The organism is Micromonospora sp. DT41, from assembly GCF_049841715.1.
Taxonomy (GTDB): domain Bacteria; phylum Actinomycetota; class Actinomycetes; order Mycobacteriales; family Micromonosporaceae; genus Micromonospora; species Micromonospora profundi.
In genome coordinates, this window is record NZ_JBNCKU010000004.1 from 340,267 (window position 1) to 454,960 (window position 114,694).

Sequence of the window (114,694 nt, forward strand, 5' to 3'; positions counted from 1 at the left end):
GCACGGTCAGGTCCGCGCCGGTGAGGGCGTACACCCGCTCGCGGCTGAACATGCCGCCCCCACGGGTGCGGTGGACCACGTGCACATCGCGCAGCTCGACGATCGAGTCACGCGGGACTGACGCACTCATCGGGCCAGCTCCTCTTCCCTGACATTGACGGCCGGGTGGTGGCAGGCGTACAGGTGGCCGGCAGCGCCCTCCAGGCGGGGCGTCTCCTCCCGGCAGACCTCCGTCGCCATCGGGCAGCGGTCGGCGAACCGGCAGCCCGACGGAAAGTCGGCCGGCGACGGCACCACGCCACGGATCTGGGTGAGCCGTTCCGCGCCGGCTTCGAGGGAGAGCACGGAGCCGAGAAGCCCTCGGGCGTAGTGGTGCGCCGGCGCTCCGACCACGTCAGCGGTGACACCGCTCTCGACGATCTGCCCGCCGTACATCACCACGACGCGGTCCGCGACGTCGCTGACCAGCGCCAGGTCGTGGCTGACCAGGATCAACGCGAAGCCCAACTGGCCGCGCAGCCGCAGCAGCAGCTCCATGACCTGCGCCTGGACCGTGACGTCGAGCGCGGTGGTCGGCTCATCGGCGATGATCAGGCGCGGGTCCCGGGACAGAGCCATCGCGATCACCACGCGCTGCCGCTGGCCGCCGGAGAGCTCATGCGGGTACGCGGACAGGGTGCGCCGGGCGTCCAGGCCCACGAGTTCCATCAACTCCTCGGCCGACCGGGTGCCGCCACGGCGGATCATCTGGGCGAGCTGGGGGCCGATGCGTAGTGAGGGGTTCAGGGCCGACAGGGCGTCCTGGTAGACCATCGCGATCTCGCGCCCCATCAGGGCACGGCGACGTTTCGCACTCAACGTCAGCAGGTCGGTGCCCGCGAAGCGGACCTCGCCGCGAACCCGGGCGCCCTGCGGCAGCAGACCCATCACGGCGAGCGACGTCAGCGACTTGCCCGAGCCGGACTCCCCCACCAGGCCCAGCACCTCGCCGGGACGGACGTCGAAGGTCAGGTCGTCGACGATGTCGACACCCCGATGGCGCCCCTCGAACCCGATGGAGAGGTTCCGGACCTCAAGGACGGGATCACCCTGCGGGAGCGGCCGGGCCCGCTCGCGCAGCCGCTGCGCCGCCTCGGGCAGGCCGGGCAGCCGCACCAGCTCACCAAAGCCGGGCTGCGCCTCCTCCTGCGCGTCGCCGGCCTTGGTCGCGGTGGCACGCCGCGCCGCCGGGGCGGCCCAGGCGTCGGACATGCCCTCGGAGAGCACGTTCAGGGCGAGCACTGTCAGCAGGATCAGCAGGCCGGGGAAGAACGTGGCCCACCAGCCACCGATCTGGACCATCTCCTTGCCGAAGGCGATGACCGAACCCCACGAGGACGCCGCCTCCTGGGGCGCGAGCCCGCCGCCGATGAAGGAGAGGGACGCCTCGAACACGATCGCGTCGGCCACCATGACGGTGACGAAGACGAGGATCGGGGCGGCACAGTTGCGCAGGATGTGCCGCCAGAGGATGTGCGGCCGTCGGGCGCCGATGATCCGTTCGGCCGCGACGTAGTCCTCCCGGTACTGCGAGAGCACGTTGGCGCGCACGATACGCGCGATCGAGGGCACGAAGACGAAGCCGATCGCGACCACGAGGACCAGGAGGCTGTTCTTGCCGAAGGAGATGATCAGCAGGGCGGAGAGCACGATGGCGGGGAACGCCATGACGACGTCGAGGCACCGCATCACCACCTCGTCGATAGCGGGCCGGCTGGTTCCGGCCAGCGCGCCCAGGATCGCGCCGACCACCAGGGCGATGCCGGCGCTGCCGAAGCCCACGATCAACGAGCGCCGGGTGCCGGCGACCAGCCGCGAGAACACGTCGCGTCCGAGCTTGTCCAGGCCGAACCAGTAGTCGCCGTTCGGGCCGGTAAGCGCGGGACCGAGCCCGGCCTGCGCGGGGTCGTGCCGCAGGATCAGCGGCGCGAAGATGCCCACCACGACGATGAGCAGCACGAAGCTCAGTGCGATCCGGGCCGTGACGCTGAGCCGTGTGAAGGCGATACCTGGCTGCGAAAGCCGAGCGGTGAGTGTGCGACGCATCAGTGGGCTCCGCGCAGTCGAGGGTTGGCGAAGAGGTAGAGGATGTCGACCACCAGGTTCACGAAGACGAAGCAGATGGCGATCGTCAGCACGGTTCCCTGCGCGAGGGCGGTGTCGTTCTGCTGTACGGCGCTCATGATCTGGGTGCCCATGCCGGGCAGCGAGAAGATGGCCTCGATGACGACCGTGCCGCCCAGCAGGTAGCCGATCCGCAGGCCCAGCACGGTGAGCGGGTTGACGAGCGCGTTGCGCAGCACGTTGCGTCCGATCACCACGCGGGGTGGCAGCCCTGCGCCGATGGCGGTGCGTACGTAGTCCTTGTCGAGTTCCTCCACCATCGACGTCCGCACGATGCGGGCCAGTGAGCAGCCGACCGGCACGGCGAGCGCGAGCGCGGGCATCGCGAGGGACTGCAACCAGAGGGAGAACGAGTCACCGGGGTTGACGTACCCGCCGGTCGGGAAGAGCGGGCGGCGGACCGACAGCTCCTGGATGAGCAGGAGGGCCAGCCAGAACGACGGCATGGCGATACCGGCCATCGAGACGAACCGGATGACCTGGTCGGGCCAGCGGTCCCGGTACAGCGCAGCGGGGATGCCGAGGACCAGCGCGATGACCAGGGCGCCGACGATGCCGAGTGCCGTCAGCTGGATCGTCAGCGGCAGCGCGGTGGCGATCTTGTCGGCGACCGGGACGGACGGCGGGAAGGTCACGCCCAGATCGCCCCGGAGCAGGTCGCCCAGGAAGTGCAGGTACCGCAGCGGCAGCGGGTCGTCGAGGCCGTTGGCGGCCTTGAACGCGGCCACCTGCGCGGGGGTCGCCTGGTCGCCGAGGACGGACAGCGCGGGGTCGATCGGTGAGAACTGCATGATCACGAAGACGAAGATCGTGATGCCCAGCACCAGCGGTATCAGGGTCAGGAGTCGTCGCGCGACCAGGCTCAGAACGCTCAGCATGGTGTCTTTCTTTCGTCGAGGGCGCCGGGACGTCCCGCCCAGCCCAAGGGGCAGAAGGCTGGGCGGGACGCGGAGGGGCCGGGTCCGGGCCCCCGAGGCGGGCTCAGCCCTTTCGGCTGCTGCCCAGGAAGTACAGGCCGGTGGTCGCCGCACCCGAGAAGCCGGTGAGCTTGGTGGGGTCGTACGCGGTGACGACCTTGGTGTGCAGGATCGGGTAGAGGGGAACCTCGTCGGCCACCTTGTCCAGAGCCTGCTTCCACAGGGCCTTGCGGGCCGCCTCGTCGGAGGTCTGCGCGGCCTTGTCGAGCAGGTCGGCCATGGCCTTGCGGTCGGCGGCGCTCCACCGGTAACGCTGACCGGGCCAGGTCTCGCCGTAGTAGAACCAGCGCAGCAGCAGGTCGGTGTCGACGCCGAAGACGCTTGGGTCTCCGGTGGCCATCAGCACCCGGAAGGTGTCCTTCGGAACGATGTCACCGTAGATGGCCGAGGACGGCACGGTGTTAAGGCTGGCGTTGACGCCGATCTTCTTCCACTGCTCGATGACCAGCGGGGCGACGTCCTTCACCGCGGAGTTGTCAGTGGTGTCGAGCTGGAACGACAGGTTCGAGACGCCAGCCTCCTGAAGCAGTGCCTTGGCCTTGTCCAGGTTGTGGTCGTAGACGGTGGCGGCCTTCTGGTAGTCCTTGTTGCCCTCGTCCAGGTAGCTCGTCGCCGGGGTGCCGTAGCCGTTGAGCGCGGTCTTGATGACCGCGTCCTTGTCGATGGCGTAGTGCAGGGCCTGGCGCACCCGCTTGTCGTTGAACGGCGCCGCCGACGTGTTGAACATGAGGAAGACCTGGTTGAAGGCCTGCTTGACGTCGACGGTGTACTTGTCCTTGAGCGAGTCGACGTTCAGGTACGGCACCGACTCGATGGCCTGGACCCGGCCGCCCTGCAGGTCAGACACCCGCGCGGAGGCCTCGGAGGTGGTGTTCCAGGTCATCGTCTCGACCTTGGCGGGACGGGGTCCGCTGTAGTTCGGGTTCTTGCTCAGCTTGATGCCCGACTCCTTGGACGCGCTGTCCATCTTGAAAGGGCCGGAGCCGATCGGTGCCGTGTCGAAGGCCTTCGAGGCGGCCGCGTCCGCGGTCTTCGCCTTCGGCAGGATCTTGATGACGGAGATCCGCTCGGCGAACAGGGCGAACGGGTACTTCAGCTTGAACTCGGCGGTCGTCGCGTCCTTGGCGGTCACCGAGTCGATGAACGACACGAACCCCTGCATCAGCGGCGGGGCCTTGGGGTCCGCCGGCTTCAGCACGCGCTCGAAGGACCAGGCGACGTCCTCGGCGGTGACCGGGGTGCCGTCGGAGAACTTCGCGCCGTCGCGTACGGCCACCGTGTACGTGAGCCCGTCGGCGCTGGCCACCGGGTCTTCCTTGGCCAGGGCACGGTACGGTTCCCTGGTGATCGGGTCTAGGTCGATCAGACCCTCGAAGATGTGCTGGTTGACCGCCGTCGCCACCGCCGACGAGGCGTTCCCCGGGTCGAACCCACTGGAGAGGGTGAACGCCAGAGTGGTCTCGATCGAGGTCGACCCCCCGTTACCGCCTTCGACGGCGTTGGTCGAGGCCGGGCCGCCGCTGCACGCGGCCAGTCCGAGCGCGAGGGTTGCCGCGGCGGACGCGGTGGCCAACGAGCGGAGCCGGCGCTGGGGGAAACGCCGCCCCTCCGATGGCTTGACGGTGGTGCTCACGTAGCTGCCTCCATAGGCTCTTCATGCGCTTGCATACACGCTCGCGCTGAGGGATTCGAAGATAATGGGGTCTGACGTCAGACATCTGATGCCGATAGGGTGAGAGTCGCAGATTCGTGAGGGAAGGGCAAGTGCCAGATGACGACCATTGACGCGTTCCCGCTGCGCGGTGCGGAGCGCCCGGGTCCCCGCCGGCAGGAGGTTGCGACCAAGATCAAGGAGTACATCCTGCGCAATCGCCTCAAGCCGGGGAACCTCCTCCCCACCGAGGCGGAACTGTGCGAGGCGGTAGGCGCCAGCCGGTCCAGCGTGCGCGAGGCCGTCAAGATCCTCTCGGCTCTCGACATCGTCGAGGTGCGGCACGGCCACGGCACCTTCGTGGGCCGCATGTCGCTCGCCGCCCTCGTGGAGAGCCTGACCTTCCGCGGCCTCCTGAGCGGCGAGGAGGACCACCACGTTCTGGGGCAGGTCGTCGACGTCCGGCAGACCCTCGAACAGGGGCTCGCAGCCCAGGTCATCGCCGTTCTCGACAGCGAGCACCAGGCGGAACTCGCCACGCTCGTCGACGAGATGGAGACCCTCGCCGCGCAGGGGATGGACTTCCTCGACGTCGACCGCGCCTTCCACGTGAAGCTGCTGGAACCCCTCGGCAACGACCTGATCCTCCAACTGACCGAGGCGTTCTGGCAGGTGCAGGCCATCGTCGCCCCCACTCTGCGCACCGAGCCGGAAGACCGGCTGATCACCGCACAGCGGCACCGCGCAATCGTGGACGCCATCGCGGCCGGCGAGGTGGCCGATCTACGCGCCGCCATCGCCGAGCACTACGCCCCGATCCGGGCGAGCATCGCGCGCGCCGTGCAGTCCTGAAGCGCCACAGGCGCCGCCCGCCGACTCCGCGTAACGACCCGGCCACGTCATCGACTGGCCGGGTCGCCGTGACGGCCGTCCACGGTCAGCGTCGCTGACGGCCGCACCTTCCCCAGGCGTCTGACACGTCCACTGCGGACCGGAACACCCTCACGCGTACGCCTTCGTCGATCTATTGACGACCCGCGCGGCGCCCCTTAGCGTCATGACATCAGATATCCGACGTCTTATCTGACTGGTTTCCCCTCCGCACCCCTCCCCCGCCCTCGGAAGGAATCCTGTGTCCCGTGCCCCCGCACGCCCTCGCCGAGTAATGGCGGTCGTGGCCGCCGTCCTCGCCCTGGTCGCGATCCTGCCCGCCGCCCCAGCCCACGCCGCCCCCGCCGGCGTGAGCGCCACCGCCAGTGCCGACTGCACGACGGGCAGGCTCCACCTGCTGCTCACCAACGGCAGCACCACCGCGCAGACCTTCACCGTGACCTGGCCCGGCCGGGCCAACTCCCCCTGGACCCGGACGGTCGCCGCCGGCAGCACCAGCAGCGAGCTGTACTGGACGCTCCCGGCAGGCACCCCGTACACGCTGCGGACGACCACGCCGACCGGGTTGGACGACACCTCCGCCGGGATCTTCCACTGTGGCACCGGCATGTCCGCGGTCACCAGCTACGACTGCACGGCCGGCCGACTCCAGCTCGCGCTTGAAAACCGCACCACGACCGCCCGGGACTTCACCGTCACGTGGCCCGGCCGCACCGGATCCCCGTGGACCCGCACCATCGCCGCGAGCGGCAACTACCTGCACTACTGGACGGTCGGCGCCGGCACCCCGTACACCCTGCGGGTCACCGCGCCCGGTTTCGACACCACCCTGCGGGGCACCGCCGGGTGCGGCCTGAACGCCGGCACCCCGCAGATGAACAGCACGGCCGTGCTGACCACGCAGAGCGTCATCCGCAACCTCAACGGCCCCAGCGGCCGCTACGACGGCACCTCCGCCTCGGTCCGCATCCCGGGCATGGCCGTCACCAACAACGGCACCGTCATCGCCGTCGCCGACGCCCGGATCAACGGCTCGTACGACCTCGGCGGTGGCACCAACAACATCCAGATCGCCATGACCCGCAGCACCGACGGCGGCCGCACCTTCGAGCAGCCACGGATCATCCACGCCCCCGCCACCACCAGCGAGGGAGCGGGCGACCCGAGCCTGCTGGTGGACCGCAGGACCGGCACCGTCTACTGCTTCTTCACCTACTCGCCCCGGCCGGGCATCAGCTTCTGGTCCGGCTCGTCGGGCCTCAACACCGCCAACGACCCGAACAGCCTGCACCTGCAATACATCACCAGCAGGGACAACGGCGCCACCTGGAGTGCCCCGGTGGAGCTGAACCCGACGATCAAGGTCCCGACCTGGCAGCAGGCGTTCTTCTCCTCCGGACACGGCATCCAGAGCAGCACCGGACGCCTGATCCAGCCGTTCGTCTACCGGGACGGGGCGGGCCTCACCCAGACCGGCAACATCTACAGCGACGACAACGGTGCGACATGGCGGCGCGGTGGACCCGCCGGCGGAAACATCAACGAGAGCAAGGCGATCGAGCGCGGCACCGGCGCCATCGTGCAGAACATGCGGCACAACAGCACCCGCAGCCGGTTCTACTCCACGTCCACCGACGGCGGCGCCACGTTCGGCCCGGCCACGGCCAGCGCCCTGCTGACCGACCCGCTGTGCAACGCCGACGAGATGTCCTACCTGCGCCCGTCGGAGGTGGGTGCCAACGGCGCCCCGGTGCGCACCCGTACCGCCCTGTTCAGCAACAACGCGGCCCCGGCCGCCCGCAACGATCTCACCGTCCGGCTGTCCACCGATGACGGTGCCAGCTGGCCGGCGCGGGCGCTTGTCAAGCCGGGCGCCGCTGGCTACTCCACGATGGCCGTGCTCAACGACGGCACGATCGGCAACCTGTACGAGGTGGGCAACACCGGAGGCATCTTCTTCGCCCGGTTCACCCTCGACTGGGTCAAGGGGGCCTGACCCCGGACCGTCCCGCCCCCGGAGTCGGCATCGCGCCGGCACCGGGGGCGGGCCCGTCGTGGGTCGCAGCTCCCCTTACAGGGTGCGGACCACCTCGCCGGTCTCGAGCCGGGGCAGGCGTGGCTGCCACGCGTCCGGGCCGGGACGCCCGAGGTTGAGCAGGAGCAGCACCTCGTGACGACCGTCGGGGAAGAACTCCCGCTTGACACCTGCGGGGTCGAAGCCCGCCATCGGGCCGGCGGCCAGCCCTGCCGCACGTACGCCCACCAACAGGTAGCCGATCTGCAGGGCCGCGTTGAACCGGGCCTGCGCGACGCGTTCCGCCCGGTCGGCGAGCCAGTCGCGGGCCTGCGGGCGGTGCGGATACAGCTCCGGCAACCGCTCGTGGAAGTCCACATCGGCGGCGAGGACGGCGGTCAGCGGGGCGCTGGCCGTCTTGGCCCGGTTGCTGCTGGACACGTACGGCAGCAACCGGGCGCGGAACTCCGGCGAGCGCAGCAGCAGCAACCGCAGCGGCTGGCCGTTGTACGCGGTCGGCCCGTACCGGAACAGGTCGTGGATGGCAGCGACCTGCGCGTCGGTGACCGGCTCGTCGGTGAACGTGTTCGCCGTGCGGGCCGCCCGGAACAGCAGGTCCTGGGCGGCCCGGTCCAGCGCGAGCAGGTCGGGCACGGCGGGTGCGCTCACGCCGGCACCGGCTTGACGGCGGTGGTGTAGCCACCCTGGTGGTGCACCAGCGGCTCGCCGTCGCCGCCGTCGCCAAGGGCGAGCGGCTCGGCGATCACCAGCGTGTGGTCGCCGGCGGGGACGCGGTGCACCACCCGGCAGAGCAGCCGGGCCAGCACTCCCGTCAGCAGCGGCACACCGAACGGCCCCGGCGTCCAGTCCGGGTACGCGGCGAACCTGTCGATCCCGCTGGTGGCGAAGACGGCGGCGGCCTCCCGCTGCCCGGCGGCCAACAGGTGCACTGCGACGTGCTCGGCGCGGGCCAGCACCGGCCAGCTCGACGAGTCGACGCCCAGGCAGAACGACACGAGCGGCGGGTCCAGGGAGACCGACGTGAACGAGGTTGCGGTGAACCCGGCCCGGATCGGTGCGCCGATCCCGCCCAGGCAGGCCGGGTCGGTGGCCCGAGCGACAGCGGTGACCACTGTGACGCTGGTGGCCTGCCGGCGCAGCAGCGCGCGGAACAGGTCCCGGTCGACGGGTTGCAGTTCGGCGGCGTCCGCCGTCGGACGTTCGACGGTGGTCACGCCGGCACCAGGGCCGGCGCGGCGTACGCGCTGGCCGGTCGGGGCAGGCCGTAGTGCTCGCGCAGCGTCGCACCGGTGTACTCGGTGCGGAACAGCCCTCGGGCGCGCAGCACCGGCACGACGTGGTCGACGAAGTCGGCCAGACCGCCGGGCAGGTGCGGCGGCATGATGTTGAACCCGTCGGCGGCGCCCTGGGTGAACCACAGCTCGATCTGGTCGGCGATCTGTTCCGGCGTTCCGGCGACCACGCGGTGGCCCCTGCCGCCGCCGAGCCGACCGATGAGCTGCCGGACGGTGAGCTTCTCCCGGCGGGCAAGGTCGGTGACGAGCTGGTAGCGGCTCTGGTGGGCCTGCACGGTGCCGGAGTCCGGCAGCTCGGGCAGCGGCCCGTCGAGCGGCAGGCCGGTGAGGTCGATGCCGAGCATCCCGGAGAGCTGTGCGAGCGCGTACTCGGGGACGATCAGCTCCTCCAACTCGGCGGCGAGCGTGCGCGCCTCGGCCTCGGTGCCGCCGAGCACGGGCGCGATGCCGGGCAGCACCTTCACCAGGTCGGGGTTCCGGCCCGCGGCGGTGACCTGGCGGCGCAGCTCGGCGTAGAAGCCCTGCCCGTCGGCGAGGGTCTGCTGGGCGGTGAAGACGGCCTCGGCGTACCGGGCGGCGAAGGCGATGCCGTCCGGCGACGACCCGGCCTGCACGAGCAGCGGCCGACCCTGCGGCGGTCGGGGAATGTTGAGCGGGCCACGGACCTGGAACTCCGGCCCCCGGTGCGCCACCTCGTGCACCCGGTCGGTGTCGGCGAACACCCCGGCGGCGGTGTCGAAGACCAGCGCGTCGTCCTCCCAGCTGTCCCAGAGCTTGATGGCCACGTCGACGAACTCGGCGGCCCGCCGGTAGCGGTCGGCGTGCGCGGGGTGGCTGTCCCTGTTGAAGTTGACAGCCTCCCGCTCCTGCGCCGAGGTGACGATGTTCCAGCCGGCCCGGCCGCCGCTCAGGTGGTCCAGGGAGGCGAACTTGCGGGCGGTGTGGAACGGCTCGTTGTAGGTGGTGGAGACCGTCGCGATGAGACCGATGTGCTCGGTCACCGCGGCCAGCGAGGCGAGCAGGGTCAGCGGCTCGAAGACGGCCTGGATGTTGTGCCGCGGGTTCGGCCCGACCGACAGCCCGTCGGCCAGGAACACCGAGTCGAGCGTGCCGCGCTCGGCGATCCGGGCCAGCTCCTGGAAGTGCCGCACGTCGGTGACCCGGCGCGGGTCGGTGCGGGGGTGCCGCCAGGCGGCCTCGTGGTGGCCGACGCCCATCAGGAACGCGTTGAGGTGCAGGGTTCGAGGCATGACAGAGTCCTATCCGGCGGAGACGTCGACGCGCCACGTGGAGAAGCGGCGTTCGAGGGCGACGAGGAGCTGGTTGACGACCAGACCGATGGCGGAGATCGTGATGATCCCCGAGTACATGTCGGGGATCGCGAAGTTGTACTGCGCGTAGTTGATGAGGTAGCCCAGGCCGGCCTTCGCGCCGACCATCTCGGCCGCGACGAGCACCAGGATCGAGTACGCCCCGGCCAGCCGGATCCCGGTGAAGATGGTCGGCACCGCCGCCGGCAGGATCACCTTCTGGAACAGCCGCAGGTGGTTGAGCCCCATCGAGCGGGCCGAGCGGATCAGCAGCGGGTCGACGCCCTTCACGCCGGCGATGGTGTTCAGCAGGATCGGCCACGAGCACGCGTACAGCACCAGGGCGATCTTGGAGGTCTCCCCCAGGCCGAGGATGAGCACGAACACCGGCAGCAGGGCCAGCGCGGCGGTGTTGCGGAACACCTCCAGCAGCGGGCTGAGCAGCTCGGCGAGCGGCCGGTACCAGCCGATCAGCAGCCCCAGCGGGATGGCGGTGAGCACGGCCAGGCCGAGCCCGGCCAGCGACCGGGTCAGGCTCGCGCCGACGTGCTCGGCGAGCTGCCCGCTGCGCAGCAGCTCCCACCAGGCCACCAGCACCTCCGACAGCGGAGGCAGGAACACCCGGTCGACAAGCCCGAGCCGGGGCGCGCCCTCCCAGATCGCGGCCAGCGCGAGGATCGCGACACTGCGGTGCAGCGCCTTGCCTCCGAGGCCGAGGAGCCGTCCGGCCAGGCGGCCGGCACCAGGTCCGGCGGTGGCCACCGCGTCGGGCGGGGCCGTCGGGGCCGCCAGCCGGGCGGGACGTTCGGCGATGTCAACCAACGCGGACCTCCTCGGTATGGGCCGCCGTCGGCGCCGCGCGCCGCGCATCGGCTCCGGCGACAACGGGAGTACGACCACCGACTGCTCCGGTGTGGGCGGTGCGACTGCCGGTGGCGCCTTCGGCGGCGCGACTGCCGGTGGCGCCTTCGGCGGCTTGGGCGGCGCGCACCTCGTCCCGCAGCAGCGTCCAGATCTGGTGCCGGTGATGGCGGAACGCGTCGGTGGAGCGAACGTCCTCGACGGCGTCCCGATCGCCGAGGTCGATGTCGATGACCTGCTTGACCCGCCCGGGTCGGGAGGTCAGCACCGCCACCCGCTGACCGAGGTACACGGCCTCGTCGATGCCGTGGGTGATGAACACGATGGTCTTGCCGGTACGGGCCCAGATCCGCACCAGCTCGTCCTGCAACGAGTCACGGGTCTGCGCGTCGAGCGCCGCGAACGGCTCGTCCATGAGCAGCACGTCCGGGTCGTACGCGAGGCTGCGGGCGATGGCGACCCGCTGCTTCATCCCTCCGGACAGCTCGTGCGGGTAGCGGTCGGCGAAGCCGGTAAGGCCCACCAGGTCCAGGTGGTGCGCAACCAGGTCGCCACGCTCGGCGCGGGGCACCCCCTTGGCCTCCAGCCCGAACGCCACGTTGCCGGCGGCGGTGCGCCAGGGCAGCAGCGCGTACTGCTGGAAGACGATGCCCCGGTCCAGGCCGGGCCCGGTGACGGGTCGCCCGTCGACCAGCACCTGCCCGCCGCTGGGCTCGGTGAGCCCGCCGAGCAGGTCGAGCAGTGTGGACTTGCCGCAGCCGCTCGGACCGACGACGACGAGGAACTCTCCGGCGCGTACCCCGAGGGTCACCCGGTCCAGCGCGGTGACCGCGCCAGCGGTGCCACGCCGGGTGGCGCGGACGCCGAAGGTCTTGCTCACCCGGTCGAAAAGGATCTTGTCGGTGCTCACGCGCCACCCCCGTCCACGAAGGGGTTGAAGCGGTTGGTGTAGATGTCGCCGGCCTTGGGGCGGTCGCCCTTCAGCTCGCCCTCGGCGGCGAGCCAGTCGATCCAGGTGCCGAACTCGCGCTCGTCGATCACGCCGCCCCGGCCGGCGACGCCGCTGCTCTTCCAGTACGCGACGAGCGACGGGTCCTCGTTGCGACCGCGCTTGGCGATGATGTCCCGCATCCGGGCCACCACCGTCTCCCGGGGCTGGGTGCGGGCCCACTCGATGGCCTTGCCGACCCCGGTGACGAACGCCTTGACGGTCTCCGGGTTGCGTTTGACGAAGTCGTCGCGGAAGACGTACGTGCCGGCGCTGAACGCACCGAGCAGCTCGTAGTCGGTGAAGATGGTGCGGATGCCGCCGCTGTCGACAGCCTTGTCGCGGATCACGCCGCCGAGCACCGCCACGTCGATCTGCTTCTGCCGCAGCGACTGCTCGGTGTTGACCGGGGGCAGGGCGACAAGCTCGACCTGCTTGACCTCGGCGGCCGTGAGCCCGCCACGGGCGAGCCAGGTCTTGAGCACCGCCTCGGCGTGTGCGCCCAGGGTGTTCATGCCGACCTTGCGGCCGATCAGGTCGCGGGGGCTGCGGATCGGGCTGTCGTCGAGCACGTAGTAGCCCTGGAAGCTCTGCGCGTCCGAGCCGTAGTAGCTGACGACGGCGGTGATCGGGGCGTTGGCGGCGGCGAGCTTGACGATGGCGCCGTTGAACGCGCCGCCGAAGTCGCTCTGCCCGGTGGCGGTGGCCTGGATGTCCTGTGGGCCGCCGGTGACGTTGCCGATCCACTTGAGGCGGACGTCGCCGAGGTAGCCGAGGTCGGCGGCGAGTTCCGGGAGGGTGACCTGGCCGACCGAGCCCTGGTAGCGCAGCTCGCTGGCCTGGCCGGCACCGGCCTGGGCGTCGCTGCCGCAACCTGCGGCACCGGTGAGCAGTGTCAACGCGGCGGCGGTGGCGACGGTACGCAGCAGGGCACGACGGGGTGGGGACATGAGGAGTCTCCTGATCTGTCCACGAGGGAGGTGCGGGGCGCCGGGTTCGGGGCGCGAAGGCACGCCGCTCCGCGACGAGCGGTGCGTGCTGAGTGGTGCGGTGAGTAGGCGGTGCAGTGCGACTGGAGCCGGGCCGGATGGATCCGGTCAGCTCAACAGAGCGCGCTCGCGTGCCGGACCAGGTCGACGTGCACGCAAGCGATGAGGTGGAGCTCATCCCGCTGCGACATGACCTCATGCTGCCGTCGGTGCGACCGACGGGTCAATGTCCTTCCACAAGGTGAGATCTGGATCGCTGTGCGTGTTACGAAACGATCTGAGCAGCGTTTACCGACGCGCAACACCTATCTGATGAATAGGGATTTCACGGTCGCGCCACGTCACTGTCCAGGCTGGAGCCGACGGGGTTTCGGAATTCGACGGTTCGGGAATGTTCGATCTCGACACGGCAGGGAACTGGTGACGAGGGGAGTCCTCTGATGGGCCTCATGTTTCGCAAGCGCAAGAAGTACGGTCCGATCATCCTGAACTTCACCGAGAACGGCTTCTCCTCGTGGAGCATCAAGATCGGACGCTGGTCCTGGAACTCGCGGGCCAAGGCGCACCGGGTCGACCTGCCGGGTCCGCTGTCCTGGAAGCAGGACAAGTCCCGGTCGTAGCATCCCGGGAGTGGGGGGGGGGGGGGGGGGGGGAGAGAACCAGCCCCCCCCACCAAGGCAGCAGGCCGCCGGGGGCGGCGGGCCTGGTTCGATTTACATGCCCGGGTGTACTAACCCGGGTTGTTGGGGGGGGGGCTGTTCTAAAACCCCGCACCCCCGCTCCACGTCCACCCACCCACCCACCCCACCCCCACCCCCACCCCCACCCCCACCCCCACCCCCGCGATCTTGCGCTTTCGGTCGCGGTTTTGCGTGGGATGCCCCTTGTGTCGCGGCAGAAAGTGCAAGATCGCGCGGCGGGGGGCCGGCTAGCGGGTTGGGGTTATTTTTTCGTCGCCGGCCAGGCGGCCGGACTCGCGGGCGCGTTGCAGGTCGCCGTTTTGGAGCAGGTCTTCCAGCGCTCGGTTTGCGTCACTGGCGCGGTAGACGGTTGCGGTAAGCGTGTGCCGGCGCAGCTCGGTGACCTCCCGTGGCCCACCCCGGCGCAGCTCGGCCAGCAGCTCGCGGGTCAACGGCGCTAGGTCGGGCTCCCCTGCCACGTCGACAGTCGCGCCCGCCGGGTCGGACGGGTCACGCAAGCGCACGTCGAGGTCCGCGCCGGCTGCCCAGAGCGCGTCGCGGACCGCCTCCAGGCTCCGGTCCGAGCGACTGCCGAACGCGACCACACCGGCCGCCTCGCCGTCCGGCAGCACCGGCGCCACCTCGGCGACAAGCGGGAACCCGGCGGCGACAAGAGCATCGCGGGCGCGGGCGCCGGCGTGCAGCAGCACCTCTCCGGTACGGCCGTTGGCGGCGGCGGTGAGCAGTTGCGGGGTCACGGCGTCGGGCAGGTCCAGGAAGCTGAACAGCGGTGACCCCGCCGCCCCGGCCGCCTTCAGCGCGACCGGCAGCTGCTGCGGAGCGCCGGGCAGCAGGTGCACTGTGACCTCGGCGGGCAACTCCGCCTCGACCGGGCCGAGCCGGGTCGGCAGTTCAGGCGTGCCGTCGGCCAGCACCAACACCGTGACCCGACGGCCGCGTACCTGATCGGCGTGGGCGGCGACCACCCGCAGCGCGGCCTGGGCGCTCCCGCCGTCGGCCCCGGCCCACACCAGTGCCACGGTGGCCCGCCGGGAGCGTTGCAGGGCCGCGGGCAGCCAGGTCGTCAACTGGCGGACCAGCAGCTCGCGGAGGAAGTCGGTGGTCCGGTCGGTCGGCATCGGTCCGTTCTACCCTACGGGCGGTCAGGCCGGGACGGAGATCCCCACGCCACCCCGGGTCTGCCCGCCGTAGCGCTGCTGTTCGGCGGCCAGGTCGAGCCGGCCGATGCGCTTGCGGGCGGCCAGCGTCGCGTCGTCGAGCCGGTCGGCGGGGACCAGCCAGACCACCTCGAACTCCAGGCCGTCCGGGTCCTGCCCGTAGAGGCTCTTTGTCGTGCCGTGGTCGGACGTGCCGACCAGCGCCCCGGCGGCGGCGAGCCGCTCGGCGGTCGCGGCCAACTCGTCGAGGGTGTCGACCTCCCACGCCAGGTGGTAGAGCCCGACGGTGGCGCGGCCGGCCGTCGACCGCCCGGCGCCGGCGCCGATCTCGAACAGGCCGAGGTCGTGGTCGTTGGTGGAGTCGGGGGCCTGGAGGAAGGTGGCGCCCCGGAAGCCGTCCGGGGTCATCGCCACCGGGCGGAAGCCCAGCACGTCCCGGTAGAAGGCGACGCTGCGGGCGAGGTCACTGACGTAGAGGACCGCGTGGTTGAGCCTGTGGATTCCCATGACCCGAGGTTAGCCCCATTTAGTTGAGGGCTCAACTATTCCGGGTATGATGGTGGTCATGACCCGCTGGTTGGACCCTGACGAGCAGCGCACCTGGCGGGCGTTCCTCACCGCCTCCCGGGCGCTGATGGACACGCTCGACCGCGAGCTGCAACACGACGCGGGGATGCCGCACGCGTACTACGAGATCCTGGTCCGGCTCTCCGAGGCGTCCGGGCGCCAGTTACGGATGAGCGAGCTGGCCGAGCTGACCGGGTCGTCGCGCAGCAGGCTCTCGCACGCGGTGGCACGGCTGGAGGCGGCCGGCTGGGTGCGGCGCGAGGAGTGCCCCACCGACCGGCGCGGGCAGATCGCCCTGCTCACCGACGCCGGTTTCGCCACCCTCAGCGCCGCCGCACCCGGCCACGTCGAGGGGGTACGCCGCCACCTGTTCGACGCGCTGAGCCCGGCCCAGGTCGACCAGCTGCGCCGGATCAGCGAGACGCTGGCCGAGCACCTGACAAGATCCTGACCGATCGACACCGGCGCGGGTCTTGTACTTAACGTCGTCGAATGAGCACGATGGGGCGTGTCCTCCGGCTTCGGCGAACTGACTGATCAGGCGCAGCACCTCGTGTCCGCTGGCGACCTCGCCGGTGCGCAGCGGCTGCTCGCCGACGCGCTCACCGACGCCGACCCACGCCCCGCCAACGCCACAGCCGAGTTGGCCGAGGCGGCAAGCCTCCAGGCGCGGGTGCTCGTCGCCCTCGGTGAGCCGCACTCCGCGCGGGGGTGGGCCGCCTTCACGTACGCCGCCGCCACCCGGCTGCACGGCCGCTCCGACCCGCGTACGGTGGCCGCCGCGGCCACCCTGGCGGCGGTGCTGCACCGGGTCGGCAGCCACTCCCGCGCCGCCCGGCTCTACCAGGAAGTCATCATCGAGCTGACCGCACAGGACGGGCCGGAGTCGCTGCGGGTGCTCGCCGCGCACGCCGACCTGGCCACCGTCGAGTACGCCCGGGGCCAGTGCACGGTGGCCCGCGACCGACTCCAGGACGCCTGGGAGCTGCACCGCGAGGTGTACGGCGACGGGCACCCCAGCGGCATCAAGATGCTGGCTCGGCTCGGCGCCATGCAGCGCGACTGCGGGCAGTTCACCGAGGCGCACGACAACCTGGCGCTCGCCCGGGAGTTGTCCCGGCAGCACCTGCCCGCCGACGACCCGCTGGCCCAGCAGGTAGCGGCCCTGGCCCGGGCGGCGGCCAACCCCGACCACGTCTGCGCCGACGACGCACCCGTCGGTCGGGACGCCCCGCTGGTGCCGGCCGCCCGTCACCCGCCGCACGACAACGGGCCGCAGGACAACCGGCCGGTCGAATCCGACTACCACCCGTCGGCGCCTCCGCCCGCCGCGCCGGAGCCGTCCGAGGCTTCGGTGCCCGACAGCACTTCAGCCGAGCCGGGCTACGGGGATGGTCACGGGTTCACCGACGCTCACGGGACGGTCAGCGGTGGTTCGGTGCCGAATCCCCGCGTCCCGGCTGACGAACCGGGCGGATCGACGGGCTTCCAGTGGCCACCGGAGTGGTCGGACGAGCCGACACCTCACTCGACCGGCACGCCGGTGCCGCCGTCAGTGGTCGGCTTCACCGGCAGCGCCGAAGAGGCAGCCGGCGTCTACCGGCTCCGCCAACCGGAGCAGCCCGCGGAGGAGTTCCCACCGGCGGAGTCGTACGCGCCGGACGATCCGTACCAGCCGGCGGAGCCGTACACGCCCTCTCGTCTCCTGCCGGTGCCGGTGCATCGGGCGGCGCCCCCGACGCGCAACCGGCTCCTGCCGATACTGGTGGCCGGCGTGGTCGTGGTGCTGCTGGGCACAGCAGCGGTGATCGCCGGCGTAGCCCGGGTCGGCGACGGTGACGACCAGCAGCCCAGAGCGGACAGCACCTCCCCCGGCGTCAGCTCGACGAGCACCGGCCCGCCGGCCTCGGGTACGCCGGCCACCGGCAGTGCGGCACCGGGCGGCGCCGCACCCACCGGCACGCCTCCGCCTCCGGCCGCGCCCGGCACTCCGCCGGGCTCGGTGGCCCTGCGCGACAACCGGGACAACATCGCCCTGCGCTGGACGTACCCGGCGGGCGGCGAGGGTCCGGTGGTCATCTCCGCCGGGCGGGCCGGGCAGGACAAGACCGCTATCGCCACGCTGCCGGCCGGCACCGACACCTACATCGTCTACGCGCTGAACCGCGCCAACGACTACTGCTTCACGGTGGCCGTCGTCTGGTCCACCGACTCCGTCGCGAGCGCAGACGAGGTCTGCACCCGCCGCCGCTGAAGCCGCACCCCGATGGGCAGGCGGCAGACAGCAGGCGGCACGACGCTCACCCAGCGTGATCGACACGCGTGCACCACTCGGTCGCACACTGTGATCGTCAGCCGAGCGCCCGTACCTTGATGGTGCGCCTTTGCTCTGCTTCAACCAACGCAACACCAACGCCGAACTGCAACAACGCCTCGGCTGCGTCACAGGACCCTGCGCAGCGCGGTGACTATCTGTGCCTGTTGCGCTGGTTGAAGCAGAGCAAAGGACTCGAACACCGTTCCGGCGGCTACCGCCGCATGTCACGGTCCGCCACGCGTCGGCCCTGGTCGTCCTCGGCCGGCAACGCCGGTAGCAGCAAACACACCCGCAGGCCCGGCGGGCCATCAACACCAGCACCGGCGGCGGCGTTGTCGGTGGCGTTGTCGGTGGCGTCGGCGCTGGTCAGGCTGATGGTGCCGCCAGCGCGGCGGACCAGCTCCCGCACGATGGCCAGGCCCAGGCCGGCCCCGCCGTCGTCGCGGCCCCTCCCGTCGTCGAGCCGGGTGAACCGGTCGAAGACCCGGTCCCTGTCGGCCGCCGGAATGCCGGGGCCGTCGTCGGTCACCGTCACCAGGTGGTACGCCTCGTCCGGGCGCGGCACGGCAGCGAGCACGACGCTGACGTGCGCGTGCCGGACCGCGTTGTCGACCAGGTTGGCCAGGACCCTGCGCAGCTCGTCGGCGTTGCCGACCGTCCAGAGCGGGCCGGGTGGGGGCACGACCCGCACCGGCGGCGACGGATAGCGGGCGGCCACCTCGCTCAGCAGCGCCACCAGGTCCACAGGGCCGGTCCCCCGGGCCACCGGCGTCTCGTCCAGGCGGGCCAGCAACAGCAGGTCGTCGACAAGCCGGCTCAGCCGCTCGGTGTCGGCGAGCAGGTTGGCCGTCACCGCCGTCCAGTCCGTACGGTCGGCGAGCCGCTGCGCCACCTCCAGCTCCGTACGGATGTTGGTGAGCGGGCTGCGCAGCTCGTGCGCCGCGTCGGAGACGAACGCCCGCTGCCGGTCCCGGGCCGTCTCCAGGCGGTCCAGCATGCCGTTGAGGGTGACTGCCAGCCGGTGGATCTCGTCGGCGGACGCGGGCACCGGCAGGCGGCCGGCTCCGGCCCGCCCGGTGATCTCCTCGGCGCCTCGACGGAGCGCCTCCACCGGCCGCAGGGTGGCACCTACCACCCGCCACGCCACAGCGGCCAGTGCGGCCACCAGCAGCGGGAACGCCACCAGCAGGATGGTCCGCACCACGTGCGTGCTGTGCCGGACGTCGGCCATCGACCTGGCCACCAGCACGGTGAGCGGGTCAGCCGCGGTGCCGGCGGGTACGGCGACCACCCGCACCGGGCCGACGAGACCGACCCGCTCCGCGGGTGCCTCCAGCCGCTGCCTGCGGCCGGTGTCGAGTCGTTCCGGGCGGACCATCGGAACGAGCCGGTCCGCGTCGATCGAGGCGGCCCGGATGCGCCCCTGCGCGTCGATCACCTGGACCCGGACCTGACCGCCGGCCACCGGCAGCGGGTCGGGCAGCGCGTCCTCGGCGGCGAGCAGGGCGACCGCGTCGGCGGTCCGGAACGCCTCGGTGTCCACGCTCCGCTGGAGCACGTACCCGAGCGTGCCGAGCAGCACGACCCCGCCGAGGGCCAGCGCGACGGTGAGACCGAACACCCCGAGCGCCAGGAGCCGCCCCCGCAGGCCCAACGCCGGCAGCCGTCCGCCCCGGAGCCGACCGGCGTCCGGCGGGTCGGCGCGGGTCACGTCGCCAGCCGGTAGCCGGCGCCCCGGACCGTCTCCAGCCGGTCGCGGCCGAGCTTGCGACGCAGGTAGCCGACGTACACCTCGACCACGTTCGGCGCTGTCTCCAGGCTGGCGTCCCAGACGTGGTCCAGCAGCTCGATCTTGGACACGACCTGACCGGGCCGGCGCATCAGGTAGTCCAGCAGCGCGAACTCCCGAGCCGTCAACGTCACCTCGGCGTCGGCACGCGTGACCCGGCGTCGGGCCGGGTCCAGTCGCAGGTCGCCGACAGTGAGGACCGTCGGGCGCTCCGGCGCTCCCCGGCGCAGCAGCGCCCGCAGGCGAGCCAGCAGCACCACGTACGAGAAGGGCTTGGTGAGGTAGTCGTCGGCGCCGCAGTCCAGTCCGTCGGCCTGGTCGTACTCGCCGTCCTTGGCGGAGAGCATGAGCACCGGCAGCCAGTGCTGCTCGGCGCGCAGCCGGCGGACCAGCTCGTAGCCGGAGAGCCCGGGCAGCATCACGTCGAGGATCATCGCGTCGTACCCGCCGTGCCGGGCGGCGTCCAGGCCGGCCGGGCCGGTCGCGGCCACGTCTACAGCGAACCCCTCCGCCTGAAGACCACGTTGCAGGGCGCCCGCCAGCCGGGCCTCGTCCTCCACCACCAACAGTCGCACCGCTCAAGGGTGCCACCTGGGTCAATGCCGGCGTCCTCAGCGCGTTCACAGGGGCCGGGGGGCAGGATGGTGGGCAGGAGGTGCCCACCATGTCCGTCCTGAGAAGCCGTCCCGTCCTGCGCTGGCTGGTCCCGGCGACCGCCGCTGTCGCCGTCATCGGCGGTGGCGCGGCCATCGGTACGTTCGCCGCCGAGGCCGAGCCGAGCCTGCCACCGCGTACCGCCGCTCAGCTCCTTGTCGACCTGCAGGAGTCCCGCCTCGAAGGGTTGTCCGGCACTGTCGTGCAGCGCGCCGACCTCGGCCTGCCGCCGCTGGCCGGGATGATCCCCGGCAACGACCTGACCACCCTGCTGACCGGTACGCACACACTGCGGGTCTGGTATTCCGGGCCGGAGCGGCAGCGGATCGCCCTGCTGGACACCCTCGGCGAACGGGACGTCATCCGCAACGGCCGGGACCTGTGGACCTGGGAGAGCCGAGCCAACACGGCTCGGCACCGTACTCTCGGCGAGGCCGCGACCGCCGGAAAGCCGGCGCTCGACGCCGGGCCGAGCATGCCGGCCACGCCGCAGCAGGCCGCGGACCTGGCGTTGGGCGCGATCGACCCGAGCACCGAGGTGAGCGTGGGCCGCTCGGCCACCGTCGCCGGGCGCGACGCCTACGAGTTGGTGCTCCAGCCGCGCGACCGCGACTCGCTGGTGCACCAGCTGCGGATCGCCATCGACGCCAAGCAGCACGTGCCGCTGCGCTTCGAGGTGCTCGCCAAGGGCAGCGACCAGCCGGCGTTCGAGGTGGCCTTCACCCAGGTCGACTACCGGCAACCCGACGCCGACCAGTTCACATTCAACCCGCCGCCCGGGGTGACCGTGACGGAGGAGAACGACAAGCTGCCTGCCGCCGGTCGACCCGAGCACGCACAGCCGGCCGGTGACCCGCAGGTACGCGCCGAGGGCTCGGGCTGGGCCACAGTGCTTGTCGCCCGGCTGGACGGGGCGGCTGACGCCAAGCCGGGGGCGTCGAAGCCCGCCGCACCGCCGGCCGGTGACGCGCCGGACATGTCGAAGTTGCTCGGCGGCCTGACGGCGGTCAGCGGCGACTGGGGCAGCGGTCGGCTGTTGACGAGCAAGTTGTTCAGTGTGCTGCTCACCGACGACGGGCGGGTGCTCGCCGGAGCGGTCACGCCGGAGCGGCTGTACCAGGTCGCTCGCGGCTGACATCAGCCGTGTGCTCGCGCCGGGTCGACCTCACGGTCGGCCCGGCGCTTCGTTGTGCGGGGCGTACCGGCCCGTCGGGCTTGGTGCGTGCCTACCGGACGCGCTATCTTCAACAATTCGGAAGGCACTAAAAAAGAACGGCTCATTAAAGCCGTTCTTGCACGACATTCTAATCTTTGGGGAGACGGCTTGTCAAGGCACTCCGGTGGTACCGGTGAATTGTCGCTCGACGACGAGATCGGCCGCGAGCAGGAGTACGTCTCGATGCTCTACGACCGGTTGGACGGGCTGCGTGAGCAGGCCGCCAACCGACTCACCGACGCGCTGCGCAGCACCGGCGGCACCCTCCAGGACCGTTCCCAGCGCGACAGTTCGGTAGCTATGTACGCCGACCAGGTCGAGCAGTTCTCGGCAGTGGAGAATGGCCTCTGTTTCGGCCGGCTCGACGGCGACGACGATTCCCGCCGCTACATCGGCCGGATTGGGATCTTCGACACCAGCGGTGACTACGACCCGCTGCTGATGGACTGGCGGGCCCCCGCCGCCCGAGCGTTCTACCTCGCCACCGCCGCCAACCCGCAGGGCGTACGCAGGCGTCGGCACCTGCGCACCCGGCAGCGCAAGGTGACCGGGCTCAACGACGAGGTGCTCGACATCGACAGCGCCTCCCCCGGCGCGCACGAGGAATTGACAGGCGAGGCGTCACTGCTCGCCGCGTTGAACGCCGGCCGGACCGGCCGGATGCGCGACATCGTGGAGACCATCCAGGCCGAGCAGGACACCATCATCCGCGCCGACCTGCCCGGTGTGATGGTGGTCCAGGGCGGCCCGGGCACCGGCAAGACCGCTGTCGCGCTGCACCGGGCGGCGTACCTGCTCTACACACACCGTCGGGAGCTGTCCAGCCGCGGCGTGCTGCTTGTCGGCCCGAACGCGACGTTCCTGCGCTACATCTCGCAGGTGCTGCCGACGCTTGCCGAGACCGGCGTGCTGCTGCGTACCCAGGGTGATCTTTTTCCCGGGGTGAGCGCGCAACGGACGGAGCCGGCCGAGACGGCGGCGCTCAAGGGCCGGGCCGTGCTGGCCGAGGTGTTGGCGCTGGCGGTACGGGACCGGCAGTGGGTGCCGGACGAGCCGTTGGAGATCGAGGTCGAGCGGGAGGCGCTGACCCTCGACCCGGAGACGGTCCGTGCCGCCCGGGACCGGGTCCGCCGCGCCGACCGCCCACACAACCTGGCGCGGGCGCTCTTCGACGTGGAGATCGTGCACGCCCTCGCCGACCAGGTGGCCGAACGGATCGGCGCCGACCCGCTGGGCGGGGACAACCTGCTCGACGAGGCCGACCGCGCCGAGATCCGCAGGGAGTTGCGCGACGAGCCCGAGATCCGGGCCACCCTGGACCGGCTCTGGCCGGTGCTCACCCCACAGCGCCTGCTCGCCGACCTGTACGCCGACCCCGCCCGGATCGCCGCCGCCGCGCCGATGCTCACCGACGACGAGCGGGCGCTGCTGCACCGCGAGCCGGGTGGCTGGACGCCAGCGGACGTGCCGCTGCTGGACGAGGCCGCCGAACTGCTCGGCGAGGACGAGCGGGCCGCCGCCGCCCGCCGGGATCGCATCCGCCGGATGGAACGGGAGTACGCCGAGGGCGTGCTGGAGATCGCCCGGGGCTCCCGCTCGATCGACGTCGAGGACGAGGCCGAGGGCGGTGAGATCCTCGGCGTGACCGACCTGATCGACGCGGATCGGCTGTTGGAGCGGCAGGAGGAGGCCGACCGCCTGACCACTGCGCAGCGTGCCGCCGCCGACCGCAAGTGGGCGTTCGGGCACGTGATCGTGGATGAGGCGCAGGAATTGAGCCCCATGGCATGGCGGCTGCTGATGCGCCGCTGCCCGAGCCGGTCGATGACGATCGTCGGGGACGTGGCGCAGACCGGGGCGCTGAGCGGCACACCGTCCTGGGCCGAGGCCCTCGCCCCGTACGTGGCGCAGCGGTGGCGGCTCACCGAGCTGACTGTGAGCTACCGGACGCCCGCCGAGATCATGGCGGTTGCCGCTGAGGTCCTCGCCGAGATCGACCCGGAGTTGCGGCCGCCGCGCTCGGTGCGGGAGAGCGGCGTACCGCCGTGGGACCGGGCGGTGCCCGACGAGCAGTTGCCGGCGGAGCTGGTGCGGGCAGCCACCCGCGAGGCCACCGACCTGGCCGAGGGCCGACTCGGCGTGATCGTGCCGGCCAGCCGGGTGGCCACGCTCGGTGCCGCGCTTACCGCCGCGCTGCCCGAGGCCGCAGTGGGCGAACACCCGGAGCTGGAGAGCCGGGTGGTGGTGCTGACCGTCGCGCAGGCCAAGGGCCTGGAGTTCGACTCGGTGCTCGTGGTCGACCCGGACCTGATGGTCGCCGAGTCGCCACGCGGCCGCAGCGACCTCTACGTAGCACTGACCCGAGCCACCCAACGCCTAGGAATCCTCCGCCTGGAGCGCTGACGCCCCCGCCCTCCCCGCTTTTCCCGGTCGATCATGAGGTTGACGTGGACTGTGACCTTCCACAGCCACGCCAACCTCATGATCAACTCATAAGGGGTGGGTTAGTCGTTTGTGGGCTTGGCTGGGCCGGTTGCCGACGTGGACTGGTCGCTTGTGGTGCCGCCCATCGGGGTGCTCAGGCCGCCGGTGGTGGCATCCCCGGTAGTCGTCGGGGCCACCTTGCCCGGGTGTCGCTCCGGCTGGCGGGCCACCCGTCGCACGCTCGCCGGGCCCGCCGTACCGCCCGTCGTGGTGATTGCGCCCTGACCCCGGGTGGGGCCACCGTCGCGCAGCACCGTCGGGTCGATCGGCTGGTGCGCCGGGTCGTACGGGTCGACCTCCTGGATCACCCGCTCCACGTCGGTACGGGGCAACGTCACCTCGTCGATGGCGCCCTTGCCGTACACGCCACCCGCGATCCGATCCTCGGCCTGGCGGGCGGCTTCCTGTCGCATGTCGTCCTCACGCACGTCCATCACCTCGCAGAAGCTGTGGAACTGACTGCGTGCCCGGCCACCGGCCCGGCAAACCCGCGTCGGCGGGCCGGAGGTCGTCCACCCCGGTTCACTACCTCGCCTCCTTCTGCAACGCCCTCCGGCTCGGGGTGAACCCTGGAAGTGCCGTCGTGAAGCCCAGTGGCCGCACGGACACCGGTATGAACATCGAAACGAAGATCGGGACGTACGCACCCTCCAGGCGCGGTACGACCTGAAGGTGATTCCGTACACCGTCGACGACGCGGAGATCATGCAGCGGGTCATCGACCTGGGTGTGGGCGGCATCATCACCGACGACTCGGACCTGTTGGTGAGCGTCGCCATCCGCAACGGCCTGCGCTGAGGCCCCGACCCGACCGCCGGCTGGGGATATTTCCGGCCGGCGGTCGGTGTTACCTGCTCACCGGCGTCGGGTAGTCGGGGGGTGTCCCCGCCGTGAACGCGAACCGTGCCGTGGCCGACACGCGGTAGCGGGGCGAGGGAACGCAGGTACGACTCATCGCATCCTGAGGAGGACCAGATGAGCACGCAGGCTGCTTCCACCAGGCCGATGAACCGGCCCATGAACGACCCGCAGAACCCCGCAGCGATGCGGAACACGCCGACGCAGCAGATGCCGGCCATGCACGACGGGCACCGGGAACAGATGCCGTCGCCGGGTACGGAGACCAAGCAGGCGTTCCTGACGACGGAATTCTGGGTCTACGCTGCCGCAGTCGCGCTGGTGGTGATCTCAGCGTTCTGGAAGGGCACCACCGCCAACGGGTTGAACATCAACAACCCGAACCAGGCGTGGTGGTTCCTGACCATCCTGACGGGTGGTTACCTGGTCAGCCGCGGTCTGTCGAAGGCTGGCTCCGCGCGCCGGTCCGGCCGGGAGCGCAGCAAGCGCTGACGTGGGTCAACAACGGACGTAGAGCAGGCAGTGGCCTCCGGGAGAATCTCCCGGAGGCCACTGTCGTGCGTGGACGCCTACTCTTCGAACCCGCCGAAGTCCTCACCGGCGTCGCCCTCGAAGGCGTCGCCGATCATCTCACCGGCGATCATGCCGCCGGCGACGCCGAGGGCCGCACCGGCAACCACGCCGCCCATGCCGACACCTCGGCCGTGGCCGTGCCCGTGGCTCTTGCCCGGCCCGTAGCCCTGAGGCCCGTAGCCCTGGGCGCGCAGGCTGCCGTAGCGGGAGGTGGTCTCGCGCAGCCAGCCGTCGACGACCTGCGCCCAGTCGACCTGGTCGGCGTCGGCGTGCGACACCTGGTAGCGGCCGAACGCGTCGTGCCCGGCGCTGAGGAAGCCACCACGCTTGTCGCACTCAAGGATCACCTCGACGCCGTGCGGGCTGGTCACGAAGGTCAGCTCGACCTCCCTGATCGTGCTCGCGTACTGCGGCGCGGCGAAGAACTCGATCTCCTGGTAGAACGGCAGCGTCTGCTGCACACCCCGGATGTGGCCGCGCTCCAGGTCGGCGTGCTTGAACTGGAAACCGAGCCGCTGGAACGCCTCCAGGATCCGCTCGTGCACCGGCAGCGGGTGCACCGCCACCTGGTCCAGGTCGCTCTTGTCGACGGCACGGGCGATGGCCAGCTCGGTGCGCAGGCCCATCGTCATGCCGTGCAGGCGCTGGCCGTACACGTCGGTGATCGGGGTCTCCCACGGCACCGGCAGCTGGAACGGAATGGAGAGCTGCTGCTTGGGCGCGAGTTGGAGCGGGCCGCTGACGACCATGCGGTGGAACTCCAGCGTGCCCGAGTACTCCGCGTCGTGCCCTTCGACCTCGACCCGTGTCACCAGGCCGATGACGATCTGCTCGATGGCCGCCGGGGCGTCGCCGCCGACGAGGTTGACGTGTCCGTCGAGGGTCAGACCGGGGCGGGTGTTGGGGTTGGTCAGCACGGTGTCCACGCTGGGACCGCCGACGCCGAACGCGCTCAACATCTTCTTGAAGACCATCGGAACTCCTGTGCGACGGGCGACCGCTCCAGATTGGAGTCGGGCGTTGACTCGACGCGCACCTTATCCAGACGCGCTGTGAGGTGGCTGTGAAACGCGCGGCGTCCACGCTAGTCGATCATGGAGTTGTGGTGCCGGACGAAAGTGGCCGACAGGGGCAAGGCGCCCACCACAACTCCATGATCGACGGAGATGTCAGGCAGCGTCGACGATCACCAGCTCGCCTACCTGGTCGGCGATCGTGGTGCGGGCTTCGGGGGGTAGGCCTACGTCGGTTATCAGCACGTCGGCGGCCTCCAGCGGGGCGATCGTGGCGATGCCGATGGTCTCCCACTTGGTGTGGTCGGCGAGCACCACCAGCCGGCGGGCGGCGCCGATGAGGCACCTGTTGACGCCGGCCTCCAGCAGGTTGGGCGTGGTGAAGCCGGTACGCGGGCTGAGCCCGTGCACGCCCAGGAAGAGCAGGTCCACGTTGAGCGCGCTTATCGCCGCCTCGGCCACCGGCCCGGTCAGCGCGTCCGACGGTGTGCGGATGCCGCCTGTCAGCACCACTGTCTGGTCGGCGCGCGGGTTCTGGTAGAGCGCGTCGGCCACCGGGATCGAGTTCGTCACGACTGTCAGCCCGCGTACGTCGGAGATCAGCGTGGCAAGGGCGGCGGTGGTGGTGCCCGCGGACAGCGCGATGGCCATTCCCGGCTCCACCATCCTTGCCGCCCGCTCGGCGATGGCCCGCTTCTCCGCCTGCTGGCGGATCGACTTCGCGGCGAAGCCGGGCTCCTCGGCCGACCCAGGCCCGGCGAGCGTCGCACCGCCGTGCACCTTGTCGACGAGGCCACGCTCGGCGAGCACCTCAAGGTCACGCCGGATCGTCATGTCGGACACGCCGAACCGGCTGACCAGTTGGCTCACCCGTACACCGCCGCGCTGACGGATCAGATCGAGGATGGCGGTCTGCCGCTGCTGGGCGAGCATCCGGGGGACCTCCTTCGCGCCGTGGGTGTGGTCGGATCAGGCGTCGGCTCGATCTTCACGGATGACCGCCACCTCGCCGGCCGGCACCGTCAGCTCACCGGCACACACTGCCCCGGTCAGCAGCTCGGTGCCGCTCACCGGGACGCGTACCTCGGTGTCGGTGTGGTTGATCGCGAACAGCCAGCTGCGGTCGCCGTCGCGCCGGCGTACCACCTCCACCCCGCTCGGCGCCGGCACCGCCGGACGGACGCCTGCCTCGTCGAGCAGCCGGGCGACCAGCCGGTCGGTGGCGGGCTCGTCCAGCCGGGTGCCGACGTACCACGCCGCGCCCGCGCCGACCCGGTGCCGGGTCAGCGCCGGCACGCCGGGCAGAGGCCCATCGGTGTACGACGCCAGCACCTCGGCCCCGTCGGCGTGCAGCCACTCGGTCCACACGTCGGCAGTGCTGCCGTCGTCGAGCCGGACCTGCTCGCCCTCGCGCAGCGGGAAGAACTCCTCGGTCCGTACGCCAAGCAGTTCCCGGAACGCGCCCGGGTAGCCGCCCAGCCGGATGTGGTCGTTGTCGTCGACGATGCCGCTGAAGTAGGTGACCACGGCGGTGCCGCCCGCCTCGACGTACCGGTGCAGCGCGTCGACGTCGGCGTCGCGGACCAGGTAGAGGGTGGGTGCCAGGACCAGCCGGTAGCCGCTGAGATCTGCCGACGGGTGGACGATGTCGGCGGTCACCCCGGCCCGCCACAGCGCGCCGTACAGGGCGGCCAGCCGGTCGGCGTAGGTGACGTCGACGCTTGGGTGCGAATCCAACTCGACTGCCCACCACGCCTCGAAGTCGAACAGGATTGCCACGTCGGCGTCCACCCGGCTGCCGCGTACCTCGGCCAGGGCTTTGAGGTCCGCGCCGAGCTGGCAGACCTCGCGGAACACCTTGGTGTCCGGCCCGGCGTGTGGCACGAGCGCGGAGTGGAACTTCTCCGCGCCGGCCCGCGACGCGCGCCACTGGAAGAAGAGCACCCCGTCGGCGCCCCGTGCGACGTGCGCGAGGCTGTTGCGGCGCATCTGCCCGGGCAGTTTGGCCACGTTGCGGGGCTGCCAGTTGACAGCGCTCGTGGAGTGCTCCATCAGCAACCACGGCTCGCCGCCGGCCACTCCGCGGGTGTGGTCGGCGGCGAACGCCAGCCCGACGTGCGCCTGCGGATCGGCGGCGGCCAGGTAGTGGTCGTTGGACACGAGATCCACGTCGTTGGCCCAGGAGTGGTAGTCCATGTGCTTGACGTTCATGCCGATCATGAAATTCGTGGTGACCGGCTGCCGGACCAGCGTCTTGAGCAGCGCGCGTTCGGCGCGCAACTGGGCGCGTTGCTCGTCGGAGGAGAACCGCAGGAAGTCGAGCTGCTGGGTGGGGTTGGCGAACGTCGGCGCGGTGCGCGGCGGGTTGATCTCGGCCCAGTCGCCGTACCGCTGGCTCCAGAACGCCGTGCCCCAGGCGTCGTTGAGCCGGCCCAGGTCGCCGTAGCGCTCGCGCAGCCAGCCGCGGAACGCCTCGGCCGTGACATCGCAGTAGCAGTGCACGTTGTGGCAGCCCAGCTCGTTTGACACGTGCCACATCACCACCGCCGGATGCTCGGCGTACCGCTCGGCGGCGGCCCGCACCAGCTCCAGTGACCGCTCGCGGAACACGGGCGAGCTGGGGCAGTACGCCTGCCGCCCACCCGGCCAGAGGATTGTGCCGTCGGCCCTGCGGGGCAGCGTCTCCGGATGCGCGCGGGCCAGCCAGGGTGGTGGGCTGGCGGTGGCCGTGGCCAGGTCGACCTGGATTCCGCCGTCGTGCAGGAGGCCCAGCACCCGATCGAGCCAGCCGAACTCGAACCGGCCCGGAGTGGGCTCCAACAGCGCCCAGGAGAAGATGCCGACGGAGACCAGGTTGACCCCGGCCCGGCGCATCAGCTCGACGTCCTCGGACCAGGTCTCTTCGGGCCACTGCTCGGGGTTGTAGTCGCCGCCGAAATAGATGCCGTCACCGTGCCATCGCCGCATGACAGGTGAGGGTGCACCGGGGAACCCACGGAAGTCAACAGGTTCCAACATCGATTTCCTTTCCAACGTTTACCACGTAACGGCCGCATTACAACTGGGTTATCGAAGGCGGACTGCCCTCTTGACAGCGCCTGACGGAGAGGTAGCTTGAGGCCCCACTGGTCGTTCGTGTTCACCAATGTGGATTCTCGGTGAATCCCGATGTGTATTTCACGAGGCCGGTCGGTTCTCCACCTGACGGCCCTTGAGCGCAGCACCTCTTCATCCGCAGGAGGCACAGATGTCCCGTCCCCGATCCCAAGCCGAGTACCTCGCTCGGCTCGTACCGCCCTCCGTCGCCGGCATCAACCGACGCTCGCTGCTGGCCGGTGCGGCCGGCACCGGCGCGCTGCTCGGCACCGGCCTGCTCGCCGGCTGCGGCGACGACTCCGGCTCCGGTGGGTCAAGCAAGGACGTGTCACTCGGCTCGAACCAGTCCGACCCGAAGCCCAAGGACGTCGTCGCCAAGATCGCCGACGGGTTCAAGACCTCGTCCGGCGTCCAGGTCGCAGTCAACACCGTCGACCACAACACGTTCCAGGAGAACATCAACAACTACCTTCAGGGCAAGCCGGACGACGTGTTCACCTGGTTCGCCGGCTACCGGATGCGCTTCTTCGCCTCCAAGGGCCTGGCCGGTGACATCAGCGACGTGTGGGGCAAGCTCTCCGGCTACTCCGACGCCTTCAAGAAGGCGTCCACGGGGGACGACGGCAAGCAGTACTTCGTCCCGGCGACTTACTACCCCTGGGCTGTCTTCTACCGCAAGTCGGTCTGGAAGCAGTACGGCTACCAGGTGCCCACGACCCTCGACCAGTTCACCGCACTCGGCGCGCAGATGAAGGGCGACGGCCTGACCCCGATCGCCTTCGCCGACAAGGACGGCTGGCCGGCGATGGGCACCTTCGACATCCTCAACCTGCGCATCAACGGCTACCAGTTCCACATCGACCTGATGGCCGGCAAGGAGGCCTGGACCTCCGACAAGGTCAAGAAGGTATTCGACACCTGGGCCGGCCTGCTCCCCCTGCACCAGCCGGACAGCCTCGGCCGCACCTGGCAGGAGGCCGCGCAGTCGTTGCAGCAGAAGAAGAGCGGCATGTACCTGCTCGGCCTCTTCGTCGGTCAGCAGTTCAGCAACGACGAGCAGGACGACCTCGACTTCTTCACCTTCCCGGAGATCGACCCGGCGATCGGCGCCAAGGCGCTGGACGCCCCGATCGACGGCTACATGATGGCCCGCAAGCCCAAGAACGAGGACAACGCCCGCAAACTGCTGGAGTACCTCGGCAGCAAGGACCCCGCCGACATCACCGTCAAGAACGACCCGGCCACGCTTGTCGCCAACACCGGCGCGGACGTCAGCGGCTACACGGCGTTGCAGAAGAAGGCCGCCGAGCTGGTGGGCTCCGCCACCGAGATCGCCCAGTTCCTCGACCGGGACACCCGGCCGGACTTCGCCTCCACGGTGATCATCCCGGCGCTCCAGCAGTTCATCAAGAACCCCAAGGACATCGGCGGGCTCACCTCGTCCATCGAAAACCAGAAGAAGTCGATCTTCACTGACTGACGGCGGAAAGGGGAGGACAGATGTCCGACCTGCCCCTGATCCAAGCGGATCGCGCCGTGCCGCCGCCTGCGACCCCCACCACTGGTGGTCGTCGCAGGCGGCTACGGCTCCTGTCCCGCACCGACCGCGTGGTCATCACGCTGATGGTGCTCGTCCCGCTGCTGCTCGTCACCGCCTTCGTCTGGCTGCCAGCGGCGGCCACAGTGGTGCTCTCCGGCACCGACTGGGACGGCATCGGCCCACTCAACGAAATCGACTTCGTCGGCGCGCGCAACTACAGCGACGTGGTGAACATCTACCCGCCGTTCGTGCCTGCGGTCCAGAACAACCTGCTCTGGCTTGCGGTGCTGTTCCTGGTGGCCACCCCGTTCGGCATGTTCCTGGCCGTCCTGCTCGACAAGGAGCTGCGGGGCAGCCGGTTCTACCAGACCGCGCTCTACCTGCCCGTGGTGCTCTCGCTGGCCCTGATCGGCTTCGTCTGGCAGCTGCTCTACTCCCGCGACCAGGGGCTGATCAACGCCGTCTTCGGCAGCAGCATCGACTGGTACGGCGACTCGAACGTCAACATCTGGGCCGTCATGGTGGCCTCCGGCTGGCGGCACGTCGGCTACATCATGCTGCTGTACCTGGCCGGGCTGAAGGGCGTCGACCCGTCGCTGCGGGAGGCCGCCGCCGTCGACGGCGCCTCGGAGAGCCGCACGTTCTTCCGGGTGGTGTTCCCGGTGCTGCGGCCGATCAACGTCATCGTGCTCGTGGTGACGGTGATCGAGTCGCTGCGCGCGTTCGACCTGGTCTGGGTGGTCAACAAGGGCCGCAACGGCTTGGAACTGATCTCCGCGCTGGTCACCCAGAACGTCGTGGGTGAGGCGAGCCGGATCGGCTTCGGCTCGGCGCTGGCGACCATCATGCTCGTCGTCTCACTTGTCTTCATCACCATCTACCTGGCGACCGTGATGAGGGAGAACCGCCAATGAGCACCGCGACCGCGACCCGGCGTACGGGAGGCGAGGCCGACGCCGACGCCCCGGCCCCCCGCCGCAAGCTCACCCCGCTGCGGCTGCTGCTGCACGGCTTCCTCATCGCCGTCTCGCTGATCTGGCTCTTCCCGATCGCCTGGGCGGTGCTGACGTCGCTGCGCTCCTACGAGTACACCGCCGCCAACGGCTACGTCTCGTTCGGAGGCTGGACCTTCGACAACTACGTGACCGCCTGGCGGACGGCGGAGTTCGGCCAGCACTTCCTCAACTCGGTGTACATCACCGTGCCGGCGGTGCTGCTGACGCTCTTCCTCGCCTCGTGCGTGGCGTTCGTCATCGCCCGGTTCAGCTGGAAACTCAACCTCATCCTGCTCGGCGTGTTCACCGCCGCCAATCTGCTGCCCCAGCAGGCGCTGCTGATCCCGCTGTTCCGCCTCTACACCGAGGTGCCGCTGCCGGAGTTCATGAGCGACTCCGAACTGCTCTACGACAGCTACTGGGGCCTGATCCTGATCAACGTGGCGTTCCAGTGCGGGTTCTGCGTCTTCGTGCTCAGCAACTACATGAAGGCGCTGCCCCGCGACCTGTACGAGGCGGCGATGGTCGACGGGGCGAGCGTCTGGCGGCAGTACTGGCAGGTGACAATGCCGCTGTGCCGGCCGGCCCTGGCCGCGCTGGCCACGCTGGAGGTGACCTGGATCTACAACGAGTTCTTCTGGGCCACAGTGCTCATGCGTACCGGCGACAAGTTCCCGGTCACCAGCTCGCTCAACAACCTGCGCGGCCAGTTCTTCACCGACAACAACCTGGTCTCGGCGGGCAGCGTACTCGTCGCGATCCCCACCCTTGTCATCTTCTTCATGCTCCAGCGACACTTCGTCCGGGGCCTGACCCTGGGAGCGTCCAAAGGATGACGATCCTGCACCTGCGCCGCGCGCGGACCAGTCTGGTGCTCGACGCACGCGGCCCGAGGCTGCCCCGGGTCGTGCACTGGGGTGGCGACGTCGGCGACCTCGACGCCGACGGCCTGCGGCACCTCTCGGACGCGGCAGTACCGCCGGTGGTGCCGAGCAGCTTCGACGAGCCGCCGGTGCTGTCGCTGCTGCCCGAACCGAGCGCCGGCTGGAGCGGTCGGCCGGGGCTGGCCGGGCACCGCGACGGACGGGACTGGTCGACAGCGTTCCACCTCGACGGGTTGGACGCGGACGACAACGGCCAGGGCGCGGCGGGGCTTACCGTACGGGCGTCGGACCCGGCCGCCGGCCTGTCGTTGACCATCGAGATCACGCTGGACCCGCACGGCCTGCTGACCGTTCGCCACGTGCTGCGCAACGACGGCGACGGCGCGTACGAGCTGCGGGAACTGACGCCGGTGCTGCCGGTGCCGGCGGTCGCCACCGAACTGCTCGACCTGACCGGCCGGTGGTGCCGGGAGCGGTCCCCACAGCGGCACCCGTGGCAGTACGGCAGCTGGGTTCGCGAGGGTCGGCACGGGCGCACCGGGCACGACGCCACACTGCTTCTGGTCGCCGGCACCGCGGGGTTCGGCTTCGGTGACGGCGAGGTGTGGGCGGTGCACACCGCGTGGAGCGGTGACCACGTCACATTCGCCGAGCGTCACCCCACAGGTGTGTCGACGATCGGCGGCGGTGAACTGCTGGCCCCCGGCGAGATCCGGCTGGCCACCGGCGAGTCCTACACCACTCCCCTGCTCTACGCGGTGTGGTCCGACGCCGGGCTGGACGGTCTCAGCGACGTGCTGCACACCCACCTGCGGGCACGACCCGGGCATCCGCGCTCCCCCCGCCCGGTGACCCTCAACGTCTGGGAGGCCGTCTACTTCGACCACGACCTGGACCGGCTGCGTGCCCTTGCCGACCGGGCCGCGCAGATCGGGGTGGAACGGTTCGTGCTCGACGACGGCTGGTTCCGGGGCCGGCGCGACGACACCGCCGGGCTCGGCGACTGGTACGTCGACGAGGACGTGTGGCCGGACGGCCTGCAACCGCTCATCGACCACGTCACCGGTCGAGGGCTTCAGTTCGGCCTCTGGGTGGAACCGGAGATGGTCAACCCGGACTCCGACCTGTTCCGCGCGCACGCCGACTGGCTGCTGGCCGTGCCGGGGCGGCTGCCGCCGGCCTGGCGCAACCAGCAGGTGCTCGACCTGGCCCGCCCCGAGGCGTACGACTATGTGCTGGAACGCCTCGACGCGCTGCTCACGGCGCACCCCGGCATCGGTTACCTCAAGTGGGACCACAACCGGGATCTCACCGAGGCGGGGCATGACGGCCGTCCCGGGGTGCACGGGCAGACAGTGGCGGTCTACCGGCTCCTGGACGAGCTGCGCGACCGGCACCCCGGCGTGGAGATCGAGAGCTGTTCGTCCGGCGGCGCCCGCGTGGACCTGGCCGTCCTGGAACGTACCGACCGGGTCTGGGCCAGTGACTGCAACGACGCCCTGGAGCGGCTCAGCATCCAGCGGTGGACCGGCCTGCTGCTGCCGCCGGAGCTTGTCGGCACGCACATCGGCCCGGACCGTTCACACACGACGCACCGCGTGCACGACCTGGGGTTCCGGGCCGCCACAGCGCTGTTCGGCCACTCAGGCATCGAGTGGGACATCGCGTCGATAAGCGCTGCCGACCAGACCGAGTTGGCCGCCTGGGTGGCGCTGCACAAGCGGCTGCGCCCGCTGCTGCACACCGGCCGGGTGGTCCGGGTCGACCACCCGGACCCGGCCGTCTGGGCGCACGGCGTGGTCGCCCACGACAAGACCCGAGCGGTGTACGCGGTGGCGCGGCTGGCCACCTCGGTGGCGCAGATCCCGGGTGCGGTACGGCTGCCCGGCCTGGACCCGGACCGGCGTTACCTGGTGCGGCCGGTGTCCGACGTGTCGCCCCCGGCCACCCTCGAACGATCCGCGTCGGGATGGCTGGGCGACGGTGCCACGCTCACCGGCGCGGCGCTGGCCCGGGTCGGTGTGCAGCTGCCCGCGCTGCACCCGGAGCAGAGTCTCGTTCTGGAGGTCGACGCCGTCGACTGAGTCCGTGAATTTTCCGCCGGGCTCGTTGCGGGCGGTGGCGCGGTGCTCTCCACAAAAGCCGGGTCAGGATCTTCGCCGCGTCCATCGCCGGACGAAATTGCCGTGCTGGAGTCGTACTACTCGACGACCTCCGGCTACGGGAACACCATCGTCATCGGACACGGCGGCGGCTGGCGCACCCGGTACGCCCACCTCGACTCGCGTGCCGTGGCCAAGGGTGCCACCGTGAAGCGCGGCACCGTCATCGGCCGGGTCGGGGCCACCTCGGCGAAGTACAACCTGAGCCCGCACCTGCACTACGAGCAGATCCACAACGGGAGCGTCGTGGTCGCGGTCGTCCAGGGCGTCAAATGGCCCGACGGCCGCAAGGCCAACCAGAAGAGCACCAACAACTGCTGAACCGCGACGTCCCCGGGTTGCCGTCCGGCTCGACGACGCTCCCGGGCGCTGCCGGATCGGCGGGCGCGTGGCGAGCCCTGCGTCGAGCCGGCCCGGACCCCGGGGACGCCCGCGTCCGGGCCCGGCGCCGCCGTCGCGGCGCCGGGCCCGGACGCGGGCGTCGGATCAGAGGAACGCGCCGACGCGGGGTGTCGCGCCGTCCCAGCGGAAGATCGCGGCGTAGAGCGCACGGCGCGCGTCGGCGGGCAGCGAGCCGCCGGCCTGCTGCCGGCACGGGGCGGTGCCCTCGCAGACCCACCCGTGCAGGAAGATCCGCTGTTCGTCTTCGACCAGGGCCGGGACCAGGTCCGCGCCTCCCGGGCCGCAGATCCCGGTGCCGGCGGTGGCGAGCAGCGGGCGCTCGGTCTTGCCCTGGAAGTCCCACCGGTCGCTGGAGGTGAGATAGACGGTGGCGTAGCTGCAGTTGTTGTAGCCGTACCGGGAGGCGAACAACACGAACGTGGCACCGCGCTGCCGCAGGACCGGGTTCTCGATGATGCCGCTGCTGCGGATCAGCTCCCCGCTGGCGTTGCCGACCCAGCGGGTGCCGCTGTCGTCGACCCGGAGCATCCGGATCGACGACGGCGTCTGCTGCGTCTTGTAGAGCACGAAGCGGCGGCCGTCGGCGTCCACGAACGGCGACGGGTCGATGACGCCGGCGGCGGCGACGGGCCGCCCCGGCACCGCGTCGTCGGCGTTGTGCGCGCCTCCCGGGCAGATCAGGGGCGCGGCACCCACCGGCGTGTACGGGCCGCCGATGTCGGGGGAGGTGGCGGCACCGATGCACCGCTGCCCGTTCTTGCCCTTGGCGGGCAACGAGTAGTAGAGCACCCATCCGGCGGAGGTCTGCACCGCGTCGGGCGCCCACACCGAACCGTTTTCGGCCCAGTCCGGCACCGAGCCGAGTGCCGAGCCGAGTGCGGTCCACGGTCCCGAGGCCGTGTCACCCCGGTAGACCAAAGCCCTGTCGCCGGTGGTGAAGACGAAGAAGTCGCCGTTGTGCTGCACCACCCCGGGGTCGGCGACATTCTTGCCGGGTGGTGCGTACACAGGCCGTGGGGTGGCTGCTGCGGCGGGCGCGGGGGCGGAGCCGACGACGGCGAGTGCCGTCACAGCGGCGGCCAGCACGGGTCGCCAGATAGTTCGCAGACGCACGGGATCTCCTTAGCGTGACAGGTAAGGATGGCGAATCGAAAGGGCAGCGCCGAGCGTGCCCGCGTGCCCCGCGCCTGTCAAGATTCTTCATTTAGTATCGACTATACGAAGATATCTTCGAATGGCTGTAGGAAAGCTTCCGCCGAATCAGTCGTTCAGATAATATCCTTCACCGCCGTCTAGCAGCCATGTCGACTGCCGGCATCGTGGAGGGAGTGCCCATGCAACGTGAAAGACGCTGGTCAGCGCGGGGTGCAGGCGCCGTCGTCGGCGCGGCCGTGCTGCTGGTGAGCCTGCTGCCCGGGGCTCCGGCCGCCGCGGCGAACTCGACCTTCCGGGCGGCGACGCTCAACATCCTCAACGCACTCAGCCAGGCGCAATTCGCCGAGGACCTGACATTGATCACGTCTCGGGCGGACCTGGTCGGTCTCAACGAGGTCGGCAACCGCAAGGCGTACCTGCAGGAGTGGGCCGCCGAAAACGGCTGGTGGCTGTACGCGCCCGCGCCGGTCCAGGCGGCAAACGAGGCGCTGCTGGCCAGGAAGAGCATGTTCGACGTGCTCGACAAGGGATCGAACTTCGTGTGCGACACGAACGGGCCGGGTGACGTGCCGCCCGCCCGATACAACAACTGGGTCAGGTATCGGCACAAGGGGACCGGGCGCAGCGTCTACCACATCAACGCGCACGCCAACGCCGGCATCGAGAGCAACGGGCGGCCCGAGAACCTGCCCCGCACCGACTGCGCCGAGAAGCAGTTCCAGGCACTGAAGAACCTGGCGGCCAACAAGAAGGACACCGGCCAGGTCATCGTCAGCGGTGACCTGAACGTCGACTTCAGCGCCGACCGGGCGTACGGGTACGCGAAGTTCCCGTGGCGGGTCTTCGAGTCCAACGAGCTGCCCAATCTGCGTTCCTGCTACAACCTCTACGGCGAGAAGGGCAACGGCACGCACGGCAACCGGCACATCGACTACATCTACTTCTGGAAGCGCGTCGAGGAATTCCGTGTGATGCGGATGACCGACTATGCCATCGTCGGCGGAACCAACTCCGACCACAACGGCGTGGTGGCCGACTTCGTCCTCGCCCCGTAGCCACCGGGAACCGCCTCCGCGGCGCCCGTCGCCGGGCCGCCCCCTCAGTTCGGGGGCGGCCCGGCTCGCCGGGGTCGCGTGGGCGTGGCCGCTGTCCCGGGGCCGGCCGGTCGCGCCGATGTCGTTCCTGCCGGGTGGCCGGGCCCGATGCGAGACCCGGCCACCGCCGTCGGTCAGCTCGCGGTGCAGGTCACCTGCGGCGTGGTGTTGGTGCCGGTCCAACCGCCGATGAAGCCGAAGCTGGCGCTGGCCCCGGCGGCCAACCGGCCGTTGTAGTCCACGTTGCGGGCGGTCACTGTGGTGCCGCTGCTGGTCACAGTGGCGTTCCAGGCCTGGCTGACGCTCTGACCGTTGGCGAAGGTCCACCGCACGGTCCAGCCGGTGATCGCGGCGCTGCCGGCGGTCACCCGCACCTCGCCCTGGAAGCCGCCCTGCCACTGGTTCGTGATCGCGTACGCCGCGGTGCAGCCACCGGTGGGCGGCGGGGTCGTGGGCGGCGGCGTCGTCGGCGGCGGAGTGGTGGGCGGCGGGGTCGTCGGCGGGGGCGTCGTCGGCGGCGGGGTCGTGGGCGGGGGCGTCGTCGGCGGCGGGGTCGTGGGCGGGGGCATGCTGTCGTAGATGCTCGCCTGCCGGGAGGTCTGCCGGATGCCGTTGGCGCCGTTGAAGATCCGCTGGCCCCAGGTGGTGAGGCTCGCCGGGTTGAAGGAGGTGGCCATGTCGAGGTACTCCACGCCGCCGCCGTTGCCGCTCCACGACCAGCCCAGCCAGCCGATCCCGTTGGCCTGGCTGTAGGAGAAGATGGTGTCCTCGTCGGGGTCACCGTCGGAGTGGTTGAAGCCGAACTCGCCCACCACGATCGGCAGCCCTGCCGCTCGGAACCGGCCCAGATAGTCGGTGATCTCCGCGGCGGTGTCGAAAACGCCGTACATGTGGATGGAGAACACAGTGTTGCGGGCCGGGTCGGCGGCGAAGACCGATGCGGCGTTGTCGCGCATGGTGAACGACCAGTCCTGCCCCCAGTTCGGGGCGTCCACCATGATGGTGTGGGCCAGCCCGGCAGCGCGTAGCCGCTTGATCGCGTTGGCGTTGTCGGTGGCCCAGGAGGCGTAGTTCTGGTTGCCGTACGGCTCGTTGCCGATGTTGACGATGACGAACTTCTCCTGGCCGGCGAGGACGTCGGCGATGCTGAGCCAGTAGTCGACGGCGCGGTCGAGGGTGATGGCCCCGCTCTGCTCGCCGTACCCGGTGGTGTCGTGCACCTCCAGCACGCAGATCAGCCGATTGCCCTTGCACGTGGAGATGACGTTTGCGACGTCGGCGTTTGTGTTGCGGGTCCACCTGTCGCCGCTGGAGAGCACCACCCGCACGGTGTTCGCGCCGAGCGCCTTGACGTCGGCGAACGCCCTGGTCTGCTGCGGGTACCAGGTGTGCGCGTGGTTGACCCCGCGCATGATGAATTCGGCGCCGTTGGCGTCGTAGAGCTTGCCGCCCGAGACGGTGAAGCCGCTGGCGGCGTGCGCCGGCTGCCCGAACGCCAGCACGGCGACGAGTAGCGCGAGCACTGCCGCACCGGCGGCGGAGAGTCGAGTTTTCATGGCCTTCCTCAGGGAGGACCCCCGGTGCCCGACAGGGGTGGGACGTGACAGGGGTTGGCAGCTGCAGCCCGGCAGCTGCGCCCGGCTCGCGTCGGCGCAGACATCAGCGTAGGGCGATGGATCGTTTGCCGCAACCGGTTCAGTGCACGGGCCGAAGGCGTGGACAGCGACGACGCCCACGCTGGCACGGGTCGCTGCTGTGCGGTCAGCTGAAATCCCGTGTACGCGGGGCAGCAGCCCTTAACCGGTTAATCGACTCGTGGGCAGGCCCGCCATCGATCACACATTGTCTCGTCCGAACCGGACGGGAGGGTTGAGCTCTGCTGCCCTGGGTATCCCCGGACGATCCGGGCGGTGGGAAGGAGATACCAGGATGGTGAGCGTCGGCTACACCCTGATGTGCGAGCAGGCCGGTCCGAAGCAACTGGTCGACCACGCGGTACGCGCCGAGGCTGCCGGCTTCGACCAACTGGTGATCTCCGACCACTACTACCCCTGGCTGGACGCCCAGGGCCACTCCCCGTACGCCTGGTCGGTGCTCGGCGCGGTCGCCCACGCCACCTCCCGCGCGGAGCTGATGTCGTTCGTGACCTGCCCGATCCGCCGCTACCACCCGGCAGTGGTGGCGCAGAAGGCAAGCACCATCGGGGCGCTCTCGGACGGACGGTTCACCCTCGGTCTCGGCGCCGGCGAGAACCTCAACGAGCACGTCGTGGGCGGCTGGCCGCACGTGCAGCAGCGGCACGAGATGTTCGAGGAGGCGTTGCAGATCATCCGGCCGCTGCTCAACGGCGAGACGCTCACCTTCTCCGGCAACCACTTCGACGTACCCGACGCCTACGTCTGGGACCGCCCGGAGCGGCCCGTGCCGATGGCGATCGCCGCCTCCGGCCGTCAGTCCGCCACCCTGGCCGCCGAATACGGCAACGGCATGGTCTCCACCGAACCCGACCGGTACCTCATCGAGATGTACGACGACGCAGGCGGCGCGGGCCAGCCCCGCTACGGACAGGTGGCCATCTGCTACGGCCCGGACGAGGCGGAGTGCCGCAAGATCGTGCACGACCAGTTCCGCTGGTTCGGGCTGGGCTGGAAGGTCAACGCCGACCTGCCGGGGCCGGAGTCCTTCGCCGCCGCCACCCAGTTCGTCAGGGAGGATGACGTCGCCGAGGGCGTCCCCTGCGGCCCGGACGTCGACGCGCACGTCGAGGCGTTCCGCAAGTTCGTCGACGCGGGCTTCACCCACGTGGCGATCATCCAGGTCGGCGGCGAGACCCAGCCGATGTTCCTGGACTGGGCGCAGGAACAATTGCTGCCTCGACTGCGGGCGCTGTGAGAACGACCCGCACCGGTCGGTTCGGTCGGGCGGAACTCCGGCTGGCGCTCGCCGCGCCCCGGCCGGCCGCCGGGCTGACAAGCGAATGGCGGCTCGTCGACGGATTGCGCACGCACACGAGGCGCGGCGGCGACCCGGGCACCGGCGCGCCGCCCGTGGTGCTGGTGCACGGGCTGGCGGTCTCGCACCGCTACCTCACCCCGCTGGCCGTCGCGCTCGCCGCCACCCATCCGGTGTACGTGCCGGACCTGCCCGGTTTCGGGCTCAGCGAACGCCCAAGGCGCGCCTACGACGTACGGCGGCACGCCGAGCACCTGGCCTCCTGGCTGGCCGCGTACCGGCTGCCGGCGGTCTGCCTGCTCGGGCACTCCTTCGGCGCGGAGGTGGCCGCCGCGCTCGCCGCGAGCCATCCGGAGTCCGTACGCGCGCTGGTGCTCGCCGCGCCGACAAGTGACCCGGCAGGCCGGTCCCGCCGGGCGCTGTTCGGCAGGTGGCTGGTGGACACCCCGCGCGAGGCGCCGCTTCAGGCGCCGATCCTTGTACGCGACGTGTGGAACGCCCGGCCGTGGCGGGTCTTCGCGTCGCTGTCGCACTCGGCCCGCAACGCCGTCGAGGCCGACCTGGTCCGGGTCACCGCGCCGACCCTCGTCGTCGCCGGTGCCCGGGATCCGGTGGTGCCGGCGGGTTGGCGGGCTCAGGCGGCCCGGCTGGCCGGTGCCGACCTGGTGGTCGTCCCCGGTGCCGCGCACAACGTGGCCACCACCGCCCCGACGGCGGTCGCCGACGCGATCCGCCACCTGCTCGCCCCCGCTCTGACGACGCGACCCCCACTCTGACGACGACAAGGTGAACCCATGCGCTTCGGCAACACGGAAATCCGCCCGCTCGGCGGTGGCCTCGGCTGCCTGCTGATGATCCTCTTCTCGATCCTCGCCTCGGTGGTGCTCACGGTGCTGCTCAACGTGGTGCTCTGAGCGGTTGGTCAGCGGCGCAGGCCCAGGGCGGTGAACACCTCACGGGTGGCAAGTCGGGCCGGGTCGAGGACCGACCGACGGAACCACCGGGCCACAGGTGTCACGGTGGCCCGCCAGAGCGCCCGCACGCCACGCGCCACCGGCACGACAGTCACCGACCAGACCCACCGCACACCTCGCAGCAGCGGGACGACTGTGTGCCGCCACACCCAGCGCAGCGCGCGCCCGAGCGGACGCAGCAGCAGCCGGTAGAGCTGCCGTAGCAGCCATCCGGCTGTCCGCCACGCACCGAGCACTGCGGCGACGATCAGCAGGCCGACGCCCCGGATGGCCCACCAACACCACCGGCCCAGCCAGACCAGCGCGGCGACCACCGCACCGGCGAGCACTCCGAGCCCCTGCCACAGCTGCCTGCCCAGAGGCGTGAGCACCGCGCCGAGCCACCGCAGCGGCCGGACCACGCCCCGGTCGACGAGCCAGCGCACCGCGTGCCCCAACCAGAGCAACGGCGGGCGGATCACCACGCGCCCCAGCCACGCCAACGGCTCCCACACCAGCCAGCGCACCGCCCGCGCGGCCGCGTACGCCAGCGCCACCAGCAGGCCGCCGAGCGCGACAAGCGGCACCCAGACCAGTACGCGGGCACTCCACGCGAGACCCCGCCCCAGCCAGACCAGCGGCAGCCAGACCAGGGTGCGCCCCGCCCAGACCAGCGGCAGCCAGATCAGGGTACGCAGCGCCCAGGCCAGCGGCGTCAGCAGCCAGCGGTGCAGGAACCGGCCGGTCGGGTCGAGAACGTGGCGTTGCAGCAGCCGGCCGGAGGCCGCGATCAGCTCCCAGAGCAGGCGTACCGGAAGCACCACGACAAGCGCCACACCGCGCGCGACGGCCGCGACAAGCGGAAGCGGGACGGCGGCCGGCTCCGCCCCGACAGGATCGGCCGGCCAGCGGGCCGGCCCGGTCACATAGGAGTCTCTCCTGTGGCCGAATGTCGGATCGTCGTCGCGGTCGTTCACGGTGGGCACGGTAACCGGTGGATGCCACAGCGGGAAGCCGGGTAGCGCCGCCGGTCAGTGCGGCGCCGGGTCCACTGCCAGCTCGGCCAGCAGCGGATAGTGGTCGGAGGCGGTGTCGGCCGGGCCGCCGCGAACCACCCGGCATCCGCGCACCCGAGCGGCCACCTCCGGGGTGCCGAACAGGTAGTCCAGCCGCATCCCGGCGAACTCGGCCCCGCCGAACCGGGTGGGCACTGTCAGACCGTCGGCCTCCGGTGCGCCGTCGGCGCTGGCGGGCCACAGGTCGACAAGCCCGGCGGCCAGCAGCCGGGCGACGGCGCGGGTGTCCACGGCACCGCCGGTACGCCGCAGGTGCCGCCTGCGGTAGAGGTCGGGCAGCCCGGCCAGGCGGGCGGTGTGGTCGACCGTCGGGTCGAGCGAGTTGAGGTCACCGGCGATCAGCGTCAGCGGCCCCGGAGCGCGTCGCGTCGCCGCCACCAGCCAGTCGACCTCCATCCGTCGGCGTCCCCCGGAATACGGGTAGAGGTGGGTGCCGAGCACCGTCAGCGGGCCGGCCGAGGTGGCGACCACGACGCGGACTGCTGCGTGGTGGAACGGCCGGCGCAGCGTGCCCGCGTCAAGTACGTGCAGCGGGGGCCGGACCAGCACCGCCACCGGCTGGCCGAAGCAGGAGCGGGCCAGGTGGGCCGTCATGCCCAGCCGGCCGGCCACCTCCGCCATGAGGCCGCCCCGGTCGAAGCCGCGCAGCTCCTGCAACGCCAGCACGTCAGGTGCCAGCCCGGCGACGACGTCGACCACCCGGTCCAGGCGGTCGGGACCGCCACGGTCCCGACCGCCGGTGCGGATGTTCCAGGTCAGCACCCGCAGCACAGGGGACGCTCAGTCAGGCCGGCCGGCACGCGCCAGCTCGTCGTCGAGGGTGTCCACGTCCTCCGACTCGATGGCCGGCTGGTTGCCTTCCTTCAGGTCGGCGTTGGGGCGGATGACGAAGTAGAGAAGTCCGATCCAGAGCGCGGAGAGCAGGATCGCGCCCATGAAGTCGGTCGGGTGGTGCATACCCCGGTACATCCGTGAGGTGGCCACCCCGACCGGCATGATCACGGCCAGCGCCACGAAGATCCAACGCCACCAGCGGTCGGTACGCGGGAACACGATGACGGTGATCGCGAGCCACACGCAGATGGTGGCCGCGATGTGCCCGGACGGGAACGACGAGGTGGGCATCGGCCCGTCCAGGTTCTCCACAGCGGGGCGCGGCCTGTCGACAGCCCGCGCCGAGGCGAGGAAGAGGGTCAGCTCCCCCATCATCGCCAGCGCCACGAACAGCACCGGACGCCAACGCCGCCACACCGCGAGCACCAGCGGGCAGAACACCAGCGAGATCAGCAGGATCGCGTGGGTGTCACCGAACTTGCTCCACCACCAGCTCACGTCGGTCCACAGCTCGGTGTGCCGCTCGGCGAACCAGCGCGGCACCTCGGTGTCGAGGGTGTCGAAGAAGGTGCCCTTGGCGTGGTAGCTGACGTACATGCCGAAGGCGTACAGCGCGCCGAACACGAGAACCCAGCCGACAAGCAACTCGGCAACCGCCGAGCGGGGATGGGCCAGCACGTGCTCCTCGGCCGGGGCGGGGGCGATGTCGTGCCCTGCCTCCGGCTCCAGCCCCTCGGCCAGCGGCGGCACCGGCCGGCCCCGCTCGCGACGCCACAGCCGGAAGGCGTACGCGGTCACACCGAGCCAGGCGGCGGCCAGCAGCCAGCCGGCGAACACGTCGGAGACGAAGTGCACGCCCAGCGCGATCCGGGTCAGCCCGATCAGCGCCACGAGCACGCCGACGCCGACGATCGCCGGCTTACGCCAGCGGGGCGCCATCGCCGGCAGGAACACCAGCAGCAGCGCGCCGTACGCGACGAACGAGCCGAGCGCGTGCCCACTGGGGAAGCTGTTGCCGGGGGCGCTGGCGATCGGCACGTCCACAACGGGGCGGAGCCGGCCGACAAGCGCCTTGAGGGACGGGTCGAGGATCAGACCACCAACACCGGTGATGATCAGGTAGACGGCCAGTCGGGGTTGCTTCCGGATCAGCAGCCCGACCACGGCGATCGTGACGAGCCAGATGAGGATCGGTCGGCCACCCAGGTCGGTCACCGCCTGGAGCACCGTGACGAGCGGCTTGTGCGGTGCCACAAGCGAGTTGAACCACTCGGCCACCGCGTGGTCGGCGTCCTGCAGCGGGCTCCACCGCGCCCGTACGAGCAACAGCAGCAGCCCGAAGGCCACCCCGGCGCCGGTGACGGCGACCAGACCCGCGATGCTCCGTTCGGCGAAATGACCGATCGGACGCCGCGCCACCTCTTTGACCGCGGTCACCCCGCACCTCCCTTGTCGTACCTGGCGAGGCGCTTTACCCGATCCGCGCCACGCGTACACGTGGCACCGGATCGGCGCAGGTCAGAGGGCTGTCATGTCGCCGGTGTCGAGGAGCTCGGCGCGGTCTGCCTCGGGCTCCCACAGGTCGGGTTGGGCGGGCTCCTGCACGCCGATCCGCAGTGCCTCCAGTTGGGCGGCGAAGGACAGCCCACCGAAGAGCGCCATGCCTGTGAGGTTTGCCCAGAGCAGCAGCGCCATCATGCCGGTCAGCGCGCCGTAGGTCTGGCCGAAGTCGTCGCTGAACCGCACGTACGCGGCGAGCAGCAGACTCGCCAGCCACCAGAGGACGGTGGCGATGCCGGCGCCGAAGAACAGCCAGGACAGGCCGGGCTGTCGTCGACGCGGCGCATGCCGGAACAGCACGGCCACGGCGAGCACTGTCAGCCCGAGGCTCAGTGGGAAGCGAACGACGTTCCAGATGACGTCGGCTACCGCACCCCACTCGTAGTGTGCCCGTACCGAGTCGCCGACGGCGCGACCGGCGACCAGGATCAGGAAGCCGACCAACGCCGGCAGGCCCGCGGTGACGGCCAGGACGGCGGCGCGGACGTACTTGTGCAGCGCCGGGCGGTCCCGTTCCACGCCGTAGATGCGGTTGGCGCCGCGTTCGATCTGGGCCATCGTGGTGGTCAACGTGACCAGCCCGGTGAGCAGACCGAGGGTGAGGGCCAGTTCCCCGGCATCCTCGACGCGTTCGCCCTCGCCGAGCAGTTCGGCGACCACCTGATCGCTCTGCCCGGGGCTGAGCGCCAGCACGGTGTCGGCGACGACCCGGCTGGCCTCGCCGCCCAACTCGCTGATCAGGCCGGTGAGGGCGATCATGAACGGCACCACGGCGAGGCAGAGTTGCAACGCGAAGGCCCGCGCGTGGCTGAACCCGTCGCCGTAACGGAACCGGACGAAGGCGTCGCGCAGCAGGTGCCAGCCGCCCTCGCGGCGCAGCGTGTGCCAGGCGTCGTCGGCGGACAGTTCGGCGTCGGCCATCAGCCGGGTTTCCGGCACGATCCGGGTACTACTCACGGCGCGCTTCTTCGATCAGCTGCTCGCCCCGCTCCCCGGCGCCCTGCGCGTCCACTGCCAGATCGGGGGTGTCCTCGGGTTGCGGGACGCAGAGCCACAGCGCCTGGGGTCGGACCTCGGCCCGCAGCTGCCGGCCCGGCGCGATGAGGTCGCCGTCCAGTTCCCGGGGCTGCGCCCGGTTGCTGGTGACGACCACCCGGCGACCACGGAACACCTCCATCCGTGGCACCTGCCCGCTGCGGCGGATCACCGCCCAGCCGAGGGCGAGCCAGTGCCGCAGGTTGCGCGGGGTGAGGACGGCGACGTCGAGCCAGCCGTCGTCGGGCTCGGCCTCGGTGAGCAGGTGTACGCCGCCCTGGAGTCGGCCCACGTTGGCGATCAGGACCGAACGGGCACGGCGGCGCACCGGCGGCCGGTCGTCGACGCGGATCTGCACCCGCATCGGCCGGTCCCGCAGGTGCCGGGCGGCACCCATGACGTACGCGGGCCAGCCGATGCGGGCCTTCGTGGTCTCGGAGGTGGCGGCGAGCATCTGGGCGTCGAAGCCCATGCCGGCCATCACTGTGAAGTATTTGTCCTCGACGGCGCCGACGTCGAGCAGCCGCCGACCCCGCTCGATGGCCACCTCGATCCCGGCGGCGAGGTCGGTGGAGAGGCCGAGGTTGGCGGCGAGCAGGTTGCCGGTGCCCTGCGGCAGCACCGCGAGGGCCACGTCGGTGCCGACCAGTCCGCTGACGCAGGCCATCACTGTGCCGTCGCCGCCGCAGGCGAAGACGAGATCGACGCCGGCCTTGACTGCCTGCTCGGTCTGCCCCCGGCCCGGGTCGTCGACGGTGGTCTCGAACCACTGGGGTTCGGGCCAGCCGGCGGCGGCCAGGGCGTCGTTCACCGTGCGGCGCAGCTCGTCGAGATCGTCGACCTTCACCGGGTTGACCACCACGGCGGAGCGCAGCCCGCCGTCGCCACCCGAGGGTCGCCTGTCCTGTCCAGGATCCACGGCGCCAGTGTGCAGCACTGTGGCGGCTTCAGCGACCCGGCGACCCGGTGGCGTCGGGAGTGCCACAGACAGGTTTCAAATGTCGACGGACCTGGTCAGGCTGCCGTCCGCACGGCAGTCTCCACCCGGGCGCGCAGGTCGTCGAGGTCCACCCCGGACTCGGCGAGCACGAGGGCGCCCAGCCCACCGCCCTCGCGGAGCACCCCGAGCAGGACGTGCTCGGTGCCGATGTGTCGGTGGCGCAGCCGCAGCGCCTCGCGTAGCGACAGCTCCAGCGCCTTCTTGGACCGGGGCGAGAAGGGCCCGCCGAGGTACCGCTTGCGCCCCCAGCGGCGACGGGGTGCCGGCACTGCCTCGCGCAGCGCGTCCGGGCCGAAGGACTGCTCGATCCGGGCGACGATCGCCGCCAGGTCGATGCCGATCTCCCGCAGGGCTGCGGCGTCCGCGTCGCCGAGGCCGGCGCCCCCGGTGGCGGTGTGCTGCCGGATCCGGGCGCGGAGGTCGTCGGCGCGTACGCCCGCGTCGGCGAGCACCCGGCTGGCGAGACCGGCGTCGTCGGCGAGCAGCGCGAGCAGCAGGTGCTCGGTGCCGACCGGCCGCTGGCCCTCGTCCCGTGCCTCCTCCAGTGCCCGCCGCACCACGCTGCGCGCCCGGTCGGTGAATCGTTCGAACATCACGCCTCCCAGGATTTGTTGACCGCCGGTCGCCCGGCGTGCTTCTTGTGCACCGCCTGCCGGCTGACCTCGAGCGCGTCGGCGATCTCCTGCCAGGACCAGCCCTGTCGACGGGCGTTGTCCACCTGGACCACCTCCAGCCGCTCGAGCAGCCGGCGTAGCGCGCGGACGGCGCGCAGGCCGACACGTGGGTCGGTGCTGCCGGCCGCCGCCGCGAGTTCTGTCGCCTGACTCATGCCGTCAACATACGTTGACAACGCCACGCTTGTCAACCTCAGTTGACGACGCGCCGGGCAACGGCGGCGATCCGCCCCGCCACCCGTACCACCCGACTACCCTCGGTGAAGGACAGCGCTGTCGTACCGGGCGCGACGCCCGGGAGGTGATATCGGATGGCGGCACCCGCCGACGCGGAGGTGCTCGTCGGCCTCGGCTCGGAGCACGACCTCCCGGTCGTCGAGCAGGCCGCGCGGGAGGCCGCCGGGCACGGCCGAGCACTGCACCTGCTGCACATCTTCGACTGGCAGGCGGCCTTCTCGGCGGACACCGTCGCCGCACCCCGACAGCGGGCCGAGGAGCTGATCACCAAGGCCGCCCAGCTCGCCCACCAGATCGAGCCCGACCTCACGGTGGGCGCCGAAATCGTCGAGGGCACAATGCTGCCCACCCTCATCCGCCGGTCCGAGATGGCCTTCCTGCTCGCTGTCGGCGACAGCGGGATGGCCGGCAGCCGCCCGGGCGCTCCCGTCGAAACACCTGCCGTGCAGATGGCCGCGCGCGCCGGCTGCCCACTGCTCGTGGTTCGCCGCGAACCTCCGCCACAGGGACCGGTGCTGGTCGGCGTGGACGGCTCACCCAGCTCCCGCCTGGCCCTGCGGTGGGCGCTGGCCTGCGCCGCGAGACGCCGCACCCCCCTGTTGGCGATGCGGGCGGTGGAGACCGACGAGGACACCGACGCGGCCGCCGAGCAACTCGGCGAGGCCATGGATCGCCACGCCAACCACCACCCGGGGGTGTCCACCGAGTGCCGCGTCGTCCGCGGCGACCCCGGTCAGGTCCTTGTCGAGGCGTCCCGGTCGGCGCAGGTGGTGCTCGTCGCCGCCCGTGGCGACGAACCCGGACGAGCCATCCTGGGCGCCGTGGCCCAGTCCCTGCTCTACCACTCCCCCGCTCCCGTCGTCGTCGTACGCGGCCTGGCCGAGGTGCCACTCGCCGGGCCGGATTCCCGCCCGGCCCGAGACCGACGGCCCTGACGTGGAGCATCGACAGCGACGAGGCTGAAAGCCGGACGCCCGCCCCTACCCGCGAGAGGCAGCATGATGGACACCGTTCTCGACGCGCAGCGCCCTCTCACCGACGACGAACTCCGTCGGCTGGACGCCTACTGGCGTGCCGCGAACTACCTCACAGTGGGGCAGATCTACCTGCTGGGCAATCCGCTGCTGCGGGTACCGCTGACCCCCGACGACATCAAGCCGCGGCTGCTCGGCCACTGGGGCACCAGCCCCGGGCTCAATCTGATCTACGCCCACCTCAACCGGGTGATCGTGGCACGTGACCTCAACGCCATGCTGATCACCGGCCCCGGGCACGGCGGCCCCGCCATAGTGGCCAACACGTGGCTGGAGGGCACCTGGTCCGAGCGCTACCACGACGTGGCGTACGACGAGGCGGGGATGGCCCAGCTGTTCCGGCAGTTCTCCTTCCCCGGCGGCATCCCGAGCCATGTCGCAGCCGACGTGCCGGGTTCGATCCACGAGGGCGGCGAGCTGGGGTACGCGCTGAGCCACGCCTTCGGCGCCGCGTTCGACAACCCGGATCTCGTGGTGGCGTGCGTGGTCGGCGACGGCGAGGCGGAGACCGGGCCCCTGGCCGGCAGTTGGCTTTCCAGTGCGTTCCTCAACCCGGCCCGCGACGGGGCGGTCCTGCCGATCCTGCACCTCAACGGCTACAAGATCGCCAACCCGACGGTGCTGTCCCGGATCCCCGAGGAGGACCTGCTGGACCTCATGCGGGGCTCGGGCTACGAGCCGTACGTGGTGGCCGGCGACGAGCCGGCTCTCGTGCACCAGATGCTCGCGGCCACGATGGACGAGGCGCTGGACGCGATCGCCGCGATCCAGCGTCGGGCCCGTTCCGGCGGCGCTGTCGAACGCCCCCGCTGGCCGATGATCATTCTTCGGACGCCGAAGGGCTGGACCGGGCCCCGTGAGGTCGACGACGTCCAGGTCGAGGGCACCTACCGCGCCCACCAGGTGCCGCTGTCGAAGGTCCGCGACAGCCCGGGGCACCTCGCCGAGCTGGAGCGGTGGCTGCGCAGCTACCGGCCCGAGGAGCTGTTCGACGCCACCGGCGCCCCCGTGGAGGAGCTGCGGACGTTGCCGCCGCGCGGCGACCGGCGGATGAGCGCCAACCCGGTCACCAACGGCGGCCTCGTGCTGCGCGACCTCGACCTGCCCGACTTCCGGGCGTACGGCGTGGACGTCGCGGAACCGGGCACGGCGACGGCCGGCGCGACCGGCGTGCTCGGCCCGTGGATCCGCGACGTCATCGCCGCCAACCCGCAGACGTTCCGGCTGTTCGGCCCGGACGAGGTGGCCTCCAACCGGTTGGGCGCCGCCTTCGAGGTGACCGACCGCGCCTGGATGGCCGGCATGGTGCCCGGCGACGACCACCTCTCGCCCGACGGCCGGGTCATGGAGGTGCTCTCCGAGCACCTGTGCCAGGGCTGGCTGGAGGGTTACCTGCTTACCGGCCGGCACGGCGTGTTCACCAGCTACGAGGCGTTCATCCACATCGTCGACTCGATGGTCAACCAGCACGCCAAGTGGCTGAAGGTGACAAGGGCGATCCCGTGGCGGCAGCCTGTCGCCTCGCTCAACTACCTGCTCTCCAGCCATGTTTGGCGGCAGGACCACAACGGCTTCTCCCACCAGGACCCGGGCTTCATCGACCACGTCGTCAACAAGAAGGCCGAGGTGGTGCGGGTGTACCTGCCACCGGACGCCAACACCCTGCTCGCCACGATGGACCACTGCCTGCGCAGCCGGCACTACATCAACGTGGTGGTGGCCGGCAAACAGAAGGTACCGAACTGGCTCACAATGGACGAGGCCGTCCAGCACACCCGTCGTGGCCTGGGCATCTGGGAGTGGGCAAGCAGCGACAGCGGCACCGAGCCCGACGTCGTGCTCGCCTGCTGCGGTGACGTCCCCACACTGGAGGCGCTTGCCGCCTCCGAGTTGCTGCGCCAGCACCTGCCGGACCTGAAGGTACGACTGGTGAACGTCGTCGACCTCATGCGCCTGCAACCCGACACCGAGCACCCGCACGGCCTGCCGGACAACGAGTTCGACACCATCTTCACACCGGACCGGCCGATCATCTTCGCGTACCACGGCTATCCGTGGCTGATCCACCGACTCACCTACCGGCGTACCAACCACGAGAATCTGCACGTGCGCGGCTACAAGGAGGAGGGCACCACCACCACACCGTTCGACATGGTGATGCTCAACGACCTGGACCGGTTCCACCTGGTCATCGACGTCATCGACCGGGTGCCGGGGCTGGCCGCCCGCGCAGCGCACCTGCGCCAGAGGATGGTCGACGCCCGGCACGCGGCCCGGGACTACACCCGCGAGCACGGCGAGGACGATCCGCAGGTGGCGGAGTGGCGCTGGGTCCGCGAAACCGACCCGACGAATCGTTGAGGAGGACGACGTGCGTGACGCGGAGATCCTGGTCGGCTACGACGGCTCCACCGACGCCTCGGTGGCCCTGAACTGGGCGCTTGAGGAGGCCGAGCACAGCGGCCAACCGGTGCGGCTGGCGTACGTCTTCGAGTGGCTGACAGTGGCCAGTTGGGTCGGTCCGGGCGTGGCGCCCGGTATCTGGCCGGACGACACCGCCCGGCGACAGGTCGACGACCTGGTCCACAAGGCCGCGGCGGACGCCACGGCACAGCATCCCGGGCTGACAGTCACCGGCCAGGTGTACGACGGCCCGCCCGCGCTGGTGTTGCAGGAACGCTCGGCCGACGCCGGACTGCTGGTGCTCGGCAGCCGTGGCCACGGCGGGTTCGGTGGGCTGCTGGCCGGGTCGACGGCGGTGGCGGTCGCCGCGCACGCGCGGTGCCCCGTCGTGGTGGTCCGCGACGGGACCGCCGGCGGGTCGGACGGGCCGGTAGCGGTCGGCGTGGACGGCTCGGAGCAGTCGCTCGTGGCGCTCGGCTTCGCGGCCGAACGGGCAGCGCAGCGGCGGGTGCCGCTGCGCGTGCTGCACGCCTGGACCGAGGGGCCGGGCGCGGCTGCCGGCGTGTCGGGCGAGCAGGCCGCCGTCGAGCAGGCAGTGGAGCCGTGGCGGCGCACATTTCCCGAACTGGCCATCACCGTCGACCTGGTCCCGGGCAGCCCGGCGGCGATGATGATCGAGGCGAGCCGCACCGCGCGGCTCGTGGTGGTGGGCAGCCGGGGTCGGGGCGGGCTCGCCGGGATGCTGCTCGGCTCGGTCAGCCAACAGCTCATCCAGCACTCGGGCTGCCCTGTGGCTGTGGTCCGGGAACGCTGATCCCGCCCGGCCCGACGGCTCAGCGGGGTTCGGGCTGCGGGTCGGACGGGTCGAGCGAGAAGAACTCCTCCTCTTCCTGGGCCAGGTGCAGCCGCAGCAGCGCGTCCAACCCGTAGAGGGTGGCCAGCAGGTCGGGCACCTGGTCCGGGCGCAGCCGGTCGCCAGTGGTCTGGGCGAGCTGCGCCCCGAGCAGGTCGACCTGTCGGCGGATCTCCACGTGCGCACGGCTCATCGTGGCGGTCGCCGCACCGCTGCCCAGCGGGCCCGCCAACGCCGGATACAACTGCTGCTCCTCGGCCGCCTCGTGCGGCAACACCTCGTCGGTGAGCCGGCGGTGCGTCTCCCGTACCGCCGGCAGGCACCTCGGCGAGGCCGGGTCGGTGGCGACCAGGTCGGCGGTGTCGCGCAGGCCGGCCAGCACGTCGCGGACCCCCTGGTGCTCCGTGGCGAAGCGGCCGAGCAGTTCCCGGGTCCGCTGTGGGACGTCCCGGTGCCGCAGGCCGCCGCGAAGGGCCCGCAGTGCGTTGAGGATGACAAGCACGTCGATGCCCTCCTGGAGGAACGCGCCAGCCACCGGAGGCAGCCGCCCGATGGCCGCCGCGATCATCGCCAGCACCGCCAACCCCATCCCGACGGTGGCGCTCTGCACGGCGATCCGGCGGGCGTACCGGGCGATCTCCACGGCGTCGGCGAGCCGGTCCAGCCGGTCCACGGTGAGCACCGCGTCGGCCACGTCCGCCGAGGCGCTCGCGCCGGTCGCGCCCATCGCCACGCCCACGTGCGCCTGGGCGAGCGCCGGCGCGTCGTTCACCCCGTCACCGACCATCACGGTGACCGCCCGTTCGGCCTCGGTACGGACGCGGGCCACCTTCTCCTGCGGCGTACAGCGGGCGAGCATGTCGTCCACCCCGACCGCCTCGGCGACCTGGGCGGCGGTGGCTGGCCGGTCACCGGTGACCATCACGATGCGCCGCAGCCCCGCCGCGCGCAGCCGGCGTACGGTCCGGCGGGCGTCGGGGCGTACCGGGTCCTCCAGCAGGATCGCGCCGAGCGGGCCGTCGTCGTCGCTGACCCACACCGTGGACCAGCCGGTCAGTTCGGTACGGGCCCGCGTCCGGTCCGCCCAGTCGGGCAGCTCGCCGCTGAACTGCCCCACCCGGATCAGCCGCCCGTCGACCCGGCCGCTGACCCCCACGCCCGGCTCCTCGGTCACCTCGGTCGGCTCGGTCAACCGCAGCCCCCGCTCAGCGGCCTGCCGCACCAGCGCGGCGGCCAGCACGTGCGGGGAGAGCTGCTCGACGGAGGCGGCCAGCCGCAGCACCTCGTCCCGGTCGCCGCCCGGCGCTGCCACCGTCTCGGCGGCGCGCGGACGCCCCGCCGTCAGCGTGCCGGTCTTGTCCACGAGCAGGGTCTGTGCCCGGCCGAGCAGCTCCAGCGCGCCACCGTCGCGGACCAGCACCCCCCGGCGGGCCACCCGGGACAGCCCGGACACGATCGCGATCGGGGTGGCCAGCAGCAGCGGGCAGGGGGTGGCCACCACCAACACCGCCACCGCCCGGACCACCTCGCCGGAGAGCAGCCACGCCAAGCCGGCCAGCACCAGCGTGAACGGCACGAACGCGGCGGCGTAGCGGTCGGCCAGCCGGACCGTCGGGGCCTTGCGGGCGGTCGCCTCCTGCGCCAGCCGGACGATCCCGGCGTAGGTGCTCTGTGCAGCGCTCTTCGTGGCCCGCATGCTGAACCCGGCGCCGGCGTTGACCACACCGCTTGCCACCTGTTCGCCGGCAGCCCGCTGGACCAGCCGCGCCTCCCCGGTCACCACCGACTCGTCGAGCGTGACCGGCTCGTCGACGGTCCCGTCGACAGGCACCACATCACCAGGGCCGACAAGCAACCGGTCCTGCACCGCCACCTGGTCCAGCGGCACCACCTCGATAGCGCCGTCCGGCCCTCTGCGACGCGCGGTACGCGGAGCGCGTTCCAGCAGTGCCCGCAGGTCGCGGGTGGCCCGGCGCTGCGCGTACGCCTCCAACGACCGTCCGGTCGCCACCATCACCGCGATCACCGCACCGGCCAGATACTCCCCGACCCCGAGCGCCCCGGCCAGGGCCAGAACGGCTATCACGTCCACGCCGAAGTGCCGGTGCCACAGCGCCCGCAGCATCGACCAGAGCGCGGGCAGCAGCGCGGCCACCGTGACGGCGGCCCAGACCACGTCGGCCGCGCCGACCCGGCCGACGAGCCGCAACAGGGCACCCACGAGCACCGCGACGGTGAGCCCGACCAGCGGCGCCCACGCCCACCAGCGGCGGATGCGGCGTCGGGCCGGCTGTTCCGGCACGCATCCGGTCGACTCCGCGCTCACCTTCGCATCGTCGCAGGCCAGGGCCGCCACGGGCCGGACACCCGACTTTTCGCAAGCCCGACGCGGGCAATCCGGATGCCGTCGGGGCCACCTGACGACCCGACAGGGTCGGGACCTGCGGCCCGTGCGGGACGCCGCCGCATGTCACAGGATGGGGCGGCGAGCCACGCGGGTACCGGGTGGTGAGGCACGATGGTAGGAGACGAAAGGTCGTGAGAATGAGTCAGGAACGTCAGCTGACCACCGCACTCGCGGAGGCCGCCGCGACCGCCGGGCACGCGCCCTCGGTGCACAACACGCAGCCGTGGCGGTGGCGGGTGCTGCCCGAAGCGCTGGAGCTGCGTACGGTCCCGGACCGGCGACTCTCGGCGACCGACCCGGAGGGCCGGCTGCTAGCGATCAGCTGCGGCGCCGCCCTGCAACACGCCCGGGTGGCACTCGCCGCGGAGGGCTGGCGCGCTGTGGTGCAGCGGATGCCCGACCCGGGCGACCCCGAGCTGCTGGCCCGGCTGACCGACCTGAGCCGCACCACCGCCGATCCGGACGCCATGCGGATGGTGCAGTGCATGTCGGTGCGGCACACCGACCGGCGACCGGTGAGCGACGAGCCGGTGCCCACGGCCGCGATCGGGGAGATCACCCGCGCGGTCACCGCCGAGGGCTGCCGGTTGCAGATCCTCAACCAGGACCAGGTGCTGGAGTTGGCGGCCACCGCCGGGCGCGCCGACACGGTCGAGGCCGAGGACCAGGAGCTGCGCGCCGAGCTGGCGTACTGGACCAGCCAGGCCGGCAGCGGCACCGGTCTGCCGCCCGAGGTGCTGCCCGACCAGCCGCCGCAGACCACGGTGCCGGGCCGCGACTTCGGCCGCCCCGGCAGCCTGCCCGTCGGCCCCGGCCACGACCGGGCGGCGGCGTACGCGCTGCTGCACGGCGACGAGGACGAGCCGGACAGCTGGCTGCGTGCCGGTGAGGCGCTCTCCGCAGCCTGGCTGACGGCCACCCGACTGGGCGTGTCGGTGGTGCCGCTCAGCGCTGTGGTGGAGGTTCCGGCCACCCGGCAGACCCTGCGTCAGATGCTCGCCGGGATCGGTTACCCGTACATCGTGCTGCGGTTGGGAATCGCGGACCCGGCGGTGGCCGGCCCGCCGCACACACCGCGGTTGCCCGCCGACCAGGTGGTCGACACCTCAGCGGTGCGCGACGAGCTGGGCTGAGGCACGCGACAGCGGCGCCGCCCACGGCCGTATGATCTTCGGGTGACCAGCACCGACCCGCCGCACCGCCCGGAAGTTCCGGTGACGCCGTCGCTCGGGCTGAGCCCGCTGTCCCGGGTACGCCTCGACGAGCTGCTCCAGGAGATGCTGGACCGCGTCGGCGAGGTGATGACCAGCCGGGAACGGCTGCGGGCGCTGCTGGACGCGGTGGTCGGCATCGGCACCAACCTGGACCTGCGCACCACCCTGCAACGGATCGTGCAGGCGGCCTGCGAGCTTGTCGGCGCCCGGTACGGCGCGCTGGGCGTGGTCGGCCCGGACCGGCTGCTGCACGACTTCATCGTGCACGGCATCACGCCGGAGCAGCACGCTCAGATCGGTGACCTGCCGCACGGGCGAGGTGTGCTCGGCCTGCTCATCGACGATCCCCGGCCGTTGCGGATGCCGGACATCACGCAGCACCCGCTGTCCTACGGCTTCCCGGCCAACCACCCGCCCATGCACACGTTCCTGGGCGTGCCGGTGCTCATCCGGGAGCAGGTGTTCGGCAACCTCTACCTGGCCGAGAAGAACGGCGGCGCGCAGTTCACCGACGACGACGAGGAAATCGTCGTCGCGCTCGCCGCCGCCGCCGGCGTGGCCATCGAGAACGCCCGCCTGTACGCCCTGGCGCACCGGCGGGAACGCTGGCTGGCCGCCACCGCCGAGATCACCACCGTGCTCCTCGGTGAGGTCCGCCGCACCGATGCGTTGACGCTTGTCGCCCGGCGGGCCCGGGAGGTCGCCGAGGCGGAGCTGGCGCTGGTGCTGCTGCACGACGCCGACACCGACCAGTTCACAGTGGAGGTGGTCGACGGCGCCGACGAGCAGGCCCGGGCGCTTGTCGGCACGGTCCTGCCGGCCGCCGACACCAGCTTCGGCACGGCGGTGGCCGAGGGCCGGCACGCCGAGGTCGACGACCTGGCGCACGCCGCGCCGTGGCCGGCGCTGCTGCACACCGGCCCGGCGACGATCTCGCCGCTGGCCACCGCCGAGACGCTGCACGGCGTGCTGATCGTGGCCCACCCGGCGGAGCGCGGCGGCGGCACCAGCAAGGAGGACATGGCACTGCTGGGCAGCTTCGCCGGGCAGGCCGCACTGGCGATGGAACGGGCGCGCGGTCAGGAGGAGCGGGAGCTGCTGGTGGTCCTGGAGGACCGCGAGCGGATCGCCCGGGACCTGCACGACGTGGTGATCCAGCGGCTCTTCGCCACCGGCCTGCAATTGCAGAGCGCCGCACCGATGGGCCGCCCGGAGGTGGCCAACCGGATCAACGCGGCCGTCGACGATCTCGACGCCACCATCCGCGACATCCGCCGGACCATCTTCGAGCTGCGTACGCCGATGTCCGCCGCGCTGCGCACCGAGATCCGCGAGGCGGTCGAGGCCGCCGCCGAGTCACTGGGCCACCGACCGCGCCTGGATCTGACCGGGCCTGTGGACAGCGCCGTCCCGGACGCCATCCGCCCGGACCTCATCGCCGTGCTGCGCGAGGCGCTGTCGAACGCGGTCCGCCACGCGCAGGCCACCCAGGTGGCCGTCGCCGTCCGCGTCGCCGACGGCCAGGTCTCCGTCACGGTCACCGACAACGGGGTGGGCTGCGACCCGGCCGCCGCCCGGGGTGGGCTTGTCAACCTGCGGGAACGGGCCGACCGCCTCGGCGGCACCTTCACGATCCGCCCGATCGACCCGCACGGCACCGAGGTGTGCTGGTCGGTGCCGCTGCGCGACTGATCCGCGCCGAAGGTGTGCTCGTCAGCCCAGCGGCACCGGACGGGTCAGGGCGTCTTGCCGAGCAGGCGGGTGGCCAGCACTGCCGCCTGGGTGCGGCGCTCCAGACCCAGCTTCGCCAACACGCTTGACACGTAGTTCTTCACAGTCTTCTCCGCCAGGAACATCTTTCCGGCGATCTCCCGGTTGGTGAGCCCCTGCGCCACGTACTCCAGGATCCGCCGCTCCTGCTCGGTGAGCGACTTCAGCTCGCGGGGCTCCTCGACGCCGTTGCGGATGCGCTCCAGCACCCGGGTCGTGATCGCCGGGTCGAGCAGCGACTGCCCGGCCGCCACCCGGCGTACGGCGTCGACCAGGTCGGTGCCGCGGATCTGCTTGAGCACGTATCCGGCCGCGCCCGCCATGATCGCCGCGAACAGCGCCTCGTCGTCCTCGTACGAGGTGAGGATGAGGCCCTTGATGGACGAGTCGACGGCGCGGATGTCCCGGCACACGTCGATGCCGTTGCCGTCGGGCAGGCGGGCGTCGAGGATCGCCACGTCGGGCCGCAACGCCGGAATGCGGCGGGCCGCCTCCTGCGCGGAGCCGGACTCGCCGACAACCTCGATGTCGCCGCTGCTCTGGAGCAGGTCGGCCAGGCCACGACGGACGACCTCATGGTCGTCGAGGAGGAACACGCGGATCATCCCTCGTTTCTACAGGCGCCGAGGGCCGGCTGCACGGGCCGAAGGTCCCGACCCGCCGTAACACGTTAGTGCGGCGCGTCCGAAAGCCCGGCAGGGTCGGTCGGGCCCACCGGATCGGGACGTAAGGCCCTGCTCAGCGGGCACCCCACCGACGGACCGTAGAGACGTCACCGGTCACGGCGTTTCCTCGCCGTCGGCCCACCGGGAAGGGAGCATCGCCATGGACGTCGGCTACACAGCGGACCAGCTACGGGCCGCCGCCGTGGACGCGGTTCGGGCACCGTCGTTGCACAACACCCAGCCGTGGCGGCTGCGGCTGCGCGACGGCGGCATCGAGGTGCTCGCCGACCCGGCCCGCCGGCTGCCGGCTACCGACCCGAGCGGGTGGGGTGTCCGGATCGCCTGCGGCGCGGCGCTGTTCAACCTGCGGATGGCACTTGCCGTCGCCGGTACGCCGGCCCAGGTGCGGTTGCGCCCCGACCCCGCCGAACCGGACCTGCTGGCCCGGCTGGTGCCCGACGTTCCGCGCCGCCCCACCCCCGCCGAGCAGAGCCTGCACTCTGCCATCCCCCGCCGGTTCAGCAACCGGTTGCCGTTCTGGCCGGACCCGGTGCCTGCCGACGTCCGGTGGCGCCTCGGCGAGGCGGCCCGCGCCGAGCAGGGCTGGTTGGAGCTGGTGATCGGGGTGAGCGCGGTGGCCGCCTTCGGTGAGATCGCCCGCAGCGCGCACCGGGTGCTGGAGCGCGACCCCGCCTACCTTGCCGAACGCGAGGCGTGGCTGCGCCGGGAGCCCGCGCCGGACGGCGTGCCCGTCCGGGCCGGCGGCCCGCAGGGCGAGCCGCAGGACGTACTGCCGACGCGCGGCTTCGGCGGCCGGGACCGGGCACCTGGGCGGGACTTCGAGCCGGAACCCCTGGTGGGGGTGCTCGGCTCGGTCGGCAACACAGCAGTGGACCAGGTGATCGCGGGCCAGGCCATGCAGCGGTTGCTGCTCACCGCCACCGACGCCGGGCTCAGCGTGTCGATGCTGTCCCAGCCGATCGAGGTGCCCACCGCGCGGGAGCAGCTGCGGCTGTCGCTGGGGCGGTTCGGCACACCGCAGATGGTGCTGCGGATCGGGTACGGCCAGCCGGGTCGGCCCACTCCGCGTCGGAGCGTCGACGAGGTGCTGGACCTGCCTGTGGTGCAGGCCTGAGACCGGGCGCCGCCGGCCCAGCCGGTCAGGCGAGCAACGCCGCCTCCCGCGCCGCGTCCAGCCCCACCGCAACCCGGGCCGGGCGGCCGGCGCGGGGCGGCACCGACCCGACGGCGCGTAACCACCGCCAGGTGTCGGCGACCGTGTCGGCCACCGGGCGGCAGGTGAGCCCCGCCGCGTACGCCTTCTCCACGCCGCGCTCCTGCAACCACCGGAACTCGTGACCTGGCGGAATCCAGATCGGCAGGTCGTTCCAGGGGACCACACCGGCGGCCAGGATGGGCTCCGGGTCGGTCCACAGCAGTCGGGCGTCGGAGCCGGTCGCCGCGACGACCGACGCCAGTAGTTCGCCAATCGTGGTGTGCCCGGTACGACTGATGACGTTGAACGCGCCACCGACCCCTTCGGCGGCCCGGTCGAGCGTCCAACCGGCCAGGTCCCGCACGTCGATGTACTGCACGGGCAGGTCCGCCGGGCCGGGCGCCAGCACGTCGCCGCCGCGGGCCACCCGTTGCAGCCACCACGGCAACCGGCCGATGTCCTCCCCTGGGCCGAGGATGAGCCCGGCGCGGACCAGCAGGGCACGCTCGCCGTAGACCTCCGTCGCGGCCAACTCCCCACCCGCCTTGCATTGCGCGTAGTCGCCGTCGGTGGCGTCGGCGGAGGCATCCACAGTGGGTGCCTCCTCGCCTGCCTGGACCGGCGGGGGCGCCACGTACACCGATCCGCTGGAGATGTAGGTGTAGTGCCCGACCCTGCCGGCCAGCGCGCGGGCCGCGTCCCGCACCTCGCGCGGAGCGCCGTCCCAGGTGTCGACAACCAGATCCCACTCGCCGCCCGCCAGAGCCGCGAGGCCGTCCGGCGCGGTCCGGTCACCCCGCAACCGGTGTACGCCGGGAGGAACCGTGCCGTGCACACCCCTGTTGAACACCGTCACCGACCAGCCGCGACCGGCCGCCTCGGCGACCGTCGCCCCGCCCACGAAACCCGTACCGCCCAGCATCAGCAGCCTCATCCGCCCCACCCTTCCGGCAAGGGGCGGCAAACCGGTAGCGGATCTGCCCGTGGCAGAACCCTCGGGTGTGCGGCCGCCCCGGCGGGGTCGACGGCAGCACCGCCCGGCCGGGGTCATCCAGCCGGGCGGCGTGTGGACTGTCGACTCAGGGTCAACGGCTCGTCGAGCGCGCCACCTTGTCGATCAGGTTCGCCACGGCCTGCGGCCGGGACACCGTTACGGCGTGCGACGCCTTGATCTCCACGGTGTGCGCGCCCGCCCGCTTGGCCATGTAGCGCTGGGCCTTCACCGGGATGGCAAGGTCGTCGATGGCGATCATGTTCCACGACGGGATGCTGGTCCAGGCGGCCTTCGTCGCCTTACCGTTCAACGCCGCCGCGGTGACCGGCCGCTGGGTGGCTGCCATCACGTCCGCGATGTCCCGCGGAACGTCGCCGGCGAAGACCGCGCCGAACTTCCGCTGCTGGACGTAGAGGTCGGTGCCGGAGCCGCCACCGGACGTCGGGAAGGGCACCTCGTCCAGTGAAACCGCCAACTCGTTGCCGGGGAACATCCCGGACAGGTCGGACGTGCTCTCGCCGGGCTTCAGCATGAAGCTGGCAACGAAGACCAGTGCCTTGACGTCCCGGTCGCCCGCGACCGCCTCGCTGAGCACCGAGCCACCGTACGAGTGGCCGACCACCACCACCGGCCCGGAAACGCTGTCGACAACCGAACGCACGTACTCCGCGTCGCTCTGCAGATCACGCAGAGGGTTGGCGGGGGCGATCACCGGATAGCCGTCCCGCTTGAGGTGCTTGACGACGCCGTTCCAGCTGGAGGCGTCGGCGAACGCGCCGTGCACCAGCACGATCGTCGGCTTCTTCGCCGTCGGACGCTGCCCGGCCCCGCTTGCCGAACCGGCTACCAACGCGACCGCCACGACACCGGCGGTGGCCGCTGCCACGACCGCCCTCCGCCGCGCGGTCGGCAGAAGCTTGGACATCCGAAAACTGATCATCGGTAACACCCTCCAGGAAGGACCGAATACGCGAGTACCGTTCGGCCAGGTAGCAATCCCACCGTTGCGGCGGTGGATCGACCTTCGCAGCGCGCAGCCGACCGGGAATCAGTCATCCATCTCTGCGGATCACGCCGCTGGTGACCGTCGTATCTGCGTGGGTGGAGCGGTCTCCCACCACTTTGGGCGGTGTCGACACGGCCGGATGATCGTCATGCCAGGGCCGTCGAGGGGCGAGGTTAGGTCATTCAACCGATGCCACCCCGCTCACGCCGAACGGATGCGGGCGTCGCCGACGGACAAAGGGCCGGACCCGAAGGCCCAGCCCTTTGATCAGAAAGAATGTGGTGGGCGATACTGGGTTTGAACCAGTGACCTCTTCCGTGTCAAGGAAGCGCGCTCCCACTGCGCCAATCGCCCGTGGTGACCGCCTGCCTCAAGGAGCCAGGCCCTGAGAGGCGAATCGCGAGCGGACGACGGGATTCGAACCCGCGACCCTCACCTTGGCAAGGTGATGCGCTACCAGCTGCGCTACGTCCGCACGTCCCCGACAAGCGCCGGTGACAGTCGAACTCTACCCGATGCCAAGATCGCCCGGCGCGGCCCCCTCAAGCATTGGCGATTGCTCTGCTCAACCTCGGGGTACTGATGAACCTCGACAGCGCACCACACCCCCTTAAGGAGGCTGTCGTGGGTATCGGCACCAGCATCTTCCTGATCGCGCTCGGCGCGATCCTCACCTTCGCGCTCGACGCCAGCGTCGGCGGCATCGACCTCGACGTGGTCGGCTGGATCCTGATGGGCGCCGGCGTGCTCGGCCTCATCATGACCACGCTGATCTGGGGTCGTCGCCGTCAGGTGGTCACCACCGAGGAGCAGCCGGTGGAATACCGGCGGGTCGAGGAGCGGCGGGACGTCGCCCCTCCACTGTGAGGATCGCCCTGCGGGTCGGCCGCCTCGATCGAGACGGCCGACCCGTTCGCGCGTGATCCGGGCTCCGCGCTGCCCCGCGCAGGCCTCCCCGGCGGCGGGTTTGCGCAGGTGAACGCGTCGGGCGGGGCGCGCTACGATCGCGAGTCGTGGAAGCTCTCGACACTGTGCTGGCAGCGCATCGGGCGTACCTGCTCGGATGGAACGTCGGCGTGGTCGGCGGCGACGACCTCCCGACCTACCGCAGCGACGTGCCGCACGCGCCCCTCAACGGGGTGCTGCGCGTCGCGGGGCGCACACCGCGGGACGCGCTCGCCGAGGCCCGGGAGCGCCTGCACGGCGTACCCCGGATCTGGTGGGTCGGCCCAGACAGCAACGCCGGCACCGCCGACGGCCTGGTCTCCGTCGGCGCCACCGAGATCGCCCGCATGCCGATCATGACCACGCCGATCGCGGAGGCAGCCGATGCCGCGCCGCCGGCCGGGTTGCACATCACCGCAACCACCGACCTGGCGGCGTTCGTCTCGGCCTACGCCCGGGTGTCCGGAATCGCTCCGCACGACGTGCCGGCGACCATCGAGCGGGAGAAGGCGTTCGCCGGCGACGGCACGGTGATCAGACTGGCCGGCCGCCTCGACGACGGCCGGATCGTCGGGACGGCTGTCGCCTGGCTGAGCCACGGCCTGGCCATGCTCTACTTCGTGGGTACGCAGCCGGAGCAACGACGGCGGGGCATCGGCGCGGCCATGACCCGGGCCGCTCTCGACGTGGCCCGCGAGCGGGGCGCCCGCACCGCAGCCCTCACCTCGTCACCCATCGGCGAGCCGGTCTACCGCCGCCTCGGTTTCCGACAGGTGGCAGAGTTCCGGCTGCTGACGTTCTGAGCCGGTGCGGCTGGCGCAGCAGAAAGCCCGTTACCGGAAATCCGGTAACGGGCTGATCTGACTGCCTATCCATCCTGTGGGCGATACTGGGTTTGAACCAGTGACCTCTTCCGTGTCAAGGAAGCGCGCTCCCACTGCGCCAATCGCCCGTGCTTGTTACCGAGGTGGGGACGGGATTTGAACCCGCGTACACGGCTTTGCAGGCCGTTGCCTCGCCTCTCGGCCACCCCACCGAGGTTGCCCCCGTCATGCGTGGCGGCATCTCCGAGCGGACGACGGGATTCGAACCCGCGACCCTCACCTTGGCAAGGTGATGCGCTACCAGCTGCGCTACGTCCGCACGCCCCCGGACGTTCCCGGGTGACGGATGAGAACTTTAGCCGAGCCGTCGAACGACTGCCAACTCGGGGTCACCTCGGCGCGTCCTGCCGGTCGGCGGGCGAAGATGTGCTCGAACCGGTCATCACCGGCAGGCTTCCTAGGTGGCTGGTCTGGAAGCTCCTCGATCGTCACCCTCCGCACCTTCCGGCGTCAGACGGGCCGAGATCGCTGAGGCGCAGCTCAGCAACGGGCTCGGGGCATCGACAAGCGCCTGGGGCCTCGACGGACACCTCCCGAAGAACGACAAAAGACACGCTAAGTAAGTGTCCGGCTTCCGACTGCTACTGGGTGAATGGGACGGCGATGGTCACTGTTCGTGTTCGGATGGATGGGCTACGGTAACGGTCGTGACGAGACGTGCGGCCGAGATCCGCCTGGATGCCCTGCTGCGCACCGCGTGCGACGTGATCGTCGAGCGCGGTCTGGCCAACACCCGGACAGCCGACGTGGCGCAGGCCGCTGGCGTGAGCCAGGCGCTGGTTTTCTACCACTTCGCCACCAAGGAACGGCTGCTCGCGCAGGCGTTCGCGTACGCGGTCGAGCAGGATCTGGCTCGGCTTGACGCGGTGACCCGCTCGTCGGCCCCGCCGCTGACCAAGCTCCGCCGCATCCTGAAGCTCTACACCCCGGCCGGGCGGGCCACCTCCTGGTCGATGTGGATCGACGGCTGGTCCGAGTCGCTGCGTACACCCGAGATGGAGAAGGTCTCCCGCCGACTCGACCTGCGCTGGCGGCAGGACCTCGCAGCGGTGATCGCCGCCGGGGTGGCCGACGGCACCTTCGAGTGCGCCGACCCGGACGGGGCCGCCTGGCGGATCAGCGCGGTGATGGACGGCCTCGCCGTGCAGCTCGCCGTGCACGAGCGGGTGATCTCCCGGCGGCAGTTCGGCGAGTGGGTCCGGCTGGTCACCGCCCGGGAGCTGGGCCTGGACCCGGTCGTGCTGGACTGAGCACGCCTGCTCCCCCACCCGGGCCAGCCAAAACGGCTCGGAGCGCCCCGTCGACCGGAACAATCGGCACCATGGATCTGCTGGAGGCGTACTGCCGGAGCCTGGCCGAGTTCGTCGACCGGGTGGACCAGGTCGGGCCCGGCCAGTGGTCCGACCCGACACCGTGCCCCGGCTGGGACGTCCGCGCGCTCGTCAACCACGTGGTGAGCGAGGACAGGTGGAGCGTCCCGCTGCTCGCCGGCCGCACCATCGACGAGGTCGGCGACCGGTTCGACGGCGACCAGCTCGGCGACGACCCGGCCACGGCGGCGCGGGAGGCGACAGCACAGGCGGAGATCGCCGCCACCCACCCCGGCACCATCGACCGAACCGTGCACCTCTCCAGTGGCGCGACCCCCGCCGCCGAGTACATCCAGCAGCTCCTCGCCGAGCACCTTGTGCACGGCTGGGACCTGGCGGTGGCGATCGGCGCCGAGCCTCGCCTGGAACCCGACGCGGTCAACGTGTGCGCCAGGTGGTTCGCCGGCCAGGTCGACACCTATCGGAGCAACAACCTGGTCCACGACGCGGTGCGGCTCTCCGCCGACGCCGACGAGCAGGACCGCCTGCTGGCCGCCTTCGGCCGCGACCCCGACTGGGTGCCGGCCGACTGAGCACGGCCCGCCGGCCGAGCACGGCCCGCTGAGCGCGTCGGCGGTCGGGCGTCGGTCGGGCGTCGAAACACCTCACGGTAAGCCCCGACCCGCGCAAATACCCGGCGCGTCGGCGGCCGGGCCTTGCCGCGCCCTCGACCGGCTGATATCCACAGATGCGCATGCGTCACCGCGCAACGCCGGCCGGCGGCCCGCCGGCCATTCCACTCCCACGAGGAGGTCCCGTGCCACGATCCCAGTGGTCACCCTCGATGAGCCGGCGTCGACGCCGGCTCATCGCCGTCCTGGCGGCGACGGCGACCGCCGCCGCGCTGCTGCCCACCGGCGCGAGCACCGCGGCCCCCACCAGCGCAGCGCCATCCGCCCAGCGGTCGTCCGGGCCGTTCGCCGAGGGCCACCAGAGCGCCGACGTCGACAACCGCGCCGGTACTGCCGCACCCGACGCCCGCCAACGCGGCCTGGCCCGCGCCGCCGACCCCGACGTGCGGTGGAACAAGCTCGGCACCCCGCAGGCGCTCGGCCCCGGCCACGCCCCACTCGCCACCGGCCTGCCCTCCGACCCGGAGGCCGCCGCCCGCGCGTACCTGGCCGCCAACCGCGACCTGTTCGGAATGGACGCCGCCACTGTCGCCGACCTGGAGCGGGTACTGGTCCGGCCGATCGGCACCGGTGCCGTGGTGACCCTCCGGCAGCGCTTCGGCGACCTACCGGCCGGGCCGGACGGCCTTGTCACCCTCGCGGTAAGCGCCGGATCGGTGCTCTCGGTCAGCTCGTCGCTGGCCCGCGACACGAGCGCGCCCGCGCCGGCCACCCGCAGCGCCGACCAGGCGTACGCCGCCGCGCTCGCCGACGCCAAGCTGACCGCCGACGCGGTGGCCAGTCACACGGTGCGCGAGGTGGCAGTGCCCACCCCGCTGGAAGGACCGCGAGCCGCCTACGAGGTGACGCTGATCGGCGCGGACGCCGATCACCCGGCGGCGTTCACCAGCTACGTGGACGGCATCACCGGCCAGGTGCTGGTCCGCGAGGATCTCGTCGACTACGACTCGGACAACCCGAGTTGGGCGGTCTTCCCGGCCACCCCGCCCCGCGATCTCGGCCCCGGACAGGACCCGCGGGTGCGCTGGTGCGGCGACCCGGCGCCCGGCTGCCAGTCGGCGTTCCGCGACCCCGCCACCGGTCAGCCGTGGGACGTCGACGCGGCCACCGGCACGCCCACCTTCACCTCGCGCGGCAACTCGGCGAACACAGTGCTCTCCTGGGGTGCGGGCACTCCGGCCGTCCCGGCGCCCACCAGCCCGGACCGCCGCTACGAGTACCCGTTCACCGACCAGTGGCACCAGGCGAAGTGCAACCCGGAGGTGTTCACCTCTGCCCAGCGCAACGACGCGGACGCGTCCATCGCCAACCTCTTCGCCATGCACAACCGGATGCACGACTGGTCGTACCAGTTGGGCTTCACCGAGTCGGCGTGGAACCTCCAGGCGGTGAACCTCACGCCGGACGGGCTGGGCGGTGACGCCGAGCAGGGCCGCGCGCAGCAGGGCGCGCTGACCGGCAACCGCAACAACGCCAACCAGGGCACCCCGCGCGACGGGCTGCCGCCGACCACGAACATGTATCTGTGGCAGCCGCAGGCCGGCGGCCCGTACCCGCCGTGCGTCGACGGCGACTACGACATGACGGTGATCGGCCACGAGTACACCCACGCGATCACCAACCGGATGATCGCCGGCCCGGACAGCGGGATCAGCGGTCACCAGGGCGGGGCCATGGGCGAGTCGTGGGGTGACCTGCTCGCCGCCGAGTACCTCTTCCAGCACGGGCTGCGCGCCCCCGGCGAGTCGCCGTTCGTCACCGGCGGGTACGTCACCGGCAACCTGGTCAGCGGCATCCGCAACTACGACCTGAGCCGCAGCCCGCTCAACTACTCCGACATCGGCTACAACACCGGCGGCCCGGCCGTGCACGCCGACGGGGAGATCTGGGGCGCCACGAACTTCCGGGTCCGGTCCGCGCTCGTCAAGCGGTACGGCCTCGGCACGCCGCAGCGACAGTTGGAGTGCGCGCTGGGGAAGGTCGCCGCCGACAAGTGCCCGGGCAACCGGCGCTGGTCGCAGCTGGTCTTCGACTCGTTCCTGCTCCAGGCCGCCAGCCAGGTCAGCATGCTCGACATGCGGGACAACATGCTCACCGCCGACCTGCTCCGCTTCGGCGGGGCGAACCAGGACCTGATCTGGGCCGAGTTCGCCCGCTCCGGAATGGGCCGGGACGCCGCGACCAACGGCGCCGCCGACACCGATCCGACGCCGAGCTTCGCCTCTCCGAGCGGCGGCAACGCCACACTCACCCTGCGTCCGCGCGGCGACAGCGCCGACGCGCCCATCCGGGTGTACGTCGGGGCGTACGAGGCGCGGGCCGTGCCGATCGCCGACACCGACCCGGCCACGCCCATCCCGGACACCGTGGAGATGGTGGCCGGCACGTACGACCTGGTCGCCGTCGCGCCCGGCTTCGGTCACCAGCGGCTCAGCGTGGTCGCCACTGCCGGCAAGCAGGGGTACGTCGACCTGCGGATGAGCCGCAACCTCGCGTCCACCGCGTCCGGCGCCACGATCAGCGGCGACGGGGTCAACCTGGACCGGATCGCCGACGACACCGAGGCGACGAACTGGGCCTCCCTGGACGGGGTGGCCGGCAAGCAGGTCACAGTGGCGCTGCCCGGGGACGCCCCGCAGGCGGTCAAGCGCGTCAACGTCAGCGCGATGTTGCGCCCCGCGATCGCCGGGGACGCCGACACCGGGAGTCAGAACGCGCTGAGCGCGCTGCGGTCGTTCGCGGTGTCGGCGTGCAACGCGAAGACCACCGACTGCGCGGATCCGGCGCGCTGGCAGCGGATCTACACGAGCGCTGACGACGCGTTCCCGGGTGGGGCGTACCGGGCGTACAGCCGGGACATCAACCTCCGGACGTTCGCCGTGCCCACCACGCTCGCCACGCACCTGCGGCTGGAGGTACTGGCCAGCCAGTGCACCGGCGGCCCGCACTACGCGGGTGAGCAGGACGACGACCCGGCCACGACGACGGACTGCGCGACCGCCAGCCCGGCCCGCGGCCAGGTCCGGATCGCCGAGTTCCAGGCGTTCTCGAAGTGACACCGTCGGGGCCGGCGGACCTCCGCCGGCCCCGACGCCCTCGGTTCAGTGGCGGGGAGCCGCCGCCGAAGATCCGCAGGTCAGCGGCGTAACGGTCGCCACCGGTCGGGCGGATTCGGCCGCTCCCAGAGTCGGTCCGCCGGCTGCTCGCCGGCTCCGGCGGGTGCGGCCCTGGTGAGGTGGCGCAGCCGCAGCAGCAGGCCCAACCCGAGCGAGAGCAGCAGGGCACCGAGCAGGAACGCTGCCTGCACCACGCCGAACCCGCCGGTCTGCGCGACAGGTCGGCCCGCGCCGGCGGCCGGTGGGGCGGCGTCGACCGGTTGCTCCACGACGGGCTCGTCGTCAGGGGTGCTGGCGTCGGCGGGTTCGCTCGCGGGATCGGTGGGCTCCGGCGGCGTCTCGGTGGGACGCGCCGACGGGCTGGGTGCCACCCCCACCACGGAACGGGTGGCCGTCTGCCGGGCCAACAGGCGCAGGTTCACGTCGTACGCCTCGGCGGCGAGGGTGACCCGGCCCCGGGTGACGTCCTCGGCGAAGGCCACCCGGTAACGGGCGGTGACGGTACGGCCCGGGCAGAGCGTGCCCGGGTCGAGTTGCCGGTCGGTGAGCCGGGCGACGTCCCCGTCGGTACGGATCTCCAGCGGGAATTCGCCGGTCTCCTCCACCCGGTCCATCTTCACCTGATCGAGCCGGATGCCCTGCACTCTCAGCACCATCGACCAGCGGACCTTGACGCAGCCGCCGCGCCGGTCGGTCCGCGAGACCACTGCGGAGAGCGTCCGTACCTGGTCGCCGGCGGTGAACTGGGCCGGCAGCCCACTCAACTCGGTGGCGAACGCCGCCTGCGCCGGAGCGGCCATGGCCAGCTCCACCCCGCTCAGACAGGCCAGCACCACCCCGACCTGTAGCGCCTTTCGCCACACCGTCACCACTGCCGCCCTCCGTTCGGTCGTCTCCACCACGCAACGCTAGGAGCGCGCGGTCGACCCGAACAGACGGGTGTGTTCGCACCGGGCGGCAGAGACAGTGCGTGTTATCACCGAACGTGGTGAACCGGTCACCCGGCCCCGCGACACGCCCGGCGGTCGGCCGCTGGGACAATCGCCAGCGTGTCCGAACTCTCCACGACCTTCGTCCGGCTGCACGCCCGGCTCGCCCCTGTGGCGTTCGTTCCCGAGGTGCGGCTGCACCAGGCGGACGAACCGATCGGCCTGTGGGAGCTGACCGAGGGTGAGTTCTCCACCGACCGGCCGCCACCGTTCTGGGCCTTCGCCTGGGCCGGCGGTCAGGCGCTCGCCCGTTACGTGACCGACCATCCGGAGCTGGTGGCCGGCCGCCGTGTGCTCGACCTCGCCTCCGGCTCCGGCCTGGTGGCCATCGCCGCCGCCCGGGCCGGCGCGGCGTCCGTGCGGGCCGTCGAGGTCGACGAGTTGGCGGTGGCGGCGGTCGCGCTCAACGCCAAGGCCAACGGGGTACGCGTCGACGCCGAGTTCGGCGACATCCTCGACGGCGACGCCGGTGACGCCGAGGTGGTGCTCGCCGGGGACGTCTTCTACAGCGAGGCGATGGCCCGGCGGGTGCTGCGGTTCCTGCTGCGCGCCGCCCGAGCCGGTGCCCCGGCGCTCGTCGGTGACCCCGGGCGGGCGTTCCTGCCCCGGGACCGTTTCGACGAGCTGGCGAGCTTCGACGTGCCGGTGACGGAGGCACTGGAGAGCGTGCGGGTGAAGCGCACCACCGTCTGGCAGCTGCGGGCCGGCCTGCCGGGGGCCGCCAGCTAGCGTGTCGGCGTGCTGTTCCGCAGCTGGGCGTCGGCGGTCGAGTCACCCTGGCCGGACGTCGCCTCGGTGGTCGACCACGTCGGCGTACGCCATCTGGTGGTGACCCGGCACGCGCTGGTCCGTCAGGTGCTTGCCGACCCGGCGACCTACCGGCCGGACAACGCGCTGGACGCGGTGACCCCAATGCCTGTGACAGCGCTGCGGGTGCTCGCCGGGCACCGGTTCCGGCTGCCGCCGACGCTCGCCAACAACTCCGGTGCCAGTCATCCGCAGATCCGGGCGATCGTCGCCGCCGCGTTGCACCCCACCCGGGTCGCGGCGCAGCGTCAGTGGCTCACCGCGCTGGTCCGCGACCGGGTCGCCCGGCTGACCGCCGCGCTGGACGGCGGGCAGCCCGTCGACCTGTACGCGGATCTCGCCGCCGACCTGCCGTTGCTGGTGCTGGCCCGGCTTGTCGAGTTGCCCGACACGCCGGTCGGCGCGGTCAAGGAGTTCGCCCGCGCCGCGCTGGAGCTGTTCTGGGCGCCGCTGGACGCCGACCGTCAGTTGGCGCTCGCCGCCGAGGTGGGCCGGTTCCACAGTGTGCTGCGCGACTTCGCGACCACCGGCGGCGGATTGGCCGCGGAACTGCGTACGGCCGGGCACCCGCCGGACGTGGTGGTCGGCGCGCTCTTCTTCCTGCTGGTCGCGGGCCAGGAGACCACGTCGCAGTTCCTCACCCTGCTGCTGCACCGGCTGGCCGGCGAACCCGCCGTGCGGGCCGGGCTGCGTAGCGGCGAGGTGGCGGTGGCCGACGTGGTGGAGGAAGGGCTGCGGCTGGAGCCGCCGATCGTGACCTGGCGCCGGGTGGCCACCACCGACGGGCTGCTGGCCGGGCAGCCGGTGCCGGCGGGCACGAGCCTGGTGCTGTGGTTGGCCCGCGCCGGCCGGGACCCGGCGGTCGTCGAGTCACCCGACGAGTTCCGCCCCGGCCAGCGCGGATCGCGCCGGCACCTGGCGTTCGGCGCCGGCGCGCACCGCTGCGTCGGGGACGTGCTGGCCCGGATGGAGGCGGCAGTCGTGGTGGCGGAGGCCGCGCCACTGCTCGACGGGGTGACGGTGATCCGCCCACCGTGGTGTCCGGACAATCTGACCTTCCGGATGCCCGACGCGTTCGTGATCCGGCGCGCTCCGGCTAACACCGGGCTCACCGAATCCTGATCAACTCGGTAGGTTTCCGGGCGTGTCAGCGACCCCTGCTCGCCGGATCCTCGCCGCCGTACCACTTCTGGCCCTGCTGGCGCTGAGTGCCTGCACAGCCGGCCCGGTGTTGCAGGCCCGGCGGGTCCCTACCGGCACGCCGACGTCGGCCGCCCCGCTCCCCACGCCGTCGGCCTCACCGTCCCCGACGCCCACCCCCGGAACCCTTGAGTGGTACGTGTCCCAGGTGCCGACCTTTCCCGAGGCGCCGCCGCCGCAGCCGGTGCAGCTCCCCCCGAACGGTCCGGCGCCGAACTGGCACCGCCTGCCCATCGACCAGAAGGTCGCCTTCATCACCATCGACGACGGTGGGCTGGCCCGGCCGCCCGCGGTGATCGACTTCATCTGGGAGGCGCGGATCCCGGTCACGATGTTCCTCAACTCACCAGCGGCACAGGAGCACACCGACTACTTCCGGCAGATCGAGGCGGTCGGCGGGATCATCGAGAACCACACCATCTCGCACACCTCCCTGGCCGGCCGGTCGTACGCGTACCAGCGGCAGGAGATCTGCGGCGCTGCCGACAAGCTGGAGTCGCTGTTCGGCAAGCGACCCACACTGTTCCGTGCCCCGTTCGGCAACCACGACGCCACCACGTTGCGGGCCGCACACGACTGCGGCGCGAAGGCCGTCCTGCACTGGTCCGAGACGGTTCACGAGGGAAAGGTGCGCTACCAGACGCCGGAGAAGGTCGTCCAGCCCGGCGACGTGCTGCTCATGCACTTCCGGCCGGCCCTCATGGACGACCTGCTGGCGGCGTTGAAGGCGATCCACCGGGCCGGGCTCACACCCGCGCTGCTTACCGACTACATCAGGTGATCGAGTCGTCGCCGACCTGACCAAAGTCAGGGTGCTGTGGTGCCGTTCGGGCGCGGTGGAGCAGCCGGCCGAACGCCTAGCGTCAGCGCATGATCACATTACGTGGGTTGACGAAACGGTTCGGGGAGACCACAGCCGTCGACGCGTTGACAGTCGACATCGCGCCCGGCCGGGTCACCGGCTTCCTCGGCCCCAACGGCGCCGGCAAGTCCACCACCATGCGAATGGTCCTCGGGCTGGACCGCCCCACCGCCGGGCAGGCGCTCGTCGGCGGGCGCGCGTACCGGGATCTGCGCCGGCCGTTGCACGAGGTCGGCGCGCTGCTTGACGCCCGCGCCATCCACCCGGCCCGGTCCGGCCGCGCGCACCTGCTGGCCATGGCCCGCAGCAACGGCATCCCCGCCCGCCGGGTGGACGAGGTGCTGGACACCGTCGGGCTGGACGGACGCCCCGCCGGTAAGGCCGGACGGACCCTCTCCCTCGGCATGGGCCAGCGGCTCGGCATCGCCGGCGCGCTGCTCGGCGACCCCCCGGTACTGATGTTCGACGAGCCGGTGAACGGGCTCGACCCGGACGGGGTGCGCTGGGTCCGGCAGCTGATGCGCTCCCTGGCCGACGAAGGGCGCACTGTCTTCGTCTCCAGTCACCTCATGAGCGAGATGCAGCTGACCGCCGACCAACTCGTGGTGATCGGCCGGGGACGACTGCTCGCCGACGCGCCGATCGGCGACGTGGTCGCCGGCAGCACTGTCGCCGTCCGGGTCCGCAGCCCGCACGCCGACGGGCTGGCCGCTCTCGCCGCGCGCCTCACCGCAGCCGGGGCGACAGTCGAGGCCGCCGACCACGACGAGCTGACGGTGACCGGCACGACCGCCGACCGGGTCGGAGACCTCGCGTACGAGCTGGGGATCCGGCTGCACGAACTGAGCCCGCACGGCGCATCGCTGGAGCAGGCGTTCATGGACCTGACCGCCGACAGCGTCGAGTACGCCGGCGGCCGAACCGGAGGTGGCGCACGATGAGCACGAACACGGTCGCGGGTGTCCGCCCCGCCGCCGAGCCGACCGCGTCCCAGGGCGCCCCGGCCGCGTTCCGCGGTGCGGTGGCCGCCGAGTGGACCAAGCTGTTCTCGGTACCGAGCACCTGGTGGACGATGCTGGCCGGGCTGGTGGTGATGGCCGCGAGCGCACTCCAACTGGCCATCTACGCGGCCAACGACAACACGAACGACGACCCGCTCGACGACAGGGGAATCGTCACCGTCGGCAGCGTGGTGATCGACTCCGTCGAGCTGACCCAGTACGCGGTGCTGGCGCTGGGCCTGCTGGCGATCACCGCCGAGTTCACAAGCGGCACCATCCGGACCACGTTGCAGTGCACCCCGGCACGAGGTCGCGTGCTGCTTGCCAAGGCCGTGGTCGCCGGAGCTGTCACCTTCGCTCTCGGGCTGCTGCTCGGTGGCGTCGGCGCCCTGGTCGCGCGACCGACGCTCGGCGAATGGGGCAGCGCGCCGGCCGCCGACACGATCGGCGACATCGTGGCGGTGGCGACCTACCTGGCGCTTGTCGGCGTGCTCGCGCTGGGGCTCGGCGCGGCACTGCGCAGCGCGGTCCTCACGATCACCGTGCTGTTCGCCATCCTGATGATCGTGCCGCTGTCGCTGATGGAGCCGGACATCGCCGTGCTGAACCGGATCGCCGACGTCTTCCCCGGCGTGGCAGGCGGGCACTTCATGGCTGGCGACACCGAGCCCTACCCGGGCGCGGTCGGTCTGCTGCTGCTCGCCGGGTGGGCCGGCGCGGCGCTCCTGCTGGGCCGGGCCGCGCTGCGCCGCCGCGACGCCTGACCGGTGAGCGGGGGCCCGACCCGGCCCCCGCTCACCCGTCGACAAGCCCCGCCTCGTACGCCACGATCGCCGCCTGCACCCGGTTACGCACGTCCAACCGGGTGAAGATGCTTGTCAGATAGCTCTTCACGGTGCCCTCCACAAGGTGCAGCCGGCGGGCGATCTCGGCGTTTGACAGCCCCGCCCCCACCAGCGCCAGCACCTCCCGTTCCCGCTCGGTAAGCCCGGCCGTACGGTCCCGCGCGGCGGGTCGGCGGGCCAGCCGGCCGGCGCCCAACTCGATCACCCGGCGGGCCACCCGGGGCGACAGATAGGCACCGCCGTCGGCGACCGCGTGCACCCCGGCGATCAGTTCCCGCGGGTCGCCTGCCTTGAGCAGGAACCCGCTCGCGCCGTGCCCGAGCGCGCGGGCCACATGGTCGTCCTCACCGAAGGTGGTCAGCATGATCGTCGCGGTGTCCGGTGCGACCCGGCGGATCTCGGCGGCGGCGGTCAACCCGTCCAGCCGGGGCATCCGGATGTCCAGCAACGCCACATGGGGTCGGTGCGCCCGCACGAGTTCCACCGCCGCCCGCCCGTCACCGGCCTCGGCGACCACCTCGATGCAGTGATCGGCGGCGAGAATCGCCCGGACACCGGCCCGGATCATCGCCTCGTCGTCGGCGAGGACAACCCGGATCGGCAGCGTCAGTGCCGTGTCGGTGTTCACTACGCGATCCGCTCCTTGCTGACCAGCCGGCCGTCGGTGAAGCAGAGCCGCCACGTCGGCTCGGCGAGAGGGAAGTTGCCATCGGTGTAGTACTCGCAGTCGGCCCGGTAGACAGCGGACGGACGTTCCAGCTGTCGCCGGGGCAGCCCCGCCAGCTCCGACCGGGCCGTACCGACACGCAGCTCGTCGAAGGTCGCCTGGTCCAACACCGTTCCGGCGGTCGCCACCGGGTAGTAGACGAACGAGAGCACCAGGGCGAAACCTGCCGGCGCCCCGACCGCCGCGAGCAGACTGCGTCGAACTCGTCGACGGGCGTCGTGCAGCCGCCGCTCCGCGTCGACTGGCCCCTCCACGGCACCCGGCCGGTCACCGGACCAGGACGCCGCCCCGGCCGCCTCCACCGGCGACAGGGCGGCCAGCGCCTCCGGTGGCGACGCGGCCGTCGATAGTGCCTCCAGTGACGACGGCCCTGCCGACAGCGACTCTGCCGGCGTCGCGATGGCCGGCAGCACCGCCCGTACGGCGAACCCGCCGTCGGCCCGCGGGCCGGCGTCGAAGGTCCCACCGGCCAGGCGAACCCGCTCGGCGAGCGCCAGCAGCCCGCTGCCCCGCGACGACGGAGCCGGCAACGGCCCGGCCGGCGGAACACTGTTGACGACAGTCACCTCCACCCGGTCACCGTCCCGACCCAGGCGTACGTCGACCGGGGCACCCGGCGCGTACCGGGCGGCGTTGGTCAGGGCCTCCCGGACGACCCGGTGCGCAGCGTGGCCTGTCATCGCCGGCAACTCCGCGACCACCGGGGCGGCATCCAGCCGTACCGCCATGCCAGCCTCCCGGGCGCCTTCGACAAGCTCGGAGACGCTTTCCCCGCTCGGACGAACCGATGCCCCACCCTCCTCGCGGAGCACTCCGATGATCTCGTGCAGCCGCTCGGTGGCGGCGGAGACACTGGCCCGCAACTCCCCCGCCGCGACCCGGTGCCGCTCGTCGAGGTCGGCGGCGACCTCCAGAGCTGCGGCGCGTACCGCGATCAGACTGAGGTCGTGACCGAGGGAGTCATGCATCTCCCCGGCGATCCGGGCCCTCTCCCGCAGCCGGATCCGCTCGGCGGCACCACGCTGCTCGCTGGCCACCGCGTCGACGTGACGGCGACCGGCCTCGGCCAACTCCCGCTGCTGACGCCGGTACCGACCGACCAACCAGGGAAACACCGCAGCGAAGAGCAGCACCGAGGCCAGCAGGAACCAGGTGGCCGCACCCGTGCCCAGCAGCCCCAGGTTGAGCGCCGTACCAGCAGCCGCGATCAGCACGAAGGTCACGACCGCCGGGCCCGCCGAAGCGCTGCGCCGCCCAGCGAGATAACTGAAGATCGGGATGGCGAACACGAAGTTGCCGTCGACGAGCGACCCGAGCACCACGAGCACCAGGGCGACCAACGGCGTGCGCCGGCTCACCACCACCGCCGCGCCGAGCAGCAGCACCTTGCCGACAAGCAACGGCAACGCGTACCGCGGATGGGGCGGAGTGACCCCGGCGTACGCGACCGGCGCGGCGACGACCGCCCACAGCAATACGTCCCGCAGCAGGCGCCGCCGCTGATCCGGCGAACCTGGCACCGAAGAGTCGAGAAGCCTCACCGCCGTCACGCTACCCACGCCCGACCTGGGCGGACACCGACGAAAGTCAGGTGTTCAGCTGCTCTCCTCGGCCCACACCCGCCAGTCGTCCAACACCCCGTGCAGGGCCGGAGTGAGCCAGCCCGGCGCGGAACGACGAAACACCCCAGGGTCCATCGCGCCAGCGCCATCGGGCACGGCACCGAGCATGTTCGGCACCAGGTCGGTGAGGTTCGACCAGTGCACCAACTCCGGAGACGACGGCCAGGCACCGATCACCACGCCTGCCGGCACCGCCCGCCGGTCCAGCGCCTCAAGAGTCAACGCCGTGTGGTTGAGCGTGCCCAACCCGGCACGGGCGACCACCACCGCCGGCGCACCCAACGACACCGCCAGATCCGCCATCGTCCACGGCTCCCCCGACGGGCGCAGCCCCATCGGCACCAGCAGACCACCGGCCCCCTCGACAAGCACCAGATCGTGCTTGTCCGCCTCTTCCCGGACGGCGTCCACGGCCGTGTACAACTCCAACGGCGGCAGATCCGCCACCCGGGCGGCAGCCAACGGAGCCAGCGGATCCGGAAAACTGGCAAGAGTGCGACCGGTGAGCGGAGCCGCCAACCGGTTGACCACGTCCACGTCACCCGGCTCCCCGCCGGCCGTACCCGTCTGGCCCGGCTTGACCACAGCCACCCGCAACCCGGCGGCCTGCGCGGCAGCCGTGATCGCCGCGGTCACCACGGTCTTGCCCACCTCGGTGTCGGTGCCTGTGACAAGCACCGGCCCCTCCCACGCGCTCACTGTGTCGCCTCTGCTCGCGACTGCGGGGCTCGCAAACCCGGCTCACTCCTCGCGCTCACTGCACAACCTCGGCTCGCGACTGCGGGGCTCGCAAACCCGGCTCACTCCTCGCGCTCACGGGACACAGTCCACTATGGCTTCCAGCGCCCGCTCGAAATCCGCGCGCGGCACCCCTGCGCTGACGGTGATGCGCAGCCGGGAACGGTTGTCCGGAGTGGACGGCGGCCGGAAGCAGCCCACCGCGACACCCCGGTCGCGGCAGTCAGCGGCCCAGGCCGTCGCCGCCTCCGGGCCGGGAGCGGTCACCGAGACCACAGCCCCGTCCGGCGTGGAGACCGTCAGCCCCGCCGCCCGCAACCGGCCCACCGCCAACGCCACCCGGTCGGCCAACTCGGCCCGCAGGTCGTCGCCGTCGCGGGCCAGCCGCAGCGCCGCGTGCACACCGGCAGCGACCGCCGGCGGCAACGCGGTGTCGAAGATGAACGTACGGCCGGTCTCGACAAGGTGCCTGACGAACTCGGCCGGCCCGGCCACCACCCCACCCGCGCCGCCGAGCGCCTTGGACAGGGTGGCGGTGACCACCACGTCCGGCTCCCCGGCCAGCCCAGCGGCGGCCACCGCGCCCGCGCCGGACGGCCCGGTCACGCCGAGCCCGTGCGCGTCGTCGACGAGCAGCAGCGCGCCGTAGCGGCGGGCCACCGCGTGCAACTCGGCCAGCGGGGCGAGATCACCGTCGACCGAGAACACCGACTCGGTGACCACCACCGCCGGGCGGCCCGGCGCCACCGCGAGGGCTGCGGCCACGGCCGTCACGTCGGCGTGCGCGGCCACGACAGTCTCCGCGCCGGAGATCCGGCAGCCGTCGATCAGCGACGCGTGGTTGTGCGCGTCGGACACGAGCAGCGTGCGAGGTTGGACGAGGGCCCGCAGCGCACCGAGGTTCGCCAGGTATCCGGAGGAGAAGACGAGAGCTTTGTCGGCGCCCAGCCACTGCGCCAGCTCGTCCTCCAACGCCTGGTGCGCGTCGGTCGAGCCGCGTACCAGGCGCGACCCGGTCGCTCCCAGCCCGTACGCCGACAGCGCCGCCGCCGCCGCGGCCGTGACCTCCGGGTGGGTGGCCAGGCCGAGGTAGTCGTTGCCGGCCAGATCGGTCATTCCGTCGTCGGCGGGACGCGGATGCAGTCGCCGGGTCAGGCCGGCCTTGGCCCGCAACTCCGCGCGGCGGTCGAGCGCCGCCAGCCAGTCCGCCACCGTCACCCCTTCGCCGCCGTCCGGTGCCGGCCACGCCGACACCCGCCGGGCGAAATTACCACCCGTCCCCACCAACTCGACGGATCCACCCATCGCCGACCTGCGCGGCCACCTGCCGGGCGGGTACCGCCGGGCCCTGGGAGCGACCGGCGAGCGGGCCATTCCGGCTGACCGGGGCGCCTTGTAGGGTACGAGCCATGCCAGAGATCCTCGACCAGGCCCGTACCCAGGTCCTGGGTGACGGTGTCGGTCTCGACGAGGCCGGCGTCCTCGCCGTGCTGAACCTGCCCGACGAGCACCTGCCCGCCGCCCTCCAGCTCGCCCACGATGTGCGGATGCGCTGGTGCGGCCCGGAGGTCGAGGTCGAGGGCATCGTCTCGCTGAAGACCGGCGGCTGCCCGGAAGACTGCCACTTCTGTTCCCAGTCCGGCCTGTTCACCTCCCCGGTGCGCTCGGTCCTGCTGGACATCCCGTCGCTTGTCGAGGCCGCGAAGCAGACCGCGAAGACAGGTGCGACGGAGTTCTGCATCGTGGCCGCCGTCCGTGGCCCGGACGCCCGCCTGATGAAGCAGATGCGCGAGGGCGTCGCCGCCATCAAGGCCGAGGTCGACATCCAGGTCGCCGCGTCGCTGGGCATGCTCACCCAGGAGCAGGTCGACGACCTTGTCGACATGGGCGTGCACCGCTACAACCACAACCTGGAGACCTGCCGGTCGTACTTCCCCAACGTGGTCACCACGCACTCGTGGGAGGAGCGTTGGGAGACGCTGCGGATGGTCCGCGACTCCGGCATGGAGGTGTGCTGCGGCGGCATCCTCGGCCTCGGCGAGACCGTCGAGCAGCGGGCGGAGTTCGCCGCGCAGCTCGCCGAGATCAACCCGCACGAGGTGCCCCTGAACTTCCTCAACCCCCGCCCCGGCACCCCGCTCGGTGACCGCCAGGTGGTCGAGGGCAAGGACGCGCTGCGGGCCATCGCCGCGTTCCGGCTGGCCATGCCGCGCACCATCCTCCGGTACGCGGGTGGCCGCGAGATCACCCTCGGTGACCTGGGTACGCGGGCCGGCCTGCTCGGCGGCATCAACGCGGTGATCGTCGGCAACTACCTGACGACGCTGGGTCGATCGGCGAACGCCGACCTTGAGCTGCTCGACGAGCTGAAGATGCCGGTGAAGGCGCTGTCCGCGACGCTGTAGGAACGACATCCGGGAAGGACGACGTGACCGAGCTTGTCGAGACGGTGACGGCACCCCGCTGGTGCGACAGGTGTGGTGAGGACGCGGCGGCCGGTGGGCACGAGCCGTGCGCGGCGGCCCGGGCGTTGGAGCCGCCGCGCTACTGCGCGCACTGCCGCCGTCGGATGAAGGTGCAGGTGCTTCCGGTCGGATGGTCGGCGGTCTGCGTCGAGCACGGCGAGATCCGGGGCTGAGGCGTGCTGCGGGGGCGAGCGGTGACGTTGCGTCCGGTGACCGACGACGACGTGCCGGCCCTCGCGGCGGTCCGGGCCGATCCGGAGGTACGCCGGTGGTGGCGCGGCGGTGACGACCTGGCCGACTCCGTCCGCGCCGACCTGGCCGACGACGATCTGACGTTGTACGCCATCGAGCACGACGGCCGGGTGATCGGCGCGATCCAGTGGTACGCCGAATCCGACCCGGACTACCGGCACGCCAGCCTGGACATCTTCCTCGATCCGGCGGTACGCGGCGCGGGGCTCGGTGTGGACGCCATCCGCACCCTGGCCCGGCACCTGATCGACGAGTACGGCCACCACCGGTTCACGATCGACCCGGCGGCGGCGAACAGCGCGGCGATCCGCGCGTACGCGAAGGTCGGTTTCCGTCCGGTGGGCATCATGCGGCGCTACGAGCGCGGCGCGGATGGCCGCTGGCACGACGCCCTGCTGATGGACCTGCTCGCCGACGATCTCGTGGAGTGAGCGGGCGCGTCAGCCGTCCCGGCACGGGTGTCCGTCGGGGAGCCGGCGGGCAACGTCGGCGGGCTGGTGGGAGCGCCACTTCGCACTTCGGGGTGCGCAGGCTGGCACGCCGAGGGGCAGCGCAGATCCCGGGCGGGCGTGCCCGGCACCGTGCGGTGCCGGGCACGCCACTGTGCTGCGAATCCAGTGATACCTATCGCTGGAGGGTCAGTACACCCGGCCGCCACGGCAGCAGGTTGTAGTCGCCCCCCGCACTCGGGTTCTTGCCCTGGTACAGCAACTGCAGGTTGCAGGCGTCGACGGTCTTGGTCTGGTCGGGGTTGGTGCGGACCAGGTCACCGTGGCTGATGTCGTTGGTCCACGTCGCGCCACTGTTGGCCTTGCCGGCGAACGGGTTGCTCTCGGTGGCGGCCTGCGGGGTCCACGAGCCGCTCAGGCTGTTCGACGTGAACGACCGGAAGTAGCGTCCCTGGCTCCCGATCGCCTCGACGATCATCAGGTACTGGTTCTGGCCGGCCACCTTGTAGACCTCGACGCCCTCGAACAGGTTGTTCGTCGTGTCCGTCATGATCGTCGTGTAGGTCGAGCCGAAGCTGCCCGGGAAGTTCCCGAGCGGCATGCTCGACCGGTAGATCTTGCCGTTGTCCCCGGCGAAGAACAGGTACATGTTCTGGTCGTCACCGATGAGCGTCTGGTCGATGACGCCGTACGGGGCGTCGGGCAGGGTGGCGGTGGACAGCGTCTGCGCCGAGGACCAGCCGTTGGCGTTCGTCGGGTCGCTCGACGTCTTGTAGCTGAACGAGGTCGGTCCCCACTGGTACGCCAGCACCCAGATGTTCTTCGGGGCGAAGTACAGCAGGGTGGGCGCCACGGTGCCCTGGCTCATCCCGTTCTGGCCGGCCGAGGCCATGTCGGACCAGTTGGTGAACGAGGTGAAGTTCATCGAGCTGTACTGACCGCTGCTGTTGACGTACGACCCGTAGACCAGGTGCTTGCCGTTGTAGACCACGTTGGTGAAGTCCTTGAGTGAGACCCAGCCGTTCTGCGGGTTGGCCAACGCGCCGGTCGACGACCACCGGTAGGTCGACGGCAGCGCGCAGCCGCTCGGCGGCGGCGTGGTGGTCGGCGGCGGAGTCGGCGTCGACGTCGGCGTGGTGCCGCCGAAGTCGGTCCGCCACTGCTGGTTGGTCTGCCCGTGGCAGTCGTACAGCTGGACCTGCTGGCCGTTGCCGGTGCCCCAGACGTCCAGGCACCGGCCGGACTGGACGCCGCTGATGGTGCCGTTGGAGTTGATGTTCCACTGCTGGTTCGCCCCGCTGTTGCAGTCCCAGATGATGATGCCGGTGCCGTTGGCGGTGGCCGCGCCGTTCGCGTCCAGGCACTTGCTGCCGTAGACCCGCAGCTGCTTGTTCGCGGTGTACGTCCACTGCTGGTTCGACTGACCGTGGCAGTCGTAGAGCTGGACCCGGGTGCCGTTTGTCTGCGTGGCGTTGGGCACGTCGATGCACCGGCCCGACTGCACCCCGACGATCCGGCCGGCGCCACCACTCGGCGGTGGGGTCGTCGTCGGGGTCACCGTCGGGGTCACCGTCGGGCTCGTCGTCGGGCTCGTCGTCGGCGTGGCCGCGTTGAGCGCGTTGAGGACGGAGTTGTAGGCGGCCTTCTTGTTGCCGCCGCCGTCGAAGAGCAGCGGGCTCTCGTTCGAGCGCCAGGAGTCGCTGTCGCGTACGCCCCAGACGGTGATGCCGATGCAGCGCGGCACGTTCAGGCACGCCTGGGTAAGCCCGGCGTACTGGGTGGTGGAGGCGTTGGTGACGTCGACCTCGGTCAGCGCCACATCCACGCCGAGCGCGGCGAAGCTGGACAGCGTGGTCTGGAAGTTGCTCGGCAGCGAGCTGCCGCCGGTGAAGTGGGTCTGCAACCCGACGCAGTCGATCGGCACGCCGCGGGACTTGAAGTCCTGGATCATGCGGTAGACGCCCTGTGTCTTGCCGTACGACCAGTTCTCGATGTTGTAGTCGTTGTAGCAGAGTTTGACCGACGGGTCGGCCGCCCGCGCGGTGCGGAACGCCACCTCGATCCAGTCGTTGCCGGTGCCCTGGAGGTTGGAGCTGCGGCGGCTGCCGTCCTCGTTGAACGCCTCGTTGACCACGTCCCACGCGGCGAGCTTGCCCCGGTAGTGGCCCATCACTCCGTTGATGTGGTCGATCATCGCCTGCCGCAGGGTGCTGCCGCTCAGGCTCTGCATCCACGGCGGCTGCTGCGCGTGCCAGGCCAGGGTGTGCCCACGGACCTTAAGGCCACGCTGGGTCGCCCAGTTGTAGATCTGGTCACCGGAGTTGAAGTTGAACTGGCCCCGCTGGGGCTGCGTCGCGTCCGGCTTCATCTCGTTCTCGGCGGTGATCATGTTGAACTCACGTGCCGCGATCGTGCTGTACGTCGAGTCGCCGAGCCGGCCCGCCGCGATGGCGGTGCCGAAGTACCGGCCCGACTGTGCGGCGGCCGCGCCGAGCGTGGACGCAGCGGCGTTCGCCGAGGGCATCATCACCGCGACGGCGGCCACGGTCACGACGCTGAACGTGCCGGCGAGCAGCGCTCGGACGACATGCGATCGCCGTCGCCGAGTTCTGCCGGGATGAACGGGTGGGCTCGTTTGCATTTTGGCCTCCCTACTTGGCCAACACCCGGAACGCCGAGGCGGGACGACCGGACGTCTCAGTAGAATATTTAGCTCAATCGATGTTTATACCACGCGGCCGGTCCGGCCAGCGAGGTTTCGGAAAAGTTTCGGAAATGTGTTGGCGTTACGCGGCGTGGCCTGGTTGGTCGCGGCAACCGGCCACGCCGCGTCGTTGAGTCAGGCGATGGTGCAGGCGGTGTTGTTGACGGTGAAGGCCGTCGGCTTCGGGTTGCTGCCGCTGTGGTTGCCGTTGAAGCCGAAACTCACCGACGCTCCGGGCGCGAGCGCGCCGTTGTAGGAGAGGTTCGTGGCGGTGACCGCCGCGCCGCTCTGGCTGACCGTCGCCGACCAGCCCTGGCTGACGGTCTGTCCGCCGGTGAAGCTCCACCGCAGCGTCCAGCCGTTGAGCGCTGTGGTGCCGGTGTTGGTGATCGTCACCGTGGCGGTGAAGCCGGTGCTCCAGTCGTTCGTCACGTACCCCACCGAGCAGGTGCCGCCGACCGGCGGGGGCGCGGTGGTCACCGAGACCGGTGCGGACGCCGCGGAGGTGTTGCCGGCCGCGTCGACGGCCACGACGTAGAACTGGTACGCCGTGGAGGCGGTCAGGCCGGTGACCGCCGCCGTGGTGCCGGTCGGTGAGCCGACGAGCGTGTCGGTGGCGCCGGCCTCGCGGTAGACCCGGTAGCCGGTGACACCGACGTTGTCGGTCGACGCCGCCCAGGTCAGGGTGAGCCCGGTGGCGGTGACCGCCGAGGCGACGGGGGTGCCGGGCGCGGTGGGCGCTGTCGTGTCCGGTGCCGGTCCGGCCGGCGTGGTGACGCTGGCGGCGGCCGACGACGCGGACCGGTTGCCGGCGCCGTCGAGGGCCCGCACTGTGAACTGGTACGTCCGCTCCGGCAGCAGTCCGGCCACCGCGAGCGTGTTCGTGGTGGCGGTACGCAGCACCAGCGCGTCGCTGCCCGTCTGCGACTGGGTGATCTCGTAGCCGGCCAGGCCGCTGCCGCCGGTGTCGGTGGACGCGGCCCAGGTCAGCGTGAGCCCGCTCGACGTGACGGCGGAGGCGACGGGGGTGCCGGGCACGCTCGGCGCTGTGGTGTCCGGTACGACCGGTCCCGGCTCGTCGCCCCAGACGCGGGTGGCGCCGGAGTAGAGCGGCACCTTACGGTTCGGCCCGGCGGTGGCCTGGTACGACGGGTCGTTCGTCGGGTCCCAGGTGCCACCCTCGGGCACACCGATCTTGAACTGGACCTCCATCCGGTGCTGCGACTGCCCGGCCGGTGCGATGGTGTGCCCGGTGCAGTCCACCTCGACGTACCAGATGTCGCCGCTGAACTGCTTGGCGGTGGTCGGGGACGGGCAGCCCTGCGTGTAGCCGGCGGTGACCTGCACCGGACCGGTGCCGTCGGGCCGGAAGTAGTACCGGAACTTGCCGTCGGTAAGCGCGCGGGCCGGGAACGCCGACTTGTTGTAGACGATCGCCTTGAGCCCGGTGGCCCGGGGTTCGGCCTGCATGACAGTGGTCTCCACGGTCAGCTCGTCGATGTCCGGCGTCTCGGCGACCGGGAAGTTCGCAAGCGGCGTGCCGCCGTACTCGGAGGTCAGCCGGACCAGCGCGGACGTGAAGCCTGCGTTGTAGTCGGTGGCGACCTCGTTCATCACGTAGTCCGACCGGCTGTCGCTGTACGCGTCGTTGGGCGAGGACGGGCCGCCGACAAGCGCGCCGTAGAGGGTGTGCCGGGTCTCGACGGGCACGGTCTGGCTGTCCCACCAGGAGCCGTGCGCGGTGCGGTGGTGCGGGTTGCGCGGCGAGTTGGCGCCGAACCCGATGACGTAGCTGGAGCTGCGCGGGTTGTCGCCGAGCGCGTAGTTGATCTGCCGGACGGCGAAGTCGTGGTAGCGCGTCTTGCGCGTGGTGTCGGTTGTCTTGTCGCTGTAGACGAGCGCGGCGAAGGACGTGTTGGCGGCGTAGCGCAGCGCACCCCAGGAGTCGAGCACCGCCATTCCGCCGGGCGAGTACGGCACGCGCTGGCCGTTGACCCCGACGGTCCAGTAGTCCAGCCAGCGGTTGGCGTCGTCGACGTACTTCTGCTTGCCGGTCAGGTTGGCCAGCAGCACGTACGCGCCGAACTGCTTGTTGTCCCAGGCGATCGTCCACTTGTAGGAGCGGGTGGTGGTCTGGTTCTCGGTGCCGAGCTTGTCGTACTCGCTCTCGGCCTTGGCGAGGTAGGTGGCGTCGCCGGTGGCCCGGTACAGCCAGATGGCGCCCCACACCAGCTCGTCCTGCCAGCCGCTCCACGAGCGGTAGAAGCTGGTCGCGTCGGTGATGCACTCGTGGTAGGACTTCCGCACGGTGTCGGCGAACGTGTAGAGCTGCCGGGCGTGCGTGAGGAGCTTGTCGGCGTAGGCGGCGTCGGTGGGCCGGAACACCATCGAGGATGCGGCCATCGCGGCCGCCGTCTCACCGGCCAGGTCCGCGCCGCCACAGCTCGCATCGATCTTGTACGCGGGTCGCGCCATCTGCATGACCTCTGCCGGACCCCACCACTTGTGGTCGTCGTCGCCCTTGCCGACCTGCCCGTAGAGGACGTTGGCCGACGGGTGCGCCTTGATGAAGTAGTCGTTGACGAACCGTAGGTTGTTGAGCAGGTGCGGCAGTTGCCCGGAGGACGTGTAGCCGCTGCGGTACTCCACCGCGCCCCACGCCAGCATCGTGGCGCTGAACGCCATCGGGAAGCCGAACTTGACGTGGTCACCAGCGTCGTACCAGCCGCCGGTGAGGTCGAGCCCCGCGTCGGCGCCGTCGGTGAGTGCGCTGTCGCCCCGCCAGGAGACCCGGTTCCAGTCAGGGAGCCGGCCGGACTGCTGCGCCTCGTAGAAGAGCAGCGACTTCTGCAACGCCTCGGCGTAGTTGAACGCCGGCGCGGCGGACGCCGGTCCGGCCGGTGGCGCGGCGACAGCGAGGGACAGCCCGGTGAGCAATGCGACACCGGCGGCCAGCAACCGCCGGGGCCAGGGCTGGTCAGCGACCGGAGACCGGCCGGGGTGGCCGGTGGACGGCCCTGTCAGGTGACGCATGGCAGGCTCCTGTCGGAGGCGCCGCCGGTGGTCGCACCAACGCGGGACGGCGTGGGGCGGCACGGCCACCGGCGACAGCGGGGGTGGCGGTGTGACCACGGGCAGCCGTGGAAGCGCTCCCATGGATAAGCGACAATGTATCGGGCGCGTGGCCGGTTGGGAAGCGGCCCAGTTTCTCGTACTCACGGGTAACCGCCGGCAGTCACCCTGAGCTATCTCACATTATCGATGGATGTCGATTGAAGAACGAGTGGAACCGCAGCTCGGAAGCCATCCGTCCACCTCGATGACGCAGGCGCACGGGCCATCGAGCCCCTGCCATACGAACGTACTGTTGCTGACCCGCTACTCGCCGCGAGACAGTACCGATCACCAGCGGTGCCATCGACGCCGCCGCTCCCCCGGCAACCAGAGGAGAACGCGATGGCACTACGACTCGCCGAGGGCACCGCCTGGTCCGACGTCCTCGCCCGCGCGGTGGCCGCCACCCCCGAGGCGTTCGGCGCCGACGTCGACGGCGTCACCACGCTGCACAACCTCATCGAAGGCGACTGGCGGGCAGTGGGTCGCCCCGCACCCGCCCGCACGCCCGTGGACAACACAGTCATCATCAACCTGCCCCGGCTCGACGCCGACAGCGCCCGCGCCGCCGTCGCGTACGCCGCCAACGCCCACCGGGCCTGGGCCGCGACCCCACTGGCCGACCGCAAGGCCCGCGTCGCCGACGCGCTGGAGGCCCTCACCGCGCACCGCGACCTGCTCGCCCTGCTGCTGGTCTGGGAGATCGGCAAGCCGTGGCGGCTGGCCTGCGCCGACGTCGACCGGGCACTCGACGGCGTCCGCTGGTACTCCGAAGAGATCGACCGGATGCTCGCCGACGGCCGTGAACCGCTGCCCGGCCCGGTCAGCAATATTGCTTCTTGGAACTACCCGATGAGCGTCCTGGTGCACGCCGAGTTGGTGCAACTGCTGGCCGGCAACGCGGTCATCGCAAAGACCCCGTCGCAGGGCGGCGCGGTCTGCCTGACCGTTGCGCACGCGCTGATGCGCCGGGCCGGACTGCCCGCCACCCTCGTCTCCGGCGGCGGCGAGGAACTGTCCGAAGTGCTGGTCCGCGCACCCGAGATCGGCGCTGTGGCCTTCGTCGGCGGCCGGTCCAACGGTGGCAAGGTCGCCGCCGCGCTGCTCGACAGCGACAAGCGGCACTTCATCGAGCAGGAGGGGCTCAACGCCTGGGGCATCTGGAACTTCTCCCAGTGGGACCTGCTCGCCACCCACCTCAAGAAGGGCTTCGAGTACGGCAAGCAGCGCTGCACCGCGTACCCCCGGTTCGTGGTCCAGCGCGACCTGGTCGACGAGTTCCTCGACATGTACCTGCCGGTCGTACGCTCGGTCCGCTTCGGCCACCCGCTGGCCGTCGGCGACGACTGGACCGCCGGCGACCCACTCCCCGAGCTGGACTTCGGGCCGCTGATCAGCGCCGCCAAGGCCGACGAGCTGCACCGCAAGGTCGACGAGGCGGTCCGCGGCGGTGCGGTGCCCCTGCACCGGGGCAAGCTGACCGGCGCGCCGTTCCTCCAGGGTCAGGACACCTCCGCGTACGTCGCGCCGTCGGTGCTGCTCGCACCGCCCGGCCGGTCCCGGCTGATGCACGCCGAACCGTTCGGGCCCGTCGACACGATCGTCGTGGTGGACACCACCGACGAGCTGCTGGCCGCGATGAACGCCTCCAACGGCGCGCTTGTCGCCTCGCTGGCCTGCGACGACACCGACGAGGCCGCCAAGCTCGCCGTGGACCTGCAGGCGTTCAAGGTGGGCATCAACAAGCCCCGCTCGCGCGGCGACCGGGACGAGCCGTTCGGCGGCCGGGGCGCCTCCTGGAAGGGCGCGTTCGTCGGCGGCGACCTGCTGGTGCAGGCCGTCACAGTGGGCGGCGACGACCGGCTGTACGGCAACTTCCCCGACTACAACAGCTACCCCGCCACCTAATGCAAGGAAGGGCCCCCTGTTAACGCCTGATGTAGAGCAGGGGGCCCGCATTAACAGCGCAGCGTCGCGTACCGTCGAGCGGTGGCGATGATCGAACAGCTCTCCCTGGGCGTGTCCGACCCCGAGCGCGCGGGACGGTTCTGGGCCGCAGCCCTCGGCTACCGCCGCCGGGCACCTCGATATGACGGTGACGAGTGGATAGTGCTGGAGCCGCCGCCAGGAACGTCGGGCATGGCCATCGCCATGGACCTCAGCGAGAGCGCGGTGCAGGAGTTTCCTCGGCTTCACATCGACCTGGACGCTGGCGAACGCAGCCTCGATGAGGAGCTCGACCGGCTACTCGCGCTCGGCGCCCAGCGGGTGGACTGGCGCCACTACCCCACGGATCCCCACCCGACCGAACCGCCGTACGTGGTCCTCGCCGACCCGGAGGGCAACCGGTTCTGCCTGTCGGGCCGCCGCGAGCCCTCCGCGCGTTGACCCGGCCGTAAGCCGCCCCGGCGGTTAACAAGGGGCCCTTCCTATGCACCAGGCGTTAAAAGGGTGCCCTTCCTTTCTGCGGCCAGTGGCACTGTGAGGTTGAGCAGGGTGCCGTCGCGTTCGGTCACCGTGGGGCGGTCCAGCCGCCGCAGCGTACGCAGCATCGGGGTGTTCTCGGCCTGCACGTGCAGCACGAGCGCCTCGTAACCGGCCGCGTCGGCGTGCCGGGCCAGCCGGCGCAGCAGCGCCGAACCGAGCCCACGCCGCTGCCAGTCGTCGCGTACCAGCAGCGCCACCTCGGCCTCGTCGCCCTCGCCGAGCAGGTTGGCCATGGCGACAACGGACTCCGCCGCACCGTCGGAGGCCGCCGCCGTGGCCAGCAGTGTCAACCCCCGGTTCGGCTCCAGCACACGGCGCAGCCGGGCCGGCTGGCGCAGCGACGCTCCGCCCAGGTAACGCCGCTGCCGGCTTCGCGGGGAACAGCCCTCGTGCAACTCCAGAACGCCCGACAGGTCGTCCGCGCAGGCCGGACGGACGGCGACCTCGGCGCCGTCGGGCAGCACCAGTGTGACCTGCTCGGCGGCCCGACGCGCCACCGTCGCGGCCAGCTCGACCAGGGCCTGCGCCCGCGCGTACTCCGCCGGGGTGAAGGCCGGCGCCGCCCGCCGCAACGTGAACGAGCCGCCCGCCGGGTCGGCCAGCAGCATCGTCGCGTCGACGATGCCCCGCTCGGCATTTGCCGACGCCGGCCGCCAGCTGACCGAGTCGGCGCCGAGCAAAGCCCGTAGCGCCTCGCCTGCCGCGTCCGGGTCGCGGACCAGGCGGTTGGCCAGCCCGAGCATCCGGGTGGGCTGGTCGACAAGGCCACGCGCCTCGCTGCGCGCCACCCAGCAGTGCCGGCCGCGACCCCGCTCGACGGCGGCGATCAGCTCGGCCTCGTCGAGCGTGTCCGGTGCGTCGACGAGGAAATCGTCCACCGCACCCTGTTCGGTGGGCTGCACCTGCACGGTGAGGATGTTGACCCCACGCAGCGCCAGGCTCGCCGTGAGGACCGACAGGTAACCCGGCCGGTCGTCCACGGTGGCCCTGATCCGCCACAACGTCATGGTTGGCTCCCTTCCCCACGTCAGAGCCTCGTCCCCGGCTGTTGCCGCCCGATTGCCCGGCGGTGTCGAGCCCGGAAATCTCCGACCGGTCAGGGGCCGGCGACCACCGGCGGCGCGCCCACCAGGTCCAGCCGGTCGCCGAGGATCACCGCGCTGGCCCGGACGAGCTGGGTGAGCCGGTCGACCTCAGTGCTGTGGAAGTTCGCGGCGCAGAGCGTCTCGCTGTACTCCCGGGCCACCACCAGCACCAGGCCGGCCCGGCCGAACGGCGTGATCGCGTGGTGGGTGCCGTCGGGCGTGGTCACCGACCGGCCGCGCAGCGGCGTCACCTCCGGCAACCGCGGGGGTACGGGCGCACGCCAACTCGCGTGCCCCACCGTGGCACCGCCGCCTCCTGTCCGCGAAGCCCAGTCGACAGGCACCACGGCCGCCACCGCCCAGTCCGCCGCCAGCAGCCCCGGCACCGCGTCGACAAGGGTCGCGAGACCGTCGGCCGGGTTGGCCGCTACCTGGGCCAGCAGCTCCGCGTCCTGCCCGGTGGTGGTGGGCGCGCCGATCGCCCGCCACACACCGTCCACCCGTACGCCGGGGATCGCCGCGAGGCCGGCCAGCAGCCGCTCGACCCGGGCCGCGCCCGGCCAGACCACAGTGAAGTCGTCCACAGCGCGCCCGCCGAGGCGTTCGAGGACCACCACCTGGACGATGTCCGCGCCGGAGACACCCAGCGTGCGGGCGACCTGGCCGAGGGTGCCCGGACGGTCCGGCAGGGTGACCCGAACTCGCAGCAACATGTCTGTCCCTCCGCTCGGCGGGCCGGCGAGGGCCGGCAGGCTGGTTACAGCCTGTGAGGTGACCATTTCGCCCCTGTTGCAGGGGCATGTCCCGAGGGGAAAATCTGACCTTGACAACGTGAGCGGGCTGCCATCAACTAGTCGGATGACCGATCCGGCCGTCGATGTGCCCCGGACGGGCGCGGTTCCGGCCTCCCCCGCCGGCCTCGACCTCGATCGACTCGCCGGCTACCTGGCGGAGCACCGGCCCGGGTTGGCGGCGGGGCCGTTGCAGGCACGACTGATCGCCGGCGGCAAATCCAACCTCACCTACCTGCTGCGCCTCGGCGACCGCGAGGTGGTGCTCCGCCGGCCCCCGCTGGGGCACGTGCTGGCGACAGCCCACGACATGGGCCGCGAGTTCCGGGTCATCTCGGCGCTGGCCCCGACCGCGGTGCCGGTGCCCGACGCGCTGCTGCTCTGCACCGACCCTGACGTGATCGGCGCGCCGTTCTATCTGATGGAACGGGTGCCCGGCGAGGTGTTCCGCACCCGCGCTCAGACCGACCCGCTCGGCGACGACCGACGCCGCGCACTGGCCATGGCGATGATGGACACGCTCGCCGCGCTGCACACCGTCGAACCCGCCGCCGTCGGGCTTGACGACTTCGGCCGCCCGGACGGCTACCTGGCCCGGCAGATCCGCCGCTGGGCCGGGCAGCTCGACCGCTCGCGCAGCCGCGACCTGCCCGGCATCGACGAGCTGCGGGATTTGTTGGCGGCGACCGCACCGGAGGGCGCCAACGCCGGCCGGATCGTGCACGGCGACTACCGGCTCGACAACCTCCTCGCCTCGGCCGACCCGGTGGCCGTGCACGCCGTCCTCGACTGGGAGATGGCCACCCTCGGCGACCCGCTCGCCGACCTGGGCCTGCTGCTGACGTACTGGGACGTGCTGGGTGGCAGCGAGACGGCCGCCGGCAACCCGGTCGCCGACGGGCTCGGCCCGCACGCCGGGTTCCCCACCGGCGCCGAGCTGATCGACAGGTACGCAGGCCGCAGCGACGTCGACGTCGGCCCGCTGCACTGGCACGTGGCGTTGGGCTGTTTCAAGCTCGCTGTGATCTGCGAGGGCATCCACTACCGGCACACCCTCGGCCAGACGCTCGGCGAGGGCTTCGACCGCATCGGCGACATGGTGGCACCGCTGGTCGCGCACGGGCTGACCGCCGCCAGGGAGCGGTGATGGACTTCTCGTACGACACCCGGACCGAGGAGCTGCGCGACGAGCTGACCCGGTTCCTGACCGAGCACGTCTACCCGGCCGAGGCCGTGCACGCCGAGCAGGTGGCAGCCGGCGACCCGTGGTCGCGTACCCCGGTGCTGGCCGAACTGAAGGCGGAGGCCCGCAGGCGCGGCCTGTGGAACCTGTTCCTGCCCGACCCGCGTTACGGCGCCGGCCTGACCAACCTCCAGTACGCGCCACTTGCCGAGCTGACCGGCCGCAGCCCGCACCTGGCACCGGAGGCGGTCAACTGCGCGGCACCGGACACCGGCAACATGGAGTTGCTCGCCGAGTTCGGTTCCGAGGCGCAGCGAAAGCGGTGGCTCATGCCGCTGCTGGAGGGCGAGATCCGCTCCGCGTTCTGCATGACCGAGCCGGACGTCGCGTCCTCCGACGCCACGAACATCGCCACCCGGATCACCCGCGACGGCAACGAGTACGTGATCAACGGACGCAAGTGGTGGTCGTCCGGGGCGATGGACCCGCGCTGCGAGATCTTCATCGTGATGGGCAAGACCGACCCCGCAGCCGAGCGGCACCGCCAGCAGAGCATGGTGCTGGTCCCGCGGGACACCCCAGGGGTGACGGTGCGCCGGGGCATGCACGTCTTCGGCTACACCGACGGCTCGCACGGCGGGCACGCCGAGATCGACTTCACCGACGTGCGGGTGCCCGCGGAGAACCTCATCGGCGCCGAGGGCACCGGCTTCGCCATCGCCCAGGCCCGCCTCGGACCGGGCCGCATCCACCACTGCATGCGGCTGATCGGCATGGCCGAACGGGCACTGGAACTGCTCTGCCGCCGGGCCAACGAGCGGATCGCGTTCGGCCGACCCCTCGCGGAGCAGGGCGTCGTCCGGGAGTGGATCGCCGAGTCGCGGGTCCGCATCGAACAGGCCCGCCTGCTGGTGCTCAAGACGGCGTGGCTGATGGACACCGTCGGCAACAAGGGCGCCCACACCGAGATCCAGGCCATCAAGATCGGCACGCCGGCGATGGCGGAGTGGGTGATCGACAAGGCCATCCAGGGGTACGGCGGCGCGGGCGTCAGCCAGGACACCCCGCTGGCCGCCCTGTGGGCGCAGGCACGCACCCTACGCCTGGCCGACGGCCCCGACGAGGTCCACCGCAACTCCCTAGCCAAACGCGAACTCCGCCGCTGGACCCCCACCCCCGCCTAAACCCCGAGCACCCAAACGCAGCCCGCCGCCAGCCGCACACCCAGGTGCCAAGCGCGTAGCCCGAGCCACCCCCTGCCGCACGCGCCGCGCACGATCGCCCGCGCCACCCCTGCCGCACGCGCCGCGCACGATCGCCCGCGCCGCCCGTGCCGCGCACGATCGCGCGTGCCGCCCGCGCCGCGCACGATCCTGGATGTAGTGGCCTCCCCCACCCCCAACATCACTACAACAAGGATCGAGCACGATCACGCCGCCCCCACCCCGACGATCATGAGGTTGACGGGACGTTTTGCCCGAAACGCTCCCGCTAACCTCATGATCACCCGAGCGGTGGGGCCGGGCGGGGCAGTGCAGCGCGGGCAGCGCGAGGGTGAGGGCGAGACGGGGCAGCGCGAGGGCGGGGCAGCGCAGGGCGAGGTGGGTCAGGCGGAGGCTCGGTGGATCAGCTGGGTGTCCAGGAGGATGTGTTGGGCGGGGATGTCTTCGCCACGGATGCGGGCCACCAGCAGGCGGGCCATCTGCCGGCCCATCTCCTCCACCGGCTGGAAGACCGTTGACAGCGGCGGGTCGGCCTGCCGGGCGACCGGCGCGTCGTCGAAGCCGATCACCGCGACGTCCTCGGGGACCCGTCGGCCGAACTCCCGCAGGGTACGCAGCGCACCGAACGCCATCAGGTCGGACGCGACGAACACCGCGTCCAGATCCGGGCAGGCGTTCAGCAGCCGGCGCATGCTTGTCGCGCCGCTGCCCTCGCTGAAGTCGCCGTACGCGATCAGGTCCGGGTTGACGCCGGACCCGGTGGCCTTGACCGCCTCGGTGTAGCCGGCCAACCGGGCCAGGCCCACCCCCATGTCCTGCGGGCCGGCGATTGTGGCGATCCGACGGCGGCCCTGGCCGGTGAGGTACTCCACCGCCTGCCGTGCTCCGCCAACGTTGTCCACATCGACGAACCAGGCCGGCTGCGCGCCGGGTTGCAGCATCCGGGCCGGCCGGCCGCCGAGCACGGCGGGCAGGTTCCGCTCCTCCAGCAGGGTCGGCAGCGGGTCCGAGTCGTGCAACGACAACAGGAGTACGCCGTCGACGTGCTGGTTGGTCAGGTGGTGCTCGACGCGCTCGCGCTCCACCGGTGACTGGGCCATCGCCAGCCAGAGCTGCATGGGCGTCTCCAGCAGCCCGGAGCTGATCCCCCGCACGATGCCTGCGAAGAACGGCTCGGTGAAGACCCGCTCGCCGGATTCGGACACCACCAGCGCCACGGAGTCGGTTCGTTGGGTGACCAGTGCGCGGGCCGCCCTGTTCGGGACGTACCCCAGCTCGGCGATCGCCTGTTGGACCGCGGCCCGGGCCTCCGGGCTGACCTGAGGCGAGCCGTTGACCACGCGGGAGACCGTGCCCCGACCCACGCCGGCGCGCGCCGCGACCGCGTCGAGGGTCGGGCGCCCGAGCGACCGGGTGCGCTGCGTTGTCATCGTCTGCTCCTCCGACGGCGGGCGGGCCTGGCGCCACCTGCGGGAGGTGGACACCAGGACCGCCCTGATGGCTGGCCCGAGCCTATTGTGCGGCCAGACCGTTGCGTCGGATCACCGAGGCGTACCACCTGGCGCTGGACTTGGGGATCCGGGTCTGGGTGTCGTAGTCGACATGGATCATGCCGAAACGCTTTGTGTAACCCCAGGCCCATTCGAAATTATCCATCAGCGACCAGGCGAAGTAGCCCTTCAGGGGCACCCCTGCATCGATTGCCTCGTGCGCGGCGCGTAGGTGGGCGTCGAAGTAGCCCAGCCGGTCGACGTCGTCGACCTGCCCGTCGACGACCTCGTCGACGAACGCGGAGCCGTTCTCGGTGACGTAGAGCGGCAGGTCGGTGTAGTCCTCGTGCACCCGACGCAGCGTCTCGACAAGGCCCGGGGCGTCGATCTCCCAGCCCATGTCGGTGACCGGGAAGCCCCGGCTGACGAACCGGACGTCTTCGCTGCCCGGCCAGCAGGACGGTGCCCGCCAGTACGGCTCCGGCTCGGCGCCCTCGGCAGGAGCCGCGACGACGTGCCGGCTGTAGTAGTTGATCCCGACCAGGTCCAGCGGCGTGGAGATGATCGCCAGGTCGCCGTCGTGCACGTGATCGAAGTCAGTCACCGTACTGAGGTCGGACACCAGATCCGCCGGGTACGACCCGCGCAGCAGCGGGTCGAGGAAGAAGCGGTTGGCCAGCCCGTCGATCCGCCGGGCCGCGTCCACGTCGGCGGGGGCGTCGCTGGCCGGGTCGACCGGGTAGAGGTTGACGGTCACACCCACCTCGGCAGTGGGCCGTGCCGCCCGCAGCGCCTGCACGGCAAGCCCGTGCCCGAGCATCAGGTGGTGTCCGGCGCGGACGGCGTCCGCCCCGTTCGACCGGCCCGGCGCGTGCACGCCCGAGCCGTAGCCCAGGAACGCCGAGCACCACGGCTCGTTCAGCGTCGTCCAGTAGCGCACCCGGTCACCGAGCGCGTCCGCCATCAGCGTCGTGTAGTCGGCGAACCGGGCGGCGGTGTCCCGCGACGGCCAGCCACCGGCGTCCTCCAACTCCTGGGGAAGGTCCCAGTGGTAGAGGGTGAGCCACGGCTCGATGCCGTTGGCGAGCAACTCGTCGACGAGGCGCTTGTAGAAGTCCAGGCCCTGCCGGTTGGCAGCGCCCGTACCGCCGGGCTGCACCCGGGGCCAGGAGACCGAGAAACGGTACGACTTGAGGCCCATCTCCGCCATCAGCGCGACGTCGCCGCCGAGCCGGTGGTAGTGGTCGCACGCCACGTCGCCGGTGTGCCCGGCGACCACCAGGCCGTCGGTGTGGCTGAACGTGTCCCAGATCGAGGGGGTACGGCCGTCGTCGGCCGCAGCCCCTTCGATCTGGTATGCCGCGGTCGCGGCACCCCACAGGAAACCGGGTGGAAAGGTCAGCCCCGGGCGTTCGTCGAGGACGTCGACGGCGGGTGGGCTGGCGGGGTTGCTCACGACTTGACGGCACCTTCCATGATCCCGCCAATGATCTGGCGGCCAAACACGAGAAAGACGATCACCAGGGGGATGGTGCCGATCGCCGTGGCGGCGAACACCTGGGAATAGTCGGTGTAGTAGGCGTACGAGAGGAAGGAGAGCGAGACCTGGAGGGTCGGGTTCTCCGGGGTGAGGATGGCGTACGGCCAGAGGAACGAGTTCCAGGTCTCCATGAAGGTCAGCAGACCGAGGACACCGGCGGCGGGACGCAGCGCGGGCAGCACGATGCTCCAGTAGATCCGGAACGTGCTCGCACCGTCGACGCGGCCGGCCTCGATCAGCTCGTCGGAGATCGCCTGGCTGGCGTACTGCCGCATCATGAACACGCCGAACGCGCTGACCAGGAACGGCACGGTGACCGCGTAGAGGGTGTCGTACCAGCCCAGGTCCTGCATCATGCCCCAGAGCGGGATGAGGCCCATCTGGGTCGGGATCATCATGGTGACGATGATCGCCAGCAGGAGGGCGTTGCTGCCCCGGAACCGCAGTTTGGCGAAGGCGAACCCGGCCAGCGAACCGGTGAGCACCACCGACACGGTGACCACCGAGGAGACGATGATCGAGTTCATCATGCCGGTGAGGAAGTTGGCGGCGTCGTTGTCGAGCACCCGCCCGAAGTTGTCACCGAACGCCCCGCCGGGGGTCAGCGGCGGCGGCACGTCGTTGATGTTGTCCAGGCTGCGAGTGCCGATCACCACCATGTAGTAGAACGGGTAGATCGACAGCAGCGCTGCCAGGACGAGCGCCATGTAGGTCAGCGGGCTGGTGCGCCACAGGCGCTGGGAAGCCGAGATCATCGATCTCTCCTCACTTCGCCGAGCGGCGGACGAGTAGGAAGTTGAACAGCGACACCACGACGATGATCATGAAGATCGCCCAGGCGACCGCGGCTCCGTAGCCGGCGGTGTTCAGGTTCACGATGCCCATCTCGTACATGTACATGGCAAGCGTCTGGAACTCCCGCTGGTTGCCGCCGATGATGTTGCCGTTGCCGAAGAGCAGGGGCTCGGTGAAGAGCTGCATGCCGCCGATCGTGGACAGGATGACCACGAAGATGAAGGTGGGCTTGAGCATGGGCAGGGTGATCTGCCAGAACTGCCGCCACGGGCTGGCGCCGTCGATCGCCGCAGCCTCGTAGAGGTCCTTCGGGATCGCCTGCATGCCGGCGAGCAGGATCAGGGTGTTGTACCCGGTCCACCGCCAGTTGACCATGGAGGAGATGGCGGTCCAGGAACTCCACCGCTGCCCGTCCCAGTCGACCGGGTCGACACCGACGAAGCTGAGCAGCCAGTTGAACAGGCCGAACTCCCGCTGGAACAGCATCCCGAAGACGATCGCGACAGCGGCCACCGACACCACGTTCGGCATGAAGATGGCCATCCGGAAGAAGGTCTTGGCGCGCAGGAGGGTCCGGTTGAGCAGGTTCGCCAGGAAGAGGGCGAGCAGCAGCTGCGGGATGGTCGACAGGGCGAAGATGCCGAACGTGTTGACCAGCGCGTTCCAGAAGTACTCGTCGGACATCAGCCGGGTGTAGTTGTCGAAGCCGATGAACGAGCGATCGCCGATCATGTCCCAGTCGTGCAGAGACATCCAGGCGGTACGCAGCATCGGGTACAACCCGAACGCGCCGAAGATCAGAAAGAACGGGGCGATGTAGAGGTACGGCGAGTACTTGACATCGAGACGGTTGAGAAGCCTTCCCCGGCGACGTCGGGAAGAGACGTCGCGAGAAGGAGGTGCTGCTGGCGACGGCGGCGCCGTCGTGGCCGACAGGCTCATGCGAATTTCCTTTTCCGGCGAGGCCCGGGGGCCCTCGCGCAGGGTGCTACGCGGAGGGGACCGGCCGGTGGCGTCCGGGAAACCCCGAACGCCACCGGCAGGGAATCACTCAGAAGGCACCCTGAGTCTTGGCGTCCTTTGTGAACTGCTCCCAGGCCTTCGCCTTGTCGGCCTGCCCGTTCTCGAACGCCCGCAGGGCCGGCTCGAGCGCGTTCTCCTTCACCGCCTGGTGCTTCGGACCCAGGTGGACGGGCTGGATCTTGGCGACGCTCTCCCCGAAGATCTTGCCGGTCGGCGCGTTGCTGAAGTACTCGTTGGTGTAGCCGAGGAACGCCGGGTCCTTCAGCGCCTCCAGGTTGGTGGGCAGCGGGCCCTTGGCCTTGAAGGCCTCCACCTGGCTCTTCGCGTTGGTCAGGTACTCGGCGAGCTTCGCCGCCTCCTTCGGGTACTTGCTCTGCGCCGGAACCGCGAGCCACGAGCCGCCCCAGTTGCCGCCGCCGCCCGGAACGGACGCGACGTCCCACTTGCCCTTGTTGGCCGGACCGGAGTTGTCCGACACGATGCCGAGCATCCAGGACGGGCAGAAGGTGGCCGCGAAGGTGCCCTGCTTGAAGCCACCCGACCACTCCGGCGACCAGGTCGACGCCTTGGCGGAGATGTCCACCATCGAGGTGGCGGTGTCCCAGGCGTTCTTCACCGCGGGGCTGGTGTCCGCGATGATGTTGTCTTCCTTGTCGTAGAACAGGTCCCCGTTGCCCTGGAAGAGCACACCGTTGGAGACGGCGGTGATCGAGTCGATGAACGCCTTGCCGCCACTGCCCTGCTTGTACTTCAGACCGGCGTCGTGGAAGCCCTTCCAGTCCGACCAGAGCGCCGACACCTGGTCACGCTCGGTGGGCAGGCCGGCCGCCTGGAACAGGTCCTTGCGGTAGCAGACGGCGAGGCTGCCGACGTCGGTCGGCAGGCCGATCAGCCGGCCGTCCGGCGCCTTGCCCAGCTCCCACTTCCAGGGCAGGTATTCCTTCGAGTGGTCGGCGACCAGCGGGGCGAGGTCCTCCCAGTTGCGCGCGTTGGGCTTGAACTCGTTGAGGATGCCCTCTTCCAGGGCGGTGACGTCCGCCGCGCCCTTGCCGGTGGCCAGGTAGCGGACCAGCTTCGGCCGGTACTCACCGAGCTGCGCGGTCTTGCGCAGCTCGACCTTGATGCCGGTGTCCTTCTCGTACTGCTTGACGAGCTCGTCGTAGCCCATCTCGCCGAAGGTGTCGACGATCAGCTTGGCCGGCTTCTCGCCGGCCGCCGGCTTGTCGTCGTCCTTGCCGCATGCCGTAAGACCGCTGACGGCGGTGATCGCGGCCAGGGCAGCGACCGCCAGGCGGGTACGCCGCGTGGTGAGGCGCATCTGTAACCCCTCTTTCGGTGGTGAGGCTTTTAGTCGGGTGTGGTGGGGGTGCTGGTGGCGAATCCCGGTGGGCGCTGCCACGGATCGCACCCGGCGCGCGGCGGGTGACCCGCACCACTCCGGGAGCGCTCCCATGAGATTGCCGGCACGGTCCGGGGGTGTCAATAGACCATTGGGAGCGTTCCCAGATCGTTACCGCCCTGTTTCAGGCGGGCACTCCCAGGGCTGATCAAGGGCATGCATACCCTGGCGAGGCCGCCCAGGACCGTCAGCAGAAGCGACGCAGCAACGTCGTGGTGACGGCCGGGTCGAAAAACGTGGGGTCGAAGCCGTCGGCGACCCAGTCGCTGAGCATGACCCGCTCCGGATGCGTCGGATCCGACAGGGCAGCCAGCAACGCGTGGTAGCCCACCGGGCCACCGATGCCCTCCGGCGGGCAGGCCCACTCGCCGTCCAGGCAGATCGGGTACCGCTCGTCGGGGTCGGCGGTCAGCGCGTCCTCCACGACGAGGTCGTGCTCCCACCAGTCGGTGAAGTCGTACGTGTAGGAGAACCGGCTGCCCTTGCCGAGCACCGCGTCCAGCCGCACGTCCAACTCGTCGTGCAGCGCCAGGTCCCCGTCCGGATCGGGCTCGCCGTACTGCACGGCGTCGATCTCGAACGAGTGCAGATGGCAGTCCCGCCAACCCATCGCGTGCTGCACCACCCGGTGCAGCCTGTCGAGCGTGTAGCCGGCGGGGACGAGCACCCGGCGCCACACCGGCGGGCGGACACCTGCGACGGACATCTTCAGCTGGAAGATCTGACGCGGCATGCTGTCCTGTCCTCCCCGCGGCTTAGGCTGCCAGCATGATCTGCCGAGCGTGCCGGGCCCGGCGACACGACGACTGCCCGGGCCGGAACTGGTGCGACTGCCAGCACCGTACCGCCCAACCGACCCCTCCCGTCACTGGTCCGGCCGGCGAATGACCGTCGGAATCCCGATTCGACGCCTCTGGCCCGAGCCGTCGACCGAGCCACTCGACGACGCCACGCTCACCGCCCTCTACGGCCGCGCCGACCAGCCCCGACTACGTGTCAACTTCGTCTCCAGCCTCGACGGCGCGGTCACCGTCGACGGCTACTCCGCAGGGCTCTCCGGCGCGCCGGACAAGCGGGTGTTCGGCCTGCTGCGGATGCTCTGCGACGCCCTCGTGGTGGCCGCCGGCACCCTGCGGCACGAGGGCTACCGCGCGGTCCGCCTGAGCGAGAATCGCCGCGCCTGGCGACGGGCGAACGGGCTGGCCGCGTACCCGACGCTTGTGGTCGTCTCCGGCTCGCTGGACCTGGACCCGGCGCAGGCGGCCTTCGCCGACGCGCCGGTCCGGCCGATCGTGCTCACCCACTCCGGGGCCGAGCCGCCGCCCGGCCTGACCGACGTCGTCGACCTGCTGCGCTGCGGCACCGGACGGGTCGACCTGGTCGCCGGCCTGGCCGAGCTGCATCGGCGCGGGCTGACCCAGGTGCTCTGCGAGGGTGGCCCGCACCTGCTCGGCGCGCTCACCGCCGCCGACCTTGTCGACGAACTCTGCCTCACCGTCGCGCCACTGCTCGCCGGCCCCGGCGCCGGCCGGATCACCGCGGGCGACGCCAGCGCGCCCCGGCACCTGCCGCTGCGGCACGTGCTCGCCGCCGACGACGGCGTCCTCATGCTCCGCCACGCCCGCCCGTAGGAACGGCGCAAGAGGGGTACGGGCTGTCGCCGGCCGCACACCCACAGTCGTGAGTGTGACGGGGCATCGTGTCGTCCGCCGCGTCGCGTGGCGACCTGTCGTACTCCTCGGGCAGGATGCACGTCATGCGCGCCGACCGTGTTGCCCGACCGACCCACCTCGCCCGATGACCGACCGCGACCTCGACAGTCCGGGCGAGGCGGTCGGCCGGGTGCTGGGCACCGCCGACGCGACCCCGTTGCAGTTCTGGACGGCCGTGGCGCCCGGCAGCTACCTCCAGCTCGACGACGTGGTGGTCACCCGACGGGACCTGCCCGACCGGGAGCCGGTGACGATCGCCGGGGTGGTCACCCAGGTCCGTGCCCGCCACGAGGGCGCGCAGTTCGACTCGGACGTCTTCGCCATCGCCGACGGCACGCTGCCGGCGCAGGTGCAGGAGGCGGCCGAGGTCACCACAACGCGTGTCGACCCGGAGCTCTACGTGCCGCCGACCCCTGGCGCGGTGGTACACCGGGCCGAGGGCGACGCACGCGCACGCGCGCTGCACTTCGACCGGATGGAACGGCGCATCCCGATGGGCATGGGCCGCGACGGGGTGCCGGTCTACCTCAACGCCGATTTCCTCGACGGCAGCCGTGGCGCGCACGTCTCGATCTCCGGCATCTCCGGAGTGGCCACCAAGACGAGCTTCGCCACGTTCCTGCTCTACTCGGTGTTCCGCTCCGGGGTGCTGGGCGGTGACGCGGTGAACGCCAAGGCGCTGATCTTCAATGTCAAGGGCGAGGACCTGCTGTTCCTCGACCACCCCAACACCCGGCTCGACGAGCCGACCCGCGCGGCGTACGCGAAGCTTGGGCTGAGCGCCGGCGCGTTCCCCGACGTGCGGGTGTACGCCCCGCCGCGCCCCGGCGACTCGTCGGGCACTCCCGACGTGAGCAGTCGGCTCACCGGCGTCGACAGCTTCTACTGGACGCTAAGCGAGTTCTGCGCCGACCGTCTCCTGCCGTACGTGTTCGCCGACGCCGACGACGAACGCCAGCAGTACACGATGGTGGTCCACTCGGTCACCGCGCACCTGGCCCGCTACGCGCAGCCGGCAGACGGCGGGGTGAGCATCGACGGCGTGCGGCTCGGCTCCTACGGCGATCTGGTCGACCACATCGTCGACCAGCTCAACGACGACGAAACCCGCTCCGACTGGGCGGGCAGCGCGGTCGGTCTGGGCACCGTCAACGCGTTCGCCCGGCGGTTGATCGGCAGTAAGAAGGACCTGGCCCGGCTGATCCGCGGCGACCTGGCCACCCGCCGCCCGCACTCGATCAACACCAGCGAGTCGGCCCAGGTCACAGTGGTCGACCTGCACAACCTCCCGGACCGCGCGCAGCGGTTCGTGGTCGGTGTGACGCTCAAGAGCGAGTTCGAGCGCAAGGAGAAGTCGGGCACCGCCAAGCCGCTGCTCTTCGTCGTCCTGGACGAGCTCAACAAGTACGCCCCACGGGAAGGCTCGTCCCCGATCAAGGAGGTGCTGCTCGACATCGCCGAGCGGGGCCGGTCGCTCGGGGTGATCCTGATCGGCGCGCAGCAGACGGCGAGCGAGGTGGAGCGGCGCATCGTCACGAACTCGGCGATCCGGGTGGTCGGCCGGCTCGACCCGGCCGAGGCGTCCCGCCCGGAGTACGGGTTCCTGCCGCCCGCGCAGCGGCAGCGGGCGTTGCTGGCCAAGCCGGGCACCATGTTCGTCAACCAGCCGGACATCCCGGTGCCGCTGTGCCTGGAGTTCCCCTTCCCGGCGTGGGCGACCCGGGTCTCCGAGGCGGGCCGGGCACCATCGGAGACGCTGCGTTCGATCACCCAGTCCGCCGACCCGTTCGCCGTGGTGGGCTCCGGCGGCGGCACCGACGACGACATCCCGTTCTAGGTAGGGGCCAGCGCAGCTATGAAGATCCTGCACACCTCCGACTGGCACGTGGGAAAGGTGCTCAAGGGGCAGTCCCGGGCCGAGGAGCACAAGGCCGTCCTGGCCGGGGTGATCGACATCGCCCGCGCCGAGCAGCCGGATCTGGTGATCGTCGCCGGTGACCTCTACGACACGGCCGCGCCCACCTCCGAGGCGACCCGGTTGGTCACGCGTGCGTTGACGGCGCTGCGGCGTACCGGCGCGGACGTGGTGGCGATCGGCGGCAACCACGACAACGGTCCGGCGCTTGACGCGCTGCGGCCGTGGGCCGAGGCCGCCGGCATCACGCTACGTGGCGGCGTACGGGAAAATCCGGACGAGCACGTGATCGACGGCACCACCGCCGACGGGGAGCGGTGGCAGCTGGCGGCGCTGCCGTTCCTGTCCCAGCGGTACGCGATCCGCGCGCTGGAGATGTACGAGCTGACCGCCGCGGAGGCCAACCAGACGTACGCCGATCACCTGGGCCGTGTGTTGGCCCGGCTCACCGAGGGCTTCACTGAGCCGGACCGTGTGCATCTTGTCACCGCGCACGTGACGGTGACCGGGGCCGCTGCCGGTGGCGGCGAGCGGGACGCGCACACGGTGCTCGGCTACGCGGTGCCGGCCACAGTCTTTCCGGCCAACGCGCACTACGTGGCGCTGGGCCACCTGCACCGGGCGCAGCGCGTCGAGGGCCCGTGCCCGGTGCGCTACAGCGGCAGCCCGCTCGCTGTCGACTTCGGCGAGCAGGAAAACGTCCCCTCGGTAACGTTGGTCGAGGTCACCGCCACCACCGCCGCCCGGATCCGGGAGGTGCCGGTGACGGCGGCGAGCGCGCTGCGCACAGTGCGGGGCACGCTGGCCCAGCTCGCCGAGATCGAGGCGCCGGACGCGTGGCTGCGCGTGTTCGTGCGGGAGCAGCCCCGCGCCGGCCTGCGCGAGGAGATCCAGGAACTTCTCCCCCGGGCGTTGGAGATCCGGATCGATCCCGAGTTGCTCGCCACGCCGGGCAGTGGCGCCCGCATCGCGCAACGCTCGGGACGCTCGCCCCGGGAGTTGTTCGCCGACTACCTGGACAGCCGGGGGCACTCCGACGAGGGTGTCCGGGAACTCTTCGACGAGCTCTTCGAGGAGGTCGATCACTGATGCGTCCGATGCGATTGGACATGGCCGGTTTCACGGTCTTCCGCGACGAGACGACAATCGACTTCACCGACGCCGATTTCTTCGCCCTGATCGGCCCGACCGGCTCGGGTAAGTCCACTGTGCTGGATGCCATCTGCTTCGCCCTCTACGGCATGGTTCCCCGTTGGGGTGGCCCGCGAGGGCTTGCCAACGCGCTCGCGCCGTCGGCCGCCGAGGCCCGGGTGCGGCTGGTGTTCGAGTCCGGCGGCGCCCGGTACGTGGCGACCCGGGTGGTGCGCCGGGACGGCCGGGGCAACGTCAAGACCGCGAACGCCGGATTGCAGCTGATGCCGGCCGGGTTCGACGTGACGAAGCTGGACACCGGTTTGAGCCCGGACGACCTCGGCGAGGTGGTGGCCGGTACGCCCGCCGAGATGGAGCAGGCGGTGCTGGAGGCGGTGGGGCTGCCGTACGAGCAGTTCACCAGTTGCGTGGTGCTGCCGCAGGGCCAGTTCGCCGATTTCCTGCACGCCAAGCCGGCGACCCGGCAGCAGATCCTGGTCAACCTGCTGGGCCTGGGCGTCTACGAGGACGTCCAGAAGAGGGCGTCGGCGCGCGCCGCGCAGGCGGAGGCCCGGCTTGACGCGGTCGACCAGTTGCTCGCCGGCCTGACGGGTGTGGACGACGAGGCGTTGGCCGAGGCCGACGCCCGGGTCGACCGGATGGTCGAGTTGGCCGGTGCGGTGACCGCCGCTGTGCCGGAGTTGGCGGCGGCCCGGGCGAGGGCGCGAGAGGCGGCGGCGGCGCTGACCGCGCTTGACGACGAGCTGACAGTGCTGACCGGGATCAAGGCGCCGCGCGGGGTTGCCGAGGTCGCCCGCGCGGTGAGTGCGGCACGGGCCGAGGCCGAGGCGGCTGCCACCGCCGTGTCGCTTGCCGAGGAGCGGGAGGAGAAGCTGCGCGGCGAACTGGCCCGTGCCGGGGACGAAAGCGCGCTTCGACTGCTGCTGCGGGCGTACGACGATCGGGGCCGGCTGACCGGCGAGGCCGAGACGGTCCGGGCGACGGTGCGCGCGGCGCACGACGAGCACACGGCGGCTGTGGCCGCGCTCGCCGCAGCCCGCGCGGACGCCGAACGGGCCGACGCCCAGTTGGAGGCGGCGTTCCGGGCACACGAGGAGGCGAAGGCCACCGACCTGGCGGTAAGCCTGCGGGCGCACCTGCACGCGGGCGCGCCCTGCCCGGTCTGCGAGCAGCCGGTGGCGCAGGTGCCTGCGGTCCCGGCCGACTCGGCGGTGGCCGCCGCCACTGCGGCCGGCAAGGCGGCGCGGGCCGCCACCAAGGCCGCCCAGGCGACGGTGCAGCAGCGGGACGCGGCGGCGCGCGACCTGGAGCGGCTGCTGGTGCAGGCTCGTGCCCGGCAGGAGCAGGTGGACGCCCGGCTGGCCGACCTCGACGGGCAGCTCGCCGGCGCGGCCGAGCCGGCAGTGCTGCACCGGGAGTTGGCCGAGCACGCCCGGCTGCGGCGCGCCCTTGACGAGGCGGCGACCGCAGTGCGGGCCGGCCGGGACAGCGCCCGTCAGGCCCACGCCGGGGTGGACGCCGCCGAGGAGCGGTTGCGTGCTTCCTGGCGGGCCTTCGACACCGCCCGCGACGGGCTGGCCCGGTTCGGACCGCCCGCCACCGACCGGGACGACGTGGCAGCCGCGTGGACGGCGCTGACCGGGTGGGCGAGCACCGAGGTGGAGCGCCGGCGCGCCGACCGGGCGGCTCGGGCCAGCGTCGTCGCGGAGGCCGAGGCGGCTGCCGACGCGGTGCAGCAGGGCATCGCCGCCATCTTCGCCGCCGCAGATGTGCCGGTCGCCGACGATCCGGTGCGTGCCGCGACGGTGGCGGTGGAGCGGGCCGAGGGTGACCGGCGCCGGCTGGCCGAGCGGCGCGAGCAGGCCGGGGCGCTGCGGGAGCAGCGGGCCGGGCACGAGCGGGAGGCTCAGGTGGCGCGCGCGCTCGCCGGGCACCTGCGGGCCAACAACTTCGAGCGGTGGCTGCTGGCCGAGGCGTTGGATCTGCTTGTCGACGGCGCGTCGGGCATCCTGCGGGAGCTGTCCTCCGGCCAGTACGAGCTGGTGCACGACAAGGGTGAGTTCTTCGTGGTCGACCAGCACGACGCCGGACTGCGTCGCGGTGTGCGCACCCTGTCCGGCGGTGAGACGTTCCAGGCGTCGCTGGCGTTGGCCCTCGCGCTGTCCGAGCAGTTGGCAGGCATGTCGACGACAGCGGCGAGCCTGGAGTCGATCGTCCTGGACGAGGGTTTCGGCACCCTTGACGCCGCCACTTTGGACACTGTCGCTGCGACCTTGGAGAACCTGGCCGCCCGGGGTGACCGGATGGTCGGCGTGGTCACCCACGTCCCGGCGCTTGCCGAACGCATCCCGGTCCGCTTCGAGGTGCGCAAGGATGCCCGTTCGGCGCGGGTCGAGCGGACGGGCCGGTGAGCGCGAGGAGCGCAGCGCAGCGGAGCCCCGCAGTCGCGAACGAAAGGCCAGCCCGGTGAGCGCGAGGAGCGCAGCGCAGCGGAGCCCCGCAGTCGCGAACGAAAGGCCAGCCCGGTGAGCGCGAGGAGCGCAGCGCAGCGGAGCCCCGCAGTCGCGAACGAAAGGCCAGCCCGGTGAGCGACGCGGCTTTCTTCGTCGACTCGTGGGACCCGGCCTACGGCGCGTCGTTCGAGGCGTCCTCGTCGGGGCCGGCCGCGCCGAGCAGCGCGCAGGTCGACGCGGACGTGGAGCTGCCCGCCGTGGACTGGCGGGCGATAGGGGTACGCGCGGGCGTGCGGTCGCCGGACGTGGTGCTGCTCGTCGACGGAGTCCGCCGGATCGACGCGAGTATCTGGACGGCCGAGGCCGACGGGGGGTCGTTCCCGGGGTTGGCCGCCTCGTACGCGGCGGGGGTGGTCCGCTGCGATCTGGGTCGGGGTGCGGCGCAGCTGGCCGGGACCCGGGTCGGTCGGGGTCTGTTCACGGCGAGCCCGTCGGCGCAGGACGTGGTGGCGGGAGCGATCCGCTATCCGGTGCACCGGGTGGGTGGCACCGGTGAGCTGGCGAAGCTGCCGGCGGCGGTGCAGGGCCCGTTGACTGCACTGGAGGTGGCGGTGTCCGACGCCGCCCGGGTCGACGGCGACCTGCTGGTGGTGGACGGCCCGCTGCGGAGCCGTCGGCAGTTGCCGCGCACGTTGGGCTACATCAAGACCCAGCACAGCCAGTACCTGGACGCCCGGTTGACGGCGGTGGTGACAGGCCTGGCGTCGGGTGAGCGTTCGCCGGTGTTCCGGCTCGGCACGGCCTGGGGTGGCTGGTCGTGGTATTTGCGGCTGCCGGTGGCGCTCGGGGCGCCGTGGGCGGGCATCGTACGGGTGGAGTGTTCGGCCGACCTTCCCGTGGAGGCGGCGATCGAGCTGGCCGACCTGTCGCTTGTCACCCTGCCCCGGTTCGCGTCCACGCCGTACAAGGATCCGCGTGCACCGCAGAACCTGGTACCGATCGCCGGTCTGGAGCGCCGTCTGCGGGCGCTGCTCGGTGATTCCCGGCTGCTGCACCGCGCGTTGACCGCCGCGGCCCGCGTCGGCCGTTGATCGGGTCTGGTCACTGTGGGGCGTAAGCGGGCGAATGACCGGCTGGTGGAGCAGGTGGACACCGGGCAGGCGGAGCTTGTTCCGGACCCGGATCGGGCGGGTTCGTGGACGCTGCTGCTGGATGGCGCGCCGCAGTCGCACGTCGATCTGACCGACCCCACGCATCTGGAGTTCGAGTACGTCCGGCGGCTGGCCGCCGCACTGGACCTGATCGCGCCGGCCGGGCAGCCGCTGCGGGTGCTGCACCTCGGTGGTGGCGCGCTGACCTTGCCCCGGTACGTCGCCGCGACCAGGCCGAAATCCACCCAGCGGGTGTCCGAGGTGGACGGTGCGCTCGTGGAGTTGGTGCGTCGAGCGTTGCCCTGGCCGGCCGATGCCCGGCTGCGGGTGCGAGTGGAGGACGCGCGGGCTGTGCTGGCCGGGACGCGCGACGCCAGCTACGACGTGGTGGTCGCCGACGTCTTCGCCGGCGCCCGTACCCCGGCGCATCTCACCTCTGTGGAGTACGCCGCCGAGGTGGCCCGTGTGCTCAGCCCGGCGGGCTGGTATCTGGCGAACCTTGCCGACGGCCCGCCGCTGCGGCACGCCCGTGGTCAGGTCGCCACTGTCCGCGCGGTGTTGCCGCAGGCGTGCCTGGTCGGGGACGCGGCGGTGCTGCGTGGCCGCCGGTACGGCAATCTGGTGCTGGTGGCCGGCCGGTCCACTCCCCCGGTGCCGGAGTTGACCCGGCGGGCGGCGGGTGACTGGTTTCCCGGTCGGGTGGTGGCCGGCGACGACCTGGACCGTTTCGTCGGTGGCGCACAGGTGGTGCGTGATGCCGACGCGACCGGCTCGGATCCGCCGCCGCCGGGCCTGTTCTCCGTCCGTCGCTGACGTCGCCGCAGAACTTTTTCCCGGATTGTTGATCCGCTCGCCTCGCCGGTGCGTACCACCGGGCGGCTCGCCTTGTGGGGGCGGCGGTGGTATCGGACATCCCGGAGGTCTGCATGCATGCGGTGGCGGCCGGTTGGCATGGGGACGCGGTTCGCGCTGACTGGTTGTCGGCGCGGCCGTCGTCGAGGCCGACTTCGTCTGCCCGTGGGGTCGACGCCCGGGCCTCGTCTCGCCAGAATGGTCCGGTGACGCCCCGATCGGCGCCCGGGCGCCACCAGGCGACGACATCCGAGGCCAGCCACTCTGACCAGTTGATCCGGCTGCTGTACGCGGAACACGCTGGTCCGTTGCTGATGTTCGTCATGCGGCTCACCGGGGGGGACCGGCAGCGCGCGGAGGACATCGTGCAGGAGACGCTGCTGCGGGCCTGGCGCAACGCGCACCGCCTCGGCACGCAGGGGCAGGGGTCGTTGCGGCCCTGGCTGGTCACCGTGGCACGCCGGATCGCCATCGACGAGCACCGCAGCCAGGAGGCCCGGCCGCCGGAGACGTACGACCGGGACCTGACGGCGTTCGCCGAGGCGGACAGCACCGATCGGGTCCTACGCACGATGACTGTGGCGGACGCACTGCGTACGCTCAGTCAGTCGCACCGGGAGATCCTGATCTCGACGTACTTCCGCGGGCGGACGGTGCCGGAGGCCGCCGAGGAGTTGGGGCTTCCGTTGGGCACCGCCAAGTCGCGGGTCTACTACGCGCTGCGCGCGCTGCGCACGGCTCTGCAGGAGCGGGGGGTGACAGAATGAGCCGACCGGATCACATGGACGTCGCGGCGTACGCGCTGGGCGTGCTCGACGAGCAGGACACTGAGCGGTTCGAGGAGCATCTTGCCGCGTGCTGGGCGTGCGCGGCCGAGTTGGAGACGATGGTGCCGGTGGTCGGCCTGCTCTCCGACATCGACGGCGAGACCATGATGGCGATGGAGCAGACCGCCACCGATCCGGCCCTGTTGGATCGGACGTTGGTCGCGGTCCGGACCGACCGTCGGCGTACCCGGTTTCGTCAGTTGCTCGCCACCGCGGCGGCGGTGGTGGTGTTCGGCGGCCTGACCGGGTACGGCTTCGTGAGCGTGGCCGGTGACGAGTCGCCGGGGATCATCGCGGAGCCGGCGCCGAGCGCGGTGGTGAACGATCCGCCGACGAGTGCGCCGACGGCACCGCCGAGTGGCCCGGGCGTCGGCGGCACCGAGGAGGAGGGCGATCAGGTCGACGCCACCGATCCGACGACGGGCGTGCAGACGACGATGTTCCTCGTGGATCGGGAGTACGGCACCCGCATCAACTTCAATCTGCGGAAATTGCCCGGGCCGCGCACCTGCCGGCTGGTGGTGGTTCGTAAGAACTCCACCACCGAGGTGATCTCGACCTGGTCGGTTCCCGAGGGCGGATATGGCACGAACAATCGTCCACAGGGTCTCGAACTGAGCGCTTCGACGTCGGCGCGGTCGAGCGAGATCAAGCAGCTTCAGGTGCAGTCGGTAGACAGTAACGGTGTGGCCAGCCCGCTGGTCACCGTGCCCATGTAAGATCGCGTACCCTGTCGGCGCCGGTCATTTTTCAATGGCCGGCGCCGATCTGTTTGTGGTGGCGGACAGGTCCCGCGTAGGGGCGTACGGATGACCGTCCCATTCGGTTCAACCAATTCCAGTGAAATTGACCACTGTTGCCACTTCAACCTTGACAGCCCGCACTCCGTACCTATGGGTGAACTGCCAAGAATGAGGAGGGCACGTGGCACAGATGAAGCGGACCGTCATCCTGGTGAGCGCGATGGTCGCACTAACGGCCTGCGCTCCCGCGGGTTACGACGGGGCGAACACGAGCGCGGCCGAGCCGGTCGCCGTCGCCGCGGCCGAGCCCACTGCAACGGCTGAACCCGAGGCGTCGGCAACCCCGGACGCGCCGGTCGCCGATGCGCCGCCGCCCGCGGACGTCGACCTGACCGAGAAGCTGATCGGTAAGAAGGTCGCCCGGATGGGCAGCGTCGTCACCGACCAGGACGGCTGGATCCTGTACCGCTTCGACAAGGACACCGCCGACCCGCCCGCGTCGAACTGCGTCGACAAGTGCGCGCAGGTCTGGCCGCCGGCCCTGACCGACGGAAACCCTGAGCTCACCGGGGTCTCCGACGACAAGGTGGGAAGCGTGACCCGGCAGGACGGCACCCGCCAGCTCACCATCGCCGGATGGCCGGTGTACCGCTACATCGGCGACAAGAAGCCCGGCCAGTGGAAGGGCCAGGCCGTCGGCGGCACCTGGTTCGTGGTCCAGCCGGACGGCAAGAAGAACCTGAGCTGCCTGCCCACCTCCACGCCGAAGGCTGTCGCCCCGCCCGCGGACAGCGGAGCGGGCGACTCCGGTGGGGGCAGCACGTACTGATCCCGTACGCATGAGGGGCTCGATGGTCGGTCGTCGCCGGGGAGGGCGCGACCGACCATCGTCGTGTGCGCGGGCCACTGGAAGCGGCGGTGACCCGGGCCGGAGCCCCACCTGGCAGAGTGGCGGGGTGACCGAGACCGAGCCCGCCGCGACCCGGGTGCTGCACCCGCCGGTCGGCTACCGGCTGACAGCGTCGGTCCGCGCTCTGACCTTCAGCCCGTACGACCCGTGCGCGCGCATCGCGGCCGGCACCTTCTGGTGGGCCACCCGCACCCCGGACGGCCCGGCCACGCTCGCCCTGCGCCCGGCCGGCGGTGACCTGATCGCCGAGGGCTACGGGCCGGGCGCCGAGCACGTGGTGGCGCGGGCCGACGCGATCGCCGGGCTGCGCGACGACCTGACCGGCTTCGCCGAACTGGCGGCGGCGCACCCGCTCGTCGCCCGGCTGGCCCGGGAGCACCGGGGTCTGCGGATGCCCACCACCGGGCAACTGTTTCCCCGGCTGCTGCGCGCGGTGTTCGAGCAGAAGGTCACCGGCAAGGAGGCCTACCGGGCGTACTCGGCGACGGTGCGGCACTTCCGTGAGCCGGCACCCGGGCCACTGCAACCGCTGCTGCTCCCGCCGGAGGCCGCAGCGGTGGCCGCCACCCCGTACTGGGTGTTCCACCCGTTCGGCGTCGAGCAGCGCCGCGCCGACACGCTGCGTCGCGCCGCCGCGCTGGCCGACCGGTTGGAGCGCTGCGCCGACGCCACCGAGGCGACCCGCCGGCTGACCGCCATTCCCGGTATCGGCCCGTGGACCGCCGCCGAGGTGGTGCGGATCGCCTACGGCGACCCGGACGCGGTGAGTGTCGGCGACTACCACATCCCGAACACTGTGGCCTGGGCACTCGCCGGGGAGGCGCGCGGCGACGACGCCCGGATGCTTGCCCTGCTGGAGCCGTTCCGGGGCCACCGGGGTCGGGTCTGCCTGCTGCTGGAGGCCGCCGGCATCCAGGCGCCGAAGTACGGCCCGCGCGCCCCGATCCGCTCGTTCGCCCGGTTCTGACCACTCCGTCGCAGCCCGCTCAGCGTCAGCCCTGCTCGCTTCGACGCTTGAGGCCTTCGGTCTCCAGCCGCAGGTAGCGCCGGAGCAGACCGCCGTACAGCAAGCCCACCGGCCCGGCCAGCGGCCCGGACTGGACGATGGCCAGCTCGACCCGGGTGCCGCCGCCCGGCAGCGGCGACAACAGGTGTTCCCCACGGGTGCGCACACCTGGGGTGTCGGAGACCCATGTGAAGCTCCGCCCCTCGGTCAGCTCGGTGACCCGCCACACCGCCGGCCGGAGCTTCGGCTGGGTCAGCCGGGCGGTAGCGCCGACGGCGAGCGGCCCCGGCTCGCCCCGCTCGACGCGGCTGGCCGAGGCCGTCCACTCTGGCCACCGCTGCACATCGACAAGGACCTCCCAGACCCGCTTGGCGTCGGCGGCGATGTCCGTACCCGCTTCGAACCGCATCTCTCGTCCTCCCCCGCGCGGCGCCGCCCGGCGCCGCTGCGCAAGGGGGACGAGCCGACGCGGCGAATCGTGACACGGGCGTCCGACGCCCGGCCCGGGGGCGCGGCGTCGGTCAGGCGGCCTCGCGCAGATCGGCAAGGCTCAGCGGGGTACGCCGGGCGAGCAACTCCTCGAGCTCCGGCACCGATCCGACCTCGCCCAGCACGTTGCGACCGCCGCCGAACCGCTCCGGGTATCGGCGGGTCAGCCGGTACCGGTAGCGGCCCCGGATCAGCTCGACGCTCACCCGCCACCGCCCGCAGCAGTCACAGACCCACTCGGACATCTCGCGAAAGTAGCTCTGACCTGCGCTTATCTGATTCGCCCGGTCGGGACGAGCGGCGCTCGGACGGACACGCCGCCCGCACGTCCACCGTGATGTGCCTCACGACTGTCGGCACCGTCTGATTGACTGGTCGCCGTGGACCTGCCGATCAACCCGCCGGTCGAGCCGATGCTGGCCAAGAGCGTTCCCAAGCTGCCCACCACCGCCGGGCTGACCTACGAGCCCAAGTGGGACGGGTTCCGGTGCATCGTGTTCCGCGACGGCGACGAGGTCGAGTTGGCCAGCCGGGGTGGCAAGTCGATGACCCGCTACTTCCCCGAGGTGGTCGAGCAGGCCCGCCGACAGTTGCCACAGCGGTGCGCCGTCGACGGGGAGCTGATCGTGATCCGGCGCGACGGGCCGGACGGCCAGCCCCGGCTGGATTTCGAGCTGCTGGCCCAACGGGTCCATCCGGCGGCGTCCCGGGTGAAGATGCTGGCCGAGACCACCCCCGCCGACTTCGTGGCGTTCGACCTGCTGGCAATCGGTGACGAGGCCCTGCTGGACCAGCCCTATCCGCGCCGCCGGGAGCGGCTGGTCGAGGCGTTGGCAGGCGTACGCCCGCCGGTGCACGTCACCCAGGTCACCACCGATCCGGAGACCGCCAAGCGGTGGTTCGACGTCTTCGAGGGCGCCGGTCTGGACGGCCTGATCGTCAAGCCGGCCGACCTGCCGTACGAGCCGGGCAAGCGTTTGATGTTCAAGGTCAAACACGCCCGCACGGCGGACGCGGTGGTGGCCGGCTTCCGCTGGCACAAGTCCGGCCCGGTGGTCGGCTCGCTGCTGCTCGGCCTCTACGACGACGCGGGCGTCCTGCACCATGTCGGCGTGAGCGCGTCGTTCAGCATGGCCCGCCGCGCCGAGCTGCTCGACGAGTTGGCGCCCTACCGGGACACCGGAGGCGAGCATCCGTGGGTGCACGGCGACCACGAGCGCGGCCAGCGCATTCCGGGCGGGGTGAGCCGGTGGACCGGCACGAAGAACCTTGAGTGGGAGCCGCTCCGTCCGGAACTGGTGGTCGAGGTGGCATACGACGCGATGGAGGGTGACCGTTTCCGGCACACCGCCCGGTTCGTCCGTTGGCGTCCGGACCGCGATCCCCGCTCCTGCCGGTACGACCAGCTCGACCGCCCGATCCGCTACGACGTGGACGAGGTGCTGCGCGGCGACCCGACCGCCACCGTGGACAGGGCCGCCACCGGCCCGGCGTAGCCTGGCCGTCGACTCGACACCGGAGGATCACGTGACCCGCACCGCCGACCAGCCGTGGAGGGCGACCAACCGTCGGGTCCGTCGCGGTCTCGCCGTTCTCGTCGTGGCTGCCCTGCTGACCGCCGGCTGCACGTTGCCGGCGTTCGCGCCGCGCACCGACGTGGAGGGCGAGGCGGCGCCGGCCGGCAGTTCGGCGACCTGGCGGCCCTGCCCCGAGGTGGCCGAGGATATGGTCGGCCGGGGCGCGCCGGACATGCGCTACGAGTGCGCCCGGATCGCGGTCCCCCGGGACTGGGGCAACGGCACCGGAGCGACCGCCGGGCCGGGCGCCGGCGAGACCTTCGAGATCGCCCTGTTGCGGGCACGGTCCAGCAAGCAGCGCGACCGGATCGGCTCACTCGTCGTCAACCCCGGCGGGCCGGGTGGGTCCGGTGTGGACACCGCCGTCTACCTCTCCTTCGGCCCCCAGTTCGGTGGGCTGCCCAGCTCGATCACCGAACGTTTCGACATCGTCGGCTTCGACCCGCGCGGGGTGGCCCGGTCCAGCCCG

The 114,694-nt window shown here is 71.4% G+C and carries 100 protein-coding genes and 5 tRNA genes (2 of these 105 running past the window's edge); 52 read left to right on the forward strand and 53 right to left on the reverse strand.

What is annotated here, in order from left to right; all coding sequences use genetic code 11:
- The 4 genes from ACLQ23_RS10130 to ACLQ23_RS10145 form a co-directional block, all read right to left on the reverse strand.
- Window positions 1-130: the 5' end (the start) of an oligopeptide/dipeptide ABC transporter ATP-binding protein gene (locus ACLQ23_RS10130; RefSeq protein ID WP_425880577.1), read on the reverse strand. Its footprint begins 944 nt before the window's first position; only the first 130 of its 1,074 coding nucleotides appear in the window; its start codon is at window positions 128-130; the stop codon falls past the left edge of the window.
- The gene (locus tag ACLQ23_RS10135; protein ID WP_425880578.1) at window positions 127-2,085 is read right to left on the reverse strand and encodes a dipeptide/oligopeptide/nickel ABC transporter permease/ATP-binding protein; all 1,959 of its coding nucleotides are present in this window, start codon (window positions 2,083-2,085) and stop codon (window positions 127-129) included. The genes ACLQ23_RS10130 and ACLQ23_RS10135 overlap by 4 nt, the downstream gene beginning before the upstream one ends.
- A complete protein-coding gene (locus tag ACLQ23_RS10140; RefSeq protein ID WP_425880579.1) occupies window positions 2,085-3,041 on the reverse strand; it encodes an ABC transporter permease in 957 nt (318 codons plus the stop codon). Before ACLQ23_RS10140 ends, ACLQ23_RS10135 begins: the two co-directional genes overlap by 1 nt.
- A 103-nt stretch (window positions 3,042-3,144) precedes the next feature.
- Window positions 3,145-4,773, reverse strand: a complete 1,629-nt coding sequence (locus ACLQ23_RS10145; protein WP_355629748.1) for an ABC transporter substrate-binding protein — start codon at window positions 4,771-4,773, stop codon at window positions 3,145-3,147.
- Between the two features lie 138 nt (window positions 4,774-4,911).
- Here ACLQ23_RS10145 and ACLQ23_RS10150 point away from each other — a divergent pair, with 138 nt between their 5' ends.
- Window positions 4,912-5,643, forward strand: a complete 732-nt coding sequence (locus tag ACLQ23_RS10150) for a FadR/GntR family transcriptional regulator (RefSeq protein ID WP_355598453.1) — start codon at window positions 4,912-4,914, stop codon at window positions 5,641-5,643.
- A gap of 322 nt (window positions 5,644-5,965) precedes the next feature.
- Entirely contained in the window at window positions 5,966-7,678 is a 1,713-nt protein-coding gene (locus ACLQ23_RS10155; protein WP_425880580.1) for an exo-alpha-sialidase, read from the forward strand.
- Between the two features lie 75 nt (window positions 7,679-7,753).
- On the opposite strand, the gene ACLQ23_RS10160 is transcribed toward ACLQ23_RS10155, so the two are convergent.
- The 6 genes from ACLQ23_RS10160 to ACLQ23_RS10185 are packed head-to-tail and all read right to left on the reverse strand — an operon-like array spanning window position 7,754 to window position 13,121.
- The gene (locus ACLQ23_RS10160) at window positions 7,754-8,365 is read right to left on the reverse strand and encodes a malonic semialdehyde reductase (protein WP_425880581.1); all 612 of its coding nucleotides are present in this window, start codon (window positions 8,363-8,365) and stop codon (window positions 7,754-7,756) included.
- Window positions 8,362-8,931 carry a flavin reductase family protein gene (locus ACLQ23_RS10165; RefSeq protein WP_355598447.1) on the reverse strand — a complete coding sequence of 190 codons (570 nt, stop codon included), beginning with the start codon at window positions 8,929-8,931 and terminating at the stop codon, window positions 8,362-8,364. Before ACLQ23_RS10165 ends, ACLQ23_RS10160 begins: the two co-directional genes overlap by 4 nt.
- On the reverse strand, window positions 8,928-10,262 hold the full coding sequence (locus ACLQ23_RS10170) for an LLM class flavin-dependent oxidoreductase (protein WP_355598445.1): 1,335 nt from the start codon (window positions 10,260-10,262) through the stop codon (window positions 8,928-8,930). The genes ACLQ23_RS10165 and ACLQ23_RS10170 overlap by 4 nt, the downstream gene beginning before the upstream one ends.
- Before the next feature lie 9 nt (window positions 10,263-10,271).
- Window positions 10,272-11,144: an ABC transporter permease gene (locus tag ACLQ23_RS10175; protein WP_355598443.1), complete on the reverse strand. Its 873-nt coding sequence runs from the start codon at window positions 11,142-11,144 to the stop codon at window positions 10,272-10,274.
- Window positions 11,137-12,093 (reverse strand): ABC transporter ATP-binding protein, encoded by a 957-nt coding sequence (locus ACLQ23_RS10180; protein ID WP_355629742.1) that lies wholly within the window; start codon window positions 12,091-12,093, stop codon window positions 11,137-11,139. Before ACLQ23_RS10180 ends, ACLQ23_RS10175 begins: the two co-directional genes overlap by 8 nt.
- Window positions 12,090-13,121 carry an ABC transporter substrate-binding protein gene (locus tag ACLQ23_RS10185; protein ID WP_355629739.1) on the reverse strand — a complete coding sequence of 344 codons (1,032 nt, stop codon included), beginning with the start codon at window positions 13,119-13,121 and terminating at the stop codon, window positions 12,090-12,092. Before ACLQ23_RS10185 ends, ACLQ23_RS10180 begins: the two co-directional genes overlap by 4 nt.
- Before the next feature lie 479 nt (window positions 13,122-13,600).
- Here ACLQ23_RS10185 and ACLQ23_RS10190 point away from each other — a divergent pair, with 479 nt between their 5' ends.
- Window positions 13,601-13,780 (forward strand): DUF4236 domain-containing protein, encoded by a 180-nt coding sequence (locus tag ACLQ23_RS10190; protein WP_320064829.1) that lies wholly within the window; start codon window positions 13,601-13,603, stop codon window positions 13,778-13,780.
- Window positions 13,781-14,088: 308 nt separating this feature from the next.
- On the opposite strand, the gene ACLQ23_RS10195 is transcribed toward ACLQ23_RS10190, so the two are convergent.
- Both ACLQ23_RS10195 and ACLQ23_RS10200 read right to left on the reverse strand, forming a co-directional pair.
- Window positions 14,089-14,979, reverse strand: a complete 891-nt coding sequence (locus tag ACLQ23_RS10195; protein WP_355632997.1) for a hypothetical protein — start codon at window positions 14,977-14,979, stop codon at window positions 14,089-14,091.
- Window positions 14,980-15,003: 24 nt separating this feature from the next.
- Entirely contained in the window at window positions 15,004-15,525 is a 522-nt protein-coding gene (locus ACLQ23_RS10200; protein WP_355597061.1) for a VOC family protein, read from the reverse strand.
- Window positions 15,526-15,574: 49 nt separating this feature from the next.
- Between ACLQ23_RS10200 and ACLQ23_RS10205 the strand changes: the two genes are divergently transcribed.
- Together ACLQ23_RS10205 and ACLQ23_RS10210 are read left to right on the forward strand one after the other, a co-directional pair.
- Window positions 15,575-16,036: a MarR family winged helix-turn-helix transcriptional regulator gene (locus ACLQ23_RS10205; protein ID WP_355597148.1), complete on the forward strand. Its 462-nt coding sequence runs from the start codon at window positions 15,575-15,577 to the stop codon at window positions 16,034-16,036.
- Between the two features lie 57 nt (window positions 16,037-16,093).
- Window positions 16,094-17,839 carry a tetratricopeptide repeat protein gene (locus ACLQ23_RS10210; RefSeq protein ID WP_425880582.1) on the forward strand — a complete coding sequence of 582 codons (1,746 nt, stop codon included), beginning with the start codon at window positions 16,094-16,096 and terminating at the stop codon, window positions 17,837-17,839.
- A 274-nt stretch (window positions 17,840-18,113) separates the two neighbouring features.
- Here ACLQ23_RS10210 and ACLQ23_RS10215 read toward each other — a convergent pair whose 3' ends face one another.
- A complete protein-coding gene (locus ACLQ23_RS10215) occupies window positions 18,114-19,535 on the reverse strand; it encodes an ATP-binding protein (protein ID WP_425880593.1) in 1,422 nt (473 codons plus the stop codon).
- Window positions 19,536-19,609: 74 nt separating this feature from the next.
- Window positions 19,610-20,266: a response regulator transcription factor gene (locus ACLQ23_RS10220; protein ID WP_355597067.1), complete on the reverse strand. Its 657-nt coding sequence runs from the start codon at window positions 20,264-20,266 to the stop codon at window positions 19,610-19,612.
- Window positions 20,267-20,355: 89 nt separating this feature from the next.
- Between ACLQ23_RS10220 and ACLQ23_RS10225 the strand changes: the two genes are divergently transcribed.
- Window positions 20,356-21,480 (forward strand): LolA family protein, encoded by a 1,125-nt coding sequence (locus ACLQ23_RS10225; protein WP_425880583.1) that lies wholly within the window; start codon window positions 20,356-20,358, stop codon window positions 21,478-21,480.
- Window positions 21,481-21,744: 264 nt separating this feature from the next.
- Window positions 21,745-23,964, forward strand: a complete 2,220-nt coding sequence (locus tag ACLQ23_RS10230) for a HelD family protein (protein ID WP_425735491.1) — start codon at window positions 21,745-21,747, stop codon at window positions 23,962-23,964.
- A gap of 101 nt (window positions 23,965-24,065) precedes the next feature.
- Here ACLQ23_RS10230 and ACLQ23_RS10235 read toward each other — a convergent pair whose 3' ends face one another.
- A complete protein-coding gene (locus ACLQ23_RS10235) occupies window positions 24,066-24,473 on the reverse strand; it encodes a hypothetical protein (RefSeq protein ID WP_355597073.1) in 408 nt (135 codons plus the stop codon).
- 112 nt (window positions 24,474-24,585) lie between these two features.
- Between ACLQ23_RS10235 and ACLQ23_RS10240 the strand changes: the two genes are divergently transcribed.
- Window positions 24,586-24,843 (forward strand): glycerophosphodiester phosphodiesterase family protein, encoded by a 258-nt coding sequence (locus ACLQ23_RS10240; RefSeq protein WP_355632852.1) that lies wholly within the window; start codon window positions 24,586-24,588, stop codon window positions 24,841-24,843.
- Window positions 24,844-25,062: 219 nt separating this feature from the next.
- Window positions 25,063-25,395, forward strand: a complete 333-nt coding sequence (locus tag ACLQ23_RS10245) for a hypothetical protein (RefSeq protein ID WP_425735489.1) — start codon at window positions 25,063-25,065, stop codon at window positions 25,393-25,395.
- Between the two features lie 77 nt (window positions 25,396-25,472).
- On the opposite strand, the gene ACLQ23_RS10250 is transcribed toward ACLQ23_RS10245, so the two are convergent.
- The 3 genes from ACLQ23_RS10250 to ACLQ23_RS10260 form a co-directional block, all read right to left on the reverse strand.
- Complete coding sequence (locus ACLQ23_RS10250; protein ID WP_355632835.1) at window positions 25,473-26,450, reverse strand: sporulation protein; 978 nt, start codon at window positions 26,448-26,450, stop codon at window positions 25,473-25,475.
- A gap of 195 nt (window positions 26,451-26,645) precedes the next feature.
- Window positions 26,646-27,422: a DeoR/GlpR family DNA-binding transcription regulator gene (locus ACLQ23_RS10255; protein WP_355597077.1), complete on the reverse strand. Its 777-nt coding sequence runs from the start codon at window positions 27,420-27,422 to the stop codon at window positions 26,646-26,648.
- Window positions 27,423-27,458: 36 nt separating this feature from the next.
- Window positions 27,459-29,456 carry a beta-galactosidase gene (locus tag ACLQ23_RS10260; protein WP_355632837.1) on the reverse strand — a complete coding sequence of 666 codons (1,998 nt, stop codon included), beginning with the start codon at window positions 29,454-29,456 and terminating at the stop codon, window positions 27,459-27,461.
- 280 nt (window positions 29,457-29,736) lie between these two features.
- On the opposite strand from ACLQ23_RS10260, the gene ACLQ23_RS10265 reads away from it, so the two are divergent.
- The 5 genes from ACLQ23_RS10265 to ACLQ23_RS10285 all read left to right on the forward strand — a co-directional run bounded on the left by ACLQ23_RS10265 (window position 29,737) and on the right by ACLQ23_RS10285 (window position 35,487).
- The gene (locus tag ACLQ23_RS10265) at window positions 29,737-31,065 is read left to right on the forward strand and encodes an ABC transporter substrate-binding protein (protein ID WP_355632840.1); all 1,329 of its coding nucleotides are present in this window, start codon (window positions 29,737-29,739) and stop codon (window positions 31,063-31,065) included.
- A 20-nt stretch (window positions 31,066-31,085) separates the two neighbouring features.
- Window positions 31,086-32,039 carry a carbohydrate ABC transporter permease gene (locus tag ACLQ23_RS10270; protein WP_425880584.1) on the forward strand — a complete coding sequence of 318 codons (954 nt, stop codon included), beginning with the start codon at window positions 31,086-31,088 and terminating at the stop codon, window positions 32,037-32,039.
- Window positions 32,036-32,956 carry a carbohydrate ABC transporter permease gene (locus ACLQ23_RS10275; protein WP_355597085.1) on the forward strand — a complete coding sequence of 307 codons (921 nt, stop codon included), beginning with the start codon at window positions 32,036-32,038 and terminating at the stop codon, window positions 32,954-32,956. The genes ACLQ23_RS10270 and ACLQ23_RS10275 overlap by 4 nt, the downstream gene beginning before the upstream one ends.
- Entirely contained in the window at window positions 32,953-35,088 is a 2,136-nt protein-coding gene (locus ACLQ23_RS10280; RefSeq protein WP_355632846.1) for an alpha-galactosidase, read from the forward strand. Before ACLQ23_RS10275 ends, ACLQ23_RS10280 begins: the two co-directional genes overlap by 4 nt.
- 102 nt (window positions 35,089-35,190) lie before the next feature.
- Window positions 35,191-35,487, forward strand: a complete 297-nt coding sequence (locus ACLQ23_RS10285) for a M23 family metallopeptidase (protein WP_425880585.1) — start codon at window positions 35,191-35,193, stop codon at window positions 35,485-35,487.
- A gap of 165 nt (window positions 35,488-35,652) precedes the next feature.
- Here ACLQ23_RS10285 and ACLQ23_RS10290 read toward each other — a convergent pair whose 3' ends face one another.
- Entirely contained in the window at window positions 35,653-36,681 is a 1,029-nt protein-coding gene (locus ACLQ23_RS10290; RefSeq protein WP_355633228.1) for a glycoside hydrolase family 43 protein, read from the reverse strand.
- Window positions 36,682-36,902: 221 nt separating this feature from the next.
- Between ACLQ23_RS10290 and ACLQ23_RS10295 the strand changes: the two genes are divergently transcribed.
- Window positions 36,903-37,778 (forward strand): endonuclease/exonuclease/phosphatase family protein, encoded by an 876-nt coding sequence (locus ACLQ23_RS10295; protein WP_355633225.1) that lies wholly within the window; start codon window positions 36,903-36,905, stop codon window positions 37,776-37,778.
- A 173-nt stretch (window positions 37,779-37,951) separates the two neighbouring features.
- Here ACLQ23_RS10295 and ACLQ23_RS10300 read toward each other — a convergent pair whose 3' ends face one another.
- Complete coding sequence (locus ACLQ23_RS10300) at window positions 37,952-39,373, reverse strand: cellulase family glycosylhydrolase (RefSeq protein WP_355629140.1); 1,422 nt, start codon at window positions 39,371-39,373, stop codon at window positions 37,952-37,954.
- Between the two features lie 373 nt (window positions 39,374-39,746).
- On the opposite strand from ACLQ23_RS10300, the gene ACLQ23_RS10305 reads away from it, so the two are divergent.
- Entirely contained in the window at window positions 39,747-40,709 is a 963-nt protein-coding gene (locus tag ACLQ23_RS10305; RefSeq protein WP_355629137.1) for a TIGR03557 family F420-dependent LLM class oxidoreductase, read from the forward strand.
- A complete protein-coding gene (locus ACLQ23_RS10310) occupies window positions 40,706-41,545 on the forward strand; it encodes an alpha/beta fold hydrolase (protein ID WP_355629134.1) in 840 nt (279 codons plus the stop codon). Before ACLQ23_RS10305 ends, ACLQ23_RS10310 begins: the two co-directional genes overlap by 4 nt.
- A 146-nt stretch (window positions 41,546-41,691) precedes the next feature.
- Here ACLQ23_RS10310 and ACLQ23_RS10315 read toward each other — a convergent pair whose 3' ends face one another.
- The 7 genes from ACLQ23_RS10315 to ACLQ23_RS10345 form a co-directional block, all read right to left on the reverse strand.
- Window positions 41,692-42,699, reverse strand: coding sequence for a hypothetical protein (locus tag ACLQ23_RS10315; protein WP_425880586.1), 1,008 nt, complete (start codon window positions 42,697-42,699; stop codon window positions 41,692-41,694).
- A 54-nt stretch (window positions 42,700-42,753) separates the two neighbouring features.
- Entirely contained in the window at window positions 42,754-43,569 is an 816-nt protein-coding gene (locus tag ACLQ23_RS10320; RefSeq protein WP_425880587.1) for an endonuclease/exonuclease/phosphatase family protein, read from the reverse strand.
- Window positions 43,570-43,578: 9 nt separating this feature from the next.
- Window positions 43,579-45,069 (reverse strand): phosphatase PAP2 family protein, encoded by a 1,491-nt coding sequence (locus tag ACLQ23_RS10325; protein WP_355597101.1) that lies wholly within the window; start codon window positions 45,067-45,069, stop codon window positions 43,579-43,581.
- Between the two features lie 81 nt (window positions 45,070-45,150).
- Complete coding sequence (locus ACLQ23_RS10330) at window positions 45,151-46,149, reverse strand: YihY/virulence factor BrkB family protein (protein ID WP_355597103.1); 999 nt, start codon at window positions 46,147-46,149, stop codon at window positions 45,151-45,153.
- On the reverse strand, window positions 46,142-47,146 hold the full coding sequence (locus ACLQ23_RS10335; RefSeq protein ID WP_355629129.1) for a diacylglycerol/lipid kinase family protein: 1,005 nt from the start codon (window positions 47,144-47,146) through the stop codon (window positions 46,142-46,144). Before ACLQ23_RS10335 ends, ACLQ23_RS10330 begins: the two co-directional genes overlap by 8 nt.
- Before the next feature lie 95 nt (window positions 47,147-47,241).
- Entirely contained in the window at window positions 47,242-47,820 is a 579-nt protein-coding gene (locus tag ACLQ23_RS10340; RefSeq protein WP_425735488.1) for a Clp protease N-terminal domain-containing protein, read from the reverse strand.
- A complete protein-coding gene (locus ACLQ23_RS10345; protein ID WP_053653558.1) occupies window positions 47,820-48,056 on the reverse strand; it encodes an HTH domain-containing protein in 237 nt (78 codons plus the stop codon). Before ACLQ23_RS10345 ends, ACLQ23_RS10340 begins: the two co-directional genes overlap by 1 nt.
- Before the next feature lie 156 nt (window positions 48,057-48,212).
- Between ACLQ23_RS10345 and ACLQ23_RS10350 the strand changes: the two genes are divergently transcribed.
- From ACLQ23_RS10350 to ACLQ23_RS10360, 3 genes are all read left to right on the forward strand, one after another.
- Entirely contained in the window at window positions 48,213-49,073 is an 861-nt protein-coding gene (locus tag ACLQ23_RS10350; protein WP_425735415.1) for a universal stress protein, read from the forward strand.
- Window positions 49,074-49,139: 66 nt separating this feature from the next.
- Entirely contained in the window at window positions 49,140-51,533 is a 2,394-nt protein-coding gene (locus ACLQ23_RS10355; RefSeq protein WP_425880594.1) for a phosphoketolase family protein, read from the forward strand.
- Window positions 51,534-51,543: 10 nt separating this feature from the next.
- Entirely contained in the window at window positions 51,544-52,389 is an 846-nt protein-coding gene (locus tag ACLQ23_RS10360; RefSeq protein ID WP_355629118.1) for a universal stress protein, read from the forward strand.
- Between the two features lie 19 nt (window positions 52,390-52,408).
- Here the strand turns inward: ACLQ23_RS10360 and ACLQ23_RS10365 are convergent, their stop codons facing one another.
- The gene (locus ACLQ23_RS10365; protein ID WP_425880588.1) at window positions 52,409-54,754 is read right to left on the reverse strand and encodes a heavy metal translocating P-type ATPase; all 2,346 of its coding nucleotides are present in this window, start codon (window positions 54,752-54,754) and stop codon (window positions 52,409-52,411) included.
- Between the two features lie 218 nt (window positions 54,755-54,972).
- Here ACLQ23_RS10365 and ACLQ23_RS10370 point away from each other — a divergent pair, with 218 nt between their 5' ends.
- A complete protein-coding gene (locus ACLQ23_RS10370) occupies window positions 54,973-55,968 on the forward strand; it encodes an Acg family FMN-binding oxidoreductase (protein WP_425735413.1) in 996 nt (331 codons plus the stop codon).
- A 99-nt stretch (window positions 55,969-56,067) separates the two neighbouring features.
- A complete protein-coding gene (locus ACLQ23_RS10375) occupies window positions 56,068-57,741 on the forward strand; it encodes a GAF domain-containing protein (RefSeq protein WP_425880595.1) in 1,674 nt (557 codons plus the stop codon).
- Window positions 57,742-57,785: 44 nt separating this feature from the next.
- Here ACLQ23_RS10375 and ACLQ23_RS10380 read toward each other — a convergent pair whose 3' ends face one another.
- Window positions 57,786-58,424 carry a response regulator transcription factor gene (locus ACLQ23_RS10380; protein ID WP_355597112.1) on the reverse strand — a complete coding sequence of 213 codons (639 nt, stop codon included), beginning with the start codon at window positions 58,422-58,424 and terminating at the stop codon, window positions 57,786-57,788.
- 220 nt (window positions 58,425-58,644) lie between these two features.
- Between ACLQ23_RS10380 and ACLQ23_RS10385 the strand changes: the two genes are divergently transcribed.
- Window positions 58,645-59,619, forward strand: a complete 975-nt coding sequence (locus ACLQ23_RS10385; RefSeq protein WP_355597114.1) for an Acg family FMN-binding oxidoreductase — start codon at window positions 58,645-58,647, stop codon at window positions 59,617-59,619.
- 25 nt (window positions 59,620-59,644) lie between these two features.
- Here ACLQ23_RS10385 and ACLQ23_RS10390 read toward each other — a convergent pair whose 3' ends face one another.
- The 4 genes from ACLQ23_RS10390 to ACLQ23_RS10405 form a co-directional block, all read right to left on the reverse strand.
- Entirely contained in the window at window positions 59,645-60,634 is a 990-nt protein-coding gene (locus tag ACLQ23_RS10390) for an NAD-dependent epimerase/dehydratase family protein (protein ID WP_355629115.1), read from the reverse strand.
- A 151-nt stretch (window positions 60,635-60,785) separates the two neighbouring features.
- On the reverse strand, window positions 60,786-61,634 hold the full coding sequence (locus tag ACLQ23_RS10395) for an alpha/beta hydrolase (RefSeq protein ID WP_355629112.1): 849 nt from the start codon (window positions 61,632-61,634) through the stop codon (window positions 60,786-60,788).
- Window positions 61,635-61,979: 345 nt separating this feature from the next.
- Window positions 61,980-62,054, reverse strand: a tRNA-Val gene (locus tag ACLQ23_RS10400).
- Between the two features lie 48 nt (window positions 62,055-62,102).
- Window positions 62,103-62,175 (reverse strand) — tRNA-Gly (locus ACLQ23_RS10405).
- Window positions 62,176-62,324: 149 nt separating this feature from the next.
- Here ACLQ23_RS10405 and ACLQ23_RS10410 point away from each other — a divergent pair.
- Together ACLQ23_RS10410 and ACLQ23_RS10415 are read left to right on the forward strand one after the other, a co-directional pair.
- Window positions 62,325-62,567, forward strand: a complete 243-nt coding sequence (locus tag ACLQ23_RS10410; protein ID WP_355597120.1) for a DUF6458 family protein — start codon at window positions 62,325-62,327, stop codon at window positions 62,565-62,567.
- 146 nt (window positions 62,568-62,713) lie between these two features.
- Window positions 62,714-63,448, forward strand: a complete 735-nt coding sequence (locus ACLQ23_RS10415) for a GNAT family N-acetyltransferase (RefSeq protein WP_355597122.1) — start codon at window positions 62,714-62,716, stop codon at window positions 63,446-63,448.
- A gap of 77 nt (window positions 63,449-63,525) precedes the next feature.
- Here ACLQ23_RS10415 and ACLQ23_RS10420 read toward each other — a convergent pair.
- From ACLQ23_RS10420 to ACLQ23_RS10430, 3 genes are all read right to left on the reverse strand, one after another.
- A tRNA-Val gene (locus ACLQ23_RS10420) sits at window positions 63,526-63,597 on the reverse strand.
- Between the two features lie 13 nt (window positions 63,598-63,610).
- Window positions 63,611-63,681, reverse strand: a tRNA-Cys gene (locus tag ACLQ23_RS10425).
- Window positions 63,682-63,715: 34 nt separating this feature from the next.
- Window positions 63,716-63,788: transfer RNA gene (locus ACLQ23_RS10430), tRNA-Gly, on the reverse strand.
- Between the two features lie 388 nt (window positions 63,789-64,176).
- On the opposite strand from ACLQ23_RS10430, the gene ACLQ23_RS10435 reads away from it, so the two are divergent.
- The 3 genes from ACLQ23_RS10435 to ACLQ23_RS10445 all read left to right on the forward strand — a co-directional run bounded on the left by ACLQ23_RS10435 (window position 64,177) and on the right by ACLQ23_RS10445 (window position 68,587).
- Complete coding sequence (locus ACLQ23_RS10435; protein ID WP_355597124.1) at window positions 64,177-64,779, forward strand: TetR/AcrR family transcriptional regulator; 603 nt, start codon at window positions 64,177-64,179, stop codon at window positions 64,777-64,779.
- 71 nt (window positions 64,780-64,850) lie between these two features.
- Window positions 64,851-65,432, forward strand: coding sequence for a TIGR03086 family metal-binding protein (locus ACLQ23_RS10440; protein ID WP_355597126.1), 582 nt, complete (start codon window positions 64,851-64,853; stop codon window positions 65,430-65,432).
- A 224-nt stretch (window positions 65,433-65,656) separates the two neighbouring features.
- The gene (locus ACLQ23_RS10445; protein ID WP_355597128.1) at window positions 65,657-68,587 is read left to right on the forward strand and encodes a M36 family metallopeptidase; all 2,931 of its coding nucleotides are present in this window, start codon (window positions 65,657-65,659) and stop codon (window positions 68,585-68,587) included.
- 80 nt (window positions 68,588-68,667) lie between these two features.
- Here ACLQ23_RS10445 and ACLQ23_RS10450 read toward each other — a convergent pair whose 3' ends face one another.
- Entirely contained in the window at window positions 68,668-69,546 is an 879-nt protein-coding gene (locus ACLQ23_RS10450) for a hypothetical protein (RefSeq protein WP_231639976.1), read from the reverse strand.
- Window positions 69,547-69,696: 150 nt separating this feature from the next.
- Here ACLQ23_RS10450 and ACLQ23_RS10455 point away from each other — a divergent pair, with 150 nt between their 5' ends.
- From ACLQ23_RS10455 to ACLQ23_RS10475, 5 genes are all read left to right on the forward strand, one after another.
- Entirely contained in the window at window positions 69,697-70,365 is a 669-nt protein-coding gene (locus ACLQ23_RS10455) for a class I SAM-dependent methyltransferase (protein WP_355597130.1), read from the forward strand.
- Window positions 70,366-70,374: 9 nt separating this feature from the next.
- Window positions 70,375-71,565, forward strand: a complete 1,191-nt coding sequence (locus ACLQ23_RS10460) for a cytochrome P450 (RefSeq protein ID WP_425735412.1) — start codon at window positions 70,375-70,377, stop codon at window positions 71,563-71,565.
- A gap of 22 nt (window positions 71,566-71,587) precedes the next feature.
- The gene (locus ACLQ23_RS10465) at window positions 71,588-72,424 is read left to right on the forward strand and encodes a polysaccharide deacetylase family protein (RefSeq protein WP_355597132.1); all 837 of its coding nucleotides are present in this window, start codon (window positions 71,588-71,590) and stop codon (window positions 72,422-72,424) included.
- 89 nt (window positions 72,425-72,513) lie between these two features.
- Window positions 72,514-73,446, forward strand: coding sequence for an ATP-binding cassette domain-containing protein (locus tag ACLQ23_RS10470; protein WP_355597134.1), 933 nt, complete (start codon window positions 72,514-72,516; stop codon window positions 73,444-73,446).
- Window positions 73,443-74,270, forward strand: coding sequence for an ABC transporter permease subunit (locus ACLQ23_RS10475; protein ID WP_355597136.1), 828 nt, complete (start codon window positions 73,443-73,445; stop codon window positions 74,268-74,270). Before ACLQ23_RS10470 ends, ACLQ23_RS10475 begins: the two co-directional genes overlap by 4 nt.
- A 31-nt stretch (window positions 74,271-74,301) precedes the next feature.
- On the opposite strand, the gene ACLQ23_RS10480 is transcribed toward ACLQ23_RS10475, so the two are convergent.
- The 4 genes from ACLQ23_RS10480 to ACLQ23_RS10495 form a co-directional block, all read right to left on the reverse strand.
- The gene (locus tag ACLQ23_RS10480; RefSeq protein WP_355597158.1) at window positions 74,302-74,955 is read right to left on the reverse strand and encodes a response regulator transcription factor; all 654 of its coding nucleotides are present in this window, start codon (window positions 74,953-74,955) and stop codon (window positions 74,302-74,304) included.
- Window positions 74,956-74,978: 23 nt separating this feature from the next.
- The gene (locus tag ACLQ23_RS10485) at window positions 74,979-76,619 is read right to left on the reverse strand and encodes a sensor histidine kinase (RefSeq protein ID WP_355597138.1); all 1,641 of its coding nucleotides are present in this window, start codon (window positions 76,617-76,619) and stop codon (window positions 74,979-74,981) included.
- A gap of 54 nt (window positions 76,620-76,673) precedes the next feature.
- Window positions 76,674-77,378, reverse strand: coding sequence for a dethiobiotin synthase (bioD, locus tag ACLQ23_RS10490; RefSeq protein ID WP_053653539.1), 705 nt, complete (start codon window positions 77,376-77,378; stop codon window positions 76,674-76,676).
- A gap of 135 nt (window positions 77,379-77,513) precedes the next feature.
- Entirely contained in the window at window positions 77,514-78,650 is a 1,137-nt protein-coding gene (locus tag ACLQ23_RS10495) for an 8-amino-7-oxononanoate synthase (RefSeq protein WP_053653665.1), read from the reverse strand.
- 197 nt (window positions 78,651-78,847) lie between these two features.
- On the opposite strand from ACLQ23_RS10495, the gene bioB reads away from it, so the two are divergent.
- From bioB to ACLQ23_RS10510, 3 genes are read left to right on the forward strand one after another with little or no spacing between them, the layout of a single operon-like run.
- Entirely contained in the window at window positions 78,848-79,843 is a 996-nt protein-coding gene (bioB, locus tag ACLQ23_RS10500; RefSeq protein WP_053653538.1) for a biotin synthase BioB, read from the forward strand.
- Between the two features lie 23 nt (window positions 79,844-79,866).
- On the forward strand, window positions 79,867-80,076 hold the full coding sequence (locus ACLQ23_RS10505) for a hypothetical protein (protein ID WP_053653537.1): 210 nt from the start codon (window positions 79,867-79,869) through the stop codon (window positions 80,074-80,076).
- 3 nt (window positions 80,077-80,079) lie between these two features.
- The gene (locus tag ACLQ23_RS10510; RefSeq protein WP_053653536.1) at window positions 80,080-80,586 is read left to right on the forward strand and encodes a GNAT family N-acetyltransferase; all 507 of its coding nucleotides are present in this window, start codon (window positions 80,080-80,082) and stop codon (window positions 80,584-80,586) included.
- Between the two features lie 193 nt (window positions 80,587-80,779).
- Here the strand turns inward: ACLQ23_RS10510 and ACLQ23_RS10515 are convergent, their stop codons facing one another.
- Both ACLQ23_RS10515 and ACLQ23_RS10520 read right to left on the reverse strand, forming a co-directional pair.
- Complete coding sequence (locus ACLQ23_RS10515) at window positions 80,780-83,245, reverse strand: non-reducing end alpha-L-arabinofuranosidase family hydrolase (RefSeq protein WP_053653535.1); 2,466 nt, start codon at window positions 83,243-83,245, stop codon at window positions 80,780-80,782.
- Between the two features lie 198 nt (window positions 83,246-83,443).
- Complete coding sequence (locus tag ACLQ23_RS10520) at window positions 83,444-86,341, reverse strand: glycoside hydrolase family 9 protein (RefSeq protein ID WP_355597142.1); 2,898 nt, start codon at window positions 86,339-86,341, stop codon at window positions 83,444-83,446.
- Between the two features lie 423 nt (window positions 86,342-86,764).
- Between ACLQ23_RS10520 and ACLQ23_RS10525 the strand changes: the two genes are divergently transcribed.
- Together ACLQ23_RS10525 and ACLQ23_RS10530 are read left to right on the forward strand one after the other, a co-directional pair.
- Window positions 86,765-88,330: an aldehyde dehydrogenase family protein gene (locus ACLQ23_RS10525; RefSeq protein WP_355597144.1), complete on the forward strand. Its 1,566-nt coding sequence runs from the start codon at window positions 86,765-86,767 to the stop codon at window positions 88,328-88,330.
- An 87-nt stretch (window positions 88,331-88,417) separates the two neighbouring features.
- A complete protein-coding gene (locus ACLQ23_RS10530; RefSeq protein WP_355629146.1) occupies window positions 88,418-88,810 on the forward strand; it encodes a VOC family protein in 393 nt (130 codons plus the stop codon).
- Window positions 88,811-88,851: 41 nt separating this feature from the next.
- Here ACLQ23_RS10530 and ACLQ23_RS10535 read toward each other — a convergent pair whose 3' ends face one another.
- Both ACLQ23_RS10535 and ACLQ23_RS10540 read right to left on the reverse strand, forming a co-directional pair.
- Window positions 88,852-89,916 carry a GNAT family N-acetyltransferase gene (locus ACLQ23_RS10535; protein ID WP_425880589.1) on the reverse strand — a complete coding sequence of 355 codons (1,065 nt, stop codon included), beginning with the start codon at window positions 89,914-89,916 and terminating at the stop codon, window positions 88,852-88,854.
- A gap of 89 nt (window positions 89,917-90,005) precedes the next feature.
- Window positions 90,006-90,707, reverse strand: a complete 702-nt coding sequence (locus ACLQ23_RS10540; RefSeq protein ID WP_053653660.1) for an amino acid-binding protein — start codon at window positions 90,705-90,707, stop codon at window positions 90,006-90,008.
- A 145-nt stretch (window positions 90,708-90,852) separates the two neighbouring features.
- Between ACLQ23_RS10540 and ACLQ23_RS10545 the strand changes: the two genes are divergently transcribed.
- A complete protein-coding gene (locus ACLQ23_RS10545; RefSeq protein ID WP_355598131.1) occupies window positions 90,853-91,932 on the forward strand; it encodes a phosphotransferase family protein in 1,080 nt (359 codons plus the stop codon).
- Complete coding sequence (locus ACLQ23_RS10550) at window positions 91,932-93,152, forward strand: acyl-CoA dehydrogenase family protein (protein WP_355598133.1); 1,221 nt, start codon at window positions 91,932-91,934, stop codon at window positions 93,150-93,152. The genes ACLQ23_RS10545 and ACLQ23_RS10550 overlap by 1 nt, the downstream gene beginning before the upstream one ends.
- A gap of 422 nt (window positions 93,153-93,574) precedes the next feature.
- Here the strand turns inward: ACLQ23_RS10550 and ACLQ23_RS10555 are convergent, their stop codons facing one another.
- From ACLQ23_RS10555 to ACLQ23_RS10580, 6 genes are all read right to left on the reverse strand, one after another.
- Window positions 93,575-94,621, reverse strand: coding sequence for a LacI family DNA-binding transcriptional regulator (locus ACLQ23_RS10555; protein WP_053653530.1), 1,047 nt, complete (start codon window positions 94,619-94,621; stop codon window positions 93,575-93,577).
- 82 nt (window positions 94,622-94,703) lie between these two features.
- The gene (locus tag ACLQ23_RS10560; protein ID WP_053653529.1) at window positions 94,704-96,137 is read right to left on the reverse strand and encodes a GH1 family beta-glucosidase; all 1,434 of its coding nucleotides are present in this window, start codon (window positions 96,135-96,137) and stop codon (window positions 94,704-94,706) included.
- Window positions 96,134-96,976 carry a carbohydrate ABC transporter permease gene (locus ACLQ23_RS10565; RefSeq protein ID WP_355598136.1) on the reverse strand — a complete coding sequence of 281 codons (843 nt, stop codon included), beginning with the start codon at window positions 96,974-96,976 and terminating at the stop codon, window positions 96,134-96,136. The genes ACLQ23_RS10560 and ACLQ23_RS10565 overlap by 4 nt, the downstream gene beginning before the upstream one ends.
- A gap of 10 nt (window positions 96,977-96,986) precedes the next feature.
- Window positions 96,987-97,958 (reverse strand): carbohydrate ABC transporter permease, encoded by a 972-nt coding sequence (locus tag ACLQ23_RS10570; RefSeq protein WP_355598137.1) that lies wholly within the window; start codon window positions 97,956-97,958, stop codon window positions 96,987-96,989.
- Between the two features lie 109 nt (window positions 97,959-98,067).
- Window positions 98,068-99,357, reverse strand: coding sequence for an ABC transporter substrate-binding protein (locus ACLQ23_RS10575; RefSeq protein ID WP_355598139.1), 1,290 nt, complete (start codon window positions 99,355-99,357; stop codon window positions 98,068-98,070).
- 268 nt (window positions 99,358-99,625) lie between these two features.
- Window positions 99,626-100,171, reverse strand: a complete 546-nt coding sequence (locus ACLQ23_RS10580) for a plasmid pRiA4b ORF-3 family protein (RefSeq protein WP_355629082.1) — start codon at window positions 100,169-100,171, stop codon at window positions 99,626-99,628.
- A 151-nt stretch (window positions 100,172-100,322) separates the two neighbouring features.
- Between ACLQ23_RS10580 and ACLQ23_RS10585 the strand changes: the two genes are divergently transcribed.
- The 10 genes from ACLQ23_RS10585 (at window position 100,323) to ACLQ23_RS10630 (ending at window position 112,120) form a co-directional block, all read left to right on the forward strand.
- Entirely contained in the window at window positions 100,323-101,069 is a 747-nt protein-coding gene (locus ACLQ23_RS10585; RefSeq protein ID WP_425735408.1) for a pyrimidine reductase family protein, read from the forward strand.
- 166 nt (window positions 101,070-101,235) lie between these two features.
- Complete coding sequence (locus ACLQ23_RS10590; protein ID WP_355629076.1) at window positions 101,236-102,987, forward strand: ATP-binding protein; 1,752 nt, start codon at window positions 101,236-101,238, stop codon at window positions 102,985-102,987.
- An 18-nt stretch (window positions 102,988-103,005) separates the two neighbouring features.
- Window positions 103,006-104,154 carry an exonuclease SbcCD subunit D gene (locus ACLQ23_RS10595; protein WP_355629073.1) on the forward strand — a complete coding sequence of 383 codons (1,149 nt, stop codon included), beginning with the start codon at window positions 103,006-103,008 and terminating at the stop codon, window positions 104,152-104,154.
- Entirely contained in the window at window positions 104,154-106,628 is a 2,475-nt protein-coding gene (locus ACLQ23_RS10600) for an AAA family ATPase (protein ID WP_425880590.1), read from the forward strand. The genes ACLQ23_RS10595 and ACLQ23_RS10600 overlap by 1 nt, the downstream gene beginning before the upstream one ends.
- Window positions 106,629-106,801: 173 nt before the next feature.
- Window positions 106,802-107,761: a hypothetical protein gene (locus ACLQ23_RS10605; RefSeq protein WP_355629067.1), complete on the forward strand. Its 960-nt coding sequence runs from the start codon at window positions 106,802-106,804 to the stop codon at window positions 107,759-107,761.
- Between the two features lie 15 nt (window positions 107,762-107,776).
- On the forward strand, window positions 107,777-108,634 hold the full coding sequence (locus ACLQ23_RS10610; RefSeq protein ID WP_355629065.1) for a spermidine synthase: 858 nt from the start codon (window positions 107,777-107,779) through the stop codon (window positions 108,632-108,634).
- Window positions 108,635-108,747: 113 nt separating this feature from the next.
- Window positions 108,748-109,440 carry a sigma-70 family RNA polymerase sigma factor gene (locus ACLQ23_RS10615; RefSeq protein WP_355629062.1) on the forward strand — a complete coding sequence of 231 codons (693 nt, stop codon included), beginning with the start codon at window positions 108,748-108,750 and terminating at the stop codon, window positions 109,438-109,440.
- The gene (locus ACLQ23_RS10620; RefSeq protein WP_355629059.1) at window positions 109,437-110,219 is read left to right on the forward strand and encodes an anti-sigma factor family protein; all 783 of its coding nucleotides are present in this window, start codon (window positions 109,437-109,439) and stop codon (window positions 110,217-110,219) included. Before ACLQ23_RS10615 ends, ACLQ23_RS10620 begins: the two co-directional genes overlap by 4 nt.
- A gap of 205 nt (window positions 110,220-110,424) precedes the next feature.
- Window positions 110,425-111,072, forward strand: coding sequence for a hypothetical protein (locus ACLQ23_RS10625; protein WP_355629056.1), 648 nt, complete (start codon window positions 110,425-110,427; stop codon window positions 111,070-111,072).
- Window positions 111,073-111,199: 127 nt separating this feature from the next.
- Complete coding sequence (locus ACLQ23_RS10630; protein WP_425735405.1) at window positions 111,200-112,120, forward strand: DNA-3-methyladenine glycosylase family protein; 921 nt, start codon at window positions 111,200-111,202, stop codon at window positions 112,118-112,120.
- A 25-nt stretch (window positions 112,121-112,145) separates the two neighbouring features.
- Here the strand turns inward: ACLQ23_RS10630 and ACLQ23_RS10635 are convergent, their stop codons facing one another.
- Complete coding sequence (locus ACLQ23_RS10635) at window positions 112,146-112,568, reverse strand: SRPBCC family protein (protein WP_355629050.1); 423 nt, start codon at window positions 112,566-112,568, stop codon at window positions 112,146-112,148.
- Window positions 112,569-112,680: 112 nt separating this feature from the next.
- Entirely contained in the window at window positions 112,681-112,893 is a 213-nt protein-coding gene (locus ACLQ23_RS10640) for a hypothetical protein (RefSeq protein ID WP_053653514.1), read from the reverse strand.
- 135 nt (window positions 112,894-113,028) lie between these two features.
- Between ACLQ23_RS10640 and ACLQ23_RS10645 the strand changes: the two genes are divergently transcribed.
- Together ACLQ23_RS10645 and ACLQ23_RS10650 are read left to right on the forward strand one after the other, a co-directional pair.
- Window positions 113,029-114,144 carry an ATP-dependent DNA ligase gene (locus ACLQ23_RS10645; RefSeq protein WP_355629047.1) on the forward strand — a complete coding sequence of 372 codons (1,116 nt, stop codon included), beginning with the start codon at window positions 113,029-113,031 and terminating at the stop codon, window positions 114,142-114,144.
- Between the two features lie 103 nt (window positions 114,145-114,247).
- A protein-coding gene (locus ACLQ23_RS10650) for an alpha/beta hydrolase (RefSeq protein ID WP_425880596.1) crosses the window boundary here: on the forward strand, window positions 114,248-114,694 show its 5' portion. The gene runs 1,080 nt beyond the window's last position; only the first 447 of its 1,527 coding nucleotides appear in the window; its start codon is at window positions 114,248-114,250; its stop codon lies beyond the right edge, outside the window.

Bases quoted from the DNA above. Each gene is read 5' to 3' on its own strand.
- ACLQ23_RS10135 (WP_425880578.1), bottom strand. From the start codon at position 2,085: ATGCGTCGCACACTCACCGCTCGGCTTTCGCAGCCAGGTATCGCCTTC.
- ACLQ23_RS10140 (WP_425880579.1), bottom strand. From the start codon at position 3,041: ATGCTGAGCGTTCTGAGCCTGGTCGCGCGACGACTCCTGACCCTGATA.
- ACLQ23_RS10150 (WP_355598453.1), top strand. From the start codon at position 4,912: ATGACGACCATTGACGCGTTCCCGCTGCGCGGTGCGGAGCGCCCGGGT.
- ACLQ23_RS10170 (WP_355598445.1), bottom strand. From the start codon at position 10,262: ATGCCTCGAACCCTGCACCTCAACGCGTTCCTGATGGGCGTCGGCCAC.
- ACLQ23_RS10185 (WP_355629739.1), bottom strand. From the start codon at position 13,121: ATGTCCCCACCCCGTCGTGCCCTGCTGCGTACCGTCGCCACCGCCGCC.
- ACLQ23_RS10190 (WP_320064829.1), top strand. From the start codon at position 13,601: ATGGGCCTCATGTTTCGCAAGCGCAAGAAGTACGGTCCGATCATCCTG.
- ACLQ23_RS10195 (WP_355632997.1), bottom strand. From the start codon at position 14,979: ATGCCGACCGACCGGACCACCGACTTCCTCCGCGAGCTGCTGGTCCGC.
- ACLQ23_RS10200 (WP_355597061.1), bottom strand. From the start codon at position 15,525: ATGGGAATCCACAGGCTCAACCACGCGGTCCTCTACGTCAGTGACCTC.
- ACLQ23_RS10205 (WP_355597148.1), top strand. From the start codon at position 15,575: ATGGTGGTCATGACCCGCTGGTTGGACCCTGACGAGCAGCGCACCTGG.
- ACLQ23_RS10225 (WP_425880583.1), top strand. From the start codon at position 20,356: ATGTCCGTCCTGAGAAGCCGTCCCGTCCTGCGCTGGCTGGTCCCGGCG.
- ACLQ23_RS10230 (WP_425735491.1), top strand. From the start codon at position 21,745: ATGCTCTACGACCGGTTGGACGGGCTGCGTGAGCAGGCCGCCAACCGA.
- ACLQ23_RS10245 (WP_425735489.1), top strand. From the start codon at position 25,063: ATGAACGACCCGCAGAACCCCGCAGCGATGCGGAACACGCCGACGCAG.
- ACLQ23_RS10250 (WP_355632835.1), bottom strand. From the start codon at position 26,450: ATGGTCTTCAAGAAGATGTTGAGCGCGTTCGGCGTCGGCGGTCCCAGC.
- ACLQ23_RS10255 (WP_355597077.1), bottom strand. From the start codon at position 27,422: ATGCTCGCCCAGCAGCGGCAGACCGCCATCCTCGATCTGATCCGTCAG.
- ACLQ23_RS10260 (WP_355632837.1), bottom strand. From the start codon at position 29,456: ATGCGGCGATGGCACGGTGACGGCATCTATTTCGGCGGCGACTACAAC.
- ACLQ23_RS10265 (WP_355632840.1), top strand. From the start codon at position 29,737: ATGTCCCGTCCCCGATCCCAAGCCGAGTACCTCGCTCGGCTCGTACCG.
- ACLQ23_RS10270 (WP_425880584.1), top strand. From the start codon at position 31,086: ATGTCCGACCTGCCCCTGATCCAAGCGGATCGCGCCGTGCCGCCGCCT.
- ACLQ23_RS10275 (WP_355597085.1), top strand. From the start codon at position 32,036: ATGAGCACCGCGACCGCGACCCGGCGTACGGGAGGCGAGGCCGACGCC.
- ACLQ23_RS10280 (WP_355632846.1), top strand. From the start codon at position 32,953: ATGACGATCCTGCACCTGCGCCGCGCGCGGACCAGTCTGGTGCTCGAC.
- ACLQ23_RS10295 (WP_355633225.1), top strand. From the start codon at position 36,903: ATGCAACGTGAAAGACGCTGGTCAGCGCGGGGTGCAGGCGCCGTCGTC.
- ACLQ23_RS10300 (WP_355629140.1), bottom strand. From the start codon at position 39,373: ATGAAAACTCGACTCTCCGCCGCCGGTGCGGCAGTGCTCGCGCTACTC.
- ACLQ23_RS10305 (WP_355629137.1), top strand. From the start codon at position 39,747: ATGGTGAGCGTCGGCTACACCCTGATGTGCGAGCAGGCCGGTCCGAAG.
- ACLQ23_RS10340 (WP_425735488.1), bottom strand. From the start codon at position 47,820: ATGTTCGAACGATTCACCGACCGGGCGCGCAGCGTGGTGCGGCGGGCA.
- ACLQ23_RS10345 (WP_053653558.1), bottom strand. From the start codon at position 48,056: ATGAGTCAGGCGACAGAACTCGCGGCGGCGGCCGGCAGCACCGACCCA.
- ACLQ23_RS10350 (WP_425735415.1), top strand. From the start codon at position 48,213: ATGGCGGCACCCGCCGACGCGGAGGTGCTCGTCGGCCTCGGCTCGGAG.
- ACLQ23_RS10355 (WP_425880594.1), top strand. From the start codon at position 49,140: ATGGACACCGTTCTCGACGCGCAGCGCCCTCTCACCGACGACGAACTC.
- ACLQ23_RS10370 (WP_425735413.1), top strand. From the start codon at position 54,973: ATGAGTCAGGAACGTCAGCTGACCACCGCACTCGCGGAGGCCGCCGCG.
- ACLQ23_RS10380 (WP_355597112.1), bottom strand. From the start codon at position 58,424: ATGATCCGCGTGTTCCTCCTCGACGACCATGAGGTCGTCCGTCGTGGC.
- ACLQ23_RS10385 (WP_355597114.1), top strand. From the start codon at position 58,645: ATGGACGTCGGCTACACAGCGGACCAGCTACGGGCCGCCGCCGTGGAC.
- ACLQ23_RS10390 (WP_355629115.1), bottom strand. From the start codon at position 60,634: ATGAGGCTGCTGATGCTGGGCGGTACGGGTTTCGTGGGCGGGGCGACG.
- ACLQ23_RS10395 (WP_355629112.1), bottom strand. From the start codon at position 61,634: ATGATCAGTTTTCGGATGTCCAAGCTTCTGCCGACCGCGCGGCGGAGG.
- ACLQ23_RS10440 (WP_355597126.1), top strand. From the start codon at position 64,851: ATGGATCTGCTGGAGGCGTACTGCCGGAGCCTGGCCGAGTTCGTCGAC.
- ACLQ23_RS10470 (WP_355597134.1), top strand. From the start codon at position 72,514: ATGATCACATTACGTGGGTTGACGAAACGGTTCGGGGAGACCACAGCC.
- ACLQ23_RS10475 (WP_355597136.1), top strand. From the start codon at position 73,443: ATGAGCACGAACACGGTCGCGGGTGTCCGCCCCGCCGCCGAGCCGACC.
- bioB (WP_053653538.1), top strand. From the start codon at position 78,848: ATGCCAGAGATCCTCGACCAGGCCCGTACCCAGGTCCTGGGTGACGGT.
- ACLQ23_RS10515 (WP_053653535.1), bottom strand. From the start codon at position 83,245: ATGCAAACGAGCCCACCCGTTCATCCCGGCAGAACTCGGCGACGGCGA.
- ACLQ23_RS10520 (WP_355597142.1), bottom strand. From the start codon at position 86,341: ATGCGTCACCTGACAGGGCCGTCCACCGGCCACCCCGGCCGGTCTCCG.
- ACLQ23_RS10525 (WP_355597144.1), top strand. From the start codon at position 86,765: ATGGCACTACGACTCGCCGAGGGCACCGCCTGGTCCGACGTCCTCGCC.
- ACLQ23_RS10530 (WP_355629146.1), top strand. From the start codon at position 88,418: ATGATCGAACAGCTCTCCCTGGGCGTGTCCGACCCCGAGCGCGCGGGA.
- ACLQ23_RS10535 (WP_425880589.1), bottom strand. From the start codon at position 89,916: ATGACGTTGTGGCGGATCAGGGCCACCGTGGACGACCGGCCGGGTTAC.
- ACLQ23_RS10540 (WP_053653660.1), bottom strand. From the start codon at position 90,707: ATGTTGCTGCGAGTTCGGGTCACCCTGCCGGACCGTCCGGGCACCCTC.
- ACLQ23_RS10545 (WP_355598131.1), top strand. From the start codon at position 90,853: ATGACCGATCCGGCCGTCGATGTGCCCCGGACGGGCGCGGTTCCGGCC.
- ACLQ23_RS10550 (WP_355598133.1), top strand. From the start codon at position 91,932: ATGGACTTCTCGTACGACACCCGGACCGAGGAGCTGCGCGACGAGCTG.
- ACLQ23_RS10555 (WP_053653530.1), bottom strand. From the start codon at position 94,621: ATGACAACGCAGCGCACCCGGTCGCTCGGGCGCCCGACCCTCGACGCG.
- ACLQ23_RS10565 (WP_355598136.1), bottom strand. From the start codon at position 96,976: ATGATCTCGGCTTCCCAGCGCCTGTGGCGCACCAGCCCGCTGACCTAC.
- ACLQ23_RS10570 (WP_355598137.1), bottom strand. From the start codon at position 97,958: ATGAGCCTGTCGGCCACGACGGCGCCGCCGTCGCCAGCAGCACCTCCT.
- ACLQ23_RS10575 (WP_355598139.1), bottom strand. From the start codon at position 99,357: ATGCGCCTCACCACGCGGCGTACCCGCCTGGCGGTCGCTGCCCTGGCC.
- ACLQ23_RS10580 (WP_355629082.1), bottom strand. From the start codon at position 100,171: ATGCCGCGTCAGATCTTCCAGCTGAAGATGTCCGTCGCAGGTGTCCGC.
- ACLQ23_RS10585 (WP_425735408.1), top strand. From the start codon at position 100,323: ATGACCGTCGGAATCCCGATTCGACGCCTCTGGCCCGAGCCGTCGACC.
- ACLQ23_RS10590 (WP_355629076.1), top strand. From the start codon at position 101,236: ATGACCGACCGCGACCTCGACAGTCCGGGCGAGGCGGTCGGCCGGGTG.
- ACLQ23_RS10595 (WP_355629073.1), top strand. From the start codon at position 103,006: ATGAAGATCCTGCACACCTCCGACTGGCACGTGGGAAAGGTGCTCAAG.
- ACLQ23_RS10600 (WP_425880590.1), top strand. From the start codon at position 104,154: ATGCGTCCGATGCGATTGGACATGGCCGGTTTCACGGTCTTCCGCGAC.
- ACLQ23_RS10615 (WP_355629062.1), top strand. From the start codon at position 108,748: ATGCATGCGGTGGCGGCCGGTTGGCATGGGGACGCGGTTCGCGCTGAC.
- ACLQ23_RS10620 (WP_355629059.1), top strand. From the start codon at position 109,437: ATGAGCCGACCGGATCACATGGACGTCGCGGCGTACGCGCTGGGCGTG.
- ACLQ23_RS10635 (WP_355629050.1), bottom strand. From the start codon at position 112,568: ATGCGGTTCGAAGCGGGTACGGACATCGCCGCCGACGCCAAGCGGGTC.
- ACLQ23_RS10640 (WP_053653514.1), bottom strand. From the start codon at position 112,893: ATGTCCGAGTGGGTCTGTGACTGCTGCGGGCGGTGGCGGGTGAGCGTC.